Origin of the sequence: Streptomyces zaehneri, assembly GCF_032248645.1 — a bacterium.
GTDB classification, from domain to species: domain Bacteria; phylum Actinomycetota; class Actinomycetes; order Streptomycetales; family Streptomycetaceae; genus Streptomyces; species Streptomyces coriariae.
In genome coordinates this window covers 112,188-227,530 of sequence record NZ_JASTTJ010000001.1, presented here as the reverse complement: position 1 = coordinate 227,530, position 115,343 = coordinate 112,188, and the positions used below count along the sequence as shown (strand labels likewise).

Genomic DNA, 115,343 nt, shown 5'->3' with positions numbered 1-115,343 from the left:
CACAGGAAGAACGCCTGCTCCGGGAAGTGGTCGTACTCGCCGTCGATGATCGCGTTGAACGCGGTGATCGACTCGTCCAGCGGGACGTCCGACCCGTCGACGCCGGTGAACTGCTTGGCGACGTGGGTGTTCTGGGACAGGAAGCGCTCCACGCGACGGGCACGGTGGACGGTGAGCTTGTCCTCCTCGCCCAGCTCGTCGATACCGAGGATCGCGATGATGTCCTGGAGGTCCTTGTACTTCTGCAGGACCGTCTTGACGCGCATCGCGGTGTTGTAGTGGTCCGCCGCGATGTAGCGGGGGTCCAGGATGCGGGACGTGGAGTCCAGCGGGTCCACGGCCGGGTAGATGCCCTTCTCGGAGATCGGACGGGAGAGAACCGTCGTCGCGTCGAGGTGGGCGAACGTGGTGGCCGGGGCCGGGTCGGTCAGGTCGTCCGCGGGGACGTAGATCGCCTGCATCGAGGTGATCGAGTGACCACGGGTCGAGGTGATGCGCTCCTGGAGGAGACCCATCTCGTCGGCCAGGTTCGGCTGGTAGCCCACCGCGGAGGGCATCCGGCCGAGCAGGGTCGAGACCTCGGAACCGGCCTGGGTGAAGCGGAAGATGTTGTCGATGAAGAACAGCACGTCCTGCTTCTGCACATCGCGGAAGTACTCCGCCATGGTCAGACCGGCCAGGGCCACGCGCAGACGGGTGCCCGGGGGCTCGTCCATCTGGCCGAAGACCAGGGCGGTCTTGTCGATGACGCCCGAGTCGGCCATCTCCTCGATGAGGTCGTTGCCCTCACGGGTGCGCTCACCGACACCGGCGAACACGGAGACGCCGTCGTGGTTGTTGGCGACGCGGTAGATCATCTCCTGGATGAGCACCGTCTTGCCGACGCCGGCACCACCGAACAGACCGATCTTGCCGCCCTTGACGTACGGGGTCAGCAGGTCGATGACCTTGACGCCGGTCTCGAACATCTCGGTCTTCGACTCGAGCTCGTCGAAGTTCGGGGCCTTGCGGTGGATGGACCAGCGCTCGCCCGTGTACTTCTCGTCGACGTTCAGCACCTCACCGAGGGTGTTGAACACCTTGCCCTTGGTGAAGTCGCCGACCGGGACGGTGATGCCCGTGCCGGTGTCGGTGACCGGGGCCTGGCGGACCAGACCGTCGGTGGGCTGCATCGAGATCGTGCGGACCAGGCCGTCACCCAGGTGCTGGGCGACCTCCAGGGTCAGCGTCTTCTTCTCGCCGGCGAGGGCCGGGTCGGCCACCTCGACGTGAAGGGCGTTGTAGATCTCCGGCATGGCGTCGACGGGGAATTCCACGTCGACGACCGGGCCGATGACCCGGGCGACGCGGCCCGTGGCAACGGCCGTCTCAACTGTCGTCGTCATTACCTGTCACTCCCCGCGGTCGCGTCGGCCAGGGCTGCGGAGCCACCGACGATCTCGCTGATTTCCTGGGTGATTTCGGCCTGGCGGGCCGCGTTGGCAAGGCGGGAGAGCGTCTCGATGAGCTCTCCTGCGTTGTCGGTGGCCGACTTCATCGCGCGCCGCGTGGCGGCGTGCTTCGAGGCTGCCGACTGGAGGAGAGCGTTGTAGACGCGGCTCTCCACATACCGCGGCAGAAGGGCGTCGAGGACGTCCTCCGCCGAGGGCTCGAAGTCGTACAGCGGAAGGATCTCGCCCTTCGGCGCCGACTCCTTGGCAACCTCGTCGAGGCTGAGCGGCAGCAGACGGTCATCGAGCGCCGTCTGCGTCATCATCGAGACGAACTCGGTGAAGACGATGTGGAGTTCATCCACGCCGCCCTCGGCCGTGTCCTTCTCGATCGCCTCGATCAGCGGACCCGCGACCTTCTTGGCGTCCGCGTACGAAGGCTCGTCCGTGAAGCCCGACCACGACTCCACGACCTTGCGCTCACGGAAGTTGTAGTGCGCGAGACCACGCCGGCCGACGATGTACGTGTCGACCTGCTTGCCCTCGGCCTCGAGGCGTGCCGTCAGCTGTTCCGCGGCCTTGATGGCGTTGGAGTTGAAGGCGCCGGCGAGACCACGGTCGCTCGTGAGGAGCAGCACCGCGGACCGCACGACCGTCTCGGCCTGCGTGGTCAGCGGGTGCTTCGTGTTCGAGCCGGTACCGACCGCCGTGACCGCGCGGGTGAGCTCGGTCGCGTACGGCGTGGAGGCCGCCACCTTGCGCTGTGCCTTGACGACACGCGAGGCGGCGATCATCTCCATCGCCTTGGTGATCTTCTTGGTCGCGGTGACGGATCGGATGCGACGCTTGTAGACCCGGAGCTGGGCTCCCATGAGTCAGGTCCCTTCCTTACGTCACTTGGCCGCGGCCGGGGCGTCCTCGCCGAGAAGCTTGCCGTCCGAGGTCTCGAACTGCTTCTTGAACTCGGCGATCGCGTCGGCAATGGCGATGAGGGTGTCGTCCGACATCTTGCCGCCCTCCTTGATGGAGGTCATGAGGCCCTGCTCCTTGCGGTGCAGGTACTCCAGGAGCTCCTTCTCGAAGCGGCGGACGTCGGCGACCGGAACGTCGTCCATCTTGCCGGTGGTACCGGCCCACACGGAGACGACCTGGTCCTCGGTCGGCATGGGCTGGTACTGAGCCTGCTTGAGCAGCTCGACCAGTCGCTGACCGCGCTCCAGCTGGGACTTCGACGCGGCGTCCAGGTCGGAACCGAAGGCGGCGAACGCCTCCAGCTCACGGTACTGGGCGAGGTCGAGGCGCAGACGGCCGGAAACCTGCTTCATCGCCTTGTGCTGCGCGGAACCACCGACTCGGGAGACGGAGATACCGACGTTCAGCGCGGGGCGCTGACCGGCGTTGAACAGGTCCGACTCCAGGAAGCACTGGCCGTCGGTGATGGAGATGACGTTGGTCGGGATGAACGCCGAGACGTCGTTGGCCTTCGTCTCGACGATCGGCAGACCGGTCATCGAGCCGGCGCCCAGGTCGTCGGAGAGCTTCGCGCAGCGCTCCAGCAGACGGGAGTGCAGGTAGAAGACGTCGCCCGGGTAGGCCTCACGGCCCGGCGGGCGGCGCAGCAGCAGCGACACGGCGCGGTAGGCGTCGGCCTGCTTCGAGAGGTCGTCGAAGATGATGAGGACGTGCTTGCCCTCGTACATCCACTGCTGACCGATGGCCGAACCGGTGTACGGCGCCAGGTACTTGAAGCCGGCCGGGTCGGACGCCGGGGCGGCGACGATGGTCGTGTACTCCAGCGCGCCGGCCTCTTCGAGGGCGCCACGCACGGAGGCGATGGTCGAGCCCTTCTGGCCGATGGCGACGTAGACGCAGCGGACCTGCTTGTTCACGTCACCGGAGCGCCAGTTGTCGCGCTGGTTGATGATCGTGTCGACGGCCAGGGCGGTCTTGCCGGTCTGGCGGTCACCGATGATCAGCTGACGCTGACCACGGCCGACCGGGGTCATCGCGTCGACGGCCTTGTAGCCGGTCTCCATGGGCTCGTGGACCGACTTACGGGCCATGACACCCGGAGCCTGGAGCTCCAGGGCACGGCGGCCGGACGTCTCGATCTCGCCGAGGCCGTCGATCGGGTTGCCGAGCGGGTCGACGACACGGCCGAGGTAGCCCTCGCCGACGGCGACGGACAGGACCTCTCCCGTGCGGGTGACCGGCTGGCCCTCCTCGACGCCGCTGAACTCGCCGAGGATGACGGTACCGATCTCGCGCTCTTCGAGGTTGAGCGCGAGGCCGAGGGTGCCGTCCTCGAACTTCAGCAGTTCGTTGGCCATGGCCGAGGGAAGGCCCTCGACCTTCGCGATGCCGTCGCCGGCAAGGGTGACCGTACCGACCTCCTCGCGCGAGGCCGCGTCCGGCTTGTACGACTGGACAAAGTTCTCCAGCGCATCCCGGATCTCCTCCGGCCGGATCGTGAGCTCCGCCATCTGGGTTCCCTGCTCTCCTTGTTGGGCCCGAAGTTTCACTTTGGGGGGATGGGGACTCCCCCCTGAAAGAGGTGAATCCTCTGCACGGCCCAACCAGGGCCGCCATCAGTTCGTACTGCGGTCTTGAGTTGCTGCTAGTTCGCCATGCGGCGGGCGGCGTCCTCGATGCGGTCCGCGAGGGAGCCGTTGATCACTTCGTCACCGACCTGCACCCGGATCCCGCCGAGGACCGCGGGGTCCACGTCGAGGTTGAGGTGCATCGGGCGGCCGTAGAGCTTGGCGAGGGCGGCGCCGAGGCGCTGCTTCTGCGGGTCGCTCAGCGGTACCGCCGAGGTGACGACGGCGACCATGCGGTCCCGGCGCTCCGCGGCGAGCCGGGACAGGGACTCGAGGCCCGCTTCCAGGCTACGTCCCCGGGGCGCGGTCACGAGGCGCGTCACCAGTCGCTCGGTGGCCGCGTCGGCCCGGCCGCCGAGCAGGCTGCGCAGCAGCTCGCTCTTGGCCGAGGCGGTGGCCTTCCGGTTGGTCAGTGCGGCGCGCAGCTCGGTGTTCGAGGAGACGATCCGTCCGAAGCGGAACAGCTCGTCCTCGACGTTGTCGAGCCTGCCGGCCTTCTGCGCGGCGGTGAGGTCGGCGATGTTCGCCAGCTCCTCCAGCACGTCCACCAGGTCGCGGGACTGCGACCAGCGCGAACGCACCGTGCCGGACACCAGGTCGGCGGTGGCACCGCTGATCTGGGCGCCGAGCAGGCGCTGGACCAGCTCGGCCTTGGCCTCGCCGGCCTGCGCCGGGTCGGTGAGGACCCGACGCAGCGAGACCTCGCGGTCGAGCAGCGCGGTGACTGCCGCCAGCTCGTCGGCGAGCTGCGCCGCGTCCACGGACGTGGAGTCCGTCAGCGCGTCGAGACGCTCACGGGCTGCTGCGAATGCCTCGCGGCTCGCTCCGTGTGCGGTCATCGAGACGCCTCGGCCTTCTCCTCGAGGTCGTCGAGGAAGCGGTCGATGACGCGGCTCTGGCGGGCGTGGTCGTCGAGGGACTCCCCGACGAGCTTGCCGGCCAGATCGGTGGCGAGCTTGCCGACGTCCTGACGCAGCGCGGACGCGGCGGCCTTGCGGTCCGCCTCGATCTGGCTGTGCCCGGCGGCGACGATCTCCTCGCGCTGGCGCTGGCCTTCCGCACGCATCTCGGTGATGAGTGCGGCGCCCTGCTCCTGCGCCTCCTGGCGCAGCCGCGCGGCCTCGTGACGAGCCTCGGCGAGCTGGGCCTTGTACTGCTCCAGAACGCTCTGGGCCTCAGTGCGAGCAATCTCGGCCTGTTCGATCCCGCCCTCGATGGCTTCGCGACGCTCTTCCAGAACCTTGTTGATGTTCGGAAGGAGCTTCTTGCCCAGGACGAAGAACACGATCGCGAACGCGATCAGACCGATGACGAGCTCGGGGATCTCCGGGATCAGAGGATTCTGGGCCTCCTCCTCAGCCGCGATTTGCAGCAAGGGCGAGATCACATCAGTTCCTTCCGTGGAATTCTCTCGTCGGCGTAGACCGGATCAGGACGTCGGGTAGACGAAGCCCATGACCAGACCGATCAGGGCGAGCGCCTCACAGAGGACGAAGCCGAGGATCTGGTTCTGACGGATCAGGCCGGCGGCCTCGGGCTGGCGAGCCAGCGCCTGGGTGCCGTTACCGAAGATGATGCCAACGCCGACGCCGGGGCCGATGGCCGCGAGACCGTAGCCGATGGCAGCGAGGTTGCCCTTGATTTCGACCGCGGCGAGGGTGTCGAGAGCGGACATGCCGTAACTTCCTTCTCTTTACACAGGCCGGTGGGGGTTGGCCACCGGAAGTTCAGGGGATGTTGATCAGGTGCTCAGTGGTGCTTGGCGAGCGCGCCCTGGATGTAGCTGCAGGACAGGAGGATGAAGACGTAGGCCTGAAGGGCCTGGATGAACAGCTCGAAGACCGTCATCACGATGACCATCAGGAACGAGACCGCCGAGTAGGCGATGCCGATGCCGTTGAGCAGGTACCAGGTTCCGATCGTGAAGATCAGGATCAGGACGTGCCCGGCGAACATGTTGGCGAAGAGCCGGACGGCGTGGGTGAACGGCCGGATGAACACGTTCGACAGGAACTCGAAGAACATGACCATCGGGAACACCGGGCCGAGCGACGGGTCGTAGCCCGTGATGTTCTTCCAACCACCGATGAAACCGTGGCGCTTGAACGTCACGCTCATCCACACGATGTAGACGAGAGCCGCGAGACCGACCGGGAACGCGATGACCGCGGTGGCCGGGAACTGCGCGATCGGGACGATCGACCACAGGTTCATGATCCAGATGAAGAAGAACAGCGAGAACATCAGCGGGACGTACTTCTCGCCCTCGCGCTTGCCGATCGTCTCGTAGACGACGCCACGACGGACGAAGTCGTAACCCGCCTCGCCGACCATCTGGAGCTTGCCGGGGATCAGCTTCGGCTTGTTGAAGGCCGCCCAGAAGAATCCGATGACGATGACGGTGCTCACCAGCGAGAGCAGCATCGGCTTGTTGAATTCGATGCCGCCGACGGTGAAGAGCGGTTCGAAGAGGAACGAGTGCAGGCCGGGGGTCGGGAAACCGCACCCGTCGAAAATATGACAGTCGGTCTCGAAGGCGAGCGTCTTGGCGTTACTCACCGCGAGCTCCTTCAGCGTGGCGCATGGGTACGGCAACCTCGATGTGTCGGCGCGGCCTGCGACCGCGGGACGGCACTGGACTGGACTTGCGGATGTGGGGGCGGCGACTGGGCTCCGAACCGTGAGACGTCACAGGCTCGACTGCCGCCCGCGCCAGCTCTGCCGCAGTTGTGGCGAGACCATAGCAAAAGAGCGGAAGTCCCTTTACACCGGCCCTACAGGTCACGACGACGTCCGAGCGGAATCCGGCTCGACGTAGAGGACCTTGGCCTTCATGTGCGAGACCACCTGGGCGGCGATCCACACCAGGGTGGCCGCCAGCAGCGTGAAGGCGAAGCATTTCGGGTTGAAGACCGAGGTCCCCTTGAACATGATCAGCACGATCATCAGCAGCAGGATCTGGGTGGTGTAGAGCAACAGCCCCATCGACTGGAACAGATGGGGAAGCTGGCGCGCGGTGCGCAGCAGCACCACCAGACCGCCGCCCATGAACAGCAGGACGAGAGCCGCACCGAACACGGCGCCGAGCGCTCCCTTGCCGCCGGCGACGGCGGCGCTCACCGCGACTCCCGCCACACCCGCGGTTGCGGTGGGCAGGGCGCAGTGCAGGAGTGTTCGTACGTCGTTGGACTGCATGGCGGCAACTCCGCATTCAAGGGGGGCAGGGTGTCGTCATGGACGAGCGTAGTCCCGGCCCGAGGGGCGAGAGACCTCACGCCACCTCACTCCAATGAACCGTCGTAGTGCGGTCCTTCGGCTCTGTCCGGGGGGTTCTCGTGAACCGTATCACAAACTATTTGATGAGGTCTTTACCTGGCGGGTGTGCCTACTGTCACACATGAGAGTGACAGTGCGCGTCTGTGCGGAAACGGGGAGGTCTTGTCTGGTATTGGGGTGCTTTGCCCCGCACCGGTTCTCCCACGACTTGGCAATGCTCTAGTCAGATTCTTACCTTGGAGCTGCCCCGGCCGCCGATCGCGGTGGCCCCGTTCGCCCCTGCCACCCCCACCGTCACAGGGCTCTGCGCGTCGACGGCGGCGGCGGGCTGCTCGGAACCGGCCGGCTCGTGCCGCCCGGCGGCCGCCTCGGAGTCCTGCGCCTGGGCCTCCTGCGCCTGGGCCTCCTGCGCCTCGGCCGACAGGCCGCGCCGACGCCGGTAACGCGGCGGCACGAAGGCCTCGGCCCAGCGCGGGGTGCGCGGCCGGAAGCGCGGCAGCAGGAGCAGCGCCAGACCGATCGCGCTGAGGATCACGACACCGAGGACGATCCACATGGAAGCCGCGTTGACGGAGTAGGTGAGGGCGCCGAACGCGATCAGCGCCGACCAGAAGTACATGATCAGCACCGCGCGGCTGTGCGAGTGCCCGATCTCCAGCAGCCGGTGGTGCAGATGCCCGCGGTCCGCGGCGAACGGCGACTGGCCACGCCAGGTACGGCGCACGATCGCCAGGATCAGGTCGGCCGCCGGGATCGCGATGATCGTCAACGGCATCAGCAGCGGGATGTAGACCGGCACCATCTGGTGCACCGCGTTGCGCTCGGAACCGGAGAACAGCCGCATGATGTCCGGGTCGACCTGCCCCGTGACGGAGATCGCGCCCGCCGCCAGCACCAGCCCGATCAGCATCGAGCCGGAGTCGCCCATGAAGATCCGCGCGGGATGCATGTTGTGCGGCAGGAAGCCCAGGCACATGCCCATCAGGATCGCCGCGAAGAGCGTCGCCGGGGCGGCCGCCTCGATGCCGTACGAGTACCAGATGCGGTAGGCGTACATGAAGAACGCCGCCGAGGCGATGCACACCATGCCCGCCGCCAGGCCGTCGAGGCCGTCCACGAAGTTGACCGCGTTGATCGTGATGACCACCAGCGCGACCGTCAGCAGGGTGCCCTGCCACTGGGTCAGCGCGACCGTGCCGACCAGCGGCACCGGCAGCCACAGGATCGTCAGACCCTGCATGACCATGACGCCGGCGGCGATCATCTGGCCGCCCAGCTTGATCAGGGCGTCGATCTCGAACTTGTCGTCCAGGACGCCGATCAGCCAGATCAGCGCGGCCCCCGAGAGCAGGGCGCGCGGCTCGTTCGACTTCTCGAAGACCTCGTTGAGGTTGGTGAGATGGTCGGCGACCAGCAGACCGGCGCACAGACCGAAGAACATGGCGATCCCGCCGAGCCGCGGAGTGGGTTCCCGGTGCACGTCACGGGCCCTGATCTCCGGCATCGCTCCGGCCACGATCGCGAACTTCCGTACCGGCCCTGTCAGCAGATACGTCACCGCGGCCGTGATGCAGAGCGTCAGCAGGTATTCACGCACGGGCTTCCCCACAGGTCTCGCTGGCCATCTCAGTCCCACACCCTAGCGATCGACTACCGCACGGCGCATATGTGTAAGGACAACCGGGTAGTGACGATGGTTTCACGTGAGGCTGTGCGCGGGGACGCACGGGGGGTGCGCAGGAGGGCGTGTACGCGACGCGCCTACCCCGTTTCAGCCCGGATACGGCGGGAAGGCCAGCGCCAGCTCGCGCACCTCCTCACGGGCCTTCCTGCTCTCGATCTCGTCCCGCAGCACCCCCGCCAGCAGTGCCGCGACCCGCCCCATCTCCTCCTCCCCCATGCCCTGTGTGGTCAGCGCCGCGGTGCCCAGGCGCAGGCCACGGGCGTGCGCGGCGATGACGTCGGTGCCCGAGACATGCGGGAGGGCGCAGCAGTCGAGCACCATCCCGGCGGCCGCGAGCAGCCCGCGCGCGGTACGCCCGTCGACACCGAGCGGTGCCGGGTCGGCCGTGATGAGGTGGGTGTCGGTCCCCCCGGTGGTGACGGTCAGCCCCTCCCCCTCCAGGGCCGCCGCGAGAACCCTCGCGTTGGCGACCACCTGATGGGCGTACACGCCGAACGCCGGGGTCGCCGCCTCGCCGAACGCGACCGCCTTCGCGGCGATGGTGTGCATCTGCGCGCCGCCCTGCGTGAACGGGAAGACCGCCCGGTCCACCCGCTCGGCGAGCTCACCGCCGCACAGGAGCATCCCGCCGCGCGGCCCGCGCAGCACCTTGTGCGTGGTCGCGCAGACGATGTCCGCGTACGGCACCGGACTGGGCGCCGCTCCCCCGGCGACGAGCCCGATGGGATGGGCGGCGTCGGCGACCAGATACGCGCCCGTCTCGTCGGCGACCTCGCGGAAGAAGGCATAGTCGATGTGGCGGGGGTAGGAGGTGGACCCGCACACGATCGCCTTGGGCCGGTGCCCCCGGGCCAGCGTGCGGACCTGTTCGTGGTCGATGAGCCCGGTCTCCGCGTCCACCCCGTAGGGGATGAAGTCGAACCAGCGGCCGGAGAAGTTGGCCGGCGACCCGTGCGTGAGATGCCCGCCGTCGGGCAGGCCCAGCGCCAGGACGGTGTCGCCGGGCCGGAGCAGGGCGGCGTAGGCGGCCAGCATCGCGGAGGAGCCCGAGTGGGCCTGCACGTTGGCGTGTTCGGCGCCGAACAGCGTCCTGGCCCGGTCCACGGCGATCCGCTCGGCGAGGTCGACGATCTCGCAGCCGCCGTGGTGCCGGGCCCCCGGGTAGCCCTCCGCGTACTTGTTGGCGAGCGGCGAGCCGAGCGCGGCCAGCACGGCGGGCGAGGTGAAGTTCTCGGCGGCGATCAACTGGAGCGTCGACGCCTGCCGCTCCCGCTCCCCGAGCAGGATCTCGGCCAGCTCGGGGTCCTGCCGGCGCAGGACATCGGCCTCGGGGACATGGGTGACCGACATGATGCGCTCCGGGCGTCGACGGTGACGTACGTCCAATGTAGGCCCGGGGTCGGGGGCGCGCGCGGCCGCTACGCCCGCGCGCGCGAACCCCGGTGAGAGAGGTGCCGACCGGATCCCGATCCTCGACGCCGGCCGCCTTCAGGTCCATGCGGGGGACACCGGTGAGCGCTGTGAGCGCCGAACCCGGGGCTTCGGCGTCCGCCGTCTTCAGGCGCGGGCGGGGACACCGGTGAGCGCTGTGACCACCGGATCCAGGGCCTGGTGTATCTCGTCGCCGATCGAGCGGAAGAACGGCAGGGGCGCCCCGTACGGGTCGTAGACCTCGTCGGCTTCGAGGGTCGGGGCGAGAAGCCACCCGCGTAGCGCCGCCGCCGCGCGGACCAGGGCCCGGGCGCGCATCACCACGCCTTCGTCCAGCGGCGGGAGGGTGGCCGGGTCGATGGCGTTCACCAGGCGGGTGAACTCCTTCAGGGTGAAGGTGCGCAGGCCCGCCGAGTGGCCCATGGAGATGACCTGGGCACGGTGGTCACGGGTCGCCGTCAGGACCAGGTCGGCCATGATGACGTGCTCGTCGAGGAGCTCGCGGCCGGTGAACCCGGTGGCGTCCGCGCCGAAGTCGGCCAGCACGGTCTCCGCGTTGGCCTCCATGGACGCGCCCTCATGACCCCAGGTGCCCGCGCTCTCCACGATCAGCCCGCGGCCCAGCACCCCGAGCCGCTGCGACACGAAATGCCGGGTCAGCCGCTCGGTGATCGGCGAGCGGCAGACGTTGCCGGTGCTGACGTGGAGGATGCGGAAGCTGTCGCGCGGAAACCCGAACGTCGTCGTCTGTTCCGCGGCACGTTCCCCGTTGCCTATGCCACGCCCCGCGTCAGGGGCTGTCAATTCGCCACCTCGAGGTCGGGTACGACCTTGCGCAGCTCGTCCGCGGAGATCGCGCCCTCACGCAGCAGCAGCGGTACCTCTCGGCTGACGTCGACGATCGAGGAGGGGACGTTGCCGGGGGTCGGGCCGCCGTCGAGGTAGACGGAGACGGAGTCGCCGAGCATCTCCTGGGCGTAGTCACAGTTCTCCGGCGCCGGGTGTCCGGTGAGGTTCGCCGACGACACCGCCATCGGACCGACCTCGGTCAGCAGCTCGATGGCGACCGGGTGCAGCGGCATACGGACGGCGACCGTGCCGCGGGTGTCGCCCAGGTCCCACTGGAGGGACGGCTGGTGCTTGGCGACGAGCGTCAGCGCGCCCGGCCAGAAGGCGTCGACCAGTTCCCAGGCCATCTCGGAGAAGTCCGTGACGAGCCCGTGCAGCGTGTTCGGGGAGCCGATGAGGACGGGGGTGGGCATGTTGCGGCCCCGGCCCTTGGCCGCCAGCAGGTCGGCGACGGCCTCCGAGGAGAACGCGTCGGCGCCGATGCCGTACACCGTGTCGGTCGGGAGGACCACGAGCTCGCCACGGCGGACGGCCGACGCGGCCTCGCGCAGACCGGTCACGCGGTCGGTCGCGTCGTTGGTGTCGTATCGCCGTGCCATCTAGCGGGCCTCCTCGTACACGTACTGCTGGGGGTCGAAAGTGTGGGGGGTGCTCACGGCGTCGCCCGGCGGGCGGTCGCGAAGCGCGGGCGCTTGTTGAGGTCGGGGTGGTCGGCCGCGTCGGCCCAGCCCCGCTCCTCTGTGAAGATCCACGGCACCTGGCCGCCCTGGGTGTCGGCGTGCTCGATGACGACGACACCGCCGGGCCGCAGCAGCCGGTGCGCGGTGCGCTCGATGCCGCGGATCAGGTCGAGGCCGTCCTCCCCCGAGAACAGGGCGAGTTCGGGGTCGTAGTCGCGCGCCTCGGGCGCCACGTACTCCCATTCGGTGAGCGGGATGTACGGGGGGTTGGAAATGACCAGGTCGACCTGGCCGTCGAGGTCACGGAAGGCGTCCAGGGCGTCTCCCTGACGCAGGTCGACCCTGGACCCCTCCATGTTCTTGCGCGTCCAGCGCAGGGCGTCCTCGGACAGCTCCACGGCGTGCACACGCGAGCGCGGCACCTCCTGGGCGAGGGCGAGCGCGATGGCGCCGCTGCCGGTGCACAGGTCGACGATGCGGGGCTCGACGACGTCCATGGCGCGTACCGCGTCTATGGCCCAGCCGACCACGGACTCGGTCTCGGGGCGCGGTACGAAGACTCCGGGGCCGACCTGGAGCTCCAGGTACCGGAAGAAGGCCCGCCCGGTGATGTGCTGGAGCGGCTCGCGCTGCTCCCGCCGGGCGATGGTCTCCCAGTAGCGGGCGTCGAAGTCGGAGTTCTTCACGGAGTGGAGTTCACCGCGCTTCACGCCGTGCACGAACGCGGCGAGCTCCTCCGCGTCGTTGCGCGGCGAGGGCACGCCGGCGTCGGCCAGCCGCTGGGTGGCCTGGGCCACCTCTGCGAGCAGCAGGTTCACGCAAGTCCTCCGTGTCGTACTCGTCGTGCGTACGTCCTACAACGCTTACGCGGCTGCGAGCTTGGCGGCCGAGTCCGCGTCGACGCAGGCCTGGATCACCGCGTCGAGGTCGCCGTCCAGGACCTGGTCCAGGTTGTACGACTTGAAGCCGACGCGGTGGTCCGAGATGCGGTTCTCCGGGAAGTTGTACGTGCGGATCTTCTCGGAGCGGTCGACGGTGCGGACCTGGCTGCGGCGGGCGTCGGCGGCCTCCCGCTCCGCTTCCTCCTGCGCCGCTGCGAGCAGCCTGGAGCGCAGGATACGCATCGCCTGCTCCTTGTTCTGCAACTGGCTCTTCTCGTTCTGGCAGGAGGCGACGACTCCGGTGGGAATGTGCGTGATGCGCACGGCGGAGTCGGTGGTGTTGACGGACTGCCCGCCGGGCCCGGAGGACCGGTAGACGTCGATGCGGAGGTCGTTCGCGTTGATCTCGACGTCGACCTCCTCGGCCTCGGGCGTCACGAGCACGCCGGCGGCGGAGGTGTGGATCCGCCCCTGGGACTCGGTCGCGGGGACCCGCTGCACCCGGTGCACGCCGCCTTCGTACTTCATCCTCGCCCAGACGCCCTGCCCGGGCTCGGTGGCGCCCTGTCCGCCCTTGGTCTTCACCGCGACCTGGACGTCCTTGTAGCCGCCCAGCTCGGACTCGGTCGCGTCGATGATCTCGGTCTTCCAGCCGACGCGCTCGGCGTACCGCAGGTACATGCGCAGCAGGTCGCCGGCGAACAGGGCCGACTCGTCGCCGCCCGCGCCCGCCTTGATCTCGAGGATGACGTCCTTGTCGTCGGACGGGTCCCGGGGCACGAGCAGCAGCCGCAGCTTCTCCGTGAGCTCCTCGCGCTGCTTCTCCAGCTCCTTGACCTCGGCGGCGAAGTCCGGGTCGGCGGAGGCGAACTCGCGCGCGGTCTCGACATCGTCGCCGGTCTGCTTCCAGGAGCGGTACGTGCCGACGATGGGGGTCAGCTCGGCGTAGCGCTTGTTCAGCTTGCGCGCGTTGGCCTGGTCGGAGTGGACCGACGGGTCGGCGAGCTTCTTCTCCAGGTCGGCGTGCTCTCCGAGCAGCTCCTCGACGGCCTCGAACATGATGCGCTCCTGAATGACGTGCGTGGGGGAAGGGCGGGCGACCAAAAACGCCGGTCCCGGCGTGCCCCTGGGCGGGGGCACTGCCGTGGACCGGCGAAGAGGGGCTCGCTACTTCTTGGAGCCGGCGGGAGCCTTGCCGAAGCGGGCCTCGAAGCGGGCCACACGGCCACCGGTGTCGAGGATCTTCTGCTTGCCCGTGTAGAACGGGTGGCACTCGGAGCAGACGTCGGCGCGGATGGAACCGCTCTCGATCGTGCTACGGGTGGTGAACGAGGCGCCACAGGTGCAGCTGACCTGCGTCTCGACGTACTCGGGGTGGATTTCGCGCTTCAAGGTGTCTCCTAGTTTCGGGAGGGCGCCGGGTCGTTGTCGCGGGATACGACCAACGTGAACCGGAGCCGACGTACCAGTCTGCCAGGACTGGCCGCATCCCCCAAAACCGGGGGGCGGGGGGATCTATTCCCCGGGGTGCGCGAAGGCCGTCAGGAAGACGTCACGACGCCCGCCGCCTCGCCCGTGGCGGTGCCCTCGGTGGCGGCCTTCGGGATGGGCCGGTCGTTCTTCAGGGCCGTCCACACCTGCTTGGCCTTCGCCTCGGCGACGATGACCCGGTTGAGGTTGGACGGGTCGTACCGGACCGGCATCGTGACCATGTTCATGTTGTCCGCGCTGATGCCCTTGAGCCCGTTCGCGAAGGACATCAGGGAGTTCAGCGAGCCGAGCCTGGAGTCCGCCGTGACGGCCTTGGTCGCGGTGTTGGCGAGGCCGTACAGCTTGGTGCCGCTGGTGAACAGGCCGACGTGCTTGACCTGGTTGACCAGGGCCTTGATGAAGGCCTGCTGGAGCTGGATGCGGCCGAGGTCGGAGCCGTCGCCGACGCCGTGCCGGGTGCGGACCAGACCGAGCGCCTGCTCGCCGGTGAGCGTGTGCGTGCCGGCCTCGAGGTTCAGGTGACTGTCGGGGTCGTCGATGGCCTTCGTCGTGGTGACCTCGACGCCGCCGAGTTCGTCGATGAGCTTCTCGAAGCCGGAGAAGTCGACTTCCAGGTAGTGGTCCATCCGGACGCCGCTGATCGACTCGACCGTCTTCACCGCGCAGGCGGCGCCACCCGTCGAGTACGCCGAGTTGAACATCACGTCGGACGCGGCGTCGTGCGTGACACCGCCGGTGTCGGTGCAGGCGGGGCGGTCTATGAGCGTGTCGCGCGGTATGGAGACCACGCTGGCCTTCTTGTGGCCCTCGTACACGTGGATGATCATCGCGGTGTCGGAGCGGGCGCTGCCGTCGTCCGTGCCGCCGCCGAGCTTCTTGTTGGAGCCGGAGCGGGTGTCCGAGCCGAGCACGAGGATGTTCTCGGAGCCGTTGTCGACCTTGGTGGGCCGGTCGGTGCCCAGGGCCTGGTCGATGTCGACGCTCTTGATGTTGCCGTTGAGCTTGAAGTAGAGGTAGCCGACACCGGTGCCGCCCAGCACGAGGACGCCCGCGGCGGTCCACGCGGCGATCAGCACCCCCTTGCGTCGGCCACGCTGCCTGCGGTGGCGCGGACCGTTGCTGCCGGCCGCCCCGCTCGTCGTGCCGGTCTCACCCGGGGTTCCGGGCTCCGGCGTGCTCTCGGCGGACATGTGCTCCTCTGTTCTCGTGCAACCTCACCATCGTCACTCCGCCAGGTCAGACGGGGAAACTCGGGACAGGGTTGCACAACGCGTCATGCCCGGTCCGCGATGGACCGGGCACGCCGCGTGACGCGGGTGAGCGGGGTCTACCCCCGCTCACCTGCGGGTTCGGCCGGACTCAGCCGAACAGGTCGTACTGCTTGAATGACGTCCCGAGTGAGACCCTTGTGGCAAAGATCGCAGTGGTGGCCTTTCCGGTGCCCTTGTACAGGTACAGGGTGCCTGCCGGGGTACGGGCCAGCAGGTCGGCGAGGCCGTCGCCGTTGACGTCACCGACGGCGGCGATGACGTTGTACGTGGTGTTGCTCCAGGTGGCGACCTTGATACGGGCCGCGAAGGAGCTCGTGGCGGTGCCGTTGCCCTTGTAGAGGTAGACCGCGCCGGTGGCCTTGTCGCGGGCGATCAGGTCCGTCTTGCCGTCGAAGCTGAAGTCGCCGTGACCGCGCACGACGTTGTACGCGTTCCAGCCCGTGCCGTTCTTGACGGGCGCGGCGAAGGTGCCGTTGCCCTTGCCCGCGTAGACCCAGAGCGCGCCGGCCGAGTCCACGGAGATCAGGTCCGGAAGGTAGTCACCCGTGACGTCGCCGGGAGCGACGATCTGGGTACGGGTCTTCCAGTTGTCGCCGATCAGCTTGGTGGCCCAGGTCCCGCTGGAGGCCACGTAGTGCTTCCAGAAGACGTCGCCGTCCGAGGCGCGGCGCAGGATCAGGTCCTGGTAGCCGTCACGGTCCAGGTCGGTCTGGACGACGAGGTTGAAGCCGCTCCAGGTGCCCCAGGACTCGCGGGAGGCCAGCGAGGTGCCCTTGGAGTCCAGCTCGTAGCCGGTCTTGGTGGACGAGTTGCGCGCCCACAGGTCGGCGAGGTGGTCACCGTCGAGGTTGGTGTCGTCGACGCGCGGGTAGGCGCTGGCGGCGTACGTGGAGACCTTGCTGAAGACGCTGTACGCGCCGCTCTCGACGCAGTCCTTCACGCCCCAGGAGACGACGCCCACGATGCGGTTCTCGCCGGCCGCGTTCTTGACGATCAGCGGGCCGCCGGAGTCGCCGTTGCAGGCGGTGGTGGTCCCCGTGTCGCTGCCGGTCGCGGGCGTGCCCGCGCAGATCATGTGGCCCTTGAGGTACTCGGCTCCGTAGTAGCCCGAGCAGGTGGTGTTCGACTGGATCGGCAGCTCGGCCGTCTTCAGCGTCTCGGAGATGTCCTGCGTGGTGGAGGTGGTGCGGCCCCACCCGTACAGCGTCGCCTTGGTGCCGGTGGCGTACGAGGCGCTGTCCGTGTTGGTCGTCATCCGGATCGGCGTGGCCTTGACCGGGTTCGGCAGGGTCAGCACGGCGATGTCGTTGTCGAGGGTGGTGGCGCTGTACGACGGGTGGTTCCACTGACGCCAGACGCCGGTGGCGGTGCCGCCGTGCAGGTCACCGTCGTCGGACAGCAGCTGCGTGCTGCCGGTGACGACGAACCCGTGGGCGTTCCAGTTGTAGCCCTTGACGCAGTGCGCGGCGGTGAGGATCTTCGTCGGCGAGACGACCGAGCCGCCGCAGAAGAAGCCGATGTCGTCGCTGGTCGTGGCGGTGCCCCGGTCGTCGCCGTACCAGAGCTGGGCCATCCACGGCGCGTTGGTGATGGTCGTCGTCGTACCACCGATGATCTTCGGGTCGACCTTGGTGGCGCTGCTGCTCGCGCTGTCGCTCGCGCTCTGGGACGCCTTGGAGGTCTCGCCCGGGATGTCGTCACCGGCGACCGCCACGGCGGCGAGCTTTTCGAGTCGCTCGGTCGACAGCGTCGTACCGTGAGCCGGCGACGGCGGCGCCTCGGCGGCCTGGGCCGAGGACAGGAACAGCGTGCCGGCGACGGCGGCGGCCAGCCCGGCCGCGGCGACGGGCAGCGCGATCCGTATCCGGCGTCTGTGCCGACCGCCCCCTGACGTGGGTGTACCCACTCGTGTCCCCCCTAGGGATCAAGAAAATCGAAGAAGTTCGATCTGAAGATTGCATGAAGAGAGCGAGATCGTATCCCCCTGCACGGCACGACCGAGGGCCGCCCCCTGTGCGGGGGCGGCCCTCGGTCGGTGTGCGACGGAACCGCGTCAGACGTCAGACGTCAGGCGTCGGTCATCGGTGAGCAGACGTCGGTCGTCAGTCGTTGTTGCCCGTCGACGGCGTCGTCTTCTGGATCTGCATCAGGAACTCGCCGTTCGACTTCGTCTGCTTCATCTTGTCGAGGAGCAGCTCGATCGCCTGCTGCTGGTCGAGCGCGTGCAGCACCCGGCGCAGCTTCCAGGTGACGGCGAGCTCCTCGTTGCCGAGCAGGATCTCTTCCTTACGGGTACCGGACGCGTCGACGTCCACCGCCGGGAAGATGCGCTTGTCGGCGAGCTTCCGGTCGAGCTTGAGCTCCATGTTGCCGGTGCCCTTGAACTCCTCGAAGATCACCTCGTCCATGCGGGACCCGGTGTCCACCAGAGCGGTGGCGAGGATGGTCAGCGAGCCGCCGTCCTCGATGTTGCGGGCCGCACCGAAGAAGCGCTTCGGCGGGTACAGGGCGGTCGAGTCGACACCACCGGACAGGATGCGGCCGGAGGCCGGGGCGGCGAGGTTGTACGCACGGCCCAGACGCGTGATGGAGTCGAGCAGCACGACGACGTCGTGGCCCAGCTCCACCAGACGCTTGGCGCGCTCGATGGCGAGCTCGGCGACCGTGGTGTGGTCCTCGGCCGGACGGTCGAAGGTCGAGGAGATGACCTCGCCCTTCACCGACCGCTGCATGTCGGTGACCTCTTCCGGACGCTCGTCGACCAGGACGACCATCAGGTGGCACTCGGGGTTGTTGTGCGTGATCGCGTTGGCGATCGCCTGCATGATCATGGTCTTGCCGGTCTTCGGCGGGGCCACGATCAGACCGCGCTGGCCCTTGCCGATCGGCGACACGAGGTCGATGATGCGGGTCGTCAGCACGCCCGGGTCCGTCTCCAGACGGAGACGGTCCTGCGGGTAGAGCGGGGTCAGCTTGTTGAACTCCGGTCGCCCGCGCCCGGAGTCGGGCGCCATGCCGTTGGTGGAGTCCAGCCGGACCAGCGCGTTGAACTTCTCGCGGCGCTCGCCGTCCTTGGGCTGACGGACCGCGCCGGTGACGTGGTCGCCCTTGCGCAGACCGTTCTTGCGGACCTGGGCGAGCGAGACGTACACGTCGTTGGGACCCGGCAGGTAGCCCGACGTACGGATGAACGCGTAGTTGTCGAGGATGTCCAGGATGCCCGCGACGGGAATCAGGACGTCGTCGTCGGCGACCTGCGGCTCGGCGGCGCCGATCTCGTCACGCCCACGACGGCCACGGCGGTCGCGGTAACGGCCGCGACGGCCACGCCGGCCGTCGCCGAACTCGTCGTCGTCCTGGGGGCCGTTGTCGCGCTGCTGGCGGTCCTGACGGCCACCGCTCTGCTGCTGCCCCTGCTGCTGGCCGCCGCCCCGCTGCTGCTGGCCGCCACCCTGCTGGTCGTCGCCCTTGCGACGGTCACCGCGGTCGCCACGCTCACCGCGGTCGCGGCCGCGCTCACGGCGGTCGCGGCGACGGCCCTCGCCACCGTCGGCATCGCCCTTGGCGTCGCCCTGCTGCTGGGCCTGGGACTCGCTCTGCGCCGGGGCGGACGCCTCGGCCTTCGGGGCGGCCTTCGCCTCGGCGACGACCGTCTCCGGGCTGCCCGCGTCGGCGGTGGCGCGGCGGCGACGGCGCTCGGTGGGCGCGTCGTTGCTGGCCGGCTGACCGGGGATCTCGATCTGCTGCTGGGCCACGGCCTTCTCGGCGGGGGCCTCGGCCTTGGCGGTGTCCGCCTTCTTCTCGGCGGCCTCGTCGCCGGTGCGCGCCTTGGAGGTGGCGCGGCGCTTGGGCTTGGTCTCGGCGGCGTCCCCGGCGGGGGTCGTCGTGGCCTTGGGAGCGGCTGCTCCGCCTCCCGCCTGCGCCTCCTTGATGACCTCGATCAGCTGGCTCTTGCGCATACGCGCCGTGCCCCTGATACCGAGGCCGGATGCGACCTGCTGAAGCTCGGCCAGCACCATGCCCTCGAGGCCGGTACCGCGGCGCCGCCGGGAGCCGGCACCGGTGGCAGGCGCGGAGGCGTCCGTGGCGGGCGCGGCAGCGGTCTCCTCGACACGTGCGCCCATCAGATCGGTGGTGTCGCTCACGAAGGGTCCTTCCCTGGAGCGGACGTCGGCCTGTCTGGCTCGGCGACCGGTTGTGCTGTCCGACTTCGGTCCTTGCTGTGGCGAAGCCGGGGCGGTGGTCCGCCAAAGCGGCGGAAGAGAATTTGCTGGTGACGGCGCTACCGCGACGAGCCATGACACTCAGTGTCACGCGGCGTGGTCGCACCAATTCCGGAGCGTGCCCTGTGGACCACTCAGCGTCGCTGTACTGCGTACTGCCCAGGTACGACGTACGGAACGCAGTGCGGCTTGGGGAGCTCCCGGAAGAATGTCTGTCCCGAAGGGGGACACGAAGCACCTCGCCATGGTGGGGTCGGGTGCAGACTTGAGGTTAACACTACCGGATCCAACAAACATTCCCCCTCTCGAAATCCGGCAACCGTGCGCTTAGATGTCGCCGGAGTGGCTGTCACCAGCGGGTGCGAGCGGTAGTACGCAGGCGCCCTTCAGGTCCAGGGCCAGGCGGTTCGCGGCCCAGTCCGTGCCGGCCGAGGCCTCGATCTTGTCGGCCGTGCCCGCGTCGGCCAGCGCCATCACGGTGGGCCCGGCGCCGGAGATGACGGCGGGAATCCCGTCGGCGCGCAGCCTTTCCACCAGTGCCGCGCTCTCGGGCATCGCCGGCGCGCGGTACTCCTGGTGCAGACGGTCCTCGGTGGCGGGCAGCAGCAGTTCGGGGCGCCGGGTGAGGGCCTCGACGAGCAGTGCGGCCCGGCCCGCGTTGGCGGCCGCGTCGACGTGCGGGACGGAGCGCGGGAGCAGACCGCGCGCGGTCTCGGTGAGAACCGGCTTCCCGGGCACGAAAACCACCGGAACGATGGAATCGGCGGGCTCCATCCTGATCGCCCGCGCGGCGCCCGCCTCCATCCAGGACAGGCTGAACCCGCCCAGCAGACAGGCCGCCACGTTGTCCGGGTGGCCCTCGATCTCGGTCGCGAGCTCGAGCAGGGCCGCGTCGTCGAGCTTGTTCTCGCCGCCTATGGTCACCGCGCGCGCGGCGACGATTCCGGCGCAGATCGCGGCGGAGGAGGAGCCGAGTCCGCGGCCGTGCGGGATGCGGTTGGCGCAGACGATCTCCAGGCCGCGCGGCTGGCCGCCCAGCACGTCGAAGGCGGTGCGCAGGGAGCGGACGAGGAGGTGCTTCTCGTCGCGGGGCAGTGTCTCGCTGCCCTCCCCCGCGATGTCGATGTGCAGCCCGGAGTCGGCCACCCGGACGACGACGTCGTCATAGAGCCCCAGCGCGAGGCCGAAGGCGTCGAAGCCCGGGCCGAGGTTGGCGCTGGTGGCGGGAACGCGCACCCGGACGGGGGCGGCACGAAAGGCGGGACCGGCCATCTCGCGATGACTCTCCTTGAGCTGCGGGACTGTCGAATGACATTCGATATGTACGGGAGACCTGTACGGAGAACCCTGGAGTCCGCGGAGACGACGCGGCAACGACACGGCGACGACGCGGCACTGCGGCATATGCGGCGGGCGGATTCGGTACAGCCTATCGAAGGAAGGTTCTGTGGCGACATAGGGCGCACGGGCGGCGCACGATGCGTGTCGCAAGCCCCCTGTGCACCCCTACGCGGGAAAGCCCCCTGCGCGTCGCCCGCGAGTGACTCACGGGCGACGCGCGGCCGGCCTACGCGAGGCCGAGGCGCTCGGCCGCCGTCACCGCGTCGACCGGCACGGTGACGGGCTGCGGGGCGCCGGCGACGGCCCAGTCGGGGTCCTTCAGGCCGTTGCCGGTGACGGTGCACACGATCCTCTGCCCCGGGTCGACCTTGCCCTGCTCGGCCGCCTTCAGCAGACCGGCCACGGACGCGGCGGACGCCGGCTCCACGAAGACACCCTCCTGCGCGGCCAACAGCCGGTATGCGCGCAGGATCTCACGGTCCGTCACCTCGTCGATGAAGCCGCCGGACTCCTCCTGCGCGGCCAGCGCGAACTTCCAGGAGGCCGGGTTGCCGATGCGGATCGCGGTGGCGATGGTCGACGGGTCCTTGACGACCTCGCCGCGCACGATCGGGGCACTGCCCGACGCCTGGAATCCCCACATACGGGGGGTCCGTGCGGCGATCTTGTCGGCGGCGTACTCCTGGTACCCCTTCCAGTACGCGGTGATGTTGCCCGCGTTGCCGACCGGCAGGACGTGGATGTCGGGGGCGTCGCCGAGCATGTCCACGATCTCGAACGCGGCCGTCTTCTGGCCCTCGATGCGCACCGGGTTCACCGAATTGACCAGCGCCACCGGGTAGTTGTCGCTCAGCGCACGGGCGAGCGTGAGGCAGTCGTCGAAGTTGCCGTCGACCTGGAGGATCTTCGCGCCGTGGACGAGGGCCTGGCCCATCTTGCCGATCGCGATCTTGCCCTGCGGGACGAGGACGGCACAGACCATGCCGGCCCGCACCGCGTACGCGGCGGCGGACGCGGAGGTGTTGCCGGTGGAGGCGCAGATGACGGCCTGCGCACCCTCCTCCTTGGCCCGCGTGATGGCCATGGTCATGCCGCGGTCCTTGAAGGACCCGGTGGGGTTGGCACCCTCCACCTTGAGGTGGACCTCGCAGCCCGTGCGCTCGGAGAGCACCTGCGCGGGCACGAGGGGCGTGCCGCCCTCACGGAGCGTCACGACGGGCGTGCTGTCGGAAACCGGCAGCCGGTCCCGGTACTCCTCGATGATTCCGCGCCACTGGTGGGTCATTGCTGGTTACTCTCCTTCAACCCGCATGATGCTGGCGACACCCCGCACGGTGTCGAGCTTGCGCAGCGCCTCGACGGTCCCGGTGAGGGAGGCGTCGGACGCGCGGTGGGTGACGACGACGAGAGAGGCCTCGCCGTCGCTGTCCTGTCGCCCTTGCTGGCGCACCGTATCGATGGACACCCCGTGCTCGGCGAACACGGTCGCCACCTGGGCGAGAACACCCGGTTTGTCGGCGACGTCCAGACTGATGTGGTAGCGCGTGACGACGTCGCCCATCGGCGACACCGGCAGGGCGGCATACGCCGACTCGCCGGGCCCCGTTGCCCCGCTGAGCCGGTTGCGGCAGACGGCGACGAGGTCGCCGAGCACGGCGGAGGCGGTGGGAGCACCGCCGGCGCCGGGACCGTAGAACATGAGCTGCCCGGCCGCGTCCGACTCCACGAACACGGCGTTGTAGGCGCCGCGCACGGAGGCCAGCGGGTGGCTCAGCGGAATCATCGCGGGGTGCACGCGCGCGGTGACCGACCCGCCGTCCGCGGCCCGCTCACAGATGGCGAGCAGCTTGATGGTGCAGCCCATCTCCCTGGCGGAGGCGAAGTCGGACGCGGTCACCTCGGTCATGCCCTCGCGGTACACGTCGTCGAGGCGCACGCGCGTGTGGAAGGCGATCCCGGCGAGGATGGCCGCCTTGGCGGCGGCGTCGAACGCCTCGACGTCGGCCGTGGGGTCGGCCTCGGCGTATCCCAGGGCGGTGGCCTCGTCGAGGGCCTCCTGATACCCGGCGCCGGTGGAGTCCATCTTGTCGAGGATGAAGTTGGTGGTGCCGTTGACGATCCCGAGCACCCGGTTGACCTTGTCCCCGGCGAGGGACTCGCGCAGCGGCCGGATCAGCGGGATGGCACCGGCGACGGAGGCCTCGTAGTAGAGGTCCTCGCCGTGCTCCTCGGCGGCCGCGTGCAGCGCGGCGCCGTCCTGGGCGAGGAGCGCCTTGTTCGCGGAGACGACGGAGGCGCCGTACTCGAAAGCGGTGGTGATGAGCGTACGAGCGGGCTCGATGCCCCCGATGACCTCGACGACGACGTCGATGTCGCCGCGTTTGACGAGGGCGGTGGCGTCGGTGGTGACGAGCGCGGGGTCGATGCCCTCGCGGACCCGGGAGGGCCGGCGAACGGCCACGCCGGCGAGTTCCACCGGGGCCCCGATCCGCGCGGCGAGGTCGTCGGCGTGCGTCGTCATGATGCGCGCCACCTCTGAGCCGACCACTCCACAGCCCAGCAGCGCCACCTTCAGCGGACGCGTACGCATCATCCGACCTCGTTTCCTCATACCGTCTACGGTTGTTTCCGGTTGCCCCAGTCTCACTCACCGGACCGGAGTTTCTATCCCTGGTCCGGATCGTGAGACATCTATTTCATTTTCACAGAGGCGGCAGACAGGAGATCTTCCGCCCTATTCCGTCGGCGGATGCCGACCGTTTCCGGCAGTCGTTTCCGGCCGTCGTTTCCGCAAGCGGTCGAATCCGCCGTCCCGCCGTCTGTTCCGTCGTCCGTTCCGCCGTCTGTTCCGTCGTCCGTTCCGCCCCCTGTTTCCCGGCCGTTCCCGGCTGTCCCCGGCCGTTCCCGGGTGTTCCCGGCTGCTCTCAGCTGTTCCCGACTGTTCCCGGCTACCCTCAGCTGTTCCCGGCTGCTCTCAGCCGACGTCGAGTCGCAGCAGGTCCTCCTCGGTCTCCCGGCGCACGATGACCCGCGACTCCCCCTCGCGCACGGCGACCACGGGCGGCCGCAGCACATGGTTGTAGTTGCTGGCCATCGACCGGCAGTACGCGCCCGTGGCGGGTACTGCGATCAGGTCACCCGGTGCCAGGTCGGAGGGCAGGAACGCGTCCTTCACGACGATGTCGCCGCTCTCGCAGTGCTTGCCGACGACCCGCGCGAGCATCGGCTCGGCGTCGGAGGTCCGGGAGACCAGCGCGACGCTGTACTCCGCGTCGTACAGCGCGGTACGGATGTTGTCCGACATACCGCCGTCGACGGAGACGTACGTACGCAGCCCGTCGAGGGGCTTGATGGTGCCCACCTCGTAGAGGGTGAAGGCGGTGGGGCCGACGATGGCGCGCCCCGGCTCGACGGAGATACGAGGGGTGCGGAGCCGGGCGCCCTCGCACTCACGGGTGACGATCTCGGTGAGCGCCTTGGCGATCTCGTGGGGCTCGCGGGGATCGTCGTCGCCGGTGTACGCGATACCGAGCCCACCGCCGAGGTCGATCTCGGGCAGCTCGACGCCGTGCTCGTCACGGATGTCCTTGAGCAGTCCGACGACCCGGTGGGCGGCGACCTCGAAGCCGGACATGTCGAAGATCTGCGACCCGATGTGGGAGTGCAGTCCGATGAGTTCGAGCCCGTCGAGCTGGAGAGCCCGCCGGACGGCTTCCGCCGCCTGTCCGCCCGCGAGCGGAATCCCGAACTTCTGGTCCTCGTGCGCGGTGGCGATGAACTCGTGCGTATGGGCCTCGACGCCGACGGTGATACGAATCTGCACCCGCTGCCGCTTACCGAGGGACTGCGCTACATGGGCGACGCGCACGATCTCCTGGAAGGAGTCGAGAACGATACGCCCGACCCCGGCGTCGATGGCCCGGTGAATTTCGTCGACGGACTTGTTGTTGCCGTGGAAGGCGATGCGATCGGCGGGCATGCCGGCGGAGAGGGCGGTGGCGAGCTCGCCGCCCGAACAGACGTCGAGGTTGAGCCCCTCCTCGTGCAGCCACCGCACGACGGCCCGGGACAGGAACGCCTTGCCGGCGTAGAAGACGTCGGCCTCGGCCCCGAAGGCGGTACGCCAGGCACGGGCCCGCTCGCGGAAGTCGGCTTCGTCGAGGATGTACGCGGGGGTGCCGTGCTCCTCGGCGAGGGCGGCGACGTCGACACCGCCCACGGTCAGCACACCGTCGGCGTTACGGGTGACGGTGTGCGCCCAGACCTTCGGGTGGAGGGCGTTGAGATCGGCGGGCGGGGCGGAGTAGTGCCCCTCCGGAAAGACGTCGGCGTGACGGGGCCCGGCGGGGTGGGCGGAACGGCTCATCTTTGGCGTGCTCTTTCAGAGATGGTCGGGTGCGTCGATGCCGAGCAGGGACAGGCCGCCGGCCAGCACCGTCCCGGCGGCTTCGGCAAGCGCGAGCCGGGCACGGTGGGCGGCCGAGGGTTTCTCCTCACCACGGGGCAGGACGGTGGGGAGAAGAGGGGTGACGGCGTCGGCGACGGCGAGGAGATGCCGGGCGAGACGGTCGGGAGCGTGCCGGGTCGCCACAGCCGCCAGGATGCGGGGATGGTCGGCGAGGGCGGTCTCGAGCGCGCGTACGTCCTGGATCACGTCCTGGATTACGTCCTGGACGACTCCGGGGCGGGCGTCGAAACCCAGGTCGGCGGCGTTACGGCTGAGCGCCCGGGTGCGGGCGTGGGCGTAACGGACCCGGAAGAGCGGGTTGCCCTCCCGCTGGGACAGATACTCGGAGGTGATGCGGGGCCGGTCATGAGCGGCGGGGTGGAGCAGAGCCCAACGACCGGCGTCGCGACCGAGCGACACGGGATCGGCCGGGGCGGCGGGCACGGGACGCACGTTGACCTCGAGCGGAGCCGGCGCGTCGGGCGTGCCGTACGCGTCGACCTCGACCCCGAGCACCTCGGTCCACTCCCGCTCGGGACGCGCCACACAGCTGGTACGCACGAGGGCGCCCTGCGAACGCAGCACACGGGCCACGACGTCCATGACGACGACGGCACGGACCTCATGCGGAGCATGCAGCTGCACGACCTGCCCGGTGGGCCGATCGACCCACCCGTACCCACCCCCGCGCCGACTCCGAACCCCGCTCTGGCCCCAGCCCCGGGCACGGCCCCGGCTACGCAGGATCTCGCTGACGAGCGCGACCGACCCCTGGGCCGCCCGCGCCCCCTCCAGGCTGAAATTCAGAAACCCGGGCCCGGTGACGACGACGTCCCTGACCCCGGCGGCACCGAGAAGATACGGCCGGAGAACCTCGGCGACCCGCTGCGGCGGCTGCCCGGCCGGCCGCGCCAGCTGGAGGGCGATGTTGGTCGCGTAGTCCCCACAGCCACCGGGCCCCGGAACGGTCACCACGGCCCGCGGAGGTACGACCACACTCAGCTCCCCGTCATCGACAGCACGACGCACCGCGCGCAGCACGGTACGAGAGAGCTCGACGGGGGTCACGGGACAAGCGTAGGGGAGGAGGGGGGTGGGTAGGCGACCCGGTTTACCGGAGGTCCGGGATGTGGACGGGGAGGGAGTGGGGGCACCGGCTGCGGCGGCCGGGGCATCCGGGCGCGGAGGGTGCGGGATGCCGGACGGACCGCAGGCGGGTGCCCGGCTTGCGACGCGACGAGGTGGCCGCTCTCGCAGGCAACGTTTCGGGCGGCAGAACCCACTGGAACCGTTCGGCCCGGCCCGGGCACCCGGGACTGTTTCCACTGATCCACTGATCCACTGACACTCTGACGCACCGACGGACTGATGACCGACACACCGAGGCACTGACACATCGAGGCGTTGATGCACTGATGCGTGCCAGGCCTACAGAACGGCTTTACTCGGCCCCTGAGCCCGCAGTACCAGGCCCCGCGCCCGGGCCCGGCCCTACACCCTTCCCCGCCCCTACGCCTTCCTCGGCCACGCACACGGTCCCGATCCCCCGCTCCGGACCGGGACCTTCCCTACCCTCCATCAACTTCCTTACGACAGAAACGAGTTCGTCAGGGTCGAAGGGCTTGGAGAGGAACGCGTCGACGCCGACCTCAAGACCGGCCTCGACCTCGTACTGCGTACAGGCGCTGATGACGACAAGGGGGAGATCACGCGTCCGCGGATCGGTACGCAGCCGAGCGGCGGTACGCAACCCGTCCAACCGAGGCATCACGACATCGAGCGTCACAAGATCCGGCTGCACCTGATGAACGACATCCAGACACTCGACACCATCGCCCGCGGTCACGACCTCGATGCCCTCCAGCTCGAGATTGACCCTGATCAGCTGCCGGATGACCTTGTTGTCGTCCACAACAAGCACCCGGCCCGACGCCCCTGGCACAACTTGAGAGTAGGTCCGGACCGGCCACCGCGTCCGGGTTTTCCCCACTTCCACCCCGTGCGGGCGACCCACACCCCGCCCCGGACCCGCAGAAACCCGTTCATGAACACCCCGAGCAAGCTGGTAGTGTTCTACCCGTCGCCGCGAGCAACACCTCACGACCGACACGCCCCCGTAGCTCAGGGGATAGAGCAACGGCCTCCGGAGCCGTGTGCGCAGGTTCGAATCCTGCCGGGGGCACCTTGTACGAGGTGCCCAAAGACCCCGCCACCAGCGCTTTCGCTGAGGACGGGGTCTTGGCGTATGTGCAGCCATGTGCCGCTCGAAGCGGCCGTATGTCGGGTGCTGTGGACTATGCGTGGACTGGCCGCCGACCAGGAATCAGCAGGTCAACCCCGGAAAACGACGAGGCCCCCGGACCGCAGTCCAGGGGCCATCATGCCGCAGTGCGCGTGTCGGAGGTGTGTCGCGATCAGACCCCGTTGCCGGGCTCGTCCTCCTGGCCGTCGTCCTCGCCGAGGAGTTCGGCGATCCGGCGATTGGCGACATCCTGTCGCCCGTCGAGGCACTTCGCGTAGCGGCTGAGGAGCACTTCGACGCTGTTGCCCGCGCGCTCCGCAACCTCGGTGGGGTCCACACCGGCGTTGAGCCACGAGGAGAGCGCGGCGTGCCGCAAGTCGTACGGTCGGGCGGCCAGCGGCGAGGCCACCTGTTCCGGCGTGAGCGCCAGGTGCCGTGCTTCGTCCCAGACACGCCAGTACGTCGTCGAGGCGACCACTCCACCGCGATCATTGGCGAACAGCAGGCCGTCTTTGGCCGTGCCGAACTCCTGGGTGTGCGCGAGGAGTATGCGCACCAGGCAGGGCGGAGCCAGAACGATGCGGGGTTCGAGGGCTGTCCGCGATGCCCGGTGACGTCTCACGCTACGCCCCGCTCATCCCGTTTCGAACGCCACGAAAGCCCCGCTCAACGCCTGACATAATTTGTACCGAACGCATCTGAGATCAACTCCGTCAGCGCACGCCGCAACCTCAAGTTCCGCTCTGAAAAAGCCGATCAACACACGCCGGGGCTTTCTGCAAGCCATCATCCCGCCATGGGACTTCACATCAAGGCCAAGATCACCCGGCGCGCGGTAGTCTGCTCAGCCATCGCACTGCTCTCCGTAGCTTTCGTGGCCGCTCTCGTGTGGGGCCCCTGGTACATCGAGGACCAGCACATCCACGACAACAATGGGGCGCTGGTCCCGTCCGCGGGCATCATTATCACAGGTATCCGTACTGTACTGGTTGCCGTTGCCGCCAGTGCCATCGCAGGAATCGGCCTGTACTACACCCATAAGAGCCATCGACACGCCGAAAAGCTCTACCTGCACAGTCAGGACCAATTCGCTCATGCCCGCGATAAAGATCGCGAACAAGCTGAACTCACCCGCGAAGGCCAAGTCACTGATAGGTACCTGGAAGCCATAAAGCTGTTGGGCTCGGAAAACGTAACGCAACGTCTCGGCGGAATCTATAGCCTTGGTCGAATTATGCGCGACAGTGAGCGGGATTACTGGGCTGGCGCGGACGTTCTAGCTGCATTCGTGCGCACGTACGCTCGAAAGAACTCCTCAGGGAATGGTGAAGGAACGCACGTACATCGAGAGGACGTTCTCGCCGCACTAAACGTGATCGGCACAGCTCCAAGGCAGCCCAAAGGCTCGTCCCTAAGCCGATACCAGACGATTGACCTTTCAGGGACGGATCTAAGGGGATACGATCTGTACGACCTCGACCTAGATATGATCAAGTTTGATCGCGCAGACATGGCAGGCTGCGATTTGCAGGGCTCGACCCTTCGACGCAGCAGCCTTAAGGACGTCACGTTGCGAGAGGCCAATCTAGTGGGCGCGAACCTCTTCCGGACGAGGCTAATCAATGCGGATCTATCTCGAACGAACCTAACTCGTGCATACATGTCACAGGCCCACGTGCACGATGCAATCTTCGACGAAACAAACCTCAAGGAGACAATCGCTACCAAGATTTACGGCCTGCAATACAGTCAGGTCGACGACAGCTTGCACGATGAGAGCACGCAGTTTCCAGAGGGAATCAGGGACTGGCTCAAAACGAGGACGGAAGAGGAAGCGAGGGCAGCGGAGGAAGAAAATCTGCCCTAGATGAGTAGGCCGCGACATAAGGAAATTCTCCCGCCGCAATTGAGAGGCGCCAGCAGTCCTGAATGAGGCCAAGAAAGTGTCAGATGACCTCTGCTGTAACACGTCTGTCGACGAAGCCGACCTCATCGATGTGCGGAGCGGAAGGCGACTTCCGATTTGCTCTGGCTTCTCCTGCGCCCCGCGACACGCCTCCAACGCCGTGGACTGGCCGAAGGGCCGGATTCCGCATGGCCCTGGAAACGACGATGGCCCCCGGACCGTAGTTCAGGGGCCATCATGCCGCAGGGGACTGTGAGGGGTGCGTGGATCAGGGCCCGTTGCCGGGCTCGTCCTCCTGGCCGTCATCCTCGCCTAGGAGTTCGGCGATCCGGCGATTGGCGACGTCCTGTCGACCGTCGAGGCACTTGGCATACCGACTCAGCAGCACTTCAACGCTGTTGCCCGCGCGCTCCGCAACCTCTGTGGGGTCTACGCCGGCGTTGAGCCACGAGGAGAGCGCGGCGTGCCGCAGGTCGTACGGTCGAGCGGCCAACGGCGAGGCCACCTGTTCCGGGGTGAGCGCCAAGTGCCGCGCCTCGTCCCAGACACGCCAGTACGTCGTCGAGGCGACCACTCCACCGCGTTCATTAGCGAACAGTCGGCCATCCTTGGCCGTACCGAACTCCTCGATGTGAGCCCGGAGCATGCGCACCAGGCGGGGCGGAGCCGGAACGATGCGGGTCTCGTTGGCGGGTCGATTCTTGAGGCCTCGGTTGTCGTGCACCTCCCCCGTTCCAGTCCACCGCTTCCCGACGGTCGGGCGGCTCTTCTCCAGGATCAGCGAGCCCCACCCTTTGTCCGGCAGTGTGCAGTCCGGACCCCGCAGAGCCACAGCTTCCGCCGGCCGCAGCCCACCGAAGTACATGCAGGCAAAGAGCGCGACGAGTCGGCGCCCACGGGCCCGGCCGTACCCACCGACGTACGAGACCGCGCCCAGAAGCTCAGCCGCCTGCCGGGGGTTCACCACGACTCGACGGTCAACTTCCTTGGTGACCTTGGGCAGCTTCCACTTCACGAGCGAGACCGGGTTCTCCGGGAGCTCCCCCAGCTCGACTGCGTAGGCCAGGGCGTTGAAGAGGACAGCCCGCTTGCGTCGCACCGTCTCAGCGGCAGCTGGCGCACCGGAAAGGGTGAGCTTGAGCGAGTCGAGGACGCTGCGGATGTCTGCCGGGTTCTTGAGCGTCGTCAGCGGTAGCGAGGCCTTGGCGACCCATCGAAGGGCGTTGGCGATGTCCACCGGCGGGGCCTCCTCGTCCGGGGCCTGGACGACGAAGGCCCAGCCGCGCAGGGCACGCCGCAACACATCATCCGCGGGGCGGCCGGCGCGGTCGCCCAGGAGGTGAGTCGTGACGAGTGTCATCGTCTCGTTCAGGCTGTCGCGGGAGTTCGGAGCGGCGTGCGGCCATTTCATGGCGACGTACGTCCGCGCGAAGTCGTACCAGGTGAGGGACTCTTTGATCGGCGCCATGGAGTCCGGGAGACCAGTTTCAGTGCTGAACGCCTCGCCCTTTTGCGCAGCCCGGAGCAGCTTTGCGCGGAAGTTGTCGGCGAGCGCCTTGGTCCGGAAGGTCCCGGAGAAGGGCGGGACCTCGCCGACCTTCCATCGCACGTCGTACGACGGCGTCTTGTACGGCCGCTTGCGGATGCTCCACACCTTCACGTCATGGGACTTCACGCCGCCTCCCCGAGCCCGTGGAGCCACGAGGTGAAGTCGCTGCGCCAGAAGCGGAGTTCACCGTTCGGGAGCTTGATCGCCTCTGGAGCCTGTCCCAGTTCGCGCCAGCGGTAGAAGGTGCGGCGGGAGACTCCGCCCAGCTCGGCGAGGATCTGCGGGACGGTCATCAGTTCGTCTCGTCGGCGGTCCACGACGAGTCTCCTTCCGTGTCCGGGGTGTCGGGTCGCCGTGAGGTGGCTAGCCAGGATTCGGCGGCGGTCAGGCCGGTACCGGCAACGCGCCAGTGCGAGAGGACGAGGACGGTGTCCGGGTCCGGGAGGGGGTGGCCGGCCAGAGCCGCCCGTTCGCGCGTGAGCGCTTCGTTGTGGTCGGCGCGTTCCTGGCGGAGGGTGCCGAGGGTGACGGAGTACGCGCGGGACTTGGTGGAGAAGTGGCCGCGGAAGCCGAGCATGTGAGCCCACTTGCGCAGCCGGAGTTCTTCGAGTTCGGGCAGTCCGCCGAGGTGCCAGCAGGTAAGGATCATCTGCCGGGCGTGGTCGGTGACGTCGGTGCCGATCAGGTCGGTGATGGGGTTGCGGATCGGGCGATCGATGGTGCCCGTCGCGCTCTCCGCGCCCTTGGTGGCGTACTTGGCGATGTAGGCAGCGACGGCCCGGCTTCTCAGGTGGGTGGTTCCGGCGAAGTCGGCGGAGCGGATGGGGCGGATGTCGAGCTGTTCGCCGAAGCGGAAGGTGTGGGCGCGGTCGTCGAGGGTCGGGCCGGGGGTCTCGGCGAGCCGGACGGCCGAGCGGATCGCGTCGGAGAGGAGTTCCGTCGTCGCCCAGACGGGCGGGGAGTCCTCGGCACCTTCGGGGCCGTCGAGGCGGATCACGGCATGGAAGTGCACGGCTCCGCGCCGCTGGTACTCGGCGACCTTGGCGTACGAGAGCTTGAGGCAGTGGCGCAGTTCGGAGCGGGTGATGTCCGCGCGGGAGGCGATCTGTTGGCGTAGGTAGGTGGTGAAGCGGGCCCACAGGGCACCGGCGTGCGCATTCCAGAGGACGGCGGCGCGGTAGTCGTATCGCTCCGGGTTCAGCGGGGTACCGAGGGCGGGGTCGTCTTCCGGGTGGAGGCATCCGCAGCGGCAGCGACCGCCGCCGGGCCGGTTGTGGACGGGGCCGAAGGACGGCGCGGTGAAGGTGGCGAAGACCCGGGGGTGTTGGGCGACGGTCGGGCCGATCCCCTTGCCGCCGCTCAGGCCGGCCGTGACGAGGTGGAACGTGTCCTTGCGATAGACCTCGGCGCAGGCGGCGCAGCGGGTAGCGCGGCGGTTGTTGCAGCGGATGAGGAGCTGTCCGGCAGGAAGGTCGTGGTCGAAGATCTCGCGGACGATCTCGCCGGTCGCGGCGTGGACGTCGAGGCGGTGGCCCTCCATCCGTACGGGCCGCTCGCAGCCGCCGAGCCGCTGAACCTGGTGTGCGTAGGTGCTGAGGTCGCCGTGCTGGGCGAGGGCTGCCAGTTGGCGGATGGCTCCGGTGGAAGCCTCGGGGCGCATGTGCGGGTGCCTCCTTGGAGGGGCGGAAGTTCAGGACGGGCACCCGGCCTGCATAGGGGGCTAGACAGAGTGGGCAGGCCGGGATGCTGCGCAGATGAGGTCAGCGGCGGTCGCTCTTGAGAATCGAGCGGATGACGACCGCGCAGACGGCCACGGAAGCGGCAGTGATGGCGACCGCGAGGAGCATGGAGACGAGGACCGCGCCGACGACCAGGACCAGGGCTCCCCCACCGGCGGCGAGGGTGAGCACGCTGCCCGGGGTGAGTTGGACCGCCGGCCGGGTGGAGGCGGGGGCCGCCGGAACCGGGGCCGGGGCATAGGCGGTGGGGCTGTAGACCGACGGGCTGTAGGTCACCGGGGGTGTGCTGGCGGGCATCGGGGCGGTGTCCGGGCGGGGGTACTTGGGGGTGAACACGAGGCGGTCCCTTCTGTGGGTCAGTCGAGGAGCGTGGCGACGGCGGGGGCGAGAACGCTGTTGGCGACGAGGTAGCCGCCGAGGAGGAGCAGGGCGACCAGCCACCACGGCGGGCGGGCGAGCTGGATGCCGAGGACGGCGACGACGAGCACGGCGAACCAGAGAGGGACGGTCATGGCAGCGGTCTCCTGTCAGGCCTTGCAGCGGTGGGTGCGTGCGGCGAGTTCGGCGGCGGCGCGGCTGTCGTACTCGGTGGAGAAGTCGCAACGGGGCGCAGTGCAGGCCGCGAGGTGGCGGTTGCGGCCGCGGGCGATGTAGGAGGCGACCTGCACGGGGCCGATGCGGCGGACGTTGCGGAAGCGCGGGTTCACGGTGTTCGTCCCTTCTCAGAGGTGGGCGGCGACAGAGGGCGTCATGGACGGGGGCAGGCCGAGCCGGGCGCGGACGGCATCGGGGTCTGCGGCGAGACCGGTGGTGGCGCGGTGTTCCTCGGCCAGGGCCTGGGCGCGGTCGACGAGGGCGGGCGGGAGGGTGACGGCCGGGGCAGGCGTCGGGGCGGGGACAGCCGCGACCGGTTCGGGGGTTGCGGGCGGCTCCGAATCAGAGTCCGGGCCGGTGACCAGGGCCGGAAGCGCGTCACGTTCGGGTGCGTCGACCGCAGTCGGGACGTGGGCCGGTTCGTTGTCCGTCTCGGGCGTAGCCGTGGCCGTGGGCGTGTCCGGGGTGCGTGGTGTGTGGGCGAGCAGGGTTCCGCCGAAGAAGGCGACGGCGGGCCAGCCGGCCACCACGACGCGGAGCGACGCGGGGACGTCGTCCAGGTCGAGGAGCCCGGCGGTGGCGATGTTGGCCCCGAGGGATGCGGCCAGGGCGATGAGGAACCACAGCCGCGGTCCCCCGGCCGGTTGTCCGGCGCGCTGCTGTTCGCGCATCCGGCGCCAGGCGGCGACGAGCAGCAGGTCGACGGAGACGGGGTAGGCCCATGCCTTCCAGCCGCCCTGTCCGGCCGCGTCGGCGAGGTCGTGAAGGTGCGAGAAGGACAGGGCACCCGCGATGACGGCTTGGACGATCACCGCATCTACGCGGGCGAGCTGGGCACGCATCGGCTCCCGATCCCTTCCGTGCGGTCAGTTGGCGGACTTGAGTGAGTCGGCACGCTCACGGGCCAGACGGGCCACCTCGGCGGCATCGGCGTCGCCAGGCGTGCAGGCCGCGATGCGCTCCAACAGGTCCGCCTTGCGGTTCATGAGCGCCGCATACTCGTCGGAGGTGCGGTCCGGGTTCTGGCGCAGCGCGGCCAGGTCGGCGATGAGTGCGCTGACCTCGGCGATGGAGGGGCGTGACATGGGCTTCCTTCCGGTTCGCGGCATGGGAGGGCTAGGGACTTGGCGCGAGGCGGTCACGCCAGCCGTGGGGAAGTTGGTGCGGCTACTCGGTCACCGGGCGGGCGGTGGGCACGCCGGCCGGGATCTGCGCCTTGGCGGACTCCACGGCGACGACGGGCCGGAAGGAGTCGAGGCGGGGCAGTTCCGGCACCAGGGCAGCCGTGTCGCGGCAGATGGCCGCCGCCTCGTCGAGGGACAGGTGCGGAGAGCGGGCGCGGGACCAGCCGCCGGACGAGTCGCCGACGATCGCGACGCCGGGACGTTCGGCCGGGATGGAGGTGGCGGCGAGCGCCGCTTCCGGGGAGATGTCGGCGAGCGCCATGTTCGCCGAGGACTCGTCGTTGACGCGGTGGCAGATGCGGCCGGTGAGCTGGGCGCGGAGCATGGTCGCGCCCTTGCCGAGTTCGGAGCCGAAGCGCTGGCCGCACACTTCGAGGTAGATGCCGGCCGCGCGGCCGAGCTGGGCGATGCGGATCAGTTTGGTGACCATGGCGTCGCGTCGTTTCTCGTCGTCGCGGCTCGCGGCGAGGAAGAGTTCTGCGACCTCGTCGACGACGACCACGACCGGCACTGGCCGCACCGCGTCCGGCAGCCCCCACACGTCCGAGGTGAGCACGGCATCCGGGCCCGCAGCGGACGAGAGCCCGATGAGACGGAACCGTGCCTCCATCTCTTCCAGCAGGACGTCAAGGAGTTCGTTCGCCCGGTCCGGAGTGTCGGCGAGCGCGGACAGCCGGGGCGCGAACGGTGCGAGCTCGACGCCCCATTTGCAGTCGACTCCGACGAGCACGACCCGTTGCCGCGCCAGGCCGCACACCAGGTTCCGCAGGTACACGGACTTGCCGGACTGCGTCGCTCCGAGGATGAGTTCATGCGGCACGGCGCGGAAGTCCCGTACGTGCCAACGTCCGTCATCCCGAAGCGCTAGCGGAAGGGTGAGCGGCCCGCGCTGCTTCCACCGCCGTGCGGGCTGCACGTCGGAGAGCACGTCCCAGCCGATCAGGCGCAGTTCGAGCCAGCCCGGCTTGGTGGGGCGGATGTGCACGGCGTGCGCGGCCCAGGCGTGGCGCAGCCGGTCGGCCGAGGCCATAAAGTCCTCGGGGGCCTGTCCGGTCGCCATGCGCAGCCGCATCACGAGCCCGGAACCGGTCGGCCACGGCAGCGACCGCCGAGGCGGGACGGGGGCGGCTTCCCGTCCGATCATCCGGGCTGTGGCCCGACGGACGGCCGAGGCCGGGACCGTCAGGCCGCACGCGTCCATCGTGGCCCGGTAGGTGGTGAGCACGCGCAGCGCGACGAACGGGTAGCCGACCAGCCACCAGAGGGCAACCGGTGCTCGGCGGCGCAGGACCAGCAGGGCGGCGACTGCAAGCAGGCACAGGGCCAGCATCCAGACGGTGTCAGTCATGGGGTTCAGCCCTGCACCGGAGCCGGAGCGTTGACCATGACCGCATCCGCCCGGTAGGCGATGCCGTGACGCATCCGCCCACCGAACTCGCTCTCCCACGGCCGGGCGATGAGGCCGGGCAGGATGACCGGAGCTCCCATCACCAGGCCCTCACCGATGCCCTTCTCGGGAACGGTGACCTTGATCATGTCCGAACCGCCCGCCGCGATGAACACCAGCTCCAGCACCATGAGCCGGTCGTTGGTGACCGGGTCGATGGCGATCTCACCGGTCTGACGGTCCTTCACCTTGACCTCGGGCAGCTTGGTGACGAGGAGCGTCGCGGCCGAGACGTCTACGGGGATGACACGCATTTCGTGAACCTCACTTGGTTGGCGGTGCGTTAAGTCCGCTCCGCTGGGACCGGATACCCCCCTAGACAGCAGAGGGGCGACCCCTGAACCGTCTAGGGGGGTATACGAATCGGTCTCGACGCACGAACGGCGTATGACCGGTCGCCGCTCCCGTGCTCGAATGCCTAACGTCGTGAGGCAAGGGGTTCGGCGCGCCTTGGACCGCAGCCAAGGTGAGGGCACCCAACAAGGCGCAGTCGCATCCCAGCCCTAGATCCTGCTAATAGCTTCACGCGCGTTTGCCGGTGGTATCACGCCCATCCGAACAGAAGCGGGGAGGCCGGTGAAGACGAGAGCCGCACCCGCCTGGCGCACGCTCACGGCTCTCGTGGGTTCAGGGTCATTCGGTTTAGGTGCCCTTGCAGTCTTTGCTACTCAGAACGGGACCGGCTCTGCGGCCCTCATCATGCTCGGCGGCATTTTGCTCACCCTCGCCATGCTCGGCAGCCAGATCGAAAGCCTTGAGTTCGGAGGCGCCACGCTGAGGATGCGGGCCGCCGCCGCAGACAGGTTTGAATTGGCGGAGGAGTCCGAGCGCCGGGGTGACATCGCTACCGCCACCAAGTTGCGTGCAGAGGCGAGCGCCTTGATGGACGCTGCGAGACCTATCGCTGCCGACTACAGCTCAGTACGACGGTCGATGCGTCCCGGCGCCTCGCGTACACAGGCCTTGGAAGAGGTGGTTGCCCGTGCGCGCCGCTTGGCGCAGGAGGAGTCCTTCGAGCCGGCCGAGGTCACGCGCTGGCTGCAGGACGGAACGGAGGAACAGCGCATCACCGCGTTGGCAATGATGCAGGCCAGCCCTGAACTGCGAAACTTCGAAGCCACCCTTGCCGTCATCGCCCAGTCGCGCACCCCGTTCGAGCAGTACCACGCCATGCTGCTCGCGGCGCAGATGGTCGACGTACTCGACGCAGACCAAGCCAGGCGGCTAGCTCAAACAGTAGAGGCGCAAAGGGGCGTTCGCTTCCGAATGGACTCGGATCGCCAGCAGCTTGGGATGGAGATCCTCCGGAAGGTGCGCGAGCGTCCACAGGGGCACTGACGGTCGGGCTCTCCCCGCAGAAGATGCCGTCAACGTCGCGACGTATCGCCCGCGGAGAAGGCGGGACGCAGCATCCAGTGCAGGGCGGTGGCGTCATCCTGTGCCTTGCCTCGAGGCCAGCGTCGGCCATCAGGGTCACTCGCCTCAGCGCTCCGTACACGCCGAAGCAGCTCCGCGGGCCCTGATGAGTCGAGGACGCGCAACGTCCCTTCCCAGGTACTGAGTGCGAATGAGTCGACGAGTCGCGTCGCACCGTCACTCAGCAGCGTCACGGACGCCAGCGATTCCAGCGGTACCACGCCGGTGAGGGCGTGCGCCGCCGCTTGCGGATCGGGCCCGGCGATCCAGAAGCCACCCGGCCGGTTGCGGAGCCCTGTCAGGGCGTCGCGGTACAGCGCCAAGGCAACCCCGTGTTCGGGTGAGCCTGTGAGCAGTTCATCGACCGGCGAGCGGAGGCGCTTGCCGACCTCGTCCAGGCGCTGATCAGTGACGACAGTCGTCTTACCGTCCTGGTCGGCGAGGAGGAGCGTCGAGTCACCAAGCACGAGGTATTCCAGAGCTTCCGCGCCAGCCCGGACGGCGACGACGGTACTGGTCGGACTGGCCCGATAGGTCAGGTCACAGCTGTCCTCATGCAGGGACCGAACGACTCGGATCGCGTCGGCCAGACAGTCGGCGAGCGGCCGGGCCGGGTTCGCCGTGATGGTGCTCAGCAGCAGCCCGCCGAGCGTTGAGGAGAACCAGGCGATGCCGTGCGTACACCCGGTCTCCGCACCGGCCACGCCGGCCCCGTCCAGGAGAACAGCCGCCCCGGCAGCCGCGGCGGCGAAGTCCTCGTTTTCCCGCCCCGGTTCAGCAGGTAGTGAGGCGAGGGCGACGTTCACGCCGTCGTCTCCTCGTCGTGCCGGTAGAGGGGGGTGAGCAGTTCGACGGACTGCGGTTCGCCGGTCTCAGGGTCGTATTCGACGCCGACCAGCGTGGAGAAGCGATGCTCTCCCACCTGGCCCCACAGCGTGCTCAGGTCGGAGGCGAGCAGCTGGACGACGCCGAGGGATCCTTCAGTGTGGATTCCGGCGAGGGCGAGCACCGAGCCGTTGCCGTCCGGACGGGGCAGCCGGCCAAGGTAGCCGACGTCGTACGGGCGGTTTGAGTCGGTGTCCTGCCCCGCGCGGTGTGCTGTGCCGGTACGACGGTCCACCAGCGCCCATGGTTCGCCATCGGGATGTTCCCAGCTGAGTACCGGATCCTGTGCGTAGAGGTCGCTCATGTCCTGGGACATGCCCGGCCCGCAGACGACGACCAGGCCGTCACGGTTGAGGTCAACCTCACCACTCACGAGCACGTTGCCGGAGCTGACATCGAGCCCGTACGACTTCGCCAGCTCCTCCAGGCGCTTCCCAGAGTTCACGTCAGCCATGGCGACGACCGTGCGCTTCTTGTCGTCGTCCCACCGAAGCGGAGTCACGACCGTGACGGCACCCGCACCGAGGAACGCACCCTCGGGCGCCGGGCCGGTATGCCGGATCTGATGGATCCGCCCGCGGCTCAGGCCGGCCTTCTCGGCGATCTGCGCGTACGACAGCCCTTGCGAGTGGAGGTCCTGAACCACACGACGGCGGAGTCGGGCCAGTTCGGTCACCTCCTGCTGAGCATCGGCCAATCGCGTCGTGACCTCACGCAGGAGCAGGTACGGATCATCAATCGCCATGATCCGCTGCAACTCGTCCGACATGACCACACCTCCTAGAAGTAACCAGGAGTCTAGGGCCCTAGACGGAATGGGCGGGAGCCGCCTGCCCGAATGAACACCGATCACATAGAAGCCGGCCCGGCGCCGAGGCACTCCACGAGGGCTCACCCGCTACTGCCCACGAGGCAGCTACGGATCACCGCCGCGCACGAACCCATCACGAGCCGTTCCGAGCCAGCTCGGCCCAGACGCAGCGAGCACCCGAGGGCCGGTCCTTCACTCCCCAGTCTTTGGCACAAGCGGCAATCATCATCAGACCGCGGCCATCCTCTTCCACGCCTCTGGCCACGCTTCGAACCTGCGGCTCCTCGTCTCCGCCTTGGTCGACGACTTCGACGCGGACCAGGTCGTCACGGAAGTGGACGACCACGAGGAACCATCCGCGGTACCAGCCGCTCCGCGTATGCCGGACAGCATTGGCCGCCAGCTCCCCGACGACCAGGACAGCGTCGTCGACGAGGTCTGGAGCCTCATCCTCAAGCAGGGCGGCGACGAAGTGACGGGCCTGTGCCACCTGCCAGGCCAGGCCGGGAAACATGCGGCACCAACTTTGGGACATGGGAACACTCCTCCTCGTCTAGGGGGCTAGACGACACAGCGAGCAGGGTATTCCCACGGATGACCAATGAGCCAGGCATCTTGAGGAATTATTCCTCTAACGGGTGGCGAAGTCTTCCATCTCCCGAAACTCCTGCATCACCCGAAGCAGGAGCTCTCGCACCTCAGAGCCGAAAAGCGCAGCCTCTTCGAAGCGCCGGAAGGTCTCCTCGTACGCGGCAACCTCGTCGGAGTCGTCCAAGACCCGCTCACCGCGGAAGGACTCAACAACAACCGCTCCCTGGTCGCACAAGGTGAACCCGTGACGAGGCAGGACCGGAACGGCCCGACGCCAGGGGATCACCCCGAGGCGCACAGTACTCAGACTCTCGACAGCCAAGAGCCGGTCGAACTGGGCAAGCATCAGCGAGGGATTCCCCGGCCAGGTCCGCAACACAGCTTCCGTCAGCACGAACACCGACTCGCGACCCGGCTCGTACAAGAGACTCTGCCGCTCGACACGCGCAGCGACAGCCCGACCGACTGCCTCAGGCGTCGAGTTCGGCGCGCTCGCGAACACGTGCCGGGCGTACTCGGCACTCTGGAGCATGGCCGGCAGAACGACGCACTGGAACGAGCGAACCAGCCGAGCAGACCGCACTGCCTCATCCAGGACCGACCCGGCAAGAGCCTCATCGTCGGATACCGCGGCGGCGTCCGGCGCAGCTTCCACGGCGACTAGGAGGTCACGCACCTCACGAGAGGTCAACTCGTCGAGATCGAGAGCCAGCGACAAGCGCCCCAGGACGTCGAGGCTAGGAACCATGCGCCCGTTCTCCACCTTGGACACGGTCGGTTGCCCCACGCCAGCCCGCTGCGCCAGAACGGCACCCGTCAGGCCAGCCTGTGTTCGGAGCCCTCGAAGGCGCACCCCGAGCGCCTTCATCAGCTCCCGCCGCTCACTCCCCATACCCAGGGTTCTACACCACTGAGCGGAGGGACCTGCCCTTAACAGTTGGGGACCGAGTCAGCGGCAGAGCTCCATGATGGTGTCATCGAAGTCTGGGAACTCGCGGGTCGCCTGCTCGATGACGGCAGCTGCCGGCTGCTGCTGGTCGGCCGCGAATCGTTCCGCGACGGCCATGAAGTCGGAGTTGAGCGACGGCGTCCAGTCGGGTTCGTCCGAGGTGGCCGCTTCGCAGGGGCCGAAGCCGCCAGCCAGCAGCCACAAGAAGGCGCTCAGATCACGTGCAACGACACCGGTCTCGCCCTCGGAACCAAGGAAGACCACAGGCTGATCGACAAGCGGGCAGCTGGGGCGGATCAACCAGAACGCCGCGAATCCGCCCGAGCCGTCCTGCCCAAACACGCGGAACCCGTCGCCACTTAGCTCTGCATTCCCAGTCCAGGCCCGGAACCAGTCCGTGGTCTCCTCCGCAGACAGGAAGGCTGCGAAAGGTTCGAAGTCGACCCCGTCGCCGTCGTTGTAATCGAACGGGACCGCCAACGCCGCGGCCAGGGCAGCTGGGAACTGTCGATCATCGGTATGGATCACGAGGACAGGCTAGCGACCGGCGTGTACCTGACGACTGCCGAGGATTCGCCTCTGCCGGCCACACCCCGGTAGCGAGACCATGATTCAAACTTTCTCTACTGGTTCAAGGCCCGCGCAAGCGCGGGCGCGCGCCGCCGGGGCGCGGCCTGCCTCCTGTCTGCGCCCCGGCCAGCCGCGCCCCGGCGGCGCGCTGTGTGCTCCGTGCAGGGTCGAGAAGTTCACCTGAGGACCCAGGCATGCCTCCGAGGGGGCCGGTCAAGCTCCGAGACGGAGGGGGCTCCGTTCACGGCTGCCGGCGGAGTGATGGCGCGCAGCCGATCCGTTTCCGTCGGCCCAAGTTGGAGCCGAGCAGATGCGGTCCATGGCGTTTAGGCCGTTGGTACAGTCGGCGCTCGCCCATACGAGGCTCTCACCTGCCCCCGGGACTCTTCGGAGCCTTCCCTTTCGCCTTAATGATTTGAGCGGCCCTTCTCTGCAATTCACGCTCACGGGGGTCATATACCAACTCCAACGCCCGAGCGAAATGCTCAATCCCATTCAAGGCATGATCAAGCGGGATAGCTTCACTTTCATGACTTCCAGCGTTGCCGATCCACTTCATCGCCATGAGCTGAACCCCTGCCGACTCATTCACTTGATTGAATAGTTCAATACGTGCATGCGTTGAAAGCCGAAACCTCTTTCCCTTCTTATCTGTACCAAACTTTTTCACCCGTTTATGACTCAACAAGCACTCGATTGCCGAACGGATCCTGTTTGCTGCGGCGTTCGGATCCGACAACAGGACTCGCGACGCTGACGCGATCATGGCCTGTAGATCTTCAGGCGTTCCTGGCGGCAAATCTATCAGCGGAAGCTCGGGAAGTATGTGCCTAACCGAGTAGCCCACAAGGTAGGGGTCGTCTTCGGATCCTTTGACACTTGCCGGACCCCAGTCGAGGCTCCACTCACCAACAACAATATGCCTATTCCCGCACGGGAGGCGTGGGCACTTTAACTCGCCATAGAAGAAACCGAAGGGGTCCGACTCCTCCACGTCTGAGTCGACAGATTCCGCCGTCTCACGCAGTTCAAGGCTGGCGAAGCTTTCAAACTTCTCGATCCTTGGCTCCAGCGTGATTTCTCCGCACTGCGGGCAGAGAATTCTTGGCCACTCGGCAAAAGGACCAGCGAGTTTTTCAAACTTCGCCCGGTCAAAACTAATCCCCACGCTCCCACCCAGGTTTGTGTTGGTAACCACCGCGCGCAGCCATGACTAGCCGAGTGTCATCTGCTCCGCTTCCACGTTGGGGCGACGTCGCGCCTGATAATACGGCAGGAGACTCGTAGGAACATTGGGGCGCACACCGGAGAGGAGGTCGGCAACGCTAATAATTTGAACCCTTGGGTATTTCTGCCCATTAACCGGGTAGGTGTATATTCCTGAATGGTTGGCCGCCTCCCGCATTGCAGGGGTGGGATTCCTCAAAGTGATAAATAGCCCCATGGCAGCCTTATTGGACTCGACTGTTCCAATAAGATCTCGCACATGACTAGGGCCGGTAGCGCCCCCCTTAACCGAAACTAGGACGCGCTCGCTGGTGCCGCGCTTGTCTACAGGAATACGAATGACACCATCGATTCCCCTATCGCCAACCTGCTTCTCATTAGGTTGACCATCGACCAGCATGACGCACCAGCGTTCGAACTCAAATGGGGACTGCTGGAAGAGTTTTTGAGCACCATCGACATCGAACGGGATGCCGAGAATGTCATACTTTTCAGTTATTGACTCGCCATAAGTATGACGCAGTCGCGCGTCAATCAAGTCGATAGCCAAAGTGGTGATGTCTATCCCGATCCACCGCCGCCCGAGGCTTTGGGCAGCATCAATGGTCGTCCCACATCCTGCGAAAGGATCGAGAATGACATCTCCAGGAGAGGATGCGAATTCGATGATGCGCCGTAGCAGTTCTACAGGCTTTTGAGTGGGGTAGCCAAGCCTCTCCGCTGCGCGTGAGTTCAGCGGTGAAATCTCAGTCCATACGTCACCCAGAGGCTTACCGCGCTGCTCGTCCAAGTAGCGTTTCAACCGCGGCACGCGCCCAGGGGCTGTTTGCACCACTAGCCCTGCATCGTATGCCGCCTGCATACGCTCCCTTGTCCAGCGCCAAACTCTGGTTACACCCAAAAATTCGTAAGTGAGGTTCGGACGATCCGGGCTAGGATTGATGAGACTCGTGAGCTGATAACGACGGCCGTCTTCATCGATTTGCGAGTACTTCGCCAGAGTCTTCTCGTCTAGCTCGTCTTCTTTGTACGGTTGAAACAGTCGATCATCATCCCAGAGTGCATCTTCGCTTTTCCCGTAAGCGAGGATCACATCGTGGTTTGAGGGGAGACGCCGGGTCATGAGAGATTTAGCCTGCGTACGTCGCCAAATAATCTCATTACGAAAGTTAGTGGGCCCGAAGATTGCGTCAAGCAAGATTTTGAGATAGTGGCTGGCCGTCGGGTCGCAATGCAGAAATAGAGAACCCGTGTCCTTCAGCACCCTGTGCAGCTCGATCAATCGAGCCACCATCATTGTCAGGTATGCCAGGACATCGTTCTCGCCGACCAGCTTCCGGATAGCTTCAAGAGCATCCTTCACTGCCGACGATGCGTCGCTATCCAGCAGCTCCTGGAAGAGGTTTTCCGTTTCATAGCTCCACACCCAGGTGTCGCCGAAAGCTTCGATTTGGGCAGGTGAGTCGTCGCCGTTCCTCTCCTTAAACAGGACGTTATAAGACCTGTTGGAGTTGAACGGAGGATCGAGGTAGACCAGGTCGACGCTTGCACCTGCGAGGTGTTCGCGCATGATGCCCAAGTTGTCGCCGTAGTAGAGCTGATTGGGCTTGATTGGAGATGTGGGGATCCTGGCCATGGAGAGAGCTTGCCAGAAAAAGATCGCCAACGCACCGGTCAAGAGGCGTAGCCGGCGTCCCACTTGCCAGGAGGTCGGTCCCTGGCCTCCACTCATCAGCTACTCGTTGCCGTGCCGCTCCAGCGCGCTCCTCAGCTCATCTAGCGTCCTGCCGTCGGGTAGGTGCCACAGGGTCCAACCGTTGATGAAGTTGCCGGTGACTGCCCCAGCCGCCTTGGACGGCGATGGGAACGGTGATGAGTGACCATCGACGATCAGCTGCCCGCCGGCAGTGACTACGGCACGCCCCTTCCGGTCCGCGCGCGGCTGGTGGAACGTCAAGACCGTCCCGGCCTCCAACAGACCGGCTTTCATGATCTTTGCCAGAGGTCCCTTCGGCAGGACGGGGGCGGCATCCGGATGCTCCTCTCCAGTCCCAAGCGCGAGGGTGACGTGGACCGTCTCATCTGGTCCTGCCTTGGCCAGGTGTGCGAGGATTTCAGGTTCGAAGTGAATGCTGATGGTGGGCATACGTCCCCCTAGTCAGTGCGGCGCCCTAGGCCTCCACTTAAGTGCCCTTAGATTGCCAGCACTTAAGGAGAACTTCAAGCCGCCGCCGATGTAGTGAACGCGGCAGGAGCCGCGTCAGTCGAGGACCCAACGCGCAGCATCGGACGCCAGCAGTCGACCTCTGGTCGACGGCGCAAACCGGTAGCGTGGCTGGGGCAGGTGGGGGTTCAGCGAGGCATACGCGCGCCTGGTCGTCGACGCACCCGCCGTCGTGGCTGGCTTTCGTTGGCTGAGGTTCGTGCCACTTCCGTGCCAGATGCAGCGGCCAGGCACGGTCACCTCCGGATTCCGGATGGCTCCTCGGCAGTGCCGAGCAGCGATCGAACTGCTAAACGGTGCTCGGTCTGCCGTGGTCTATTCGTGGACTCGTCCCGCCCTGCCTGCCACGCTCAGAGCTGTGACCTGCTGTGCTTCCCGGCACCCAAGGGGCCTCCGGAGCCGTGTGCGCAGGTTCGAATCCTGCCGGGGGCACCTTGCACGAGGTGCCCAAAGACCCCGCCACCAGCACTTTCGCTGAGGACGGGGTCTTGGCGTATGTGCAGCCATGTGCCGCTCGGAGCGGCCGTATGTCGGAGCCCGCAGCCTATTTGTGGCCAAGCCACAGGGCGTAAACCCGCAGGTCGACCCAGGCAACGACGAGGCCCCCGGACCGAAGTCCAGGGGCCATCATGTCGCAGATACGTGTGTCGGAGTTCGGCGATCCGGCGATTGGCGACGTCCTGACGCCCGTCGAGGCACTTCGCGTACCGGCTGAGGAGCACCTCGACGCTGTTGCCCGCGCGCTCCGCAACCTCGGTGGGATCCACGCCGGCGTTGAGCCAGGACGACAGCGCCGCGTGCCGCAGGTCGTACGGTCGAGCCGCCAGCGGCGACGCCGCCTGTTCCGGCGTGAGCGCCAGGTGCCGCGCCTCGTCCCAGACACGTCAGTACGTCGTCGAGGCGACCACTCCCCCGCGCTCGTCGGCAAAGAGCCGGCCGTCCTTGGCCGTACCGAACTCCTCGATGTGAGCCCGGAGCATGCGGACCAGGCGAGGCGGAGCCGGAACGATGCGGGTCTCGTTGGCGGGTCGATTCTTGGGGCCGCGGTTGTCGTGCACCTCCCGGGTTCCGGTCCGGCGCTTCCCGACGGTCGGGCGGCTCTTCTCCGGGATCGAAGAGCCCCACCCTTTGTCCGGCAGCGTGCAGTCCGGACGGCACAGAGCCACGGCTTCCGCCGGCCGCAGCCCACCGAAGTACATGCGGGCGAAGAGTGCGACGAGTCGGCGCCCGAGCGCGGTTGATCACCGAGTCACCGACGAGCACGCCGACGTAGGTCTGCCGCCGCCGGCTCCCCCGGTCGCCGGGCACGCAATGGGCCCCTCACGTCGGCGATCGCCGGAGTGCCGACGCTCCTGCTCGCCCAGGTCGGGCGGCGAGATGATCCTGAAACACGCGGAATGGATCTCGTAGGGTGTTTTTTCCGGTCGGGCGAAGAGCTGGAATTCTCCGGCATGCCGTTCTGGCCGTCCGACGCCACATCAATTCCTATAACGTGAACTGCGACCAGCCATCTCTCGAAAGGCAGTTGTTTTCCGGATGCATATACGCGCAAAAGCCGCTTCTCTCCTGTCCGTCGCAGGGCTCGTGTTCGCCGGCCTCGTCGGCGCGGCATCGCCCGTTGCGGCAGCCGAGGAGTGCCCGGCCGACAAGCTCTGTCTCTATTCCAGTACAGAGCTCAGGGGGCTGAAGTTCACGGCCGCCAGTACGAGTGCCTGCTTCTGGCTGGGACGGTACGGCCTGGGCGAAGGCACCAACGGCATCAATTCGTATGTCAACAACCTGCCGGTCACAGCGCAGGTGTACCAGTACGACACCGGCCCGGGAACCAGTTCGGCGGACCACACACTGCGTGGCAGCATAAGAGCCGGCGGTGCGAGCAGTGACACCGACGCCGTGAATCCCGCTTCGCCGTGGCACGCGCTGGACAAGGTCTGCACGGGCGGCGCGGACCCGATGACATCCCCCGGTTTCGACGTGTCCGCCCATTCGACCGCCGACCCCGCCAATTACGCGGACGTCCCCGGTACGAAACTGGAATTCGACGCGACAGCGGGCCAGAAGTCCTATCTGTGGTCCCGTGACGTCTCGATCCGCAACCTCACCTCGCTGGCCGAGCATCGGAATGTCGGTGTGACCGCCGCCTTCCGCTGTATGTACGCGGACGGGCGTGCTCTGCCGAGCGGGTACGAGACCGGCTCGTATTGGGCGGCGAATTTCGTGCCCACCGTCGAGACGGCGCTGCTGCCCTCGATCCGGTGGACCTTCACCGCTCCGACGGCGGACCGCTACCGGTGCCGGATCTCGGTTCTCCCCTATGCGACGTGGATCAACGCGACCGACACCGCCACCATGCGGGTCGAAGCGGGTGCAACCCTGGCGCGAGCCGTCCACAGCGGAATGGACCGGTGGACCCTGGGCGGCGCCGAGCCGGCCGCACTGGCACCCGGGGCGACGACGAGCATCCTGGAGCACGTCTACGCGCCCAGCGGGACGGACGGCATCGCGGTCGTCATGGACGCCAACGTGACCAGTTGCAACAACGACAAGGACGGCGTCTCGCCCAACTACGGCATCGACGCCTGCGCGGATCCGGCAGACCCGACGGCGCACCACACCAAGGCATCGACGTGGATCGAGGCACAGCCGGAGAAGAGCGACGGGACACGATGCGGCAGCCCGTTGAAGAGCGCTGTGGCGTCGTGGAACATCTCTGAGCGCAAGCACCACCAGACCGCCACGAACACCCTCTATCTCAGTACGGCACAACTAGGTGCCTGCGACAGGCTCCGGGTCTCGCTGAAGGTCTCGAACACCGAGGGAAACCGTCTGCAGGTCCACGCGGGGCTGGCCTCCCAGAACATCGCCAAGACGCACGGGCTGGCTTTCACCTACTAGGGTCCCTCTTCAAGGATCACCGGATGGTGGTTCATGGCGGTTGATACGCCGCCATGAACTCACCGATCAGGAGTGCGAGTTACTCGCTCCGCTGATGCCCCGGGCCGCGACGGGACGGCCGCGTGTGTCGGACCGGCAGGTCGTCGACGGGATGGTCTACAAGATCAGGACCGGGATCTCCTGGCATGATCTGCCGGAACGCTACGGACTGCCGGAACGCTACGGACCGTGGCAGACGGTCTGCACCCGCTTCCGCAGTAACGCCCTGGACGGCGTGTTCGCCCGAGCTCCGCAGCGGATTCAGGCCTACGCGGACGCGGCCGACGACATCGGCAAACTACCGCGAAATCGCCACCGGATTCGACAAGACCGCCACCTCCTGCGAGGCAGCGGTCAGTCTCGCGTCATTCCTGTGCGTCATTCCTGCGCGTCATTCCTGCTCTGGGGCAAGATCCGTGTGAAGTCGGACCCTGGTCCCGCTTGAGTCGAGGGCTTCAGCCGCCCGCTGCCCGCCTCCGCCCACGCCGGCTCGGCGAGACGCCCAGTTGGGCCAAGCCGGCATGCACGTTGACTGCCGAGCCGTAAGGCTGAAGCAACGTCGCAGGGTTAGGGAGCGCCATGCCTCACGAACAGTGCCAGGCAGCAAAAGCCAAACTCAAGCAAGCGGAGCAGCGAAAGAACCGCCTTCAGAGAGACCTGACAGAAGACGAAGCGAAACTCGCCCACTTGAAGGCGCAATCGCCTCCGGACGCTGCGGCGATCGAGGCCCAGGAGCGCATGGTCGAGATCGACCGAAGGGTTCTTGGAGCGGCGGAAGTGGAAGTCACCGGCTTCGAGGAGCTGGTTCACGCCCTCTGCGATGACCTGCCGTAGTCGTGCCGCTCAGGACGGCTTGAGTGCCCTCACAGTGACGGGTGAAGGACCGTGGCGTCATCCCGCGCCCTGCCCCGCGGCCAACGGCGACCGTCGGGATCTCCTCCCTCGGCTTCCCGTGCGAGGCGGATCAGTTCACCCGACCCGGACGCGTCGAGAACGGTCAACGTCGTTTCCCAAGTGGTGAGTTCGAAGGAGCCGACGAGGCGCGTCACGCCGTCGCTCAGCAGCGTCACGGCCGCCGGAGTGTCCGGCTGCACCACCCTCGGTCGCGGAGCGAGAAGGCTGATCAGCTCGGTGATCTCGAAGGCGGCGACCTGGTGGAGCATGGCGTGCCGCCACGCGGTGTCCGCTTCGGCGGCGGGGGCGTAGTAGGCGAGTTTGGCCGCGGTCACTCCGATGGGTCCGCCGAGCTGCTGTGCTGTGGGCAGGGGTCCGGAGACCGAACCGGCGGTGGCGGGGTCGTGCACCTCGGCCAGGACCAGGGTGAGCACCGAGCAGCACGCTCCGCCGTCCGTCGTGCCGCTCACCGTGGTCGGGCCTGCGGGGGTGGCTCCGGTGCGGCAGGGCCGGACCTTCGGTTCTCGGGCGGCGGGGGCTCGGTGGGGCGCGGGGCCGGTGTGGAGTGCCGGGTCACGTAGGTGTCCAGCGGTTCCAGGGCGCCCCAGGCCTGGTCGAAACTGTCCGCGAAATACGCCAGGAACCGGGGACTGTCGACGCTGAATCCCGTGAGCTGTCGGCGACCCGCGCCGGAGAAGGAGAGAAAGGTGACCGTGTCGTCGATGAGTCCCATGTTGTACCAGGCGCAGGAAGCACTCCACGGCATGACGCGTGCCTCGTAGGTGTAGAGATCCTTGACCTCGTCGTGGTGTTGCCTCAGCCACTCGAAGTAGGTCGCTTTCGGTACGCCCTTGCGTTCGGGGACGCCGATGATGCGCCTTACGCTCGCGCACTCGGCCGAATTGTCCCTGGCCCACTGCAATACCGTGTCGTAGTAGGAGGCGGGTTCCGTGGATCCCCATTGGGTGGGCGGGTGGAGCCGCACGTAGGTGAGGCGGATTTCGGATCGGGCCGCGCGAATGTGATCGGCTACGGCCTTGCAGAAGGCGGGAGGGTCCGGGTAGCACACCATCTCCGTCCGGGCGGTGCTCCGGAAGGCTTCCGAAAGGTCTGGTCCCGCGCCGAAAGGCCGTGCCTCCTCCTTGCTCGCGTCCGGGGTGTCCCGCTTCAGTTCGTCGAGTTCCGTCTTCGCCGCGCGCCACAACCGGCCCCAGTGCGCCCAGTCGCCCCCGAGCGCGGCCACCAGACGACGGGTGACCGTCTCGCTCGCCAGGCGGTGCCCGTTGAGCACCTCGGAAACGGTCGCAGGACTGCACTGGGCCCGCGAGGCGATCGTCTTGACCTGTGGCTCACCGGCGCTGATGCGCAGCCGTCGTAACTCCGCGGCGAAGCGCCGCACGGGCGGTGTCTCGGAATGCTGGTTGGTGCCCATGGCGCCCCCTCGAATGCTTACCCCACCGAGCGGATGAGATCGTCCCACCAGATCCTTGGAAGGCGCAGAGGTTCACCGAACTTCATCGGCTTCACCGGACCTGGTCGGCTTCACCGAAATTCAGCGGAGTTCAGCGGGCTTCATCGGGCTTCAGCGGGCTTCACCGCACCTCGCCGGAATTCGCTGCGATGCGTTGCGCTTCGGTCAGGAACGGCGTCCACGCGGGCGGCGGACAGTCCGCGTAGACGCCGTTCCGCACAGTACGCGCGAAATGCGCTCGGGTTCCGTGTCGATCGGGACATCCGGGAATCCGTGGACGGGCGGCCGGGGGACTGGTCGAATGGCCCTCACCTCAGGCAGGACCCGATGGCAGGGCAAGCCGGCGGGACAAGGACGGCGGGACAAGACGCCGGAACATCACAGCGGCACAAGACAGGAACAGGTGAGGATGCGTGGGTATCGGCTTTCGGTCCGTGGTTCACGATCACTACATGGGATTCCTGGCGATTCTCGTGATCGGAGTCATTCTGATCATCGCGGGGAACGGAATCTCGCAATCCACGTCGATCTATCTGGACTGCGCACTCGGTGTGGCCGGGCTGGTCGCCGCCTATGCGCTCACCGCGCCGCCGGGCCCGCGCGCCGCCCGACCTCCGCTGTGACGCGTAAGCCGGCGGGTTTACTCGGCAGGCTTCCGGTTAGGCGATGGCAATGCTCGGTAAGGAGGTACGCCCCCGGCCGGCCGGGGAGCGCCCGCCGGGTTCACTGTCGTCCGTCGCTCGGACTCACCCCGGATTGGAGCCCTTGGTATGAGCCAGCTGTCCCGGCACCCTGCCGAAGGAGGCTCGGCGGCCGATGTGTCCGGCACCGGGTCCCAAGAGGGAAGCGGACCGCGGTGGCGGCAGGACGATCTCGATCTGCGCAACCGTCTGTACGGCCGCGCCGGGGTCGCCCGTGCCGAAGGGGTGCTGCTCGACCGCTACGGTCTCGGCTCCACAGATGAGGCGTTCGCGCTGATGAAGAGCGCCTCCCAGCAGTTCAACATCAAGCTCTCCACACTCGCCGACGCCGTCGTACGCACACCGGCGCCCGATGCCGACGCCGAACTGTGGTTCCCCGGCCGGGTGCGGCACGGCCCGCCCGCGCTTCCCGGGCTCCCGGTGGAGCGTGGCAACGGCACCAGCCAGGGCGCTGTCCTCGGGGCGACCCTGCAACGGGTGCTGTCGATCACCCAGACGCCCATGGGCAATGTCCAGCTGAGCGAACGAGGCCGGCTCCGGCTGGCCCGGCACACCGGTCTGAACAGGTACTTCAGCGACTTCTTCGCCTTCGTCGACTCCCCGACCACCTCCTGCTCGCAGGCGGCCGGCCAGCGCCGGCAGGTCACCGTGCGGGACGTGGAGTCGGCGCCGGTGTTCGACGAGGCCTCCCGCCACGCCATCCTCCAGACCGGCAGTCGGGCCGCGCACAGTGTTCCGCTGGTGAACCGGCTGGGCGTGCCGCTGGGGATGGTGTCCTCCCATCACGAGCGGCCGCTGACCGGTTTCACCCATGCCGAGCTGGCCGCGCTCCGGCAGACCGGCAGCGATGTCGGCCGGTGGCTGGCCTGGCACTGGAACAGCGTCGTGCTGGACGCACTGGAGCATCTCCATGCCGCGGCCTTGCGGGGCCCGCGCGACGGAACCCGGTCAGCCCTCTGATCTCGGTCAGCCCTCTGATCTCGGTCAGCCCTCTGATCTCGGTCAGCCCTGTGATCCCGGTCGGCGTGGGCCGGCCGAGCTGTGGCGGACGCACAGGTCGACGGGGACGATCGTGAGCGGGCTCCCGGGGGTCGACGGACTGTCGATGCGGTTCAGCAGGATGCGGAGGGAGATCGTGCCGATGTCCGTGAAGTCCGTACGGATCGTGGTCAGCGGGGGAAGGAAGTGGGCGGCCTCGGGGATGTCGTCGTAGCCGACGACGCTGACGTCCTGCGGGACCCGGCGGCCCGCCTCGTACAGGGCGCGCAGTACGCCGAGGGCCATCTGGTCGTTCGACACGAAGATCGCGGTGACGGACGGGTTCTTCGCCAGTTCACGGCCCAGGTCGTAGCCCGAGTCGGCGCTCCAGTCACCGAAGACAGGGGGGTGCACCTCGGCGCCGGCCGCCTCGAGGGTGGCGCGCCAGCTCTCCGCCCGGCGGTCCGCCGAGGTCCAGCCCGCCGGGCCCGCCAGGTGGTGGACCGTGGGGTGGCCGAGGGAGAGGAGGTGCCGCGTGGCCTTGCGGGCGCCGGTGCGGGCGTCCGAGGTGACCATGGGGGTGCCGTCGCCCAGGTCGTTGTCCATGACGACCAGCGGGGTGTCGAGGTGGGCCTCGGCCAGCGCGCGGGCCACCCGGACCTGGGGGGCGATCGCGATCACGCCGTCGGCGCCCTCCGCCGACAGCCGGTCCGCGGCCCGTACCACCGTGTCCCGGTCCGCGGTGTCCAGTGCGATCGAGCTCACCAGGTAACCGGCCTCCTGCGCGGCCGTGTTGATGGCGGTCAGGGTGGAGGCGGGACCGTAGCGGGCGGCGTCGAAGGAGATCACGCCGAGCATGCGGGTGCGGCCGCTGGCCAGTGAGCGGGCGCTGCTGCTGGGGCGGTAGCCGAGGGTGCGCATGGCCGCCCGGACCGCCTCCCGGGTCTCGGCGCGGACGGCGGGGTGTTCGTTGAGCACCCGCGAGACCGTCTGCTTGGAGACTCCGGCCAGTTTCGCGACGTCGTCCATGACCGGACGTGAGCCCGCGAAGTTGCGTCTGCTGCGTCCCCTGGACGCCGGGCCGGCCGGGCCGTCGGCGGCGCTTCGGGTCATGGTGGGGGCTTCTTCCTCGGGACTGGTCCGGGGCCAGTCGCGCTGGGCCGCCCGGCGGACCCACAGGATAGGCCGGGCGGACGAGGAAGCGCGGTTCAGGTCGGGCCGAGCCGCCAGGTGCGGGTCGTGATCCGTTCGGCCTGCCGCAGCTCGGCGACTCCGGCCGGCGGGGTGACGGGGAGATGGACCGCCGCGTCGGCGGCGAGCGGCAGGATTCTCAGGGTGAGCGGCTCACCGGGCGGGAGTCGGTCGAGCGCGATGTCCCACGGGCGGCCCGTGAAGAACTGGTCGGCGACCAGTGTGTCCCCCACGTAGGCGCGGGCCACGTCGCCGGTCCAGTGCAGGCGCAGCAGGTCGGAGCCGGGTGGGGTCGGGGTGCCGGCGCGGGTCGCCGGTACGTCGACGCGGTAGACGGCCGCCTTCGTGTCGTAGTGCTCGTCGGCGGGGGCGCTCGCCCGGCCCAGGACGCCCGTCTGCGGGGCCGGTGCCGGGCCCGCCGGGCGGATCGCGGTGAGGGTGACGGCGGGGACGGTGGGCGCGTCCTCGTCGGGGACGAGTGTGTAGCGGGTCAGGGCGCCGTCCTGGCTCTCCTTCACGGTGGCACCGGGTGTCGTCGGCGGGCGGTGCGGGGCCGGGAGGACGGAGAGGGAGACCGTCGAGACCGTCGAGACCGGCGGGGCGGGGGTACGGGGTCCGCTGCCGTCCGCGCCGTCCGCGCCGTCCGCGCCGTCCGCGCCGTCCGCGCCGTGCGCTCCGCTCGCGTCGTGCGCTCCGCTCGCGTCGTCCGAGGGGCGGGGGTGGATGCGTACCTCGCCGTTCGTCGCGTCGAAGACCACGCCGTCGGCGCACAGGACGAGCCGCTGCGCGCCCCAGGCCTCGCCCCGGTAGGCGGTGCGGGCGGTGGTCGCGTCCAGTACCAGGAGGGCGACCCGGTCGCCGGCCGGCGTCTCCGTCTCGACCAGGGCGTCCGTGCCGGGGCGCAGGCCGGTGATCAGGACGCGGTCGCCGTCGGTCACGGCCGCGACGTCCGTACCGGGCGGGGTGGCGACGGACCTCACCGTCCTTGCGTCCAGGGCCAGTTCGGGCATGATGCCGTCCGTCGCCGCCAGGACGAGGACCGTACGGCCGTGGTCGTCCACGATCGTGCAGACGGGCTGGGCGGTGGCCCAGTCCAGCCGCAGGCCGGCCACGTCCAGGCGCAGCGGCCAGCAGAAGTAGGCGCCCGTGGGGACGGTGACCGGGGTGCTGGGGAGGGTGAGGGGCGGGGCCTCGGGGAAGCCGATCGTGAAGCTGGTGTCCGGGTGGTCCGGGAGCGGCTCGTGCGGCTGGTGGTTGGTGACGAAGAGGAAGCCCGAGGTGCGCCCGTCGCCGCGGACCGCCCAGCGCAGGGTGTCACGGTCGTGCTGGCCTCGCGGACGGCCGTCCGGCAGCACCGACCGCATGGGGGCGATCACCTCCCCGAAGTCCGCCAACAGCAGGTGCTGGAGGCGGAGTTCGTCGTACGAGGGGCGGTACTGGCCGTATTCGCCGAGCGGGGCCTGGAAGTCGTACGTCAGGACCGGGAGATCGTTGGGGTAGGCGGTGGCGTGGGACTCCTGGAGGGTCGTCCGCTCCCCCGCCGGGTTGGTGCCGCCGTGGAACATGTAGTAGCCCTGCCACACCGAGCCGCAGCCGATCTTCGTGAGGCCGAGGGCGCCGACGTCGGCGGCGTCGACCCGCGGGCGGCGGTGGTAGGCGACGGCCATTCCACCGCCCAACTCACATGTTGCCCAGGGGAATTGGTCCGCGTAGGTGTCGGGATCCGTGCCGCGGACGGTCGTCGGGCGCAGGTCGGCGCCGATGCCCTCGTCGTCGCGCTGGTGGGTGAAGAAGAAGTGCTTGCGGCAGGTGTCGGGCCAGCCGCCGTCGGCCTCGGTCCAGAATGCCTCGGAGTAGCCGCCGTAGAGGGGGAGCAGTTCGTCGTCGGGGAGGTGGACTCCGCCCCATGCCGTCGAGGTCCAGAGGGGGGCGCCGAGGCCTGCCTCCTGGGCCATGCGCTTCAGTGTGCGGAGGTGGCCGGGCCGGTCGTAGAGCTCGTTCTCGATCTGGATCGCGACGATCGGGCCGCCGTGCGCGCGGTCCAGGCCGTCCAGTTGTGACGCGATCGCGTCCCACCAGGGGCGGACGGCGGCCAGGTACGCCGGGTCGTCGGTGCGGGGGGCCGCGGTGCGGGCGAGCACCCAGTCGGGGAGGCCGCCGCCCCGGACCTCCGCGTGCGACCACGGGCCGATGCGGGGGATGAAGTCCAGGCCGTGGCGGGCGCAGAGCCGGGCGAAGCGGCGCAGGTCACGGTCGGCGTCGAAGCGGACGCGGCCCTCGGTCTCCTCGTGGTGGATCCAGATGACGTACGAGGCGACGGCCGTGACCCCGCCCGCCTTCATCTTCAGCAGCTCCTCCTCCCACTCGCGGGCCGGATACCGGGAGTAGTGGAACTCCCCCGAGACCGGGAACCACGGGCGGCCGCCCCGGGTCAGCCAACGACTGGTCACCTCGATGGGGTCGGGGGCCGTGGGAGCGTCGGCGAAGGGGAGGTGGCCTCGGAGCGGGGGCGCGGAGGGTGGCGGAATGCTCACCTGGTGCCGCATCAGGACCGCTCCGGGCCGAGGTCGGGGGTGTCGGTGAGGTGGGCGTCGAGGGTGGTGGTGCCGTGCAGTTCGAGGACGACCAGCTCGTTGACGCCGGGGCGCAGGGCGGGGGCCGGGACGTAGAGGGTGCGCTGCGGGCCGCGGCTCCAGTAGCGGCCGAGGTGGAACCCGTTGACCCAGGCCTGGCCCTTCGTCCAGCCGGGGAGGGCGAGGAAGGTGTCGGCGGGGGTCCGCACCTCGAACGTGCCGCGGTGCAGGGCGGGTTCGGCGGAGGTGGGGTTCTCGGCCGGGGTGAACACGGCGGTGACCGGTACGTCGTCCAGGGGCAGTGCGTGGGAGTCCCAGCCGTGCAGGGGCGTGCCGTCGAGCGTGACCGGTCCCAGCAGGCCCTTGGGGACGCCGATGCGGGGGCCGTAGTTGACCCGGCCCATGTTCTCCACGAGCACCTCGAGCACGGCGTCGGGGCGGGGGACGTGGACGGGCAGCGTCTCGTCGTAGCGCTCGCGTTCGAGGACGCCCGCGGGGGCGCCGTCGAGGAAGACCTGGGCGCGGTCCCCCACTCCGCCGCCGAAGTGCAGGAGGCCGGCCCCGGCGGTGGGGACGGTGGTCCGGTACAGGGTGTACCCGGAGCGTTGGTTCAGCTCGTCGGCGGAGCGCGGGTCCATGGCGTGCACGGGGCGGTCGGCGAGCGGGAGGAGCGGGGCGCGGTGGGTCAACCGGACCGTGGTCGGAGGGAGTTTGGGCGACGGGGCGGGCACCGGCTCGTCCGGGACCGGGGCGTGACGGGCGATGACCTCACGGAAGGCGTGGTACTTCGGGCCCGGGTCGCCGCTCTCGGTGAGCGGGGCGTCGTAGTCGTAGGAGGTGACCGTGGGCACGTAGGCGTGGTGGTGGTTGGCGCCGTTGGTGTAACCGAAGTTGGTGCCGCCGTGGAACATGTAGATGTTGACGGAGGCGCCCGCCGAGAGGAGCCGGTCGAGGTCGGCGGCGGCGTCCTCGGTGTCCCTTCCGTGGTGCGGGCCGCCCCAGTGGTCGAACCAGCCGATCCAGAACTCCCCGCACATCAGGGGACCTTCGGGCTGTGCCTCGCGGAGCCGCCGGAGCGACTGGTCCACGCGGCTGCCGAACGTGCCGGTGGCGAGGACACCGGGCAGCACGCCGTTCGTGAGGTGATCGCCGTCGGTCTGGTCGCAGGTGAAGAGGAGCTCCTCGACGCCGCGTGAGCGCAGCGAGTGCTCGAGGTGCTTGAGGTAGGCGATGTCGTCGCCGTAGGCGCCGTACTCGTTCTCCACCTGTACGGCGATGACCGGGCCGCCCGACGCCGCCATGTGCGGCAGGAGCGGTGGGAGGAGAAGGTCCAGGTAGCGGTCGACGACGTCGGTGAAGCGGGGGTCGCTGGTGCGCAGGCGGATGTCGGGGTCGGCGGTGAGCCAGTGCGGCAGACCGCCGCCGTCCCACTCGGCGCAGATGAAGGGGCCGGGGCGGAGGAGGACGTACAGGCCCTCCGCGGCGGCCAGCCGCAGGAAGCGGGGCAGGTCGAGGAGTCCGTCGAGGACGAGGGTGCCGGGTTCGGGCTGGTGGAAGTTCCACGGGATGTACGTCTCGACGGTGTTCAGGCCCATGAGGCGGGCCTTGCGCAGCCGGTCGGCCCACTGGTCGGGGTGGACACGGAAGTAGTGCAGAGCGCCGGAGAGGATGCGGAACGGTTCGTCGTCGAGGAGGAAACCGTCGGAGGTCGTGGTCAGGGCTGGCATGCGGGTCCCTTCGTCGGGGCGGACGTGCGGGTGCGGTCTCGCGCTCGGTCTCGGTCTTGTGCTTGGTCTCGTGCGCGTACGCGGTCTCGGTCTTGTACTTGTGCTTCGGGGTGCCTGGTCGTCGGGGTGGACGTGCGGGTGCGTGGCTGTGCCTCGGAATGCACGCGGGTCGGCGACGGGCTCGGCGGCACCGCCCCGGGCCATCGGTGCCGCGCGGCGGCCGGGAGCGGTGGGGCGGTCACTGCGCGGGCTTCGGGTGGGTCGCCCGGGTCAGCCAGAGGGTGGCCGCGAGGCAGACGGCGGAGACCGCGGCGAGGAGGAGCGGGACCGCCCGGACGCCGGACCACTCGATGACCTTGCCGAGCGCCGGGCCCGCCGCGACGCCGCCCATCATGGACGCGGCGATGACGACCGCGCCGGCCCGGCGGGCGTGCGGGGCGGCCCGGTGCAGCCAGGGCAGTCCGGTGGGGAAGATAGGCGCGATGAAGAGGCCCACGCCTGCGTAGGCGACGGGCGCCAGGTCCGGTACGGCCGCCAGCAGAAGGCAGGCGGTCATGCCGGCGCAGGAGACCGTGACGATGGTCTGGGCGGAGAAGCGCAGCGCGATCGGGGCGACCAGGAATCGGCCGACGGTCATCATCAGCCAGTACACGGAGGTCGCGGTGGCCGCGACGCCGGCGCCGTGTCCGACGGTCTCCAGGTGCGTGGGTTCCCAGCCGCCCACACCCGCCTCTATGCCGACGTGCAGCACGTAGAGGGTGACGAAGACGGCGAGGACGGACCGCAGGGCGCGGCCGGCCGGCGTGGACGCCCCGGTGGACGCGGGGTGCCCCGGGGGCTGCGGTGACCGTGGCGGGCTGTCGCGTACGCCGCGCAGACAGAACAGCAGGGGCAGGTTGGCGAGCGCGAAGACCAGGAAGACGACGGGGTAGTGCTCGGCGCCCACCACCCCGATCAGGACCGGGCCGAGGATCGCGCCGATGCCGAAGTGGGCGTTCAGGATGTTGAGCATCGCGGTGGAACGGTGGCCGAAGCCGACCGCGAAGAGTTGGTTGAGGCCGTAGTCGATACCGCCGAAGCCGAACCCCGCGAGGAATGCGGCGGTGAGGGCGAGGGGCCAGTTCGGCGCGACCGCGAAGCCTGCCGAGCCGACGGCCATCAGCAGGTACGAGGCGGCGAGGATCCGCCGGTTGCCGGTACGGCCGTACAGCCGGTCGAAGAGGAGGACTCCCGCGACCCCGCCGACGAAGTGCGCGCTGAGCCCGAGGCCCGCTGCGGAGGGCGAGAGCCCGAACTCCTGGCGCAGGGCCGGGATCGCGGGGCCGTAGAACGCCTGGAGAGCGCCGATGAGCATGAAGCCGACGCAGGAGGCGACCACGGCGGACGGCGTGAAGACGGGGGCGGAGACAGGGGCCGGGACGGGAACAGGAACGGTGCCGGTTCGGGTGCCGGGTCCGAGCCCGGGGCCGGGGCCGGGGCCGGGGCCGGGGCCGATGCTGGTGCTGGTGCTCGTGACGTCGGTCGCGTCGCGGGTCACGCCGTCGGCCGGGCCGTCGGTGGAGTCCGGCGTGGGTGAGCCGGCCGGGACGCGCTGCGCCGTGGGGTGGTCGGTCACGCGGACTCCCGGGGGCGGACGGCCCACCTCTGCGTGGGCGTGCGGTTGGTGCTCCGACGAAAACGATGTTACCGGTAACATGCACAGCGTCAAGATGCCTGACGCGTAGTCGATGCTCTTGGACTCCAGGCCCCCGGACGTTGTCAGTGGTGGCGTGGTGGCTGCCGGCATGGGTGCAGGGTCGAAGCGTCGACCGGGGTTCGCGGGCGAGGCGCGGACGTCGGCCGCCTGGCCGCTTCTTCGGGTGGGCGCGGGCCGGCCGGTGTCGTCCCGGGTACGGCTTGGTTGCGACAAGGACTATTCGCCGCGGGGGAGTTGGGGGGCGGGCAGCATGCGACGCATGAGCCGAGACCGGTATGTCGACTTCCTGCGGGCGTGGGCGATCCTGCTCGTCGTGCTGGGCCACTGGCTGATCACCGGGCTGGTCCGGCATCCGGACGGCGAGATCACCGCCCCGGAACTGCTGGCGACCGTGCCCTGGACGCAGTGGCTGACCCTGGGCTTCCAGATCATGCCGTTGTTCTTCCTCGCCGGTGGACACGCCGCCGCGGGCTCCTGGGCGCGGGCTCGGGCCGCCGGCGGGAGCGTCACGGGATGGGTGGGGCAGCGGGCCGTGCGCCTGCTACTGCCCACGGCCGTGTACAGCGGCCTCGTGCTGCTCGCCGTCGGGGTGTGCTCCGCGCTCGGCGTGGACCGCGCCACCCTCGCGCTGGTGGGGTGGGCGATGGCGATGCAGTTCTGGTTCCTTCCGGTGTATCTGCTGCTCAGCGCCCTGACTCCGGTGCTGTACTCCCTTCACGAACGGTGGGGTCTGCGCGTCCCTGTGGGCATGGGCGTGGCGGGGCTCAGTGTCGGCTTGCTCGTGGCGGCGGGTGACGCGTCCTCGCGCGGCTCGGGCGTCGAGGCGATCGAGGCGATCGAGGCGATCGGGGCGCTCAACTACCTGCTCGTGTGGGGCGTCGTCTACCAGCTCGGCCTCTGCTGGCGGGACGGGCTGCTGGGCGGCGACGGGGAGACGGCGCCGCGGGCGCGGGGACGGGCGGTGGTCATGGCGGTGGGCGGCGCGGCGGGGTTCGCCCTGCTCGTCGGGCCCGGGCCGTTTCCCGTCAGCCTGATCCTGGTGACCGGGGAGGAACTGAGCAACACCGATCCCCCGTCGGCGGCCATGCTGGCGTGGAGCCTGGCTCAGGTCGGGGTGGCGCTGCTGGTCGCACCGGTCGTGCGACGGGGGCTGGAGCGGGCCCGGGTGCGGCGGGCGGTGCGGGTGCTGGGGGCCGGGAGCATGGCGCTCTACCTCTGGCACATGCTGCCGGTGCTGATCGTCGCCGCCGCCTTCTACCTGACCGGGATCGCCCCCGAACCCCGCTACGGCTCGGCAGGTTGGTGGGCCTTGCGGGTGCCGTGGCTGCTGGTGCTGGGGGGTGTCCTGGTGGGGGTGGTGCGGGCGCTGCGGCCAGTGGAGCGGGCCCTGGCCGCCGTGGAGGTGCGCGTGCGGCCCGGCGCGGGGATCCGGGGGGCGGCGGCCTGGCGGATGTGGGCCGGGCTCGGCGTGAGCGTCTGGGCGCTGACGTATTTCGCGGGGCACGGGTTCGCGTACGGCGGCGAGTTCCCGGTGTGGCCGGCCGTGGGGCTGGCGCTGGGCGTGGCCACGCTGTGCGTGGCCTTTCCCCGCCGGGACGAGGGGGACGGCGGGAGCGACCGAAGCGACGGAACCGACGCGGACGACAACGACGGTGGTGCCGAGGACCAGGAGTCAGGGCGCGCAGAGGTGGGGCGGGGCTGAGGTGGGAGGGGGGAAGTGACGCGCGGCTGAGGTGGGTGACTTCGGGCGGTGTCAGGCCGTGCGTTTGCGGGCCGTCGTCGCCTTCTTCGCAGCCGACTTCTTCGTCGTCCCCTTCGCCGCCGTCCCCTTGGCCGCCGTCCCCTTGGCCGTCGTTCCCTTGGCCGTCGTCTTCTTCGCGGCGGCCCTCTTGGCTGTGCTCTTCGTTGCCGCAGTGCTCTTCGACGCCGTTGCCTTCTTCGCCGGCTGCGTCGAGCTCGCCGTCTTCGACGTCGACTTCCTCGGCGCCGCCGTGGTCTTCCTCGCCGTCGCCGTGGAGGTCGACTTCTTGCCGCCCGTCCCCTTGGGCGCAGCACGGGCCGACCGGCGCTGCGAAAGGTGCCTGACCTCGGCCCCCGACTCCGACTCCCGGTCCGTCTCCTCCCCTGCCCTTTCCCTTGTCTCCTCAGCCTCCCCCTCCGTCTCCGAAGCGGCCTCCGGTTCCTCGCCGCGCGACCGCTTCGCCGCCCGCACGCTCTTCTCCAGGGCCGCCATCAGGTCCAGCACCTTGCCGCTGGACGGCGCGGACGGGGCCTCGGGGGGTGTCTCGCCGGCCGCCTTCGCCGCCACGACCTCCTCCACCGCCTCGCGGTACTCGTCGTGCAGGTCCTCCAGGTCGACCTCGCCGAGGGTGTCCATCAGGGCGTCCGCGAGGTCGAGTTCCTTGTCGCGGACGGTGACCGAGGTGTCCGGGGCCACTCCTTCCGGTGCGCGGACCTCGTCCGGCCAGAGCAGACCGTGCATGGCGATCGCCTCGCCGACCACGCGGAGCATCCCGAGCCGCTCCCGGCCGCGCAGGGCGTACTTCGCGATCGCCACCTTGTGGCTGCGCTTCAGGGCCTCCCGGAGCAGCGTGTACGGCTTGGCCGCCGGGGCGCCGCCCGCCTGGAGGTAGTAGGCGGCGTCCATCTGGAGCGGGTCGATCCGGTCGGCCGGGACGAAGGCCACGATCTCGATGGTCCTGGCGGTCGGCAGCGGCAGATGGGACAGGTCCTCGTCGGTGATCGGGATGATCGTGCCGTCCGCGTCCTCGTACCCCTTGCCGATCTCCGCCGAGCTCACCTCGCGGTCCTCCAGCTCGCAGACCTTGCGGTAGCGGATGCGGCCGCCGTCCTCCGTGTGGATCTGGCGGAAGGAGATCGAGTGGCTCTCGGTGGCGTTCACCAGCTTGATCGGGATGCTGACGAGGCCGAAGGAGATGGCGCCGTTCCAAATGGATCTCACGTGCAGCGCCCTCCTGAATGAGCCTTATGTGATGGTTTCATGTGATTCTCATCGTATGACGCCGATCACGGAGGTGGAGGGGAGACGGCTCGCGCTCAGCAATCTGGAGAAGGTGCTGTATCCGGCGACCGGCTTCACCAAGGGCGAGGTGCTGCACTACTACGCGACCGTCGCCGATGCCCTGCTCCCCCATCTGCGCGACCGGCCGCTGTCCTTCCTGCGCTACCCGGACGGGCCCGACGGGCAGATCTTCTTCGCCAAGAACGTGCCGCCGGGGACGCCCGAATGGGTCACCACGGCCGAGGTGCCCCGGTCGGAGGGGCCCGCGCGGATGGTGGTCGTCCAGGATCTGGCGAGTCTGGTCTGGGCGGCGAACCTCGTCACGGAGTTCCATACGCCGCAGTGGGTGATCCAGGATCCGCAGACCGCCGACCGGCTCGTCCTCGACCTCGACCCCGGCCCGCCCGCGACCGTCGTCGAGTGCTGCGAGGCCGCGGTGTGGCTGCGCGAACGGCTCGCGGCGGACGGGATCGAGGCGTGGCCGAAGACGTCCGGGTCGAAGGGGCTGCATCTGCTGGCGGCGGTACGGGGGGCCTCCTCCGAACGGGTCACGGAGTACGCGAAGCAGCTGGCCGTGGAGGCGGAGCGGGCGATGCCCCGGCTGGTTCTGCACCGGATGACGCGGAGTCTGCGGCCGGGGAAGGTGTTCGTGGACTGGAGTCAGAACGCGGCACGCAAGACGACCGCGACGCCGTACACCTTGCGGGCGCGGGCCGAGCCGACCGTGTCGGCGCCGGTCACCTGGGAGGAGGTCGAGGAGTGCCGGTCCGTCGGGACGCTCACGTTCACGGCCTCCGGCATCGCTCCGCGGCTTCAGGGCTTCGGGGATCTGCTGGCCCCGCTGCTCGACGCCGGGCGGGCGGGGGCGGTGCCGTGATCGGGCCCTCGGGCCCGTGCTCGTCGCGCCCCGGCCGGCATCCTCCCGTTTCCGTCCCGTCCGGCTCGGGCTTTTTCTCGCCCCCGCCGCCCCCGCCGCCCCTGCCCCTGCCCCCGCCCCCGCCCCTGCCCGTCCCATCCCTGAGGGCTGCGCCCCCAGACCCCGCTTTCGGCCCTGACGGGGCCTCGTCCTCGAACGCCGGACGGACTGGACGGACTGGACGGGCTGGACGGGCTGGACGGGCTGGACGGGGGCGCCGTCACACTCTCGCCCAAGTCCCCCGGTCGCGGGCCATCGCGTGCAGGGCCTCCACGTCCGCCGGCTTCAGTACGCCGCCGAGACGGGTCAGGTCGCTGAGCTCGGCGTCGGTCAGGACGCGGACCTCGCGCGGCGGGACGGCGACGAGGACGCCGGTCGGGCCGACCAGGGCCAGCACCGGGCGGACCTCGGCCGTCAGGGCGTGGGACGCGCGGTCGGCGTCGGCGCGCACCCGGCGCAGCAGGGGCTGTGGGTCCCGGCGGCCCAGGCCGACCAGGGGGTCGGAGATCCGGACCCGCTGCTTACGGGCGTACAGCGCGTGGACCGCGAACAGGCCGGCCGGGCCGATGGCCAGGTGGTGGACGCGGTCCCCGCCGGGAAGGGGCAGCGAGTGCAGCGTGTGCCAGCCGGCGCCGTCGAGGCGGTCCAGGGCCACGCCGACGGTCTGCTCGGCCGCCAGGGCGCGGCGGCGCGGATCGGTTCGGAGGCGGTGGGCGGTGTCCGGGTCGCGGTCCAGGTCGATCAGGAGGGCCTCGCCGGGGCGGTTGGGGGCCAGGTCGTCGTCCGGGTGGAGGGAGAGCCGGGCCAGCTCCGCGGGCGTGGGGACCGGGGGCGGGCCGACCGTGACCGGGCCGGTGACGAAGGGGCCGAGGGCCTCCAGGACGTCCTCTCTGCGGCTCTCCCCGATCAGGTTGATCCTGGCCGCCTCACGGTCGTACCAGGCGATGTTCCTGCCGTCCGTGAGACATACGTAGAGCCGCTCCTGGCCATGCCGCCAGGTCGGTATGACGCGCAGTCCGTTCATGCACCATCACCCCACGACCATGGGAACAGGAGGGGTGCTCCGGGGGCAAGAAGGCGGTTACCTTCGAGGGGAGTTGGGCAGGCACTGAGCAGCGGTCTGGAGAGGCGCCGTTACCGGGCAGCGCGTTTGGGGAGGCGCCGTTGCGAACCCGCAGGAAGCAACTCGACGTACCGCCTCCGGACCGTCCGTGGAGCGAGATCGTGCCCGGCCTGTGGATGGGCGGACACGAGTTCCGGGGACGCTCCGGCGAACTTGAACTCGCCGTGGTGCGGGGTGAGTTCGATCTCGTCCAGACGTTGACACGAGCCCGGCGGGGACATGGGCCCGATCCCGGGGTGCAGCATCACGTGTGGCCGATTCCGGACGGTCCGCTGGACGGGACCCAGCTCGCCGGGGTGATCCGCCTGGCGCGGGCCGCGGAGGACGCGATGGACGACGGCCGGACGGTCCTCGTCCGCTGCTACAGCGGCTACAACCGCTCCGGCCTGGTCATCGCCCACACGCTGGTACGCCGGGGGCACTCGGCCGAGGAGGCGATCCGGCTGATACGGTCGCGGCGCTCACCGTGGGCCCTGCACAACGAGCTGTTCGTGGAGTACCTGCGGGCGGGGCTGCCGACGGCCAGGCTTTTGGAGGAACTGGCCGAATAATCGTTTCGCCATGGTCAGGACCCCTCAGGACCCCTGCGCCTCCAGCGGTCAGGACCCCGGCGCCTCCAGTGCTCCACCGCCCCCGGCCCACCAGTACGCAAAACGGACTTCCTTACGAATAGGGTGTACGGGCCTGACGCCGTCGTATCCCCAGAGGAGTCACAGGAGTCCCGTGCGCCGCCGAAGTCCCCTCCGCTCCTCCCCCTCCTCCCGCCTCTCACGTCCCGCCCGCCTCTCCCGTCCCGCCCGACGCGGGCTCGCCGCCGTCGCCGTCGCCCTGCTGGCCTCGGTCGCCGTGGGCTGCGGTGACGCGGGTGGGCTTCAGGGCGCCGGGGCGACACCGACCGCGATCAGCCCGGACAGGCTCTGGCCGGACCTGACCCCCGCCTCCAGTCCCGCCTTCGACATCGGCGAGGTGGACACCGAGGTGGTGAAGGGCATCACGGTGCCCGGCGGCGACATCCGCAAGGTGGACCCGGTCGCGGTCGTCCGCGAGGAGATCACCACGCATCCGGGCGACTACGCCGAGGGGACCTACGCCGAGACGGCCCGCCGGATGGCCGACTGCGGCAGGAGCGGGGCGGCGGGGAGCCGGTGCCCCGTACTCAAGGCGTACTACCGGGACCTCACCGGCGACGGCCACGACGACCTGACACTGGGCTTCCGACAGCTGCCCGGCAAGCTGACGGCCGTCCGCGTGTACACCGTGCGCAAGAACAGACTCGTCCAGGTCATGGCCTACGAGGACGCCGTGAGCGGGGTCGAACTGGCCGGACGGTCCGTGATCATCCGGGCCCCGTCGGAGGTCGCGGGCTACGAGTACCGCCTCCAGTGGACATGGGACCAACAGCAGCGGGCGATGCTGCTCACCCACGACGAGATGCTGCGCACCGGGGGCCGGAAGTACTCGCCCCACCCCTCCACGTCCCCGACCTCGACCCCGACCACCTCCGCGCCTCCGTCCCCGGCTGCCTCCGCTTCCGTCCCCTCTTCGGCTCCCTCTTCCGCCTCCGCGCCGGCGAGCGGCCGATGAGGCTCGCGTTTCCCTCGTGGGCCGGCACGCTCGCCGTGAAGGCCGCCGTCTTCATCACGGTGATGTGCTGCGCGCTGGCCGCCCTGCTCGGCGTACTGGTGCACGTCTCGGTGACGAACCAGACCGTCGGGCAGGCCCGCGACCTCGCGCTCTCCCGGCTGAAGGACGCGACGGCGGCGTTCGAGGCCGGGGACACCCTGGAGCGGGGCGCCAGCCTCGATCCGCCGGGCCTGCCCGCCTCGCTGCGGGCGCTGGCGCTCACCGGCGCGCGCGGCACGATGGTCGCCGACCATCAGGGGCGCGCGACGATGTGGGCGGCCGGCCCCGCCGACGGTGCGCGGGCCCTCGCGGTCCCCGTCGACTACTCGCAGAGCGCTCGCACCATCGAGGCCCTCGACACCGCGATCCTGTGGTCGTCGATCCTGGCCATCGGCGCGACGCTGCTGGTCGGCGCCGTAGCGGTCACCCGGGTGACCCGGCGGCTGCACACCACCGCGCAGGTGGCCAGACGGATCACCGCCGGCGACCTGGACGCGCGCGTGGACGACCCCCGGGCGAAGGAACCGGGACGGCCACAGGACGAGGTGGGGGCCGTCGCCGTCGCGCTGGACTCCATGGCCTCCTCGCTCCAGGGCAAGCTGCTGAGCGAACAGCGGTTCACCGCCGACGTGGCGCACGAGCTGCGCACGCCGCTGACCGGGCTGCACGCGGCGGCGGAGCTGCTGCCGCCGGGGCGGCCGACGGAACTGGTCCGCGACCGGGTGGCGGCGCTGCGCACGCTGACGGAGGACCTGCTGGAGATCTCCCGCCTGGACACCGGGCGGGAGCGGCTCGAGCTGGACGCCGAGGAGCTGGGCGCGCTGGCGGTCCGCGTGGTGCGGACGGCGGAGGCTTCGGACACCTCCGGGGCCTCGGCGACCGGCACCGAGGTGACGGTCGTCCGGGACGCGCGCGTGGAGACCGACCGGCGACGCCTCGAGCGGGTGCTGGGGAACCTGCTCGCCAACGCGCACCGGCACGGGCGGTCGCCTGTCGTGCTGTCGGTGGACGGGCCCGTGGTCACCGTGCGGGACCACGGGGACGGCTATCCGGAGTACCTCCTCACGCACGGGCCGCAGCGGTTCCGTACCGAGGGCGGGGCGAAGGGGCACGGGCTCGGGCTGACGATCGCGGTCGGGCAGGCGGAGGTGCTGGGCGCTCGGCTGACGTTCGCCAACGCACCGGACGGCGGTGCGGTGGCGACACTGACGCTCCCTCAGACGCCTCCCGCCAGGAGCGGCCTCCCCGATGGCGCAGCGTGACGGGCGACACGCGCGAACCGATCCTAATGTGGCGATTAGTCAGCTTCACCCTCTTCATGGAGGTATCGCCATGCCCCTGCGCACCGCCCTCACCCGCCTAGCCATACTCACCGCAGCCGGCACCCTCGCCGCCACCGCGGCCGTCGCCCCGGCCATCGCCGACGACTGGGACGGCGACAGCCTCACCACCCAGGACGACGGCTCTTCCGACTGGCAGAACCAGGGCGGCGAAGGCGGCCAAGGGAACCAGAACCAGGGTGGCGGGGGCGGCAACCAGAACCACGGCGGAGGCCAGGGCAACCAGAACCAAGCCGCGGGCCAAGGCCACCAGAACCAAGCCGCGAGCCAGAGCCACCAGAACCAGGGCGGAGGCCAGGGCAACCAGAACCAGGGCGGAGGCCAGGGCCAAAGCAACCAGAACGGCCAAGGCCACCAGAACCAGGCCGGGGGCCAGGGGCACCAGAGTCAAGGCGGCGGCCAAGGCAACCAGAACGGAAGCTGGCAGTCCGGTGGGAGTGACACCAACTGGCAGTCCGACGCGGGCGACTGGCAGTCCGGCAACGGCAACCACAACGACTCCCGCCGCTACCGCGGGCGCGTCACCGCGAGCCAACTGCTCCTGCGCAGTGCGCCCACCCGAGCCGGCCAGGTGATCCGTGTGGCCCATCGCGGCGAGATCGTCTCGATCTTCTGCAAGACCCCGGGCCAGAAAGTCCAGGGCAACTCCCTCTGGTACCTGCTCACGGACGGCACCTGGGCCTGGGGTTCGGCGCGCTACATCGACACCATCGGGACGGCACCTCGCTGGTGCTGATGCGGCACTGACACGAAAGCATCCAAGGCCCACAAGGGGTCATATTTGGGTAGGTTCCGGACATGACGAAAGCCGGAGTCGGACCAGGGACGGGAGCAGGGACAGGAGCAGGGTCGGGAGCTGGAGCCGGTGCGGGCACCACCAGCGCCGGAACCACCGTGGCGGCGGCCGACGCGCCCGCCCCCGCGGCGCTCCTCCCCCGGCGCCGAGGCGTCGAACTCTCCCTCATCGTCCTGGCCGTGCTGCTCTCGGTGTACGGCTACTGCGCTGTCGGCCTCGCGAAGGACGGCACCGTCCCGCCCGGCGCCGCAGGTTACGGCGCCGGGCTCGGTGTGCTCGCGCTGCTGGCGCACCTCGCGGTGCGGCTGCGCGCCCCCTGCGCCGACCCACTGCTCCTCCCGATCGCGGTACTGCTCAACGGGATGGGCCTGGTGCTGATCTACCGGCTCGACCTGGAGACGCCGGGCGACCGGGCGGCACCCACCCAACTGGTGTGGTCCACGCTCGGGGTGGCCCTGTTCATCATGGTCGTGGCCGCGCTGCGCGACCACCGTCTGCTCCAGCGGTACGCGTACGTCTGTGTGGTCGCCGCGCTCGCCCTCCTCGCGCTGCCGATCCTCTTCCCGGCCGTGAACGGCGCCCGTATCTGGATCCGGATCGCCGGGTTCTCCATCCAGCCGGGCGAGTTCGCGAAGGTGCTGCTGGCGGTGTTCTTCGCCTCGTACCTGGCGGCCAACCGCACGGCGCTGGCGTACGCGGGCCGGAAGATCTGGCGTTTCGAACGGCTCCAGCTGCCCACCGGGCGCGTCCTCGGGCCGATCGTCACGATCTGGCTGCTGAGCGTCGGGGTGCTGGTGCTGGAGCGGGACCTCGGCACGTCGCTGCTCTTCTTCGGACTGTTCGTCGTCATGCTCTACGTCGCCACCGGCCGCACCGGCTGGATCGCCGTCGGGCTGCTGCTCGCCTCACTGGGCGCGGTCGCCGTCGGCCGCCTGGAGCCGCACGTGCACGGCAGGGTCGAGGACTGGCTGCACCCGTTCGCGACGATCGAGGCCGGTGAGGGCCCCAACCAGCTCGCGCAGTCGCTGTTCTCCTTCGCGGCCGGCGGGATGTCCGGCACCGGGCTCGGCCTCGGCCACTCCGTCCTCATCGGCTTCGCCGCGAAGTCGGACTTCATCCTGGCGACGGCGGGCGAGGAACTGGGCCTGGTGGGCCTCTCGGCTCTCTTCCTCCTCTACGGCCTGCTGGTGGAGCGCGGCTACCGGGCGGGCCTCTCCCTGCGCGACCCCTTCGGCCGGCTGCTGGCGACCGGCCTCGCCTCGATCGTGGCGCTCCAGGTGTTCGTGATCGCGGGCGGGGTGACCGGGCTGATCCCGCTGACCGGCATGGCGATGCCGTTCCTGGCGCAGGGCGGCTCCTCGGTCGTCACCAACTGGGCGATCGTGGCGCTGCTGATCCGGGTGAGCGACTCCGCGAGGCGGCCGCGCCACGCCGCCCTCGACGCGCCGCGCCGGACCCCGCACCCCACACCCCACCCCACACCCCACTCCACACCCCACACCTCACTCCCCGACCCACTCCACGACGAGGACCCACGGAGGCCCGGTTGACCCGGCACATCCGGCACGCCGCCGCCTTCTGCGCCCTGCTGCTGGTGGCGCTCCTGGTCAACGCCCTGCGCGTCCAGGTCGTCCAGTCCGGCAGGTACGACGACAACCCGGCCAACCGGCGTGACTCCATCGCCCGTTACGCCCAGCCGCGCGGCGACATCCTGGTCGACGGCGCCCCCGTGACCGGCTCCCGGGACACCGGTGAGCAGCTGCGCTACGAACGCACGTACCGCGACGGGCCGCTGTACGCGCCGGTGACCGGCTTCGCCTCGCAGGTGTACGGGACGACGTTCCTGGAGCACACCGGGGACGACGTGCTCTCGGGGGCCGATCCGATGCTCTCGCCGTTCCCGCTGTGGGACGACGTGACGCACGGCCGGCCGGCCGGCGGCAACGTGGTGACGACCCTGAACCGCCGGGCCCAGCAGGCCGCGTACGAGGGGCTGGGCGGGCGCAAGGGCGCGGTGGCGGCGGTGGAGCCGTCGACGGGGCGGGTGCTGGCGCTGGTGTCCAGTCCCTCGTACGACCCCGCCGTGCTGTCCGGGAACGACGCCGCGGCCGAACAGGCCTGGGTGCGGCTGAACCGCGACCCGGACAAGCCGATGCTGAACCGGGCGGCTCGCCAGACGTATCCGCCGGGATCGACGTTCAAGGTGGTCACCGCGGCGGCGGCACTGGACGCGGGGGTGATCACCGACCTCGACGCGGCCACCGACTCCCCCGCCCCCTACCGGCTGCCCGGGACGACGACCGGCCTGACGAACGAGGGCCCCGGCTGCGAGGACGCGCCGCTGCGGGACGCCTTCGAGTGGTCGTGCAACACGGTGTTCGCCAAGCTCGGCGTGGACACGGGCCTCGCGCGGATGACCCGGACGGCGCAGGCGTTCGGTTTCAACGACGTGGACGTGCGGATCCCCTTCGCCGTCGCGCCGAGCACCTTCGACACCTCGCTCGACCAGGCGCAGCTGGCGCTGTCCTCGATCGGCCAGTTCAACACCCGGGCGACTCCGCTGCAGATGGCGATGGTGTCGGCGGCCGTGGCCGACGGGGGGCAGCTGCGCACGCCGTATCTGGTGGAGCGGACGACACGGCGGGGCGGGGCCACGGTGGCCACGGCCGGCTCCCGCCCGTCCCGCCAGGCGATGCAGTCCTCGACGGCGCGGTTGATGCGGGAGCTGATGGTGGACGCGGTGCGGGAGGGCACCGGCACGAACGCCGCGATCCCGGGGGCGGTCGTCGGCGGCAAGACCGGTACCGCCCAGCACGGACTCGGCAACGCCGGGATCCCGTACGCCTGGTTCGTCTCCTGGGCGCGGGGCGAACGGGACATGGAGCCGAGCGTGGCGGTCGCGGTGGTGGTCGAGGACGGGTCGGCCCGCCGCGGGGACATCACCGGGGGCGGGATGGCGGCGCCGATCGCCCGGGCGGTGATGGAGGCGGTGCTCAAGTCGTGAGACAGGGGGTACCGGGACCGCACAGGGGCGTCCTACGGTTCGCTCATGACTGACACGAGAGCTGAGAACGTCACCGACACCGCCGCTTTCGAACTCGCCCAGGTCAACATCTCCCGCCTCAAGTTTCCCTTGGACTCACCCGAGTTGAAGGACTTCGTGGACGCTCTCGACCCGGTCAACGCCACCGCGGAGGCGGCGGACGGCTATGTCTGGCGGCTCCAGTCCGACGGGGGCGACGCGACCGACATCCAGGTCTTCGGGGACTCCTGGCTGATCGTCAACCTGACGGTGTGGCGAGACATCGACGCCCTGACCACGTTCATGTACCAGGGGCAGCACCGCGAGCTGCTCACGCGCCGCCGGGAGTGGTTCGAGCGGGTGGCGGAGGCGATGACGGCGCTGTGGTGGGTACCGGCGGGCCACCGCCCGACGGTCGCGGAGGCCGAGTCCCGCCTCCTGCGTCTGCGCGCGAACGGCCCGACCCCGTACGCCTTCGGCCTGCGCACGGCCTTCCCCCCACAGGGCGCGGAGCCGACGACGTTCCCGGTACCGGAGGACCTGGGCTGCTCGGTCTAGCCGACCGGTCCGTGGCAAGGGGCCGCACCTCGGCGGTCATCGGCGCCCCGCCTCCCCGGGCAGGGGTTCCCGGCGCTCCAGCCACGGTGCGGGGACGGCGTCGACGCCGGTGCGGGCGGCCACGATGCCGCCGGTGATGGCGCAGGTGGTGTCGACGTCGCCGAAGCCCTCGGCGGTGGCCCACAGCGCGGCGACGAGGTCGTCGGGGTGGCGGGCGGCGCACCAGACGGCGAAGGGCACGGTGTCGTCGGCGCGGATGCGCTGACCGTTGCCCAGGAGGTCGGCGGCCTTCCAGGGCTCGGTGGCGAAGGGGAGTTCGGCGGCGCGGGCGAGGCCGTCGCGGGTGGCGCTGTCCGGGGTCAGCTCGGCCACCGCGGCGATGGCCGACTGCCCACGCGTGGAGAGCGCCGCCGCCACCGCCACGGCGACCGCGCCCGCGATGCCCTCCGGGTGGGCGTGGGTTACCTCGGCGGAGCGGGTGGCCTGCTCGACGACCCGGCGAAGACTGGAGCGGAACCAGGCGCCCAACGGTGCCACCCGCATCGCGGAACCGTTGCCGAGGCTGCCCTCGCCGCCGAAGAGCTCACGGCTGAACTCGGGCCAGCGGTCGGGTTCCCGGAGCAGTCGGGGCAGCAACTGGTGCATGCCGTGGCCGTAGCCGCGGGCCGGGTCGGCGTCGTGGCCGAGCGCGAAGGCGAGGGCGAGGTCCCGCTGCCGCACCTCCCCGTGCTGGTCGAGCACCCGGACGAGGCCGAGGGCCATCGCCGTGTCGTCGGTCCAGTGCCAGTCCGCTTCCTCGGGCATCCGGCGGGCGCGGACCTCCTTGTACGCCTGCCGGGGATCCCGGAAGAGCGGGAACCAGCGCTCCCCGAACGCGTCCCCGAGGGCCAGGCCCTCCAGACTGCGGCGGCGCGGTCGGCGTCGTTTCCGTGCGCGGAGCTCAAGTCGGTTCCCCCTACGACTCGTGGAGGTCGATTCTCGCAGACGCCCCTTCGGGACCCGGACAGATATCCGGACCGAGAACCGAAGCGAGAACCGAAGCGAGAACCGAAGCGAGGACCGGATCGAGAACCGAAGCGAGGACCGGATCAATAAATGGTGCGTGAGGGATTGACGGTCTTGCTGACAAGCAGTCTCATAAGAGCCATGACGACCCTCACCGATGCCGACGCGCTGGAAGGGCTGCGGGACGCGCTGGGCCTGCTCAAGGACCGGGAGCAGGTGGCCGAGCGGCTGCTCGCGTCCTCCGCCAAGCACTCGTTCGACCCCGACAAGGAGCTGGACTGGGACGCCCCCTTCGAGGAAGGCAAGTGGTTCTGGCCGCCGGAGCTGGTGTCGCTGTACGACACGCCGATGTGGCGGCGGATGAGCGAGGAGCAGCGGATCCTGCTGTCGCAGCACGAGGCCGCCGCGCTCGCCTCGCTCGGGATCTGGTTCGAGCTGATCCTCATGCAGCTGCTCGTCCGGCACATCTACGACAAGGCGGCGACGAGCGCGCACGTGCGGTACGCGCTGACGGAGATCGAGGACGAGTGCCGGCACTCGAAGATGTTCGCCCGGCTGATCACCCGGGGCGGGACGCCCTACTACCCGGTGAGCCGCGCCCACCAGAACCTGGGACGGCTGTTCAAGACGATCTCCACGACCCCCGGCTCCTTCACCGCGACCCTGCTCGGCGAGGAGGTCCTCGACTGGATGCAGCGGCTGACCTTCCCCGACGAGCGGGTCCAGCCGCTGGTCCGGGGCGTCACCCGGATCCACGTCGTGGAGGAGGCCCGGCACGTGCGCTACGCCCGTGAGGAGCTGCGCCGCCAGATGATGACGGCGCCGAAGTGGTCCCAGGAGTTCACCAGGGTCACGTCGGGCGAGTTCGCGCGGGTGTTCTCCGTGGCGTTCGTGAACCCGGACGTCTACACGAACGTGGGCCTGGACAAGCGGGAGGCCGTGGCGCAGGTGCGAGCGAGCGGGCACCGGCGGGAGGTCATGCAGACGGGATCGAAGAAGCTGACGGACTTCCTGGACGACATCGGGGTGCTGCGGGGCGTCGGGCGGCGGCTGTGGAGGTCGTCCGGACTGCTGGCGTGACCCGGCGGCGGGCACGGGGCGGGGGTGGGCGATTACGCTGCACGTCATGACCCCCGCCGCGCCCGCCTACCGTCGCCTCAGCGTCGAGGAGCGCCGCAGCCAGCTGCTCGAGGCCGCGCTCTCGCTCTTCGCGCACCGCGTCCCCGAGGACGTCTCGCTGGACGACGTGGCGGAGGCCGCCGGGGTGTCCCGGCCGCTCGTCTACCGGTACTTCCCCGGCGGCAAGCAGCAGCTCTACGAGGCCGCCCTGCGCTCCGCCGCCGAGGAGCTGCACCACTGCTTCGACGAGCCCCACGACGGCCCGCCGCTCCCCCGCCTGGCCCGCGCCCTCGACCGCTACCTGACGTTCGTCGGCCGTCACGACGCCGGCTTCAGCGCCCTGCTCCAGGGCGGCAGCGTCGTCGAGACGTCCCGGACCACCGCCATCGTGGACGGCGTACGGCGGGCCGCCGCCGAGCACATCTACAGCCACCTGGGGGTCCCGGATCCCGGGCCGCGGCTCCGGATGACCGTACGGATGTGGATCACCGCGGTCGAGGCGGCCTCCCTCATCTGGCTCGACGAGGACAAGCAGCCGCCGGCCGACGAGCTGCGGGACTGGCTGGTGGACCAGTTCGTGGCCGTCCTCATGGTGACCGCGGCGCGGGACGCGCAGACCGCCGAACTGGTCCGGGGTGCGCTCGCGGCGGAGACCTGATCGACACTGGTGCGGTGAAGAGCCAAGACACCCCCTTCGAGGGCGGCCCCATGGACGGCCGGGTGCTGCCCGTGCTGCTGGGCCCCACCGGGCACCCGCCGAAGACGTACCGCATCCCGGTACCCGACGCGGCCGGCGGCCCGCCCACCGTCCTGGTCTACCGGCGCGTGCCGCGCGGCCACAGCAGGAAGCTCGGGCTGCCCCAGGGCTGGAAGTACGAGTTCGCCGACGAGGGCGACAGGGGCGCGGGCAGGTGGAGCGGCGGCGCGAGCGGACTGAGGTGGCCGTGGTCGAAACCCGGCACCACGCCCGGCACCGAGTCCGGCACCACGCCCAGAACTCCGCCCGACGCCACGCCGGGCGGACGGCGGGATGACGCCGACGAGTGACTCGATTGCGCCGAACCGCACCTCCAGCGCGCGGGCAGCGCACACGCGCCTGATGCTCGCCCTACGGGATGGAGGGGCCACCCCGCAGCGGAGGTGATGACGTGTCAGGAAGACTGCTGCGTCCGGCCTGTACGGTCGCCACGGCGGCGCTCGCCGTACAGGCCGTCCTGGGCCCCGGGCTCGCCGTGGCGGCACCGGAGCCCCCGACGCCCGGCGAACGGACGGTGACGGCTCCGCAGACGTCGGACGTGTCGGGGACACCGGAGACGCCGGAGACGCCGGGAACGCCGGACCCGGAGGAACCGCCGGCGGCCGAGACGGACGACCCGGACGCCCCGGACGGCGAAGAGCGCACCGTCGCCGAACTGCTGACGGAGCTTCAGCGGCTGTACCAGGAGGCCGAACGGGCCACCGAGGCCTTCAACGCCACCGAGGAACAGCTGAAGCGGCGGCGGGCCGAGACCGCGCGGCTGGACGCCGCCCTGGTGAAGGCCCGGCTCTCCCTGCACCGGAGCCGGGGCGCGGCCGGACGGCTGGCCCGCCAGCAGTACCAGGGCAGCAGCGACATCTCCCCGTACGTACGGCTGCTTCTCGCCCGCGATCCGCAGCACGCCCTCGACCAGGGGCATCTGATCGGCCGGTTGGCGCGCGACCGGGCCGGGACGGTCGGGCGGCTGGCGAGCGGCGAACGCCTGGCCGACGGGCTGGCCCGCAAGGCCCGCGCCGCCCTCGACGAACAGCTCACCCTCACCGAACGCCGGAAGAAGGAGCGGGACGACGTGACCCGGCGCCTGGCCGACGTCGAGGAACTCCTCGCCTCCCTCACCGCCGAGCAGCTCGCCGCCCTCGCCGAACTGGAACGCAACAGCGTGGCGCGGGCGCAGGAGAAGCTCATGGCGTCCGGCGCGCTCGACGAGGACCGCAAACCGTCGAAGGAGGGCGCGAAGGCCGTGCGGTACGCCGTACGACAGATCGGGAAGCCGTACGAGTGGGGCGCGGAAGGCCCGAGGTCGTACGACTGCTCGGGCCTGACGTCCGAGGCCTGGGGGCACGCCGGGACTCCGATCCCGCGGACCAGCGAGGAGCAGTGGGCGCGGCTGCCGAGGATCCCGCTGACCCGGCTGCGCCCCGGCGACCTGGTGATCTACTTCCCCGAGGCCACGCATGTGGCGATGTATCTGGGCGCGGGCAAGGTGGTCCAGGCGCCGCGAACCGGCGAGCAGGTCAAGATCACCGAGATCGCGGCCCAACCGGTCCTGGGAGCCGTACGCCCGGACGCGCCGCCCGCTCCCGCTCCCGCCCGGACTCCCGTCAAGAGCCCCGCTCAGGCCTCTCGGGCCCCCGCTCAGGCCCCCGCGACCGAGCCCAGGTAGGCCGCCGTCTTCTCCGGCTCGTAGAAGAAGTTCTCGAAGTCGGCCGGGTCGTTGAAGGCGTTGGCGAAACGATCAGCCACGGGGGGCAGCTGACCGGCCGCGCCCAGCAGGTCGATGATGTGCTCCGGCGGCGGGGCCAGCATCGCGTTGGTCCACTTGGTGACGTGCTGGGCGGTGTTCCAGTACCGGTCGAAGGTGGCGCGCATCCACTCCTCGTCGAACTCCTTCTCGCCGCGCTCGATGATCGAGGCGAGGTACGCGGCCGCGCACTTGGACGCCGAGTTGGAGCCCTGCCCGGTGATCGGGTCGTTGGCGACGACGACGTCGGCGACGCCGAGCACCAGGCCGCCACCGGGGAGGCGGCCGACGGGGTTGCGGACGGTGGGCGCGTAACGGCCGGCCAGGGTGCCGCCGGCGTCGGTCAGTTCGGCCTTGGTGGCCCGCGCGTACTCCCAGGGCGTGAACTTCTCCATGAGCTCCAGGGTCAGGGAGAGGTGCTCGGCCGGGTCCTTGACGCCCTTGAACACGTCCAGCGGGCCGCCGGGTATGCCCTCCCAGAACAGGATGTCCGCGCGGCCGGAGGTGGTGAGCGTCGGCATGACGAACAGTTCGCCGACGCCGGGGACGAGGTTGCAGCGGACCGCGTCCAGGTCCGGGTGCTCCGGACGCGGGCCCAGTCCGTGCACATAGGCGACGGCGAGGGCGCGCTGCGGCTCGCCGTAGGGGGAGCGCTCCGCGTCGCGGCCGAACATCTGGACGAGCTCGCCCTTGCCGGCCGAGACCATGACCAGGTCGTAGGCGCGGGAGAAGTAGTCGAGGTCGGAGACCGCCGCGCCGTGGATCACCAGCTGGCCGCCGCGCTGGGCGAACGTCTCCATCCAGCCGGCCATCTTCACCCGCTGGTCGACGGACTGCGCGTATCCGTCGAGCCTGCCCAGCCAGTCGATCGCGCGCTGCGTCGGGCCCGGGTCGTGCGAACCGGGGGCCGCCACCGAGACGCCGAGCCCGCCGATCTTCGGGGCCTGCTGCTCCCAGAAGTTCAGCTGGAGGTCGCGCTCGTGCTGGAGGGCGGTGTGGAACATGCACTGCGTCGACATGACCCGGCCGGAGCGGATCTCGTCCGCCGTCCGGTTCGACATCAGGGTGACCTCGTACCCGTGCGACTGGAGGCCGAGGGCGAGCTGGAGACCGGACTGGCCGGCTCCGACGACGAGTATCTTCCGCATGCGGGGGACTCTCCTTGAGGGCCTTACTCGGGGGTTTCGTCGAGCGCGTGGCCCACCAGGGCCAGGAGGGTCTCGATCACCGAGATCCGGCGCCGCGCATCCATGATCATGACAGGTATGTGCGCGGGGATCGTCAGCGCCTCCCGCACGTCCGCGGGCTCGAACGCCTCGCTGCCGTCGAAGTGGTTGACGGCGACGACGTACGGCAGCCCGCAGCTCTCGAAGTAGTCCAGGGCGGGGAAGCAGTCCCTCAGCCGGCGGGTGTCGGCCAGTACGACCGCGCCGATCGCGCCGCGCACCAGGTCGTCCCACATGAACCAGAACCGCTGCTGTCCCGGCGTACCGAACAGGTAGAGCACCAGGTCGTCGTCGAGGGTGAGCCGGCCGTAGTCCATGGCGACCGTCGTGGTGACCTTCTCCGGGGTGCCGGTGAGGTCGTCGGTCCCCTCGCTGGCCTCGGTCATCAGCGCCTCCGTCTGGAGGGGCTCGATCTCCGAGACGGTGCCCACGAGGGTGGTCTTGCCGACGCCGAACCCGCCCGCCACCACGATCTTCGTGGCGATGGGGGCACGGGTGCGGTCCGTCTGCCAGGGCTGCAAGGGCTCGTCGGGCTCGGGTTCGACGAAGGGGGAGACGCCACGAGCGGCGTCAGAGACGACGGAGTCCACTCAGCACCCTTTCCAGCAGAGCGCGGTCGGGACGGCCCGTACCGTGAGCGGTACCGGTGCCGTACACACGGATCTTTCCCTGGTCCGCGAGGTCGCTGAGGAGCACCCGGACCACGCCGAGCGGCATCTTCAGCAGCGCGGCGATCTCGGCCACCGTGCGCATACGGCGGCACAGTTCGACGATGGCCCGCAGTTCCGGCATGACCGTGGACTTGAGAGAGCTGTTCGCCAGTTCCTTGCGTTCTTCGGGGGCTTCGAGGGCCGCCACGAAGGTCTCCACCAGCAGGACGTGCCCGAAGCGGGTACGTCCACCGGTGAGCGAGTAGGGGCGCACCCGGGCCGGCTTGCGGTCGCCGCCCCGCACGGGGAGCTGCTGCCGGTCGCCCCGCGACTGCTTCGGAACGGCGCTCATCGGACGACCCCCGTCTCCTCGGACTCCAGTGACTGCCGTAGCTCACTGCGGAGTTCAGGAGTCAGGACGTGTCCGGCGCGGCCGACGAAGAGAGCCATGTGGTAGGACACCACGCTCATGTCGCAGTCGGCGGAGCCGTGCACGCCGAGGAGCGAGCCGTCGCTGATCGACATGACGAAGAGGCTGCCCTCGTCCATGGCGACCATGGTGTGCCTGACCCCGCCGAAGGCCATGAGCTTGGCGGCGCCGATGGTGAGGCTGCCGATGCCGGAGACGATGGTGGCGAGATCGGCGGAGGAGCCGCGCGGGCCGGTGGGTTTCGCCTCGCGGGCCTCGCGGGCCTCGAGGTTGCGGCCCGGGTCGGAGGACAGCAGGAGCAGGCCGTCGGAGGAGACGACGGCGACGGACTGGATGCCGGGTACTTCCTCCACGAGGTTGGTCAACAGCCAGTGCAGGTTACGGGCTTCACTGCTCAGTCCGAAGGTACTGGGCGCGGTCAACTGCTTGCCTCCTCGACTGTGCCCCCCGTGCTTTCTTCGGCGTGTGCGCGTGCTTCTCGAGTTGTTTTCCGAGTTGCTTCGGGGGACGGCACCTGGTTCCGGCCCGTCCGTTCGGCGATTTCGGCTTCCACGTCGCGGTAGCCGGCCTCCGCTCCCCGGCGGAAACCGCCCAGACGGCGGCGGAGGGCGTCCGCGTCGACGGAACCGGTCCGCTGGCGCGGGGCCTGGGCGGGTGCGGTGATCTTGGGGGTGCGCTTCGGGAGGCCCTTGTCCGTGACGAGCTCTTCCGGGGCGTCCGGTGTGCGGGTGTGTTCCGCCTCGGCCTCGCCGGCGGCGTGGCCTTCGTCGGGTGCGGGTGGGCCCGGCGGGAGGTCCGCGCGGTCGGCGGTCGCCGGGTCGGCGGCGGTGCCCTGCTCCCCCGCCTGGTCGGTCTCCTCGACCTCCTCGGCCTCCTCGGCGTCCGCCGCGGCCTCGCCCTGCGGGCTCGGCAGCAGCAGTTCCATCGTCGTCTCGGCCGGCGTCTCGGCCGGGATCCGCGTCGGGGTCCCGGCCAGGGGCTGCGGCGGAGCCGGCGTCTCGGCCGGGAGTTCCGCCGGAGCCGGCGTGGGCGTCCCGGCCGGGGTCTTTGCCTGTCGTACCGCCCTCTCCGCCAGCTCGACCAGCGGGTCCTCGGGCTTCTTGCGGCCCGGCAGGACATTGGAGTTGGCTTCGGCGTCCGCGCCCGGCAGCGAGAAGGACTGGGGGGTGGCCGCCGGGTTCGTCACCGGGATCGCGGCGGCCGGGGCCGCGGCCAGCAGCGCGGTCGGCAGGACGACGACCGCCGCCACCCCGCCCTGCTTCTGCTCGCGCAGCCGCACCCGTGCCCCGTGCCGGTGGGCGAGCCGGGCCACCACGTACAGGCCGAGGCCGAGGCCTTCCTCGCCCTCCTGGTCGTACGGCGTCTCGGGGTCGAACTCGGCGAGGCGGGCGTTGAGACGGCTCATGCGGTCCTCGGCCATGCCGATGCCCTCGTCCTGGACGGAGAGCATGACCTCGCCGTTCTCCAGGAGCCAGCCGGAGACCTCGACGGGCAGGTCCGGCGGGGAGAACGAGGTGGCGTTCTCCATGAGTTCGGCCAGCAGGTGGGAGAGGTCGTCCGCGGCGAATCCGGCCACGTGCGCGTGCGGCGGGAGGGCGGAGATGCGCACCCGCTCGTACCGCTCGATCTCGCTGACCGCCGCGCGGACCACGTCCACCAGCGGGATCGGGCCCGCGTGCTGCTGGACGTGTTCCGTACCGGCCAGGACCAGCAGGTTCTCGCTGTGGCGGCGCATGACCGTGGCGAAGTGGTCGAGCTTGAAGAGCGTGGCCAGCCGGTCGGGGTCCTGCTCGCGCTCCTCCAGCCCCTCGATGACCGCCAGCTGGCGTTCGACGAGGCCCAGGGTGCGCAGGGCGAGGTTGACGAAGGTACCGCCGATGCTGTCCCGCAGCCCGTCCAACTGGGCTGCGGACTCGGCGAGTTCGGTGCGCAGTTCCTCGCGGGCGTCGGCCATCTTCTGGCGCTGCCCGACGAGGTGCTTGCGATCGGACTCCAGGGTGCCGACGCGCTCGTGGAGCACCGCGGCGTGTTCGTGCAGGGCGTTGACCGAGCGGACGACCTGGGCGAACTCGTCGTTGCGGCCGGTGAACCGGACCGGTTCCTCCGCCGCCGGGTGTTCGGCCCCCGCCAGTCGCGCCGATCCCCGGCGCAGGACGGACAGCGGGCGGGTGAGACTGCGTGCCATGCCCGTGGCGACGACGACCGTCAGCAGCATCAGGGCCCCGAGCAGGGTGACGCGCAGCTCCAGGTCGGTGACGTCGTCGTCCCGCATCCGGGCCAGGTCCTCGGCGCGGTGGCCGTACAGCGAGGACTCCACCCCGCGCATCAGGTCGACCCGGGCGGAGAGCGCGGCGTCGAGCTTCTTGACGCTGGTGTCGAGTTCGCCGTCGCTCAGCTTCGGCTGGTCGGTGAGAGCGGCGAGGTAGGCCTCGGCGGCGTCGACGTCACCGCCGGTGACCGTGGAGTCGTACGAGTCCACCGTCTCCTGCGGCGCGCCCTCCCGGAAGTCGGCGAGGGCCGCGTCGGAGCGCAGCCGGGCCTGCTGCGCGGCGGCGGTGAGCGCGTTGCGCTGCTTGGTGTCGGCGTCCGAGGAGACCTTCTCGGTGACCGACCGGCCGGTGACGGGGTCGTACGCGGTCTCGGTGGTCGTCGGCACGTTCAGCGCCGCGAGCAGCAGCCCCCGGGTCGCGGAGGCCTGCTGGACGACGGTGTCGAGCTCGGCGAGGGCGTACGCGCCGGAGCCCGCGCGGGGCGGCATCTCCTCCGCGAGCCGGTCGACGAGCACATGGAGGGCGGCGATGGCCCGGGAGTACGCCTCGTGCGCCGTGAGCGCGGTGCTCTTGCCGGTGAGGGCCGACTGGCGCACGGACGGCACGGCGGCGAGGGCCTCGCGCAGCGCCGCGGAGACGTCCGTCCCGGCGGTCAGCTCGGCCGCCTGCCGGTCGACCCGGGCGCTGCCCTGGGCGGAGGGGGCCTTGGACTTCACCCGGCCGGCCGCCACGTAGGTGGTGACCTCGTCGCGCTCGTCCGCCAGGGACTGGGCGAGAGCGAGGGCGTCCTGGCTCTGTTCGGCCAGGGTGACCAGGTCCTGGGAGTCCTTCAGCTGCCCGGAGGCGGCGAGGATCGAGGGGGCGCCCGCCCCGGCGACGGCGGCGGCCACGACGGCCACCGCGACGATCAGCCGGTTGCGTACGTGGGTGGGACGGCCCTTGCCGACAGGGGTGCGCTCCGCGCCCCCCTCGGAGGCCGTCTGCCTGCCTGTACGCCGAGGCCGCGTCTTCTGCACCGGTGCTCGCATTCCTGACTCGTGTGCCATGGGCCGGATGTGACGCTCCGTCAACTGGCGCGTACGTCCGGTACGGTTTCCGACCCTCCCAGTGCCGGTGGGCAGGGGCCTCGCATCGCTTGCCCCGCCACCCGAAGGAGTGAACATCGGGAGAGAGTTGGCGGGCAAGTTCCTCCGGCGTGCGCAGCGGCCTTGCGCGGCAGGCCGGTTGGACGTGGGCGGCGGGCTTTGACAGTATTCGCCGCCACGCGTTCCCGGAGTGCTTTATTCCTACCCAAACCAGGCGTCTGACCTGCGGCGGTACGTGAGTTCGGGGAGCGATGCCAGCCTTTCGCGAAGGCTGTGAAGGGGTCGTGCAGACTGTCCGGATGCGTACGGAACTTGTGTCGGAGGCCGGTGACCGGGCCCGCCCCAACGAGGACTTCGCGAGTGTCGGACTTCCCGCCTCCGGACAGGGCGGTTCGCTCGTCCTGCTGGACGGGGTGACACCACCCCCGGGTGGCGCCGGCTGTCTGCATTCGGTCCCCTGGTTCACGGCGCGACTCGGCGGCGCCCTGACCGAACTGACCGTTTCACTCCCGGATGTCCCCCTGGCCGAGGCGCTCGCCCTTGCCATCGCGCGTACCGCCGAGGCCCATGCGGAGACCTGTGACCTTTCTCACCCACGCACCCCACAGGCCACCGTGGTCCTCGCGCGTTGGTCGCCGAGAACCGTCGAGTACCTGGTCCTGTGCGACGCGGCGCTGCTGCTCGCCGCCCCGGACGGCACGGTCACCCCGGTCCGCGACGACCGGCTGGCCCGCCTGCCGCGCGCCCTGCTGCGGAGCGCCGAGGTCGTCGACGGCACCCTCCGTAACAAGGAGGGCGGGTTCTTCACGGCCGCGGCCGACCCCGGGGTGGCCGCCCGCGCGGTCACCGCGAGCGTGCCGCGCGCGGAGGTCCGCTCGCTGGCCGCGCTGTCGGACGGGGCCACCCGCTGGGCGGAGCTCTTCCGGAAGGGCGACTGGACGGACCTGTTCACCCTCGTCCGCGAGGAGGGCGCGGGGGCTCTGGTGGAGCGGGTCAGGGCGCTGGAGCGGGCGGACGACGCCGCCGGCCGGGCCCTGTTGGGCCGGGCGAAGACGCACGACGACGCGACGGTGGTGTGCGTGGAGCTCTGAGGCCCCGCCGTGCCCGCGGCGCTACTTCTCCATCCCCCGGTTCAGCTGGTGGAGCAGCCGGGCCAGCTCCGAGACCTCGCTGCGGTCCCAGTCCGAGAAGTGCGTGACGTACCGCTCGCGGCGGGCCTCGCGGACCCGCCTCACCCGGGTGCGGCCCTCCTCGGTGAGGTCGACGAGCCAGGCGCGGCCGTCCGCCGGGTCCGGCTCGCGGGCGACCAGCCCGAGCTCCTCCAGGGCGCGCAGCTGGCGGGACATGGTGGCCTTGCCGACGCCGATGTAGCCGGCGAGTTCCGTGGCGCGCTGGCGGCCGCACTCCTCCAGCCGGACGAGGAGGCCGTAGGCCGCGGACTCCAGGTCCGGGTGGACCTCACGGGCCATCTCCCCCTGGTTGGCGCGGGCGCGGCGCAGCAGCACCGTGAGCTCCCGTTCCAGGGACAGGAACTCCCGGTCGCCCTGCTCCACACCGCGCGACGACGTGTCGGACCCGCTGTCGCGTCCGTCGCCGTTTGTGTCCTCGTGCACGTCAGCACCCCTGATCTCGCCGGTCGCCGCCATCGGCGCAGCTCTTAAGTATTTCGCAGGCGGGGACCGGCGGCGCTTCCCAGGACCTCGATGCGGGTCCGCGGCGGAACCGGGAAGGCCCGGGCCTCCCTCACGGGACCCGGGCCTTCCCTTCTCCGGTCGCGTCCGTCACGCCGCGACCGGAACCTCCGGCGTCGCGCCGTTCGTGGCGGGCGCGAGCGCCAGTTCCAGGACCTGGCGGACGTCCGTGACGGCGTGGACGTCGAGCTTGTCCAGCACCTCCGCCGGGACGTCGTCGAGGTCGGGCTCGTTGCGCTTGGGGATCACGACGGTGGTGACGCCCGCCCGGTGCGCGGCGAGCAGCTTCTGCTTCACGCCGCCGATCGGCAGGACCCGGCCGGTCAGGGAGACCTCGCCGGTCATCGCCACGTCCGTGCGGACGAGCCGGCCGGACAGCAGGGAGGCGAGGGCCGTCGTCATCGTGACGCCCGCGCTCGGGCCGTCCTTCGGGACCGCGCCCGCCGGGAAGTGGATGTGCACACCCCGGTCCTTCAGGTCGCCCACCGGCAGCTCCAGTTCGGCGCCGTGGCTGCGCAGGAAGCTGAGCGCGATCTGCGCCGACTCCTTCATCACGTCGCCGAGCTGACCGGTCAGGGTCAGGCCCGCCGCGCCGGTCTCGGGGTCGGCCAGCGACGCCTCGACGAAGAGGACGTCACCGCCGGCGCCGGTGACCGCGAGACCGGTCGCGACACCGGGCACGGCGGTCCGGCGCTCGGCCGGGTCCTGGGCGGACTCGGGCACGTGGTGCGGCCGGCCGATCAGAGCGCGCAGATCCTCGTGCCCGATGGTGAACGGCAGCTTCCGCTCGCCCAGTTCGTGCTGGGCCGCGACCTTGCGCAGCAGCCGCGCGATGGACCGCTCCAGGGTGCGCACCCCCGCCTCGCGGGTGTACTCGCCGGCGAGCTTGCGCAGCGCGCTCTCGTCGAGGGTCACCTCGTCCTTGTCCAGGCCCGCCCGCTCCAGCTGGCGCGGGAGCAGGTGGTCGCGGGCGATGACGACCTTCTCGTCCTCGGTGTAGCCGTCGAGGCGGACCAGCTCCATACGGTCGAGCAGGGCCTCCGGGATGGCTTCGAGCACGTTGGCGGTGGCGAGGAAGACCACGTCCGACAGGTCGAGCTCGACCTCCAGGTAGTGGTCGCGGAAGGTGTGGTTCTGCGCCGGGTCCAGAACCTCCAGCAGGGCGGCCGCCGGGTCGCCCCGGAAGTCGGATCCCACCTTGTCGATCTCGTCGAGGAGCACCACCGGGTTCAGCGATCCGGCCTCCTTGATCGCCCGCACGATCCGGCCGGGCAGCGCGCCGACGTAGGTACGGCGGTGGCCGCGGATCTCGGCCTCGTCGCGGACGCCGCCGAGGGCGACGCGGACGAACTTGCGGCCCATGGCGTGGGCGACGGACTCGCCGAGGCTGGTCTTGCCGACGCCGGGCGGTCCGACGAGCGCGAGCACGGCACCGCCGCGCCGCCCGCCCACGACACCCAGGCCGCGCTCGCCGCGCCGCTTGCGCACCGCGAGGTACTCGGTGATCCGCTCCTTCACGTCGTCCAGGCCGGCGTGCTCGGCGTCGAGGACGGCGCGGGCGCCCTGGATGTCGTACCGGTCCTCGGTGCGCTCGTTCCACGGCAGTTCGAGGACGGTGTCCAGCCAGGTGCGGATCCAGGAGCCCTCGGGCGACTGGTCGCTGGAGCGCTCCAGCTTGTCGACCTCCTTGAGGGCCGCCTCGCGGACCTTCTCGGGCAGGTCGGCGGCCTCGACGCGGGCACGGTAGTCGTCGGACTCCTCGCCCTCCTGCTCGCCGTTGAGCTCGCGCAGCTCCTTGCGCACCGCCTCGAGCTGGCGCCGCAGCAGGAACTCGCGCTGCTGCTTGTCGACGCCCTCCTGGACGTCCTTGGCGATGGTCTCGGCGACGTCCTGCTCGGCGAGGTGGTCGCGCAGCTGCTGGGTGGCGAGCTTCAGGCGGGCCACCGGGTCGGCGGTCTCCAGGAGCTCCACCTTCTGTTCGGTGGTCAGGAACGGCGAGTAACCGGAGTTGTCGGCGAGCGCGGAGACGTCGTCGATGGCCTGGACGCGGTCGACGACCTGCCAGGCGGCGCGCTTGCGCAGCCAGGCGGTGGCGAGCGCCTTGTACTCCTTGACCAGTTCGGCGACGTGACCGGGCAGCGGCTCGGGGACGCTCTGGTCGACCCTCGTCCCCTCGACCCACAGCGCCGCGCCGGGCCCGGTGGTGCCGGCGCCGATCTTCACGCGGCCGCGGCCGCGGATCAGCGCGCCCGGGTCGCCGTCGGCCAGCCGGCCGACCTGCTCGACGGTGCCGAGCACGCCGGTGCTCGCGTAGGTCCCCTCGATGCGCGGCACCAGGAGTACCTGGGGCTTGCCCGGTGTTGAACGGGCGGCGGCCTGCGCGGCCTCCACAGCGGCGCGTACGTCGGTGTCGTTGAGGTCCAGCGGAACCACCATGCCGGGGAGCACGACCTCGTCGTCGAGAGGCAGCACAGGCAGGGTGAGCGGAGCGGACGTCGATGCCATGATCTCCCCTTAGGCAGTCAAGTTGAGCTATGCCGACTCAATGCACGTGAGTCTCCGAATGTTCCCCGGGAGGCGACCCGTTCGCTCTGGGCGATCAAGACTGTTCCGGCGGGCGGCTCCGCCCTTACGGTCGGATGTAATAGCTCAACAGGCAATGCGGCTATTACCGAACGCTCTCGGGGGGTTCCTGTGGATCGTTTCGTCCAGGCATGGGTGGACGGGTGGGTCGTGTCGCGCGGGGCGGCTCCGCCCGTGGCCGAGCCGTGGGGCTGGACCGTCGACGTGGGAACGGGGATCCAGCACGTCACCCGGCACGTGTTCGGCGCGACGGCCGGCGCGGTGTCGGAGCCGGCCGTCCGGGAGGTGGCGGGCGCGGTGACCGGGGCCGGCGTGTGGCTGAAGGTGTTCGCCGACCCCGCGGTGGTCGGGCCCTGGCTGGGCCCCGGCTGGTGGATCGACCCCGAGCCCGGCTTCCTGATGACGGCCGCCCTCCCCGGCGTCCCGCCGGGTTCCGCCCCCGACGGCTACCGGACCCGCACCTGGTCGCGCGGCGGCGTCACCCGCACCATGATCGTCGCCCCGGACGGCTCCCTGGCCGGGCGCGGGCAGATCGCCCCGACCGGCGGCACGGCGGCCGTCGACCAGGTCGAGACCTCCCCCGGCCACCGCCGCCGCGGGCTCGGCGCCCTCGTCATGCGGACCCTGCACCACGCGGCGTTCGCACAGGGTGCCCGGACCGGGGTACTGGGAGCCACACCACAGGGGCGGGCACTGTACGAGTCGCTGGGCTGGCGCGTCGAGTCGTCGCTGACGAGCGCGAAGTTCACGGGAGACGCGCGGGGGTGACGTCGGGTGGCCGGGAGGGCGCACCGTTCGCCGCCGCACGACGGGGCACGCCCCTCGCGCCCCCTCTCCGTACCCCGCCCACTTCCGGCATTCACCCCGAAGCCGCCCGCCGCGCGACCACAATGCGCGTATGACCGATGACTGGAAGCGACGTCTCGACGCCCTCCACGCCGACCTGGTCCGCCGCGACGACCCCGTCGCCTGGGTGACGGAGGCGGACGCCGTCGATTCCTCGCGCCGCTACCCGCACATCGCGCTGCGCGGACCCGTCTTCGGTGTCGCCGCACGGGACCGGACGGCCGCGGAGCCGCGCTGGCGGCTGCTGAAGCCGGTGGTGGACGGCATGCCCCAGCAGGCCCGGGACGGGCTCAACTCACACCTGTGGTTCAAGGCGAAGGACGGCACCGACGACCCGGCCGCCCGGCGCGAACTACTGGCGGCCGTGGCCGTGCTGGAGCGGGCCCCGGCCGACGAGGTGGAGGCGCTGGGCGTGCGCTACCGGGTGGTGCGCGGCGACGAGTTCGCCCGGACCGGCGACGACGGTCTGGAGCCGCCCCGGCCCACCGACCTCGAGCCCGTGGGCCTGTCGTGGGAGGACCCGGGCGTCGTCCCGTCGCCGGACGTGGGGTACGTCCTGGACCCCGAGCGGGACGAGGGCCCGATGGCGGGCGCCCTCCGGCTGGGCCTGCGCGACTTCACGTACACGGGTGCCCGCTTCCCTCCCGACGTGCGCGCGGACTCCGAGTGGGCGGCCCGGACGCACCCGGACGTGGTGCGGCTGCCGGTCGGCTTCTCGGTGGCCGAACGCGACGGGTCCGGCTGGACCCCGTGCGGGTCGCTGGCGGCGACCCCGCACGAGGCGCGCCGCTCGCTGTACGAGGGGATGGCCCGCGTCTGGGCGATGCTCTACCGCTTCGACGAGCACAAGAAGGCCCTCTACGCGCGGGCCGCGGAGACGTTCCGGGCGGCCGGCCGGGCCGACGAGGCGAGCGTGGAGGACCGCCTGTTCCGGATCTGCCGCGTCGAGCGGATGGTCCGCCTGGGACCCGACGGCCCCGAGCCGCCCCGCCCGTCGGACCTCGACGAGTACGGCCCCATGAAGCTCCACCCGACCCTGCACACGGACGGCACGGTCCAGTACGACGACTGACCGGGAGGACCGGCACCCGACCGACGGCCGGGATGACGCTCGGCCGCCGGGCTGACAGCCGGCCCCGAAACGCCGCCAGGCCGACGGCCGGCCCCGGAAAGCGGCCGGGATGACGGTCAGCCGCCGGGCTGAAGGCCGGCGCCGGGAAGCGGCCGGGGCCGCGGCAGGCGCCGGAGCCACGGCCAGGTGCCGACGCCTATCGCCAGCGCGATCAGGTGTCCCCAGTTCGTCATCGGGTCGGTGAAGGCGATCAGGTCCTGGAGCAGCATCCCGCCGAAGGCGGCGAGCAGCGGCCAGCGCAGCCACGGCCCGAGCAGCCCCGCCAGGGCGCCCACACTCGCGGCGACGCCGAAGCTGATGCCGTAGTCGAGGCGGTGCAGCGAACTGTCGGGCAGCCGGCCCACGAGCACGGCCAGGCCCACCGGCACCTCGGTGGCGAGGGTGGCCAGGACATGCCCGAGCAGGAACACGACGGCCGTACGGACGCCGCCTATGCGCCGCTCCAGCGCCGTCAGGACGGTCAGGAAGCCGAGCGTGAAGGGGGAGGCGAAGCCGCCCGCCACCCAGAGCGCGCTGGCCACCAGCACCAGCACGGGCGTCCGCACCAGATGCGCGACATCGGTGCTGGAGCCCTGGTGCAGGGCGTGCACGACGGTGGGGCCGAGGTGCGCGGCGAGAAAGGAGGTGACGGCGAGGACAGTCGCGTACGAGAGGGTGAAGGGGACGGGGATCCGGCACCGGCGGCGGGGGGCCGCCCCGGCGGGCGCCTCGGCGAGCGGCTCGGCGAGCGGCTCGGCGAGCGGCTCGGCGAGCGGCTCGGCAAGGGCCTCGACAGGTGGCTCGGCGCGGGGCTCGGCGAGCCGCTCGGCGCGGGCCTCGACGGGCGCCTCGACGGGCGGCTCGGCGCGGGGCGGCGGGCGCTGGCCCGGGATGCCGTCCAGCAGCCCGTGGACCTCGGGCAGCGGCGGGCTCGTGGGTGCGGCCGTGCGTTCCACCGTGCGGCGCTCCTTCCGTTCCCCCCACCTTTCGCGCCGCGCCGGTCCGCTGTCTGTGACCGACACCACGCCCGAGCCGATTCACAGCAAGCTCCGAGACTTTCCCCAGCCGGCTCCCACGTACCCCGAAGCCACTCCGAACCCGTTCCGAACGGCCGTACGTCAACCGCATCCGCGGCCCATGTAAATCCCTCAACGAACCGTCAGGAAAGTGTCAGGATGGGCCGATGCCCATCCCGTACGACATCCCCGACGCGCCCGAGGTGCTGGACCGTCGCGAGGGCCCCTACGGTGAGGTCGTCCTGCGCCGGCACGGGGAGTTGCTCCAGATCATCGCCAACGGCTGCTTCCTGATGGACACCTCGGACGGCCGCTCGGAGCGGCTCCTGGTCGACGCCGCGCTGACCGCGCTGGACGGCCGCCCCTCACCCGATCTGCTGATCGGCGGCCTCGGCGTCGGCTTCTCCCTCGCGCATGCCGCCGCCGATCCCCGCTGGGGCGCCGTCACGGTCTTGGAGCGCGAGCGCGCCGTCGTCGACTGGCATCTCGACGGCCCGCTGGCCGCCCTCTCCAGGGACGCGCTCGCCGACCCCCGGTCGAAGATCGTCGAAGCGGATCTGCTCAAGTACGTCAATGAGACATGCGACACGTTCGACGCGGTATGCCTCGACATCGACAACGGTCCCGGCTGGACCGTCACCGAGGGCAACGACAGCCTCTATTCCGCAGCCGGACTCGCAAGCTGCGCACGGGTGTTGAGACCCGGTGGGGTACTGGCCGTGTGGTCCGCCCGACCCTCTCCGGAATTCGAGGGAACCATGGGGAATGCCGGGTTCCAACAGGTGCGTACCGAAGAGATCCCGGTTGCCCGAGGCGTGCCGGACGTCGTGCATCTTGCCGTCCGGCCTGGATAGCAAAGCCGTGGTGACTCCCCGTACGCTGCACCCCTGACGCCGATCATTTACGCGTCAACCGCAGTCATGCGCAGACATGGGATCACCCCACTGGTTCCGGAAAGCACACTCAGGGGCGGGCGATGGAGCAGACACACACCGCACACAACGGCACGGCGACGGCGACGCCGGGCGCGCAGCGGCGCGTCCTGGTGGTCGAGGACGACCCGACGATCGTCGACGCCATCGCGGCCCGCCTGCGCGCCGAGGGATTCCTCGTGCAAACGGCGGGCGACGGCCCGGCGGCCGTCGACACGGCAGAGGCCTGGCAGCCCGACCTGCTGATCCTCGACATCATGCTGCCCGGCTTCGACGGTCTGGAGGTCTGCCGTCGTGTGCAGGCGTCCCGCCCGGTGCCGGTCATGATGCTCACCGCGCGCGACGACGAGACCGACATGCTGGTCGGGCTCGGCGTGGGCGCCGACGACTACATGACCAAGCCGTTCTCGATGCGGGAGCTGGCGGCACGCGTGCATGTGCTGCTGCGCCGGGTGGAGCGGGCCGCGATCGCGGCGACGACCCCGCGCAGCGGGATCCTGCGGCTCGGCGAGCTGGAGATCGACCACGCGCAGCGCCGGGTGCGGGTGCGCTCGGAGGACGTGCACCTCACGCCCACCGAGTTCGACCTGCTGGTCTGCCTGGCGAACACCCCGCGCGCGGTGCTCTCCCGTGAGCAGCTCCTCGCGGAGGTCTGGGACTGGGCGGACGCCTCCGGCACCCGTACCGTCGACAGCCACATCAAGGCACTGCGGCGGAAGATCGGCGCGGAGCGGATCCGCACGGTGCACGGCGTGGGCTACGCGCTGGAGACCCCGACGCCATGAGTTCCGGGCCGGACGGGCCGAGAAGCCCCGGGGAGCCCTGGGGCCGGGTACGGCCGTTCTCGATCAAGACCAAGCTGGGTGCGCTGGTCGTCGTCTCGGTGCTGATCACCACCGGCCTGTCGGTGATCGCGGTGCACACCAAGACGGAGCTGCGCTTCATCACGGTCTTCTCGATGATCGCCACACTGCTGATCACGCAGTTCGTGGCGCATTCGCTCACGGCGCCGCTGGACGAGATGAACACGGTGGCCCGGTCCATCTCGCACGGCGACTACACCCGCCGGGTGAGCGAGAACCGCGGCGACGAGCTGGGCGACCTGGCCCAGACGATCAACGTCATGGCGGACGAGCTGGAGGCGCAGGACCGGCAGCGCAAGGAGCTGGTGGCCAACGTCTCGCACGAGCTGCGCACGCCCATCGCCGGCCTGCGCGCCGTCCTGGAGAACGTCGTCGACGGCATCGCCGAGGCGGACCCCGAGACCATGCGCACCGCCCTGAAGCAGACGGAGCGGCTCGGGCGGCTGGTGGAGACGCTGCTGGACCTGTCCCGCCTGGACAACGGCGTCGTCCCGCTGCGCAAGCGGCGTTTCGAGGTGTGGCCGTACCTGTCCGGGGTGCTGAAGGAGGCCAACATGGTCGCCTCGGCGCGCGCCACGATGGGCTCGGGCGGCAACCACACGCGCACCGACGTCCATCTGCACCTGGACGTGTCCCCGCCGGAGCTGACCGCGCACGCGGACCCGGAGCGGATCCACCAGGTCGTCGCGAACCTGATCGACAACGCGGTCAAGCACAGCCCGCCGCACGGACGGGTGACGGTGAAGGCGCGGCGCGGGCCGCTGCCGGAGTCGCTGGAGCTCGAGGTCCTGGACGAGGGGCCCGGCATTCCGCGCTCGGAGTGGCGCCAGGTGTTCGAGCGGTTCAACCGGGGCGCCGTCCGCCGTCCGCACGGACCGGGCAGCGACGGCGGTACGGGGCTGGGGCTGGCGATCGCCCGCTGGGCGGTCGATCTTCACGGCGGCCGGATCGGAGTGGCCGAATCCGAGCGGGGCTGCCGGATTCTTGTCACTCTTCCGGGAGAGTTTTCCGTCTCAAGTTGACGTAAAGTTCGAAGCGGAGCCACAAGATCCACCGACGTTCGCGCAGTCGGACACGTGTGATCAGGCAGCGGACCGTCCCAGGTCGGCACGGGTCCGCACGCTCAGCGTGCGCGACCTGCGTCAACGCACCCCTTTTGACGCGCAACCGCGCTTGTTTCCCGCCATTTACAGCCGTGAAACGCGCTTTCCGATGTGACTTACGCGACGATGCACCGGCCCGGCCTGACCTTCCCCCTCCAGGGGGCGTAGCCTTTATTCCCGCTGTCCATCACCTTGTGAAGCGGAAGAGGGCGGTTGCCGCCGTGTCGCCACAGTCCCCCAGTAACGCATCGAGCATCTCGACCGACGCAGACCAAGCGGGCAAGAATCCCGCTGCCGCGTTCGGGCCGAACGAGTGGCTCGTCGATGAGATCTATCAGCAGTACCTCCAGGACCCGAACTCGGTAGACCGTGCCTGGTGGGACTTCTTCGCCGACTACAAGCCGGGGGCCGCCACTCCCTCGGCTCCGGCGGGTACTGCGGCCGCGGGGGCCGCAGCGACCACCACGCCCCCTGCGCCCGCCGCACCGGCCGCTCCGGCCCAGGCTGCGCCCGCTGCTGCGGCTCCCGCCGCCGCGGCTCCCGCGCCGGCCGCCGCCCCGAGGCCCGCGCCCGCCGCCCAGGCGGCTGCTCCGGCTCCGGTGAAGGCGGCCCCGGCCGCGAAGCCGGCCGCCGCCGCGAAGCCCGCGCCCGCCGCGGCCTCGGCCGCGCCGGCGCAGGGTCCGGAGTTCGTGACGCTGCGCGGCCCCGCCGCCGCGGTCGCCAAGAACATGAACGCCTCGCTGGAGCTGCCCACGGCCACGTCCGTGCGCGCGGTCCCGGTGAAGCTGCTGTTCGACAACCGCATCGTCATCAACAACCACCTCAAGCGCGCCCGGGGCGGGAAGATCTCCTTCACGCACCTGATCGGCTTCGCGATGGTGCAGGCCATCAAGGCCATGCCGTCGATGAACTGGCACTACGCGGAGAAGGACGGGAAGCCCACCCTCGTCAAGCCGCCGCACGTCAACTTCGGCCTGGCCATCGACCTGGTGAAGCCCAACGGCGACCGCCAGCTCGTCGTGGCCGGCATCAAGAAGGCCGAGACGCTGAACTTCTTCGAGTTCTGGCAGGCCTACGAGGACATCGTCCGCCGCGCCCGCGACGGCAAGCTGACGATGGACGACTTCACCGGCGTCACGGTCTCCCTGACCAACCCCGGCGGTCTCGGCACCGTGCACTCCGTGCCGCGCCTGATGCCCGGCCAGTCGGTGATCATGGGCGTCGGCTCGATGGACTACCCGGCGGAGTTCCAGGGCACCAGCCAGGACACCCTGAACAAGCTCGGCATCTCGAAGGTCATGACGCTCACGTCGACCTACGACCACCGGGTCATCCAGGGCGCCGCCTCCGGCGAGTTCCTCCGCGTCGTCGCCAACTCCCTCCTCGGGGAGAACGGCTTCTACGACGAGATCTTCGAGGCGCTGCGCATCCCCTACGAGCCGGTCCGCTGGCTCAAGGACATCGACGCCAGCCACGACGACGACGTCACCAAGGCCGCCCGGGTCTTCGAGCTGATCCACTCCTACCGGGTCCGCGGCCACGTCATGGCCGACACCGACCCGCTGGAGTACCGCCAGCGCAAGCACCCCGACCTCGACATCACCGAGCACGGCCTCACCCTGTGGGACCTCGAGCGCGAGTTCGCGGTCGGCGGCTTCGCGGGCAAGTCCCTGATGAAGCTGCGCGACATCCTGGGCGTGCTGCGCGACTCGTACTGCCGCACCACCGGCGTCGAGTTCATGCACATCCAGGACCCGAAGCAGCGCCGCTGGATCCAGGACCGCATCGAGCGCGCGCACAGCAAGCCGGAGCGCGAGGAGCAGCTGCGCATCCTGCGCCGGCTGAACGCGGCGGAGGCCTTCGAGACCTTCCTCCAGACGAAGTACGTCGGCCAGAAGCGCTTCTCGCTGGAGGGCGGCGAGTCCGTCATCCCGCTGCTCGACGCGGTGCTGGACAGCGCGGCCGAGTCGCGGCTGGACGAGGTCGTCATCGGCATGGCCCACCGCGGCCGGCTGAACGTCCTCGCGAACATCGTCGGCAAGTCGTACGCGCAGATCTTCCGTGAGTTCGAGGGCAACCTCGACCCGAAGTCGATGCACGGCTCCGGCGACGTGAAGTACCACCTGGGCGCCGAGGGGACCTTCACGGGCCTGGACGGCGAGCAGATCAAGGTCTCGCTGGCCGCGAACCCGTCACACCTGGAGACGGTCGACCCGGTCATCGAGGGCATCGCCCGCGCCAAGCAGGACATCATCAACAAGGGCGGCACGGACTTCACCGTCCTGCCGGTCGCCCTGCACGGTGACGCGGCCTTCGCGGGCCAGGGCGTGGTGGCCGAGACCCTGAACATGTCGCAGCTGCGCGGTTACCGCACGGGCGGCACGGTCCACATCGTCATCAACAACCAGGTCGGCTTCACCGCCGCCCCGGAGTCCTCGCGCTCCTCGATGTACGCCACGGACGTGGCGCGCATGATCGAGGCCCCGATCTTCCACGTGAACGGCGACGACCCGGAGGCCGTGGTCCGCGTCGCGCGGCTGGCCTTCGAGTTCCGTCAGGCGTTCAACAAGGACGTGGTGATCGACCTCATCTGCTACCGCCGCCGCGGTCACAACGAGTCGGACAACCCGGCCTTCACCCAGCCGCTGATGTACGACCTGATCGACAAGAAGCGCTCGGTGCGCAAGCTGTACACCGAGTCCCTCATCGGTCGCGGCGACATCACCCTGGAAGAGGCCGAGCAGGCGCTCCAGGACTACCAGGGCCAGCTGGAGAAGGTCTTCACGGAGGTCCGCGAGGCCACCGCGCAGCCCGCCGCCGGCGACGCCCACGAGCCGCAGGACAACTTCCCCGTCGCGGTGAACACCGCCGTCTCCGCGGAGGTCGTCAAGCGCATCGCCGAGTCCCAGGTCAACATCCCCGACTACTTCCACGTCCACCCGCGCCTGCTGCCGCAGCTCCAGCGCCGGGCGACGATGGTCGAGGACGGCACGATCGACTGGGGCATGGGCGAGACGCTTGCCGTCGGCTCGTTGCTGCTGGAAGGCACCCCGGTCCGGCTGTCCGGCCAGGACTCGCAGCGGGGCACCTTCGGCCAGCGCCACGCGGTGCTCATCGACCGCGAGACGGGCGAGGAGCACACCCCGCTCCAGTACCTCAACGACGAGCAGGCGCGCTACAACGTCTACAACTCCCTCCTCTCCGAGTACGCGGTGATGGGCTTCGAGTACGGCTACTCGCTGGCCCGTCCCGACGCGCTCGTGATGTGGGAGGCGCAGTTCGGCGACTTCGTCAACGGCGCGCAGACCGTGGTCGACGAGTACATCTCGGCGGCCGAGCAGAAGTGGGGTCAGACGAGCGGCGTCACGCTCCTGCTCCCCCACGGCTACGAGGGCCAGGGCCCGGACCACTCCTCGGCCCGCGTCGAGCGCTTCCTCCAGCTCTGCGCCCAGAACAACATGACGGTCGCGATGCCCACGCTCCCGTCGAACTACTTCCACCTCCTGCGGTGGCAGGTGCACAACCCGCACCACAAGCCGCTGGTCGTCTTCACCCCGAAGTCGATGCTGCGCCTCAAGGCCGCCGCGTCGAAGGCGGAGGAGTTCACGAGCGGCCAGTTCCGCCCGGTCATCGGCGACACGACGATCACCGACCCGGCGGCCGTGAAGAAGGTCGTCTTCTGCGCCGGCAAGGTCTACTACGACCTGGAGGCCGAGCGTCAGAAGCGCGGCGTCACGGACACGGCGATCATCCGCCTCGAGCGGCTGTACCCGCTGCCGGGCGCCGAGGTCCAGGCGGAGGTCAACAAGTACCCCAACGCCGAGAAGTACCTCTGGACCCAGGAGGAGCCGGCCAACCAGGGCGCCTGGCCGTTCATCGCCCTGAACCTGATCGACCACCTGGACCTCGCGGTCGGCGCGGACGTGCCGCACGGCGAGCGCCTGCGCCGCATCTCGCGCCCGCACGGCTCGTCCCCGGCGGTCGGCTCCGCCAAGCGGCACCAGGCGGAGCAGGAGCAGCTGGTGCGTGAGGTGTTCGAGGCCTGAGCCCGCGCACACCTGCCTGACGGCGAAGGGCCCGCCCCCCGAGTTTCGGGGGGCGGGCCCTTCGGTGTGCTCGGGCCGGCCGGGCGTCAGATGACCTGGGGTTCGAAGTCCCAGTAGGGGCGGTTGCGGGAGCGGGCCGAGACGGTGTGCGGGTGCTTGCTGCCCAGCGTCGAGTCGAGGTCCGAGAGGGCCTCCTGCTCGGCCTTCTCCGCCTGCCGCCGGTCCCGCAGACCGCGCAGGTCCGCCGCGTACGCGATCCGCGCCGACAGGGTCAGCGGGTGGGTCCGGCCGAGCGTCTCGACGGCCCGGGTCACCGTGTCCCGGCTGAGGTCGGCGGCGCTCTCGGTGTCGCCGACGATGTTGCGCAGGGCCGAGGCGTTCAGGGCGCAGCCCAGCGTCCAGGCGTGGTTCTCGCCCACCGCCTCGGTCATCGACGCCAGCGCCTGCTCCAGGAGCACGTGGCCGGCCTCCCGCTCGCCGACGTTGCGAAGGATCAGCGCCTGGTTGGCACGGGCGCCCGCGACGAAGGGGTGCTCGTCGCCGAGCATCATCTCGTAGCGTGCGACGACGGCCTCGCTGAGCTCGTGGGCCCGGTCGATGTCGCCGTGCTCGCGGGCGAAGCAGCTCTGGGCCGTCGCGAAGATCAGGGTGAGCGGGTGGGTCTCGCCCAGCACCCGCTCACCGCGCTCCAGCACGCTGGAGAGCATCTCCCCGGGCTCCTCCCATTCGATGCTGCGGTCCCGGCCGCGGTCACGGTCGCCCAGGCGGTAGCGGCACAGCGCGAGGTTGTGCTCGGCGCTGAGGGTCTGCGGGTTGTCGCGGCCCATCACGAGACGGCTCTCGCGCACGTTCTTCGCCTGGATGGACTCGGCCTCCGCGTAGCGCCCGAGGAGCCGCAGGTCGATGGCGTAGTAGATCTCGGAGCCGAGCGTCCACGGATGGCGGGCCCGCAGCAGCACCCGCCGGGACTCCAGGGTCTGCCGGTCGATGTCCAGGGCTTCCTGATAGCGCCCGAGCAGACGCAGGGAGACCGCCAGATTGTTCAGGGAGTTGAGGCTTCGCGAGTCCTGCTCGCCCAGCAGGTCGCGGTATCCGACCAGAACCCACTGGGAGAGTTCGAGCGCCTCGTCGTAGCGGCCGAGGCCGCGCAGGTCGGCGGCGAGACCGGCCGCCGCCCGCAGATGCTCCAGGTCCTGAGGTCCGCGCTCCGCCTTCAGGTGCTCGGAGGCGGCGCGGCTGAGGGCCTCGGTCCCGGCGTAGTCGCCGACGGCGCGCAGCAGGTTGGTGTAGTGGTAGCTCAGCTCCCAGATCCTGGGGTGGGTCGGGCCGAGCAGCTCGCGCCAGGCCTCCATGGCGCGCTCGCCGAGCTTGATGCCGGCGTTGTACTCGCCGGAGAAGTACATGTAGCGCAGGCAGTTGAAGACCAGCCGCTGGACGGCCGGGTCCTGGGTCTGGAGCACGTCCGCGTACTTCAGATGCGGCACGATCTGGGCGTATCCCGGCCACAGGTCGGGGTCGGTGGGCCGACGCGGGTCGGCCGCGGCGAGGGCCTGGCGTACGACGTCGATGAACTCCTTGCGGTCCGTGTCCGGCATGTCCTTGTGCACGATCTGGTGGACCATGCGGTGCAGGTACAGCGACTCGCCGGAGGCGGCGGCCTCGTCGCCGAGCGCTTCGTGGGACTCCAGGCGGACCACCGAGTACTGGCGGAGCTGGTTGATCGCCTTGTTCCACAGCAGCGGGTCGTTGAGCAGCCCGGCGAGCTGTTCCGGGAGTGCTTCGCTGGACATCTCGCGCAGCAGGCGGACAGGGATGAATCCCGGCGCGAAGAACGTGCACAGCCGCAGCAGATCGACCGATTCGGGGACGGTGTCGCGGAGTTTGTTCAGCAGTATCGACCACGCGGTCTGGAAGGCGAGCGGGAAGTCCGCCGACACCTTCACCACGTCGCTGTCGATACCGCCGTCGAGCAGGGCGATGTACTGGCGCACCGAGAGTTCGGAGTCGTTCAGCCAGCCCGCTGTCTGGTCCAGCAGCAGGGGCAGGTCCTCCAGCGCGTCCGCGAGCTGGTCGGCCTCCACCTCCGTCAGCCGCGGGGCGCGGCGCCGGATGAACGCCACCGACTCGTCGCGGGCGTAGACGGGTACCTCGAGCAGCTTGCTGTTGTGCTCGGTCCACTCCGGGTTGCGGGAGGTGATGATGACGTGGCCGGGGCCGGTCGGCACCAGGTCCCAGATCTGGTCCGGCTCGTCCGCGCCGTCGAGGATCAGCAGCCAGCGCCCGTACGGTTCGCCGCGGCGCAGCGAGTCGCGGACCGCGCGGAGCCGTTCGCCGTACTCCTGGCCGGTCTGGAGCCCCAGTTTCGGAGCGAGTTCGGCGAGCAGCCGACGGTAGGTGACGCGTTTCTCGGCGTTCACCCACCAGACGACGTCGTACTCGGAACCGAAGCGGTAGACGTACTCGGCGGACAGCTGGGTCTTGCCCACGCCCGACATGCCGTGGAACGTGACCACGCCGGCGCCGGGCTCCGCGTTCCGCAGCACCTGATAGGCCTCGTTGAGCAGCGCCTCGCGGCCGGTGAACCGCGTGTTGCGGCGGGGCACCCCGCCCCAGACCTCGGGCATCGACGCCGGGAACCGGGGACCGCGGCGCGCCGCGTCTACGGGCTCGGGCAGCGGGTCGGTCGGCAGGTCCAGCCGGTCGAGCAGCCGGCGCTCGGCCTCTTCCGCACCCATGTTGGTCAGGTTGACGGGGGCGAGGACGGCGGTCGCGGAGGGCACGGACGCCGAGGTGACGGAGACGGCGGCGAACCGGGAGGCGTCGGGCGCGACGACCTCGCGCAGCGCCGCGTTCCACTCCTCCTGCGTGCGGGGACCGAGCTGGAAGTACCACTCGCTGACGACGATGAGGATGCGGCCCTCGGCGAGTTGCAGGTCGCGCAGCAGGTCCACCAGGGGGACGTCCGCCGGGGAGTCCCAGCGCAGGTACACGACCCGCAGGCCACGACGTTCGAGCCGGTCCCCGACCCAGGCCGCCCAGGCCCGGTTGAAACCCGCGAAATGGATCGTGACCGTCTGCCTTGCGGCCCCTCTCCCGGTCGCCCCCACCGGCGTACGAGCTCCAGACATGCAGCGGCCTCCAGCGCGTAGTACCAAAATCCTAGAACCTCGGCGCGTCGTGCGTAAGTCCGCCGACTTCATCCACGCGTGCCTCGATTCGACGATCTTCGCGCACCGGGCGGCCCCTTGCAGGCCATCCTCATTCTTTCGGGCGTGGCACAGCGGCCGCATGACGTTGTGTCCACAGAGCGCGCGCGGCCTTCACGTACGCCTGGGCGCGCGCCGTGTGGTTCCGGGGCGCCGGATGGTCGGCCATGCGCTCGTAGGTGGCCGTCATCTCGTCGACGAACCGGCGTCCCCGGCGGGTGAGGTCGGGCGAGCCGACGAGTCCCGGCAGGGCCGCTCCGACCTGGGCGCGGTAGCGGGCGTGCCGCGACCAGGCGTACTCGCTGTCGGGCGGTGTGGTGCGCAGCGCGCGGCGCTGGAAGTAGTCCGCGAGGGCCAGGTGCGAGTAGATCCCCTGGAGCAGACCGTCGTACGGTCGGGGGTCGGTCTTCCAGGGGGCGAAGTAGCGGGCCTCCGCGTCGGCGTGATGGAGGGTCACGAGGTCACCCAGGGCGGCCAGTTTGGCGTGGTGCAGTTCGTGGACGAGGGTCTCGGCCAGGGCCAGGGCGTCCTGCGGGGTGCTGGAGAGCAGGGCGCCGAACGCCTCGTGCCGGGTCGCGCTGCAACTGTCCCGTCCCTCGGCGCCGGGCGGCCGCTCCAGCGGCACCAGGCAGCGCAGCAGCGCCACCGCCTCGGTCACCCGGTGGGCGCCGCCGGTGCGCAGTGCGGCCTCGGTGCCCGACCAGGCCTGGAGCCAGCGTTTGACGTCCGCGTCGTCGAGGGTCGCGGGTCCGCCGAGCGTCCGGTGGCGGGGGCCGGGTGCGACACGGTAGGGGTCCACGTCGTCCAGCGGCATGGGGCCGCCCGCGGACGGCAGTCCGGGCAGGGCGTGCACGGGAGTCCAGGCGAGGGCGCCGGACCAGGCCCCGATCCCGCTCTCCAGACGCACGACGACGTCCGGCGCGTCGGGCCGGCGCACCGTCAGGCACCCTCTCCGGTGGGTGACATCGACGGGGACGTCACCTCGGGTGGCCGTGCGCAGCGAGCCGAGGGAGGGCAGCGTGAGCACTCCGGCGTACGCGGTCAGCCGGACGGTGAAGGGGATCCCGGCGCGGGCAGCCGCCACGGCGGCGATCGCGCTGAAGTGCGCGAGGTCCTGGCGGAGCCGGCGGGACCGGGGCCCGTCCGGGGGACCTGCGCGGCCGTCGAGTCCGTGCAGACAGCTCAGCGCCCATGGCCCGGTCAACGGATGGAAGAGCCGGTCCCGGGCGGGCGAGAGCACGGCACCCGGCGGGTGCGGGTGGACGGTGCCCGGTAAGGGGTGGGGCGCGCCGAGGGAGGAGTGCGAGGCCCCGCGCGGGTCCTGTGGCGTGCCGGCCGGGGGGTGGGCCGGGCCCGACGACGGGTGCGGCGCGCCTGGCCCGGGTGTCCCGCGCGGGTCGCCGGGTGGCGGTGTCCCGCGCGGGTCCGGTGGTGTGCCGGCCGGGGGGTGTGTGCCGGGGGGCTGCGGGTGGTCGGCCTCGGCGAGCAGGGACCAGTCCTCGCGCAGCCGGGCCTTTCGGCCGGGGGAGCAGAGCGCGGGGTCCGCCGCCTCGGCCGCGTCGAGGACGGCGCGCAGCAGAAGCAGCCGTCGGGTGTCCTGGTCGCGCACGAGAAGGGCCAGGGTGTCGGGGGTCCCCTCGGTGCGGCCGAGTTCCACGAGGGCCCGGTCGGGGATCGTCGGCCTGGTCACGGTGCGCCTCCTTCCCGGGCCGCGGAGACGGCGGCGGCCGCGGCGGCCGTGTCCGCGGCGAGCCGGCCGGCGACGTGGCGGATGAAGCGCTGGAGGTCCGCGCAGTACACGGACGGGTTGAGAAAGCCGTGCCCCGCCCGGTAGCGGTGGGCGTAGTGACCGCCTCCGCAGACGGTCAGCAGGGGGCAGGCCCGGCACTGGTCCGCGAGGGCCGCGGCGCCCGCCTGGCGAGCTGCCACCGCGGGATGCAGCAGCGCCTCGTCGAAGGCGTGCCGGAAGACGTCCAGGCCGGTCCGCGCGGCGCCGTCGTAGGCGGACTTCAGGGCGTCCACCTGTTCGATCGATCCGTCGGTCTCCACGACGACCGCGTCGAACGGAGCGAGGCCGAGGGCTTCGGTGACCGAGGGCAGCCCCAGCAGGAGCGCGACGCACTCCTCGAAGAGGCGGACCCGGGTCTCCCGCCGGCCGGCCCGCCACCAGCGGTCGAAGACGGCGCACAGCCACTCCCCGTGGCGGGCGTCCGCCCAGTGGGGCGGTGGGGCGGACCAGTTGCCGTGCGGCAGCAGGAAGTCCAGGCCGGGCGGTCGCAGGGTGAGGAGGGACTCGTACGTCTCCACCGGGTCCAAGGTGACGTCGACGACGGTGAGGATGCCGGCGTAGGCCTGCGGCGCCCGTTCGGCGACCAGCAGCGCCCCGCGCGCGGCGGCGGGCCAGGACGGGCGCCCCGCGTGGTCGACACGGCGGGCGTTGTGCGCGGCGAGGCCGCCGTCGAGGCTGACGCCGATCCGGATGCCGGCGTCGGCCAGGACGGCGAGGCGCCGCTCGGTGAGGAGGGTGGCGTTGGTCTGGACGGTGGCATGCACCGTGCAGCCGGCCGGGACGCGGTCGCGCACCAGGGCGGTGAAGCGGGCCAGCCTCCCGGCGCCGGCCAGCAGGGGCTCGCCGCCGTGCAGGACGAGGGAGATGTCCGTGAGGCCGTGGGCGCCGGCGTGTTCGGCGATACGGGTCGCGGTGCGCTCGAGGACCTCGTCGGCGGCGGCCGCGGGGCGGGTGCGCCAGGTGGAGTCGGGGCCCTCGTAGAGGTAGCAGTAGGTGCAGGCGAGGTTGCAGCGACCGTGCGTTTTCACGATGAACTGGCGGAAGGCCTGTCGAGACACTCCAGCACCCCCATGCCTAGGGTGTTTCTCTTGGATCGGGTCGGATCAGGCCGCGGTGTCCGGTGCGGTGCATCGCGAGGCGGAGCATGATCCGCGTACCGGGTGTACGCGGGTCGTGCGACAACGCCGCGAGGTGCCGTGCCGGGCGCCGCGGACCCGGGCTGATCCAGAAGAAGCGCCCTGGCCCTTGAGCCGCATGGGGGCGGATTCCCGGGCGGACACAGGTCACAAACCCCACCCGACCGAAGTTGTCCGAGTCGTGCGCAGAAGAAACCGGAATCGACCCTGAACGATCGGGTGACTCGAATCGCGCGATCCGGTGGAGCCGACGGGGTTCGCCTCAGAGCGCCGAGGCGAACCCCCACAGCGGCTCGCTCGCCCGTCCCGCGCGGTCCCGCAGCTCTTCGAGCAGCTCCAGCAGCACGGGATGCTCGATCGTCCCCAGCTCCGTGAGACCCAGCGACAGCAGATCCGGCAGCGGCTCCCCGGCGCCGGGAGCCTCCGGCGCCACCGTCACCCCCGCGAACCCGTCCTGTGCGTCCATGCCCACCCCTCCCGACCCTCTCCGCTCATGTCACACGTTCCAGTGCGGCCAGCCGCCGCGCCGTCTGCTCCGCCGTCGGCTCGCCCGTGCCCAGGTAGTCGTCCGGCAGTCTCGACCACTCCGTGCGGGCCAGGCGGTAGGCCTCGCGGGCGGCACGCGGCCGGGCGGCCGCCTCGTAGGACATACCCCGCCAGTGATGCGCCTGCGCACACAACTCGACGGCCTCATGGCGCCGGCGACCGGTTTCGGCCACCCCCTCCGCCTCCCGGGCCGCCTCCGCCGCGTCGCGGAAGGCGTCGACCGCGAGGTCGAGCCGGGCCGGGCGGCGCAGGCTGCGGTAGGCCTCGAACTGGACCTGGCCGAGCTCCAGTCGGCAGCGGGCGGCGAGCAGCGGATCGCCCGCCTCCGCCGCCGCGAGGCCGAAGAGGTGTTCGGCCTCGCGCAGGTCGACCCGGTCCCCGCGGGCCCGGTAGCGCAGCATCAGCGCGCGGCCGAGCAGCAGCAGCCGGTGGGCGACCTGGCGGCTGCCCGCCGGGGTCTCCATCCGGCAGTCCCGCAGCACGCGGATCGCCCGGGACAGCACGTCCTGCGCCCGTACCCCGGACTGGAGCCCGGCCAGCCGCAGCAGCGCCTCGCCCCACTCGGCGAGGACGTCGGCGTGGGCGGGCGCGTCGCGGGACATCCGCTGGGCGGCCTGCGCGAAGCGGTCCGCGGCCACCTCCAGCTCCGCCGGTTCGCCCGACTCGGCGTAGCGGGCCACGGCGATCCGGCCGGCCCGCGCCAGCAAGGACGCGCGCCGCCCCTGTTCGCGCACCAGGGCGAGGGCCTCGTCGACCCGGGCCTGGGCGTCGTCCAGCGGGCCGCCCGCCTGGAGCAGCGCGTCGACCAGGTCGAGCAGGATGCGCACACGCGCGCGTGCCGACTCGGCGGTGTACGGCTCGGTGCCGGTGTCCAGGGCGTTGCGCAGCGACCCGGCGCCCTGTTCGGCGTAGAGGCGGGCCTGGACGGGATCGGCGGTGGCGCCGGACAGACGCAGCAGGATCCGGCCGTGCTCCAGGGGGAGTTCGGGCGGGCGCCGGCGCCGGTCGGGCCAGACGTCGGCGAAGGCCTCCAGCATGCCGACGGCGCCCTGGAGCAGCGCGCTGTCCCCGCCGAGCCGCCACTGCGCCTCCAGGGCGCGCACCCGTTCCAGGGTGAGTTTCAGCGCCTGGTTCTCGTCGAGCCCGGGCGCGGCGCAGGCGACGGCGTACTCGCGGTCGGCGCGGCGCAGCAGGTCCAGGGCGCCGGTGCGGTCGCCGCGCCGCCTGCGGTCGGTCGCGGCCGCGTGCAACACCCGTGCCAGAACGGCCCGTTCGTGCAGGCGGCGCGGGTGTGCGGTCGCCCGTTCCGCGGCCGCCCCGGCCTCCTGGAGGAGGTCGTCGCCGCCCTGCACCTCCCACAGCCGCAGGGTGCAGTGCGCGTACTCGGCCCACAGTTCGGGGTCCGCGCCCGTCCGCTCGCGTTCGGTGGCGCCGCGCAGCAGCTGCACCGCGTCGATGACGTCCTGGATCATGCCCTCGCTGTCGAAGCGCTCGATCAGCGCTCGGGCCCTGCGGACCGCCTGGTGCGTCGGCCGTTCCGCGGGCTGTCCCGGTCCGGTCCCGCTTCCGGGGCTCTCGAACTGCTCGGGCAGCGGCATGAACCGCCGCAGCACGCGGGCGGCGACCTCCGCGAAGGGCTGGGGCACGGAGGCCTCCTCGGCGTTGCCGCCGTTGTCCCCGTGGTCGGCGTGATCCCCCTGGTCGCCGCTGTCGCCGCTGTCGCCGTTGTCCGTGCGCCGGGTGGTGGGTGCGTACGGGCGGCCCGCGCCGCCGTCGCCGAGCTGGGCCAGGGCGAGTGCCGGGAAGTTGGGGCCGCCCTTGCCGAAGCGCTGTTCGATGTACTCCGAGCAGTGCTTGAGCACCAGCACGGCCTCGTCACGGCCCAGCCGGGACAGCAGGGCGTCGCGCACGTCGGGCTCGATGCGGTACCACTGGGCGCCGCCGTCGGCGTACTCCTCCGACGCGCGCGTGACCAGGCCGCCGACCAGCACCTCGGCGAGTTCGGCCGGCCCGGAGTCGGGCAGCATCGTGCGCTGGACGAGCTGCATCACGGGCAGGCACAGGGGCGCGGCGGCCAGATACACGGCGAGCCGACCGGCGGCCGGGGAGGCGCTGGAGCTGAACCTGCTGACCCGTTCGAACGGCGTGCGCCGGCGGTCGGCACGGGCCGCCGGGGCGGCCGGCTGGTCCGCGCGCACCCAGCCGACGGCCCCCGGGACGGGCCCGCCGCCGGCCCCGGACAGCAGCCTGGCCCAGGCGCCCAGGGCCACCGGCTCGGGCGGCAGCACCGGCACCGGCAGCGCTCCCCGGCGCGCCTCCGCCGGGATCCCCGCGGGGGTCCTCACGCGCAGGGCGGCCGCTCCGCCCAGTGTCTCGCCGCGGCTCAACTCGCAGAACATCACCGGCAGTCGGGTGCGGTTCCACAGGCGCTGCGGCAGCGGCTGGAGCACCGCGACCGGGCCCTGCCGGGAGAGGTGGTGCAGCAGCCGGTGCGCGTGGCCGCTGTGCCACAGGGGACCCGCGCAGTCGCTGACCAGCAGGACGATCCGGCGGCCGGTGGGATCGCTGAGCCGGTCCGCGCAGTGCAGCGGCGCCGCGTAGGCGTCGGGGCTGCGGCTGACGGCCGGCTCACCGTCCGGCCCCTGGTGCAGATGACTGACCTGGATGTCGGAGAAGGCGCCCAACTGGCCGAAAACCTGCTGAAGTTCGATGAACAACCGGTCCCACACGCGCATCGAGGACGAGGCGTCCAGGACCAGCTGGAGCCGGGCGTCGCCCCGGGTGACGGCCTGGTACACGGGCAGGATCAGGCCGCCCGCCTGCGCGCTGCGCTCCGCCGTCGCCGTCTCGTCGAGCCGCATGCGCAGCGGCGGCGCGGGGCTGCGGTAACGCTGCAACCGCCTTAACGCGCGCTGGAGTTCGAGCGGGGCGGGCAGCGCCGGGGCAGCGGGTACACCCACCGGCAGCGCGGCGGCCCGCCCCGCGCCACGGGTCCGCTCCGCCCCGTCCTGCGGGACCGGGTAGAGGCTCACCCGCCCGTCGGCCCCCACGTCCTGCGGCAGCCGCTCCGGCCGTTCGGGGCGGTCCCCGCGCGGCCTTGTGTCCCCGTCCGGGCCACGTCCGCCGTCGGGCCGGGGCGCGGGCCGCCCGTCGGTTGCGGCGGGCGGGTCCTCCTGGTCGGCGGCCTCGACCGGCCGGGTCCAGCGCGCCAGCCAGAGCGCGTCGCGCAGCTGCGGCACATCGGGGTCGAGTCCGACGTCACGCAGCCGCGCGACGAGTTCGGCGAGCGGATCACCGCCGCGCGCCACGGAGGGCGAGGCACCGCCGGGCTCCACGGAGCCGCCTCCGGCCGGGACGGCACCCGGGGGGCCGGGACGCCGGCCGTCGGGCGGGACGGGGCCGTGGCGGGCCGCTGCGTCGGGCATCAGGCCCTCACCTCGGGCGGTCGAGTCGCTGGATGAGCAGGTCGGCCAGGCGGTCCCGACTGGGCGGCGCGGCCGCGTCGGTGAGGTAGATGGCGTTCAGCAACTGGTCCGCCGCGAGGAGTTCACTGCGCGACCGCTCCAGGAACCGCGTGATCAGATCGTCCCCCGCGCGTGCCGCCTCGTCACCGAGATGCGCGCGGACGAAGGTGGCGAGCCGGTTGTGGTCGGGGCGCCCCAGCTCCAGGTGGATGCACCGGCGCATCAGCGGGGCCGGGAAGTCGCGCTCCCCGTTGCTGGTGAGCACGACGAACGGGAAGGCGCGGCAGCGTACGCGGCCGTCCCGCACCCGGACCTTCACCCCGTCGGCGGTCAGCACCTCCGCCTCGCCGTCCGGCAGCCGGTCGGCGATGCGCTCCAGCTCGGGAATGGCGAACTCGCCCTCCTCCAGCACGTTCAGCAGGTCGTTCGGGAGGTCGATGTCGCTCTTGTCCAGCTCGTCGATGAGCAGCACGCGCGGGGTGTCGGAGGGCAGCAGCGCGGTGCCGAGCGGCCCCAGCCGGATGTAGCTGCCGATGCCCTCGACCGCGCCCGGCGAGCCCGCCGCCGACCCGAACCCGCCCTGCGCGGCGATCTGCACGTCCTGGAGCCGGGCGATCGCGTCGTAGTGGTACAGCCCGTCCTGGAGCGCGGAACGGCTGACGATCGACCAGCGCAGGACGTTGCCGAGGCCGAGTTCGTAGGCCACCGAGTGGGCGAGCGTGCTCTTGCCCGCGCCGGGGCTGCCCGTGACGAGCAGGGGACGGCGCAGATAGAGCGCCGCGTTGATCATCTCCAGCTCCTCGGCGCCGGGCCGGTGCAGTTCCGCGAGGTGCCGGTGGGCGCCGAGCCTGCGGTCCTGCGACCCGTCGCCGGAGCCGGCCGCGTCCCGGCTGGTGAAGTCCCGCCAGGGCGGCGGGTCGGGCAGCCGCTCGATGCCGTCGTGCGGTTCGCCGGCGCCTCGGTAGATGAGCCACTCACTGGATTCGGTCATGATCCGGTCCTCGTCACTCGTCCACCGCCGCGGCCGTCCGAACGTGCATCACGTTATCCATACTGAAGGTGCCTGGTAAGGGGCCGGCCGGCCCCGCGGGCGGGTGGGTTCAAGGGGCCTCCAGCAGGTCTCCGGTGCCGGGCAGCGGCTGGTGGGGATCGTCGTACAGCAGGGCGACGCCGTCGGCCCAGAACGACTCCGTGCGGCCCGCGCGCAGCCGCATCCGGAGATCGTGCACGGCCTCGGGCAGGTGCTGCACGGTGGGCGGTTCGGCGATGCCGTCGATCGTGCCGCGGTGGAACTCCCCGCAGACGGCGTCGGCCCGGCCGCGCCGCCGGCGCCACAGGGCCACGCCGTAGCCGCCGAGCACGATCCGGGCGAGCGCCTCCGCGTCGTCCTCGTAACGGAGGTCGCCGTAGCGGCAGAGCACCGGGACGGTGCCGTGCGACAGGGCGCGCAACTGCTCCACGGTCGGTACGGGTTTGCGCAACCCCTCGTCGCAGTCGAGGACTTCGGCCATGGCGCGGTGCGCGTGCAGCCAGCGCCAACGGGCCCGGCGCTCCGCGTCCAGGTCGTCCAGGTAATCCAGGTGGTCCAGGTCGTCGGCGCCTTCGACGCCGCCGGCGCCCTCGGCTTCGCCCATATCGTCCGGTTCACCGCCGCCGTACGCGCCGAACGCCTCGTCGGGCAGCCGGTCGCGGTCGGAGCAACGCACGACGACCGGCCGCAGTGCCCCCAACGGCTCGCCTCCGGGGATGAGTTGCCAGTTGTCGACCTCCAGGCCGAGCAGCGCGTGCGGCAGCGCCACCTGAAGGAGCGCCGGCCTGCCGGGCTCGTCGCAGCGGCGGAAAGCCTCCCCCAGCGGGCCGGCGAGGTGCGTGGGCAGGTCGGTCAGCAAAGTGCGCTCGGCCTCGTGCAGCCGGACCGCCTCACCGCCGGGCGCGGCCACGGACACCGACCAGTCGCAGCGGTCCGGCTCCCAGCCCCGCCGCACCAGTTCGAGCAGGGCGGAGGGCCGGGCCACACTGCCGACGGAACGGGCACGCGGGCGTGCGTCGGGCCCACCACGCCGGTGCCGCCTGCGCCCGCCGGGGCCGTCCGTCGGGTGGATGCCGCCGGAGACGGTGTCGGGGGTGTCGCGCTCCGCCTCGTCCCGTCGGCGCAGCCGCTCGACGCGCTGCTCGGCGAGACCGGACCGGTAGCGGGCGCCGAGCCGCTGCGCGGCCTGCCACACCCAGACCCAGAGGGCCTTCTCTGCGTCCGGGGTGCTGGGCACGACGAACGGGCGCGGAGCGGACATCGCGCGCATCGCGTAGTCGAGGACGAGTTCCAGTGCCCCGTCGTCACTCGCGCTCTCGTACAGCGCCCCGAGGCCGTCGCGCCAGCCGCGCGGCGCGGGCAGCGGGGTGAGGGCCTGGAAGTCGGGGAGGGAGTCGAGGATGTCCAGCAGCCCGCGGGTGCTCTCGGGCGGCGGGAGTTCGGCGAGCCGGCCCAGCAGCTGGATCCGCTCGTCCGGACTGAGGGTGCGGCCCGGCCGCGCGCCGAGCCCGCCCTGGACGTCGGTCCAGGTCTGCCGCCGGGAGGCCGGGTGGCGCTGGCGGTCGCGGTGGTAACGGTCGTGGGCGTGGAAGACCGCCTGGTAGAGGTCGCTGTGCTCGGCCGCCGCCTGCGCGGGGACCCGCAGGGTGCGCAACTGCTCGATCCCGGTGGACGTGCCGCCGGGCCGGTGGTCCGAGCGCGCTTTCAGCACGCCGATCACCTCGCCGCGCTCGGGGTCGATCACCGGGCCGCCCGAGACGCCGTACGGCAGGTCGTTGTCGCCCAGCCGCATCTGCACGTCCGAGGACCAGCCGCCGATGGTGCCCTGCACGGTGAGCGTGCCGTCCAGGACCTGTAAGCGGCCCTCGTTCTCGGTCCAGCCGGCGTACAGCACCCGGCCCTCGCCGTAATAGGCCGCCGGACGCTCGGAGACGTACACGCACTCGTGGTCGCCGACGGGCTCGGTCAGCTGGACCAGCGCGAGGTCCGGGGCCGGCCAGTTGCCCGCGGGCAGGGCCCGCCCGGCCCCGTCGGCCCGGTCGGGAAGGGTCGCCACCACGCGGCCGGGGGCGGCGGAGGTGCCTCGCCCCGGCGCCGTCTCGTACACCACCGCGACCTCGCCCCCCTCCCCGCCGCAAGCCACATGTGCGCAGGTCAGAACCCAGTTCGGGGCGACGAAGAAGCCGCTCCCGAGGAACGTGCCGGGCTCCTCCAGGGCATACCCGACGACCGGGCGATGAATGCGCACGGTCGCCGCCACGACGAGTCCACGCAGTGCACGACGGGCCGCATCGAACGCGTTCGATGCGCCCGGGGCGTGCCCGCCCGTCATTCCGCGCCCCCGCCCACACGGCCGTCGGCGCCCCCGTGCATCGGCGCGCCGGGAGACGCGCCCGCGTGCCGGACCCCGCCCCCGCCGGACGACGGGCCGTCACCCGCGCGGGGGCGCGCGCCGGGAGACGCGGGAGGTGGTGCGTCGAGGTCCGGTGGCCCGCTGTTCCAGGTGAGGGTGACCGTGATGCCGGCCTTGGCCTCCCCGTCGGCGAGCAGACCCACGACCTTCCCGGCCTTGGCGGTCAGCTCGATGCCGAACTCGACGCTGACCTCGTCGGGCCGCACCGCGCGCAGCGGTTCCGCCAACGACCGCGCGACCCCGGTGACGAGCGCGTGCAGGCTCTCCACGCTCGCCTCCACCCGCTCGGCGAAGCCGGTGTCGCTGTACGACAGCCGCCCGGACGGCGCCGACAACTCCCCCGCCCCCGAGATCCGGGCCCAGACGGGCGTCCCGTCCGGCAGCGCGATGCGCGCCACCCGCGTCACGTCCTCACCACTCATGCCACTCCCCCGCTGTCCCCAGTCCCCCTGGCCCCGCCCGTCGGAGCGCGGGCCCGCCACGGGGTTCCGACCGCGCGGGGACCCGGCGGCCCGCGGGACGCCGTCCCCCTGCGCCTATCCTTTTCCTGTCCCCTCCTCATCGGAGAGCGGATCTCTTCCTCCCCTCACAGGAACAAGGGTCCTTCCCCCGAGGGGGGATCCCTATCCCTGCGACCGACCCACGGAGCACGATCCATGTACTTCACCGATCGCGGAATCGAGGAACTCGAGAAGCGGCGCGGCGGGGAGGAGGTCACCTTCGAGTGGCTCGCCGAGCAGCTGCGGACGTTCGTCGACCTCAATCCGGACTTCGAGGTGCCGGTGGAGCGGCTGGCGACCTGGCTGGCACGACTGGACGACGAGGACGACGAGTAGGCCGTCGGCAGCCGTCCGGCGGCGGTTCGCGTGGAGGGGCGCCCTGGGGCGCCCCTTTTGCGTGCGCGGAAGTGCTCACCGGAACGGGTGTCTTGACTTTCCCTCACCGCGATATATCGTGTTTTACGGGAGACGCGATATGGCGTGTCGTGTCGCTGCCGTGGAGGAGGTCCGCACCATGTCCGAGTGGTCCGTCGCCGAGCCGAGGAAGCTCTCTTTCGACGAGCCCGTGAGCGAACTGCGCGTGCGCATCGTCGACGGCACCGTGAACATCGTGGGCACCGACGAGGGCCCCGCCCTCCTGGAGATCTCACGGATCGAGGGACCACCCCTGGTGGTGAGCCATCGCGACGGGAACCTGACGGTGGCGTACGAGGACCTCCCCTGGAAGGGCTTCCTCAAGTGGCTCGACCGCAAGGGCTGGCGGCGCAGCGCCGTGGTCTCGCTGGCCGTACCGGCCGGCACCCGCGTGGAGGTGGGCGTGGTCAGCGCCGGCGCGGTGGTCTCCGGCATCGAGGGCCGGGCCGAGGTGAAGGGGGTCAACGGCGACACGACCCTGGTGGGGCTCGCGGGCCCGGTGCGCACGGACACCGTCTCCGGAAGCGTGGAGGCCCAGGCCCTCACCGGCGACCTGCGCTTCAACTCCGTGTCCGGCGACCTGACGGTGGTGGAGGCGGGCTCCTCCGTGAAGGCCGACTCCGTGAGCGGTTCGATGATCGTCGACCTCGATCCGACGAGCCGCCCCACGACCATCGACCTGACCAGCGTCTCGGGCGAGATCGCCATCCGGCTGCCGCATCCGGCGGACGCACGGGTGGAGGCGAACACCGCCAGCGGCTCGGTCTCCAACGCCTTCGAGGACCTCCGGGTCAGCGGCCAGTGGGGCGCCAAGCGCATCACCGGCCGCCTGGGCGCGGGCAACGGCAGCCTGAAGGCGACGACGATCTCCGGCTCGATCGCCCTGCTGCGCAGGCCCCCGACGGAAGACGCGGCGGACTACACGGCGGACGACGCCTGGTCCGACGAGCGGGAGGAGCGGAAGGAGCGGAAGGAGCGGGAGGAGCGGAAGGAGCGGGAGGAGCGGAAGGAGCGGAAGGAGCGGGACTCCAGGACGGCGACCGGCACACCGAAGCAGGCACCGGCACCAACGGCGACAACGGAACCGACCTCGGCCCCGACGGCCGTTCCGGAGGGTGAAGCGCGCTCAAACCGGCCCATCGACTCGGGGGACAATGCCGTTTCCGGCCCGGACGGCGAGAGCTCCTCCGGCGACCCGGCCGACAGCACGACCGACAAGAAGGTGCTCTGACATGCCTCCCGTCTTCGCCCACGGCCGTCTCCGCCTCTACCTGCTGAAGCTGCTGGACGAAGCACCGCGGCACGGCTACGAGGTGATCCGCCTCCTCGAAGAACGCTTCCAGGGGCTCTACGCGCCGTCGGCGGGCACGGTCTATCCCCGGCTGGCCAAGCTGGAGACCGAGGGCCTGGTCACCCACACCACCGAGGGCGGCCGCAAGGTGTACGCCATCACCGACGCCGGCCGGGCCGAACTGGCGGACCGCAGCGGCGAACTCGCCGATCTCGAGCTGGAGATCCGCGAGTCGGTCGCCGAGCTGGCCGCCGAGATCCGGGCCGACGTACGCGGCGCGGCGGGCGATCTGCGGCGCGAGATGCGGGCGGCGGCCACCGAGGCGCGCCAGGGCGCCGGGGCGGGCTCCGCGGAGCCCGGCGAACAGGGTGAGTACGGGGAGTACGGCGACAAGGAGTCGTGGCGCGCCGCAAAGGAGGAGATGCGCCGCGTCAAGCAGGAGTGGAAGGAACAGGCGCGCCGGGCCAAGGACGAGAGCCGCCGCGCCCGCGAGGAGGCCCAGCGGGCCCGCCGCCAGGCCAAGGAGGCACAGGATCGGGCCCGTACCCAGGCCCAGGAAGAGGTGCAGCGCATCGCCCGCCGGGTTCAGGAACAGGTCCAGGACCACTTCTCCCGGGGCGACTGGCCGACCGGCGTCCGCGAGGGCCTGACGGAACTCGCCAAGGAGTTCGGTGACTTCGGCAGGGAGTACGGCAGGGACTTCGGCTTCGGCCGCACGGGTACGACGGGCTCGACGGCGACCACGGCGGGCTCGACGGCGACCACGCATCCGGACGACTCCCGCACCGCTGAAGAGTCCCGCACCGCGGACGCCTCGGGCGTGGCGGACGCCTCCCGCGCGGCCGAATACTCCCGCACCCCGAAGGACTTCCCCGCCGAGTACGAACCGGCCTGGGCCCACGAGGACACCGGCGGCGAACCGGCCCGCGATCTGGACCGCCTGCTCGACCGCTTCCGGGACGACATCCGTGACGCGGCCCGCGACCACGGCGTGAGCGGAGAGCAGCTCCGCGAAGCGCGCCGCCACCTGTCCACGGCGGCGGCACACATCGGGGTGATCCTGCGAGCGCCGAAACCCTGACGCCCCGTGACGCCCCCGGGCGACCCGTGGCGGACCGGCGACCGCCCCACAGGCAGCAGCCATGCAGGCGGACAGCCAGACGGGCAGACGGGCAGACGGGCAGACGGCGAGGAAGGCGGACAGGCAGCCGGCACGGAAGGCAGACAGGCGGGCGGCCCGCTCAGCCGGCCTTGGCCTCGGTCGCGGTCCCGGGCTCGCCTCCTCGGCCGGCGCCGTACAGCACCCGGATGAGGGACGCGTGAGTGACCCCGTGATCGGCGAGGATCTCCGAGGGGACGCCCCGGCGGGTGGTGAGGGCGAGCAGCAGATGCTCGTCGCCGATGTGCCGTTCGCCCTGGGCGACGGCGACGCGCAGGGTCCCGGTGAGCAGGTCCTTGGCGCCGCGGCTGAACGGTCGCCGGCCGGACCGCCCGCCGAACAGGCCGCCCCGGCCGGCGGTGGCCAGTGCTCCTTCGCCGTGCGTCTCCTCGACCCGGGACACGATCTCCGACAGGTCGATGCCCAGCCCGGACAGGGCGTCCGCGTCGGCCCGGGAGAGTCCGCCGCGGCGGCGCGTCTCGTCCAGGTCCCGCACCAGCCCCGCCCGCCCACCGGGCGGCAGGCCGAGCGAGGCCAGCGCGAAGGAACCGCGGCTGCCCTCACGGTCGAGCAGGGACAGCAGTACATGCGTCTCCTCGACCCTCGCCGCCCCCTCCCGTTCGGCGTGCCCCACCGCACCCTCGACCACTGCACGGGCGTCCTTCGTGAACCGCTCGAACATCAATGCCTCCCGTACTTCTTGTGCACGGCCTGCCTGCTGACTCCGAGCTCCGCGGCGATCTCCTGCCACGACCAGCCCTGATTGCGCGCGCTGCGCACCTGCACCGCCTCCAACTGCTCCAGCAGCCGGCGCAGTGCGGCGACGGCGCGCAGCCCGACCCGTGGATCGCGGTCTCCTGCGCGCTCGGCGAGATCCGTTGCTTCGGTCATGTTGTCAACTTACGTTGACACGAGAGGCATGTCAACCACAGTTGACACCAGCGGCGAAACGGCACGCGAAAGGCGGGCCCGTAACCCCGGACCCGCCTGACAGTCGCGGCAGGAGCCTCGGCCGAGGACTCGGTCGACGACTCAGCTGTCGGTGAGCACGATCTTGCCGAACAGCTCGCCGGACGCGAGCCGTTCGAAGCCCTCGCGGGCCCGGTCGAGCGGCAGCACCTCGTCGATGACGGGGCGGACACCGGTAGCGGAGCAGAAGGAGAGCAGGTCCTCCAGCTCGTCCTTGGTGCCCATGGTGGAGCCGACGACCTTCAGCTCCAGGAAGAAGATCCGGGTCAGCTCGGCGTGCGAGGGCCGGTCACCGCTGGTGGCGCCGGAGATGACGAGCGTGCCGCCGGGCCGCAGGGACTTCACCGAGTGCGACCAGGTGGCCGCGCCGACGGTCTCGATGACGGCGTCCACCCGCTGCGGCAGGCGCGCGCCGGGCTCCACCGCCTCGACGGCGCCGAGCTCCAGTGCCCGCTTCCGCTTGGCCTCGTCCCTGCTGGTGGCGAAGACCCGCAGTCCGGCCGCCCGGCCCAGCACGATGGCCGCCGTGGCGACACCGCCGCCGGCGCCCTGGACGAGGACGGAGTCACCGGGCCGTACGCCCGCGTTGGTGAAGAGCATGCGGTATGCCGTCAGCCAGGCCGTGGGCAGACAGGCGGCCTCCTCGAAGGAGAGCTCCCTGGGCTTGGGCAGGATGTTCCAGGTCGGCACGGCGACCTGCTCGGCGAAGGTGCCCTGGTACCTCTCGGTGAGGATGGAACGAGGCTCGTCGGGCCCGACACCGTGCCCGGTCTGGCCGATGACGGAGTGCAGGACGACCTCGTTGCCGTCCTCGTCGACCCCGGCGGCGTCGCAGCCGAGGATCATCGGCAGCCTGCCCTCGGGGAGTCCGACACCCCGGAGCGACCAGAGATCGTGATGGTTGAGGGAGGCGGCCCTGACATGGACGGTGCTCCAGCCCGGCCGGGCCTCGGGGGCCGGGCGCTCCCCCAACTCCAGGCCGGAAAGCGGCTGGTCACGGTCGATTCGGGCGGCGTAGACGGCGAACATGCAGCCGACGATAGGGTCCGGCGCCGACGAGCGAAACCGGACGTCACTGTGAGACATGCCCTCTTGCGCATCCCGCCCCGCGGCGCGGACCTGACCCCGGTCGGGTACCTCCGGCCCGCTCCGAGGCACCGATCGCGCACAGGCGACGTACCCCCGGCCCACCCGGCGGCACCGGTCACGCACCGGACGTAAACCTCCCGCCCACCCCGCAGCCCGACCCCACGACGCCGATCGCGCACAGGCCAGGTACCCCCGGCCCACCCGGCGGCACCGGTCACGCACCGGACGTAAACCTCCCGCCCACCCCGCAGCCCGACCCCACGACGCCGATCGCGCACAGGCGGGGCGCTCCGACCCGCCCCACGGCACAGACCGGCCCCGGTCGGGTACCTCCGCCCCACGGCACCGATCGAGCGCCGG

100 protein-coding genes, 1 tRNA gene and 2 pseudogenes (1 of these 103 only partly in view) are annotated in these 115,343 nt (G+C 70.5%); 31 read left to right on the top strand and 72 right to left on the bottom strand.

Annotated features, from left to right (window positions below; translation table 11 throughout):
- The 24 genes from atpD to QQM72_RS00945 form a co-directional block, all read right to left on the bottom strand.
- Nucleotides 1-1,385 carry the 5' portion of a F0F1 ATP synthase subunit beta gene (gene atpD / locus QQM72_RS01060; protein ID WP_314218883.1) on the bottom strand. 52 nt of this gene lie to the left of the window's left edge, so the window shows 1,385 of its 1,437 coding nt (coding positions 1-1,385); the start codon lies at nt 1,383-1,385; its stop codon lies off the left edge, out of view.
- Nucleotides 1,385-2,302 carry a F0F1 ATP synthase subunit gamma gene (locus tag QQM72_RS01055; protein WP_314218882.1) on the bottom strand — a complete coding sequence of 306 codons (918 nt, stop codon included), beginning with the start codon at nt 2,300-2,302 and terminating at the stop codon, nt 1,385-1,387. Before QQM72_RS01055 ends, atpD begins: the two co-directional genes overlap by 1 nt.
- Before the next feature lie 21 nt (nt 2,303-2,323).
- On the bottom strand, nt 2,324-3,913 hold the full coding sequence (gene atpA, locus QQM72_RS01050) for a F0F1 ATP synthase subunit alpha (protein ID WP_267018398.1): 1,590 nt from the start codon (nt 3,911-3,913) through the stop codon (nt 2,324-2,326).
- A 134-nt stretch (nt 3,914-4,047) separates the two neighbouring features.
- Entirely contained in the window at nt 4,048-4,869 is an 822-nt protein-coding gene (locus QQM72_RS01045) for a F0F1 ATP synthase subunit delta (RefSeq protein ID WP_314218881.1), read from the bottom strand.
- Nucleotides 4,866-5,414, bottom strand: a complete 549-nt coding sequence (locus QQM72_RS01040; protein WP_107095541.1) for a F0F1 ATP synthase subunit B — start codon at nt 5,412-5,414, stop codon at nt 4,866-4,868. The genes QQM72_RS01045 and QQM72_RS01040 overlap by 4 nt, the downstream gene beginning before the upstream one ends.
- Before the next feature lie 45 nt (nt 5,415-5,459).
- The gene (locus QQM72_RS01035; RefSeq protein ID WP_020131181.1) at nt 5,460-5,705 is read right to left on the bottom strand and encodes an ATP synthase subunit c family protein; all 246 of its coding nucleotides are present in this window, start codon (nt 5,703-5,705) and stop codon (nt 5,460-5,462) included.
- A gap of 74 nt (nt 5,706-5,779) precedes the next feature.
- Nucleotides 5,780-6,589 carry a F0F1 ATP synthase subunit A gene (gene atpB / locus QQM72_RS01030; protein WP_020131182.1) on the bottom strand — a complete coding sequence of 270 codons (810 nt, stop codon included), beginning with the start codon at nt 6,587-6,589 and terminating at the stop codon, nt 5,780-5,782.
- Nucleotides 6,590-6,811: 222 nt separating this feature from the next.
- A complete protein-coding gene (locus tag QQM72_RS01025; protein ID WP_314218880.1) occupies nt 6,812-7,225 on the bottom strand; it encodes a hypothetical protein in 414 nt (137 codons plus the stop codon).
- A gap of 304 nt (nt 7,226-7,529) precedes the next feature.
- Nucleotides 7,530-8,903 (bottom strand): MraY family glycosyltransferase, encoded by a 1,374-nt coding sequence (locus tag QQM72_RS01020; protein WP_314218879.1) that lies wholly within the window; start codon nt 8,901-8,903, stop codon nt 7,530-7,532.
- Nucleotides 8,904-9,077: 174 nt separating this feature from the next.
- Nucleotides 9,078-10,340, bottom strand: coding sequence for a serine hydroxymethyltransferase (locus QQM72_RS01015; RefSeq protein WP_314218878.1), 1,263 nt, complete (start codon nt 10,338-10,340; stop codon nt 9,078-9,080).
- A gap of 207 nt (nt 10,341-10,547) precedes the next feature.
- Nucleotides 10,548-11,225 (bottom strand): arsenate reductase/protein-tyrosine-phosphatase family protein, encoded by a 678-nt coding sequence (locus tag QQM72_RS01010; protein ID WP_020131186.1) that lies wholly within the window; start codon nt 11,223-11,225, stop codon nt 10,548-10,550.
- Nucleotides 11,222-11,869: an L-threonylcarbamoyladenylate synthase gene (locus tag QQM72_RS01005; protein ID WP_142266188.1), complete on the bottom strand. Its 648-nt coding sequence runs from the start codon at nt 11,867-11,869 to the stop codon at nt 11,222-11,224. Before QQM72_RS01005 ends, QQM72_RS01010 begins: the two co-directional genes overlap by 4 nt.
- Before the next feature lie 53 nt (nt 11,870-11,922).
- On the bottom strand, nt 11,923-12,768 hold the full coding sequence (prmC, locus tag QQM72_RS01000; protein ID WP_020131188.1) for a peptide chain release factor N(5)-glutamine methyltransferase: 846 nt from the start codon (nt 12,766-12,768) through the stop codon (nt 11,923-11,925).
- A gap of 45 nt (nt 12,769-12,813) precedes the next feature.
- Nucleotides 12,814-13,890: a peptide chain release factor 1 gene (gene prfA, locus QQM72_RS00995; RefSeq protein WP_020131189.1), complete on the bottom strand. Its 1,077-nt coding sequence runs from the start codon at nt 13,888-13,890 to the stop codon at nt 12,814-12,816.
- Between the two features lie 108 nt (nt 13,891-13,998).
- On the bottom strand, nt 13,999-14,223 hold the full coding sequence (gene rpmE, locus QQM72_RS00990; RefSeq protein WP_020131190.1) for a 50S ribosomal protein L31: 225 nt from the start codon (nt 14,221-14,223) through the stop codon (nt 13,999-14,001).
- 149 nt (nt 14,224-14,372) lie between these two features.
- Nucleotides 14,373-15,512: an LCP family protein gene (locus QQM72_RS00985; protein ID WP_314218877.1), complete on the bottom strand. Its 1,140-nt coding sequence runs from the start codon at nt 15,510-15,512 to the stop codon at nt 14,373-14,375.
- 169 nt (nt 15,513-15,681) lie between these two features.
- Nucleotides 15,682-17,499, bottom strand: a complete 1,818-nt coding sequence (locus QQM72_RS00980; RefSeq protein WP_314218876.1) for a trypsin-like serine protease — start codon at nt 17,497-17,499, stop codon at nt 15,682-15,684.
- 196 nt (nt 17,500-17,695) lie between these two features.
- Nucleotides 17,696-19,738: a transcription termination factor Rho gene (gene rho / locus QQM72_RS00975; RefSeq protein WP_314218875.1), complete on the bottom strand. Its 2,043-nt coding sequence runs from the start codon at nt 19,736-19,738 to the stop codon at nt 17,696-17,698.
- 405 nt (nt 19,739-20,143) lie between these two features.
- A complete protein-coding gene (gene thrB / locus QQM72_RS00970) occupies nt 20,144-21,088 on the bottom strand; it encodes a homoserine kinase (protein ID WP_314218874.1) in 945 nt (314 codons plus the stop codon).
- Between the two features lie 295 nt (nt 21,089-21,383).
- Nucleotides 21,384-22,442 (bottom strand): threonine synthase, encoded by a 1,059-nt coding sequence (thrC, locus tag QQM72_RS00965; protein ID WP_314218873.1) that lies wholly within the window; start codon nt 22,440-22,442, stop codon nt 21,384-21,386.
- Between the two features lie 6 nt (nt 22,443-22,448).
- Entirely contained in the window at nt 22,449-23,747 is a 1,299-nt protein-coding gene (locus QQM72_RS00960) for a homoserine dehydrogenase (protein ID WP_028807061.1), read from the bottom strand.
- Nucleotides 23,748-24,131: 384 nt separating this feature from the next.
- Nucleotides 24,132-25,523, bottom strand: coding sequence for a diaminopimelate decarboxylase (gene lysA / locus QQM72_RS00955; RefSeq protein ID WP_314218872.1), 1,392 nt, complete (start codon nt 25,521-25,523; stop codon nt 24,132-24,134).
- 15 nt (nt 25,524-25,538) lie between these two features.
- Complete coding sequence (gene nrtL, locus QQM72_RS00950; protein WP_314218871.1) at nt 25,539-26,672, bottom strand: ArgS-related anticodon-binding protein NrtL; 1,134 nt, start codon at nt 26,670-26,672, stop codon at nt 25,539-25,541.
- Nucleotides 26,673-27,045: 373 nt separating this feature from the next.
- A complete protein-coding gene (locus QQM72_RS00945; protein WP_314218870.1) occupies nt 27,046-27,546 on the bottom strand; it encodes a response regulator in 501 nt (166 codons plus the stop codon).
- Nucleotides 27,547-27,714: 168 nt separating this feature from the next.
- On the opposite strand from QQM72_RS00945, the gene QQM72_RS00940 reads away from it, so the two are divergent.
- Nucleotides 27,715-27,786 (top strand) — tRNA-Arg (locus tag QQM72_RS00940).
- A 232-nt stretch (nt 27,787-28,018) separates the two neighbouring features.
- Here QQM72_RS00940 and QQM72_RS00935 read toward each other — a convergent pair.
- A pseudogene (locus QQM72_RS00935) lies at nt 28,019-28,450 on the bottom strand (tyrosine-type recombinase/integrase); the annotation flags it as partial.
- 192 nt (nt 28,451-28,642) lie between these two features.
- On the opposite strand from QQM72_RS00935, the gene QQM72_RS00930 reads away from it, so the two are divergent.
- A complete protein-coding gene (locus QQM72_RS00930; protein WP_314218869.1) occupies nt 28,643-29,713 on the top strand; it encodes a pentapeptide repeat-containing protein in 1,071 nt (356 codons plus the stop codon).
- Nucleotides 29,714-30,020: 307 nt separating this feature from the next.
- Here the strand turns inward: QQM72_RS00930 and QQM72_RS00925 are convergent, their stop codons facing one another.
- From QQM72_RS00925 to QQM72_RS00880, 10 genes are all read right to left on the bottom strand, one after another.
- A complete protein-coding gene (locus QQM72_RS00925; protein ID WP_314218868.1) occupies nt 30,021-31,427 on the bottom strand; it encodes a tyrosine-type recombinase/integrase in 1,407 nt (468 codons plus the stop codon).
- Complete coding sequence (locus tag QQM72_RS00920; protein ID WP_041669189.1) at nt 31,424-31,594, bottom strand: helix-turn-helix transcriptional regulator; 171 nt, start codon at nt 31,592-31,594, stop codon at nt 31,424-31,426. Before QQM72_RS00920 ends, QQM72_RS00925 begins: the two co-directional genes overlap by 4 nt.
- On the bottom strand, nt 31,594-32,961 hold the full coding sequence (locus QQM72_RS00915; protein WP_314218867.1) for a replication initiator: 1,368 nt from the start codon (nt 32,959-32,961) through the stop codon (nt 31,594-31,596). Before QQM72_RS00915 ends, QQM72_RS00920 begins: the two co-directional genes overlap by 1 nt.
- 100 nt (nt 32,962-33,061) lie before the next feature.
- Nucleotides 33,062-33,376 (bottom strand): SpdD protein, encoded by a 315-nt coding sequence (locus tag QQM72_RS00910; RefSeq protein WP_314218866.1) that lies wholly within the window; start codon nt 33,374-33,376, stop codon nt 33,062-33,064.
- Between the two features lie 20 nt (nt 33,377-33,396).
- Nucleotides 33,397-33,552 carry a hypothetical protein gene (locus QQM72_RS00905; RefSeq protein WP_167467581.1) on the bottom strand — a complete coding sequence of 52 codons (156 nt, stop codon included), beginning with the start codon at nt 33,550-33,552 and terminating at the stop codon, nt 33,397-33,399.
- Between the two features lie 15 nt (nt 33,553-33,567).
- Entirely contained in the window at nt 33,568-33,747 is a 180-nt protein-coding gene (locus QQM72_RS00900; RefSeq protein WP_030795965.1) for a mobile element transfer protein, read from the bottom strand.
- A gap of 15 nt (nt 33,748-33,762) precedes the next feature.
- Nucleotides 33,763-34,476 carry a DUF2637 domain-containing protein gene (locus QQM72_RS00895; protein WP_314218865.1) on the bottom strand — a complete coding sequence of 238 codons (714 nt, stop codon included), beginning with the start codon at nt 34,474-34,476 and terminating at the stop codon, nt 33,763-33,765.
- Nucleotides 34,477-34,500: 24 nt separating this feature from the next.
- Complete coding sequence (locus QQM72_RS00890; RefSeq protein WP_314218864.1) at nt 34,501-34,719, bottom strand: hypothetical protein; 219 nt, start codon at nt 34,717-34,719, stop codon at nt 34,501-34,503.
- An 82-nt stretch (nt 34,720-34,801) separates the two neighbouring features.
- Nucleotides 34,802-36,166: an FtsK/SpoIIIE domain-containing protein gene (locus QQM72_RS00885; protein WP_314218863.1), complete on the bottom strand. Its 1,365-nt coding sequence runs from the start codon at nt 36,164-36,166 to the stop codon at nt 34,802-34,804.
- 5 nt (nt 36,167-36,171) lie between these two features.
- On the bottom strand, nt 36,172-36,519 hold the full coding sequence (locus QQM72_RS00880; RefSeq protein WP_069768393.1) for an SCO3933 family regulatory protein: 348 nt from the start codon (nt 36,517-36,519) through the stop codon (nt 36,172-36,174).
- Between the two features lie 445 nt (nt 36,520-36,964).
- On the opposite strand from QQM72_RS00880, the gene QQM72_RS00875 reads away from it, so the two are divergent.
- On the top strand, nt 36,965-37,603 hold the full coding sequence (locus QQM72_RS00875) for a hypothetical protein (protein WP_314218862.1): 639 nt from the start codon (nt 36,965-36,967) through the stop codon (nt 37,601-37,603).
- Between the two features lie 29 nt (nt 37,604-37,632).
- On the opposite strand, the gene QQM72_RS00870 is transcribed toward QQM72_RS00875, so the two are convergent.
- The 9 genes and pseudogenes from QQM72_RS00870 to QQM72_RS00830 all read right to left on the bottom strand — a co-directional run.
- On the bottom strand, nt 37,633-38,487 hold the full coding sequence (locus tag QQM72_RS00870; RefSeq protein WP_314218861.1) for a protein phosphatase 2C domain-containing protein: 855 nt from the start codon (nt 38,485-38,487) through the stop codon (nt 37,633-37,635).
- The gene (locus tag QQM72_RS00865) at nt 38,484-39,335 is read right to left on the bottom strand and encodes a sigma factor-like helix-turn-helix DNA-binding protein (protein WP_314218860.1); all 852 of its coding nucleotides are present in this window, start codon (nt 39,333-39,335) and stop codon (nt 38,484-38,486) included. The genes QQM72_RS00870 and QQM72_RS00865 overlap by 4 nt, the downstream gene beginning before the upstream one ends.
- Nucleotides 39,336-39,510: 175 nt before the next feature.
- Entirely contained in the window at nt 39,511-39,912 is a 402-nt protein-coding gene (locus QQM72_RS00860) for an ATP-binding protein (protein WP_314218859.1), read from the bottom strand.
- Nucleotides 39,913-40,008: 96 nt separating this feature from the next.
- Nucleotides 40,009-40,860, bottom strand: a complete 852-nt coding sequence (locus tag QQM72_RS00855; RefSeq protein ID WP_314218858.1) for a helix-turn-helix domain-containing protein — start codon at nt 40,858-40,860, stop codon at nt 40,009-40,011.
- Between the two features lie 57 nt (nt 40,861-40,917).
- A complete protein-coding gene (locus QQM72_RS00850) occupies nt 40,918-41,445 on the bottom strand; it encodes an SMI1/KNR4 family protein (protein WP_314218857.1) in 528 nt (175 codons plus the stop codon).
- Between the two features lie 409 nt (nt 41,446-41,854).
- Entirely contained in the window at nt 41,855-42,685 is an 831-nt protein-coding gene (locus tag QQM72_RS00845) for a DUF4145 domain-containing protein (RefSeq protein ID WP_314218856.1), read from the bottom strand.
- A 15-nt stretch (nt 42,686-42,700) separates the two neighbouring features.
- Entirely contained in the window at nt 42,701-44,350 is a 1,650-nt protein-coding gene (locus QQM72_RS00840; protein WP_314218855.1) for a DNA methyltransferase, read from the bottom strand.
- 99 nt (nt 44,351-44,449) lie between these two features.
- The gene (locus tag QQM72_RS00835; RefSeq protein ID WP_314218854.1) at nt 44,450-44,860 is read right to left on the bottom strand and encodes a restriction system modified-DNA reader domain-containing protein; all 411 of its coding nucleotides are present in this window, start codon (nt 44,858-44,860) and stop codon (nt 44,450-44,452) included.
- A gap of 716 nt (nt 44,861-45,576) precedes the next feature.
- A pseudogene (locus tag QQM72_RS00830) lies at nt 45,577-46,173 on the bottom strand (tyrosine-type recombinase/integrase); the annotation flags it as partial.
- 301 nt (nt 46,174-46,474) lie between these two features.
- Between QQM72_RS00830 and QQM72_RS00825 the strand changes: the two are divergent.
- The 3 genes from QQM72_RS00825 to QQM72_RS00815 all read left to right on the top strand — a co-directional run bounded on the left by QQM72_RS00825 (nt 46,475) and on the right by QQM72_RS00815 (nt 48,706).
- On the top strand, nt 46,475-47,833 hold the full coding sequence (locus tag QQM72_RS00825) for a peptidase inhibitor family I36 protein (protein ID WP_314218853.1): 1,359 nt from the start codon (nt 46,475-46,477) through the stop codon (nt 47,831-47,833).
- 40 nt (nt 47,834-47,873) lie between these two features.
- Nucleotides 47,874-48,317 carry a transposase gene (locus QQM72_RS00820; protein WP_314218852.1) on the top strand — a complete coding sequence of 148 codons (444 nt, stop codon included), beginning with the start codon at nt 47,874-47,876 and terminating at the stop codon, nt 48,315-48,317.
- Nucleotides 48,318-48,451: 134 nt separating this feature from the next.
- On the top strand, nt 48,452-48,706 hold the full coding sequence (locus tag QQM72_RS00815) for a hypothetical protein (protein WP_314218851.1): 255 nt from the start codon (nt 48,452-48,454) through the stop codon (nt 48,704-48,706).
- 29 nt (nt 48,707-48,735) lie between these two features.
- Here QQM72_RS00815 and QQM72_RS40820 read toward each other — a convergent pair whose 3' ends face one another.
- Both QQM72_RS40820 and QQM72_RS00805 read right to left on the bottom strand, forming a co-directional pair.
- Nucleotides 48,736-49,236, bottom strand: a complete 501-nt coding sequence (locus QQM72_RS40820; protein WP_399075474.1) for a hypothetical protein — start codon at nt 49,234-49,236, stop codon at nt 48,736-48,738.
- Complete coding sequence (locus QQM72_RS00805; RefSeq protein WP_314218850.1) at nt 49,233-50,198, bottom strand: helix-turn-helix domain-containing protein; 966 nt, start codon at nt 50,196-50,198, stop codon at nt 49,233-49,235. The genes QQM72_RS40820 and QQM72_RS00805 overlap by 4 nt, the downstream gene beginning before the upstream one ends.
- 452 nt (nt 50,199-50,650) lie before the next feature.
- Here QQM72_RS00805 and QQM72_RS00800 point away from each other — a divergent pair, with 452 nt between their 5' ends.
- On the top strand, nt 50,651-50,860 hold the full coding sequence (locus QQM72_RS00800; RefSeq protein WP_314218849.1) for a hypothetical protein: 210 nt from the start codon (nt 50,651-50,653) through the stop codon (nt 50,858-50,860).
- Nucleotides 50,861-51,007: 147 nt separating this feature from the next.
- Nucleotides 51,008-51,898: an ANTAR domain-containing protein gene (locus tag QQM72_RS00795; RefSeq protein WP_314218848.1), complete on the top strand. Its 891-nt coding sequence runs from the start codon at nt 51,008-51,010 to the stop codon at nt 51,896-51,898.
- 42 nt (nt 51,899-51,940) lie between these two features.
- On the opposite strand, the gene QQM72_RS00790 is transcribed toward QQM72_RS00795, so the two are convergent.
- From QQM72_RS00790 to QQM72_RS00775, 4 genes are all read right to left on the bottom strand, one after another.
- Nucleotides 51,941-53,029, bottom strand: a complete 1,089-nt coding sequence (locus tag QQM72_RS00790) for a LacI family DNA-binding transcriptional regulator (RefSeq protein ID WP_314218847.1) — start codon at nt 53,027-53,029, stop codon at nt 51,941-51,943.
- Nucleotides 53,030-53,124: 95 nt separating this feature from the next.
- Entirely contained in the window at nt 53,125-55,653 is a 2,529-nt protein-coding gene (locus QQM72_RS00785) for a beta-galactosidase (protein ID WP_314218846.1), read from the bottom strand.
- The gene (locus tag QQM72_RS00780) at nt 55,653-57,407 is read right to left on the bottom strand and encodes a glycoside hydrolase family 35 protein (RefSeq protein WP_314218845.1); all 1,755 of its coding nucleotides are present in this window, start codon (nt 57,405-57,407) and stop codon (nt 55,653-55,655) included. The genes QQM72_RS00785 and QQM72_RS00780 overlap by 1 nt, the downstream gene beginning before the upstream one ends.
- Before the next feature lie 238 nt (nt 57,408-57,645).
- Nucleotides 57,646-58,761, bottom strand: coding sequence for an MFS transporter (locus tag QQM72_RS00775; protein ID WP_314219153.1), 1,116 nt, complete (start codon nt 58,759-58,761; stop codon nt 57,646-57,648).
- Between the two features lie 601 nt (nt 58,762-59,362).
- Here QQM72_RS00775 and QQM72_RS00770 point away from each other — a divergent pair.
- Nucleotides 59,363-60,805, top strand: a complete 1,443-nt coding sequence (locus tag QQM72_RS00770; protein WP_314218844.1) for an acyltransferase family protein — start codon at nt 59,363-59,365, stop codon at nt 60,803-60,805.
- A gap of 51 nt (nt 60,806-60,856) precedes the next feature.
- Here QQM72_RS00770 and ku read toward each other — a convergent pair whose 3' ends face one another.
- Nucleotides 60,857-62,065 (bottom strand): non-homologous end joining protein Ku, encoded by a 1,209-nt coding sequence (gene ku, locus QQM72_RS00765; RefSeq protein ID WP_314218843.1) that lies wholly within the window; start codon nt 62,063-62,065, stop codon nt 60,857-60,859.
- 55 nt (nt 62,066-62,120) lie between these two features.
- Between ku and ligD the strand changes: the two genes are divergently transcribed.
- Nucleotides 62,121-63,002 carry a non-homologous end-joining DNA ligase gene (gene ligD / locus QQM72_RS00760; protein ID WP_314218842.1) on the top strand — a complete coding sequence of 294 codons (882 nt, stop codon included), beginning with the start codon at nt 62,121-62,123 and terminating at the stop codon, nt 63,000-63,002.
- A gap of 259 nt (nt 63,003-63,261) precedes the next feature.
- On the opposite strand, the gene QQM72_RS00755 is transcribed toward ligD, so the two are convergent.
- Nucleotides 63,262-64,065: a nuclease-related domain-containing protein gene (locus QQM72_RS00755; RefSeq protein WP_314218841.1), complete on the bottom strand. Its 804-nt coding sequence runs from the start codon at nt 64,063-64,065 to the stop codon at nt 63,262-63,264.
- A gap of 140 nt (nt 64,066-64,205) precedes the next feature.
- Between QQM72_RS00755 and QQM72_RS00750 the strand changes: the two genes are divergently transcribed.
- The 7 genes from QQM72_RS00750 (at nt 64,206) to QQM72_RS00720 (ending at nt 71,503) form a co-directional block, all read left to right on the top strand.
- Nucleotides 64,206-64,715, top strand: a complete 510-nt coding sequence (locus QQM72_RS00750) for a protein-tyrosine phosphatase family protein (protein WP_314218840.1) — start codon at nt 64,206-64,208, stop codon at nt 64,713-64,715.
- Nucleotides 64,716-64,887: 172 nt separating this feature from the next.
- Nucleotides 64,888-65,748: a hypothetical protein gene (locus QQM72_RS00745; RefSeq protein ID WP_399075465.1), complete on the top strand. Its 861-nt coding sequence runs from the start codon at nt 64,888-64,890 to the stop codon at nt 65,746-65,748.
- Nucleotides 65,745-67,049: an ATP-binding protein gene (locus QQM72_RS00740; protein WP_314218839.1), complete on the top strand. Its 1,305-nt coding sequence runs from the start codon at nt 65,745-65,747 to the stop codon at nt 67,047-67,049. The genes QQM72_RS00745 and QQM72_RS00740 overlap by 4 nt, the downstream gene beginning before the upstream one ends.
- A gap of 70 nt (nt 67,050-67,119) precedes the next feature.
- Nucleotides 67,120-67,863, top strand: a complete 744-nt coding sequence (locus tag QQM72_RS00735; protein WP_314218838.1) for an SH3 domain-containing protein — start codon at nt 67,120-67,122, stop codon at nt 67,861-67,863.
- Nucleotides 67,864-68,021: 158 nt separating this feature from the next.
- Nucleotides 68,022-69,473: an FtsW/RodA/SpoVE family cell cycle protein gene (locus tag QQM72_RS00730; RefSeq protein ID WP_314218837.1), complete on the top strand. Its 1,452-nt coding sequence runs from the start codon at nt 68,022-68,024 to the stop codon at nt 69,471-69,473.
- Entirely contained in the window at nt 69,470-70,927 is a 1,458-nt protein-coding gene (locus QQM72_RS00725) for a peptidoglycan D,D-transpeptidase FtsI family protein (protein WP_314218836.1), read from the top strand. The genes QQM72_RS00730 and QQM72_RS00725 overlap by 4 nt, the downstream gene beginning before the upstream one ends.
- 45 nt (nt 70,928-70,972) lie before the next feature.
- Nucleotides 70,973-71,503: a DUF3291 domain-containing protein gene (locus QQM72_RS00720; RefSeq protein ID WP_314218835.1), complete on the top strand. Its 531-nt coding sequence runs from the start codon at nt 70,973-70,975 to the stop codon at nt 71,501-71,503.
- A 36-nt stretch (nt 71,504-71,539) separates the two neighbouring features.
- Here the strand turns inward: QQM72_RS00720 and QQM72_RS00715 are convergent, their stop codons facing one another.
- On the bottom strand, nt 71,540-72,403 hold the full coding sequence (locus QQM72_RS00715; RefSeq protein ID WP_314219151.1) for an ADP-ribosylglycohydrolase family protein: 864 nt from the start codon (nt 72,401-72,403) through the stop codon (nt 71,540-71,542).
- A 246-nt stretch (nt 72,404-72,649) separates the two neighbouring features.
- Here QQM72_RS00715 and QQM72_RS00710 point away from each other — a divergent pair, with 246 nt between their 5' ends.
- From QQM72_RS00710 to QQM72_RS00695, 4 genes are all read left to right on the top strand, one after another.
- Nucleotides 72,650-73,588, top strand: coding sequence for an AurF N-oxygenase family protein (locus QQM72_RS00710; protein WP_314218834.1), 939 nt, complete (start codon nt 72,650-72,652; stop codon nt 73,586-73,588).
- Nucleotides 73,589-73,634: 46 nt separating this feature from the next.
- Nucleotides 73,635-74,285: a TetR/AcrR family transcriptional regulator gene (locus tag QQM72_RS00705; protein WP_314218833.1), complete on the top strand. Its 651-nt coding sequence runs from the start codon at nt 73,635-73,637 to the stop codon at nt 74,283-74,285.
- A 14-nt stretch (nt 74,286-74,299) separates the two neighbouring features.
- On the top strand, nt 74,300-74,674 hold the full coding sequence (locus QQM72_RS00700) for a hypothetical protein (RefSeq protein WP_314218832.1): 375 nt from the start codon (nt 74,300-74,302) through the stop codon (nt 74,672-74,674).
- Between the two features lie 101 nt (nt 74,675-74,775).
- Entirely contained in the window at nt 74,776-76,047 is a 1,272-nt protein-coding gene (locus QQM72_RS00695; RefSeq protein ID WP_314218831.1) for an NlpC/P60 family protein, read from the top strand.
- Here the strand turns inward: QQM72_RS00695 and QQM72_RS00690 are convergent.
- The 5 genes from QQM72_RS00690 to QQM72_RS00670 are packed head-to-tail and all read right to left on the bottom strand — an operon-like array spanning nt 76,020 to nt 81,717.
- Nucleotides 76,020-77,273, bottom strand: coding sequence for a styrene monooxygenase/indole monooxygenase family protein (locus QQM72_RS00690; RefSeq protein WP_314218830.1), 1,254 nt, complete (start codon nt 77,271-77,273; stop codon nt 76,020-76,022). The two genes, QQM72_RS00695 and QQM72_RS00690, sit on opposite strands and share 28 nt — an antisense overlap.
- Before the next feature lie 23 nt (nt 77,274-77,296).
- Nucleotides 77,297-77,941 carry a GTP-binding protein gene (locus QQM72_RS00685; protein ID WP_314218829.1) on the bottom strand — a complete coding sequence of 215 codons (645 nt, stop codon included), beginning with the start codon at nt 77,939-77,941 and terminating at the stop codon, nt 77,297-77,299.
- Nucleotides 77,922-78,353, bottom strand: a complete 432-nt coding sequence (locus QQM72_RS00680; protein WP_314218828.1) for a DUF742 domain-containing protein — start codon at nt 78,351-78,353, stop codon at nt 77,922-77,924. Before QQM72_RS00680 ends, QQM72_RS00685 begins: the two co-directional genes overlap by 20 nt.
- The gene (locus QQM72_RS00675; RefSeq protein ID WP_314218827.1) at nt 78,350-78,853 is read right to left on the bottom strand and encodes a roadblock/LC7 domain-containing protein; all 504 of its coding nucleotides are present in this window, start codon (nt 78,851-78,853) and stop codon (nt 78,350-78,352) included. The genes QQM72_RS00680 and QQM72_RS00675 overlap by 4 nt, the downstream gene beginning before the upstream one ends.
- A complete protein-coding gene (locus QQM72_RS00670; RefSeq protein ID WP_314218826.1) occupies nt 78,850-81,717 on the bottom strand; it encodes a sensor histidine kinase in 2,868 nt (955 codons plus the stop codon). Before QQM72_RS00670 ends, QQM72_RS00675 begins: the two co-directional genes overlap by 4 nt.
- 368 nt (nt 81,718-82,085) lie before the next feature.
- On the opposite strand from QQM72_RS00670, the gene QQM72_RS00665 reads away from it, so the two are divergent.
- Nucleotides 82,086-82,877 carry a protein phosphatase 2C domain-containing protein gene (locus tag QQM72_RS00665; protein WP_314218825.1) on the top strand — a complete coding sequence of 264 codons (792 nt, stop codon included), beginning with the start codon at nt 82,086-82,088 and terminating at the stop codon, nt 82,875-82,877.
- Nucleotides 82,878-82,898: 21 nt separating this feature from the next.
- Here the strand turns inward: QQM72_RS00665 and QQM72_RS00660 are convergent, their stop codons facing one another.
- Nucleotides 82,899-83,399 carry a MarR family winged helix-turn-helix transcriptional regulator gene (locus QQM72_RS00660; RefSeq protein ID WP_314218824.1) on the bottom strand — a complete coding sequence of 167 codons (501 nt, stop codon included), beginning with the start codon at nt 83,397-83,399 and terminating at the stop codon, nt 82,899-82,901.
- A gap of 168 nt (nt 83,400-83,567) precedes the next feature.
- Complete coding sequence (gene lon, locus QQM72_RS00655) at nt 83,568-85,982, bottom strand: endopeptidase La (protein WP_314218823.1); 2,415 nt, start codon at nt 85,980-85,982, stop codon at nt 83,568-83,570.
- 189 nt (nt 85,983-86,171) lie between these two features.
- On the opposite strand from lon, the gene QQM72_RS00650 reads away from it, so the two are divergent.
- Nucleotides 86,172-86,828, top strand: coding sequence for a GNAT family N-acetyltransferase (locus tag QQM72_RS00650; RefSeq protein ID WP_314218822.1), 657 nt, complete (start codon nt 86,172-86,174; stop codon nt 86,826-86,828).
- Nucleotides 86,829-86,958: 130 nt separating this feature from the next.
- A complete protein-coding gene (locus tag QQM72_RS00645; RefSeq protein ID WP_314218821.1) occupies nt 86,959-87,978 on the top strand; it encodes a DUF5954 family protein in 1,020 nt (339 codons plus the stop codon).
- A gap of 116 nt (nt 87,979-88,094) precedes the next feature.
- Here QQM72_RS00645 and QQM72_RS00640 read toward each other — a convergent pair whose 3' ends face one another.
- On the bottom strand, nt 88,095-88,973 hold the full coding sequence (locus QQM72_RS00640; RefSeq protein WP_314218820.1) for a rhomboid-like protein: 879 nt from the start codon (nt 88,971-88,973) through the stop codon (nt 88,095-88,097).
- Between the two features lie 227 nt (nt 88,974-89,200).
- Between QQM72_RS00640 and QQM72_RS00635 the strand changes: the two genes are divergently transcribed.
- The 4 genes from QQM72_RS00635 (at nt 89,201) to QQM72_RS00620 (ending at nt 95,977) form a co-directional block, all read left to right on the top strand.
- Nucleotides 89,201-89,887, top strand: a complete 687-nt coding sequence (locus QQM72_RS00635; RefSeq protein WP_314218819.1) for a spermidine synthase family protein — start codon at nt 89,201-89,203, stop codon at nt 89,885-89,887.
- A gap of 122 nt (nt 89,888-90,009) precedes the next feature.
- Nucleotides 90,010-90,750, top strand: a complete 741-nt coding sequence (locus tag QQM72_RS00630; protein ID WP_314218818.1) for a response regulator transcription factor — start codon at nt 90,010-90,012, stop codon at nt 90,748-90,750.
- Nucleotides 90,747-91,850, top strand: a complete 1,104-nt coding sequence (locus tag QQM72_RS00625) for a HAMP domain-containing sensor histidine kinase (RefSeq protein WP_314218817.1) — start codon at nt 90,747-90,749, stop codon at nt 91,848-91,850. The genes QQM72_RS00630 and QQM72_RS00625 overlap by 4 nt, the downstream gene beginning before the upstream one ends.
- A gap of 302 nt (nt 91,851-92,152) precedes the next feature.
- On the top strand, nt 92,153-95,977 hold the full coding sequence (locus QQM72_RS00620; protein WP_314218816.1) for a multifunctional oxoglutarate decarboxylase/oxoglutarate dehydrogenase thiamine pyrophosphate-binding subunit/dihydrolipoyllysine-residue succinyltransferase subunit: 3,825 nt from the start codon (nt 92,153-92,155) through the stop codon (nt 95,975-95,977).
- An 86-nt stretch (nt 95,978-96,063) separates the two neighbouring features.
- On the opposite strand, the gene fxsT is transcribed toward QQM72_RS00620, so the two are convergent.
- The 8 genes from fxsT to QQM72_RS00580 form a co-directional block, all read right to left on the bottom strand.
- Nucleotides 96,064-99,105, bottom strand: a complete 3,042-nt coding sequence (gene fxsT / locus QQM72_RS00615) for an FxSxx-COOH system tetratricopeptide repeat protein (RefSeq protein WP_314218815.1) — start codon at nt 99,103-99,105, stop codon at nt 96,064-96,066.
- A 130-nt stretch (nt 99,106-99,235) separates the two neighbouring features.
- Nucleotides 99,236-100,873 (bottom strand): aKG-HExxH-type peptide beta-hydroxylase, encoded by a 1,638-nt coding sequence (locus QQM72_RS00610; RefSeq protein ID WP_314218814.1) that lies wholly within the window; start codon nt 100,871-100,873, stop codon nt 99,236-99,238.
- Nucleotides 100,870-102,030: an FxsB family cyclophane-forming radical SAM/SPASM peptide maturase gene (locus QQM72_RS00605; RefSeq protein WP_314218813.1), complete on the bottom strand. Its 1,161-nt coding sequence runs from the start codon at nt 102,028-102,030 to the stop codon at nt 100,870-100,872. Before QQM72_RS00605 ends, QQM72_RS00610 begins: the two co-directional genes overlap by 4 nt.
- Before the next feature lie 340 nt (nt 102,031-102,370).
- Nucleotides 102,371-102,574, bottom strand: coding sequence for an FxSxx-COOH cyclophane-containing RiPP peptide (fxsA, locus tag QQM72_RS00600; protein ID WP_314218812.1), 204 nt, complete (start codon nt 102,572-102,574; stop codon nt 102,371-102,373).
- Between the two features lie 25 nt (nt 102,575-102,599).
- Complete coding sequence (locus QQM72_RS00595) at nt 102,600-106,079, bottom strand: SAV_2336 N-terminal domain-related protein (protein WP_314218811.1); 3,480 nt, start codon at nt 106,077-106,079, stop codon at nt 102,600-102,602.
- Nucleotides 106,080-106,086: 7 nt separating this feature from the next.
- Nucleotides 106,087-107,109, bottom strand: coding sequence for an AAA family ATPase (locus tag QQM72_RS00590; RefSeq protein WP_020130728.1), 1,023 nt, complete (start codon nt 107,107-107,109; stop codon nt 106,087-106,089).
- A 109-nt stretch (nt 107,110-107,218) separates the two neighbouring features.
- On the bottom strand, nt 107,219-109,396 hold the full coding sequence (locus tag QQM72_RS00585) for a VMAP-C domain-containing protein (RefSeq protein WP_314218810.1): 2,178 nt from the start codon (nt 109,394-109,396) through the stop codon (nt 107,219-107,221).
- Nucleotides 109,397-109,476: 80 nt separating this feature from the next.
- Entirely contained in the window at nt 109,477-109,983 is a 507-nt protein-coding gene (locus QQM72_RS00580) for a CU044_2847 family protein (RefSeq protein ID WP_314218809.1), read from the bottom strand.
- Between the two features lie 234 nt (nt 109,984-110,217).
- Here QQM72_RS00580 and QQM72_RS00575 point away from each other — a divergent pair, with 234 nt between their 5' ends.
- The 3 genes from QQM72_RS00575 to QQM72_RS00565 all read left to right on the top strand — a co-directional run bounded on the left by QQM72_RS00575 (nt 110,218) and on the right by QQM72_RS00565 (nt 112,847).
- On the top strand, nt 110,218-110,397 hold the full coding sequence (locus tag QQM72_RS00575; RefSeq protein WP_314218808.1) for a DUF6104 family protein: 180 nt from the start codon (nt 110,218-110,220) through the stop codon (nt 110,395-110,397).
- A 178-nt stretch (nt 110,398-110,575) separates the two neighbouring features.
- Complete coding sequence (locus tag QQM72_RS00570; protein ID WP_314218807.1) at nt 110,576-111,706, top strand: DUF4097 family beta strand repeat-containing protein; 1,131 nt, start codon at nt 110,576-110,578, stop codon at nt 111,704-111,706.
- Nucleotide 111,707: 1 nt separating this feature from the next.
- Nucleotides 111,708-112,847 carry a PadR family transcriptional regulator gene (locus QQM72_RS00565; protein ID WP_314218806.1) on the top strand — a complete coding sequence of 380 codons (1,140 nt, stop codon included), beginning with the start codon at nt 111,708-111,710 and terminating at the stop codon, nt 112,845-112,847.
- A gap of 160 nt (nt 112,848-113,007) precedes the next feature.
- On the opposite strand, the gene QQM72_RS00560 is transcribed toward QQM72_RS00565, so the two are convergent.
- The 3 genes from QQM72_RS00560 to QQM72_RS00550 form a co-directional block, all read right to left on the bottom strand.
- Nucleotides 113,008-113,607 carry a Clp protease N-terminal domain-containing protein gene (locus QQM72_RS00560; protein WP_314218805.1) on the bottom strand — a complete coding sequence of 200 codons (600 nt, stop codon included), beginning with the start codon at nt 113,605-113,607 and terminating at the stop codon, nt 113,008-113,010.
- Nucleotides 113,607-113,816, bottom strand: coding sequence for a helix-turn-helix domain-containing protein (locus QQM72_RS00555; RefSeq protein WP_016437953.1), 210 nt, complete (start codon nt 113,814-113,816; stop codon nt 113,607-113,609). The genes QQM72_RS00560 and QQM72_RS00555 overlap by 1 nt, the downstream gene beginning before the upstream one ends.
- A gap of 141 nt (nt 113,817-113,957) precedes the next feature.
- Entirely contained in the window at nt 113,958-114,923 is a 966-nt protein-coding gene (locus QQM72_RS00550) for a zinc-binding dehydrogenase (RefSeq protein WP_314218804.1), read from the bottom strand.
- Nucleotides 114,924-115,343 lie beyond the last annotated feature (420 nt).

Coding starts and splice junctions, on each gene's coding strand:
- QQM72_RS00875 (WP_314218862.1), top strand. CDS start 36,965: ATGCTCGGCGGCATTTTGCTCACCCTCGCCATGCTCGGCAGCCAGATC.
- QQM72_RS00815 (WP_314218851.1), top strand. CDS start 48,452: ATGCCTCACGAACAGTGCCAGGCAGCAAAAGCCAAACTCAAGCAAGCG.
- QQM72_RS00630 (WP_314218818.1), top strand. CDS start 90,010: ATGGAGCAGACACACACCGCACACAACGGCACGGCGACGGCGACGCCG.
- QQM72_RS00905 (WP_167467581.1), bottom strand. CDS start 33,552: ATGACCGTCCCTCTCTGGTTCGCCGTGCTCGTCGTCGCCGTCCTCGGC.
- QQM72_RS00680 (WP_314218828.1), bottom strand. CDS start 78,353: ATGAGCGCCGTTCCGAAGCAGTCGCGGGGCGACCGGCAGCAGCTCCCC.
- QQM72_RS00665 (WP_314218825.1), top strand. CDS start 82,086: ATGCGTACGGAACTTGTGTCGGAGGCCGGTGACCGGGCCCGCCCCAAC.
- atpA (WP_267018398.1), bottom strand. CDS start 3,913: ATGGCGGAGCTCACGATCCGGCCGGAGGAGATCCGGGATGCGCTGGAG.
- QQM72_RS00775 (WP_314219153.1), bottom strand. CDS start 58,761: ATGCTCATCGGCGCTCTCCAGGCGTTCTACGGCCCCGCGATCCCGGCC.
- QQM72_RS00920 (WP_041669189.1), bottom strand. CDS start 31,594: ATGACCGTCCCGCAGATCCTCGCCGAGCTGGGCGGAGTCTCCCGCCGC.
- QQM72_RS00880 (WP_069768393.1), bottom strand. CDS start 36,519: ATGCGTGTCATCCCCGTAGACGTCTCGGCCGCGACGCTCCTCGTCACC.
- QQM72_RS00790 (WP_314218847.1), bottom strand. CDS start 53,029: ATGACCCGAAGCGCCGCCGACGGCCCGGCCGGCCCGGCGTCCAGGGGA.
- QQM72_RS00825 (WP_314218853.1), top strand. CDS start 46,475: ATGCATATACGCGCAAAAGCCGCTTCTCTCCTGTCCGTCGCAGGGCTC.
- ligD (WP_314218842.1), top strand. CDS start 62,121: ATGACGCCGATCACGGAGGTGGAGGGGAGACGGCTCGCGCTCAGCAAT.
- fxsT (WP_314218815.1), bottom strand. CDS start 99,105: ATGTCTGGAGCTCGTACGCCGGTGGGGGCGACCGGGAGAGGGGCCGCA.
- fxsA (WP_314218812.1), bottom strand. CDS start 102,574: ATGGACGCACAGGACGGGTTCGCGGGGGTGACGGTGGCGCCGGAGGCT.
- QQM72_RS00555 (WP_016437953.1), bottom strand. CDS start 113,816: ATGACCGAAGCAACGGATCTCGCCGAGCGCGCAGGAGACCGCGATCCA.
- QQM72_RS00575 (WP_314218808.1), top strand. CDS start 110,218: ATGTACTTCACCGATCGCGGAATCGAGGAACTCGAGAAGCGGCGCGGC.
- QQM72_RS00835 (WP_314218854.1), bottom strand. CDS start 44,860: ATGCCCACCATCAGCATTCACTTCGAACCTGAAATCCTCGCACACCTG.
- QQM72_RS00865 (WP_314218860.1), bottom strand. CDS start 39,335: ATGTCGGACGAGTTGCAGCGGATCATGGCGATTGATGATCCGTACCTG.
- QQM72_RS00755 (WP_314218841.1), bottom strand. CDS start 64,065: ATGAACGGACTGCGCGTCATACCGACCTGGCGGCATGGCCAGGAGCGG.
- thrB (WP_314218874.1), bottom strand. CDS start 21,088: ATGGCCGGTCCCGCCTTTCGTGCCGCCCCCGTCCGGGTGCGCGTTCCC.
- QQM72_RS00805 (WP_314218850.1), bottom strand. CDS start 50,198: ATGGGCACCAACCAGCATTCCGAGACACCGCCCGTGCGGCGCTTCGCC.
- lon (WP_314218823.1), bottom strand. CDS start 85,982: ATGGCATCGACGTCCGCTCCGCTCACCCTGCCTGTGCTGCCTCTCGAC.
- QQM72_RS00590 (WP_020130728.1), bottom strand. CDS start 107,109: ATGACCGAATCCAGTGAGTGGCTCATCTACCGAGGCGCCGGCGAACCG.
- QQM72_RS00770 (WP_314218844.1), top strand. CDS start 59,363: ATGAGCCGAGACCGGTATGTCGACTTCCTGCGGGCGTGGGCGATCCTG.
- QQM72_RS00720 (WP_314218835.1), top strand. CDS start 70,973: ATGACTGACACGAGAGCTGAGAACGTCACCGACACCGCCGCTTTCGAA.
- QQM72_RS00570 (WP_314218807.1), top strand. CDS start 110,576: ATGTCCGAGTGGTCCGTCGCCGAGCCGAGGAAGCTCTCTTTCGACGAG.
- QQM72_RS00795 (WP_314218848.1), top strand. CDS start 51,008: ATGAGCCAGCTGTCCCGGCACCCTGCCGAAGGAGGCTCGGCGGCCGAT.
- QQM72_RS00780 (WP_314218845.1), bottom strand. CDS start 57,407: ATGCCAGCCCTGACCACGACCTCCGACGGTTTCCTCCTCGACGACGAA.
- QQM72_RS00985 (WP_314218877.1), bottom strand. CDS start 15,512: ATGTCCGCCGAGAGCACGCCGGAGCCCGGAACCCCGGGTGAGACCGGC.
- QQM72_RS00710 (WP_314218834.1), top strand. CDS start 72,650: ATGACGACCCTCACCGATGCCGACGCGCTGGAAGGGCTGCGGGACGCG.
- QQM72_RS00735 (WP_314218838.1), top strand. CDS start 67,120: ATGCCCCTGCGCACCGCCCTCACCCGCCTAGCCATACTCACCGCAGCC.
- QQM72_RS01025 (WP_314218880.1), bottom strand. CDS start 7,225: ATGCAGTCCAACGACGTACGAACACTCCTGCACTGCGCCCTGCCCACC.
- QQM72_RS00785 (WP_314218846.1), bottom strand. CDS start 55,653: ATGCGGCACCAGGTGAGCATTCCGCCACCCTCCGCGCCCCCGCTCCGA.
- QQM72_RS00895 (WP_314218865.1), bottom strand. CDS start 34,476: ATGCGTGCCCAGCTCGCCCGCGTAGATGCGGTGATCGTCCAAGCCGTC.
- prfA (WP_020131189.1), bottom strand. CDS start 13,890: ATGTTCGAGGCCGTCGAGGAGCTGCTCGGAGAGCACGCCGACCTGGAG.
- QQM72_RS00960 (WP_028807061.1), bottom strand. CDS start 23,747: ATGCGTACGCGTCCGCTGAAGGTGGCGCTGCTGGGCTGTGGAGTGGTC.
- QQM72_RS00635 (WP_314218819.1), top strand. CDS start 89,201: ATGCCCATCCCGTACGACATCCCCGACGCGCCCGAGGTGCTGGACCGT.
- QQM72_RS01005 (WP_142266188.1), bottom strand. CDS start 11,869: ATGGCACGGCGATACGACACCAACGACGCGACCGACCGCGTGACCGGT.
- thrC (WP_314218873.1), bottom strand. CDS start 22,442: ATGACCCACCAGTGGCGCGGAATCATCGAGGAGTACCGGGACCGGCTG.
- QQM72_RS00915 (WP_314218867.1), bottom strand. CDS start 32,961: ATGCGCCCCGAGGCTTCCACCGGAGCCATCCGCCAACTGGCAGCCCTC.
- QQM72_RS00890 (WP_314218864.1), bottom strand. CDS start 34,719: ATGTCACGCCCCTCCATCGCCGAGGTCAGCGCACTCATCGCCGACCTG.
- QQM72_RS00595 (WP_314218811.1), bottom strand. CDS start 106,079: ATGCCCGACGCAGCGGCCCGCCACGGCCCCGTCCCGCCCGACGGCCGG.
- lysA (WP_314218872.1), bottom strand. CDS start 25,523: ATGAGCCGTTCCGCCCACCCCGCCGGGCCCCGTCACGCCGACGTCTTT.
- QQM72_RS00930 (WP_314218869.1), top strand. CDS start 28,643: ATGGGACTTCACATCAAGGCCAAGATCACCCGGCGCGCGGTAGTCTGC.
- QQM72_RS01035 (WP_020131181.1), bottom strand. CDS start 5,705: ATGTCCGCTCTCGACACCCTCGCCGCGGTCGAAATCAAGGGCAACCTC.
- QQM72_RS01045 (WP_314218881.1), bottom strand. CDS start 4,869: ATGACCGCACACGGAGCGAGCCGCGAGGCATTCGCAGCAGCCCGTGAG.
- QQM72_RS00690 (WP_314218830.1), bottom strand. CDS start 77,273: ATGCGGAAGATACTCGTCGTCGGAGCCGGCCAGTCCGGTCTCCAGCTC.
- QQM72_RS00840 (WP_314218855.1), bottom strand. CDS start 44,350: ATGGCCAGGATCCCCACATCTCCAATCAAGCCCAATCAGCTCTACTAC.
- QQM72_RS00740 (WP_314218839.1), top strand. CDS start 65,745: ATGAGGCTCGCGTTTCCCTCGTGGGCCGGCACGCTCGCCGTGAAGGCC.
- QQM72_RS01015 (WP_314218878.1), bottom strand. CDS start 10,340: ATGTCGGTCACCCATGTCCCCGAGGCCGATGTCCTGCGCCGGCAGGAC.
- QQM72_RS00885 (WP_314218863.1), bottom strand. CDS start 36,166: ATGACTGACACCGTCTGGATGCTGGCCCTGTGCCTGCTTGCAGTCGCC.
- QQM72_RS00565 (WP_314218806.1), top strand. CDS start 111,708: ATGCCTCCCGTCTTCGCCCACGGCCGTCTCCGCCTCTACCTGCTGAAG.
- QQM72_RS00645 (WP_314218821.1), top strand. CDS start 86,959: ATGACCGATGACTGGAAGCGACGTCTCGACGCCCTCCACGCCGACCTG.
- QQM72_RS00580 (WP_314218809.1), bottom strand. CDS start 109,983: ATGAGTGGTGAGGACGTGACGCGGGTGGCGCGCATCGCGCTGCCGGAC.
- QQM72_RS00560 (WP_314218805.1), bottom strand. CDS start 113,607: ATGTTCGAGCGGTTCACGAAGGACGCCCGTGCAGTGGTCGAGGGTGCG.
- QQM72_RS00550 (WP_314218804.1), bottom strand. CDS start 114,923: ATGTTCGCCGTCTACGCCGCCCGAATCGACCGTGACCAGCCGCTTTCC.
- QQM72_RS00625 (WP_314218817.1), top strand. CDS start 90,747: ATGAGTTCCGGGCCGGACGGGCCGAGAAGCCCCGGGGAGCCCTGGGGC.
- QQM72_RS00705 (WP_314218833.1), top strand. CDS start 73,635: ATGACCCCCGCCGCGCCCGCCTACCGTCGCCTCAGCGTCGAGGAGCGC.
- QQM72_RS00860 (WP_314218859.1), bottom strand. CDS start 39,912: ATGTCCCAAAGTTGGTGCCGCATGTTTCCCGGCCTGGCCTGGCAGGTG.
- QQM72_RS01055 (WP_314218882.1), bottom strand. CDS start 2,302: ATGGGAGCCCAGCTCCGGGTCTACAAGCGTCGCATCCGATCCGTCACC.
- QQM72_RS00855 (WP_314218858.1), bottom strand. CDS start 40,860: ATGGGGAGTGAGCGGCGGGAGCTGATGAAGGCGCTCGGGGTGCGCCTT.